At 61.9% G+C, this 114,234-nt stretch carries 103 protein-coding genes (2 of these 103 cut by a window edge); 49 read left to right on the forward strand and 54 right to left on the reverse strand.

Features of this window, described 5'->3' with window-relative positions:
- The 3 genes from lysA to AEYBE204_RS39815 all read left to right on the forward strand — a co-directional run.
- Window positions 1-176, forward strand: the end of a protein-coding gene (gene lysA / locus AEYBE204_RS23495) for a diaminopimelate decarboxylase (protein ID WP_023460836.1). It extends 1,144 nt beyond the left edge of the window; only the last 176 of its 1,320 coding nucleotides appear in the window; its start codon lies beyond the left edge, outside the window; its stop codon occupies window positions 174-176.
- A gap of 89 nt (window positions 177-265) precedes the next feature.
- The gene (locus AEYBE204_RS23500) at window positions 266-799 is read left to right on the forward strand and encodes a DUF4175 family protein (RefSeq protein ID WP_023460837.1); all 534 of its coding nucleotides are present in this window, start codon (window positions 266-268) and stop codon (window positions 797-799) included.
- 173 nt (window positions 800-972) lie between these two features.
- Window positions 973-1,302, forward strand: coding sequence for a thermonuclease family protein (locus AEYBE204_RS39815; protein ID WP_235068056.1), 330 nt, complete (start codon window positions 973-975; stop codon window positions 1,300-1,302).
- Here AEYBE204_RS39815 and AEYBE204_RS23505 read toward each other — a convergent pair.
- Both AEYBE204_RS23505 and AEYBE204_RS23510 read right to left on the reverse strand, forming a co-directional pair.
- Complete coding sequence (locus AEYBE204_RS23505) at window positions 1,299-1,988, reverse strand: DsbA family oxidoreductase (RefSeq protein WP_023460840.1); 690 nt, start codon at window positions 1,986-1,988, stop codon at window positions 1,299-1,301. The genes AEYBE204_RS39815 and AEYBE204_RS23505 overlap by 4 nt on opposite strands.
- A 264-nt stretch (window positions 1,989-2,252) precedes the next feature.
- The gene (locus tag AEYBE204_RS23510) at window positions 2,253-4,343 is read right to left on the reverse strand and encodes a glycoside hydrolase family 2 protein (protein WP_023460841.1); all 2,091 of its coding nucleotides are present in this window, start codon (window positions 4,341-4,343) and stop codon (window positions 2,253-2,255) included.
- Between the two features lie 178 nt (window positions 4,344-4,521).
- Here AEYBE204_RS23510 and AEYBE204_RS23515 point away from each other — a divergent pair, with 178 nt between their 5' ends.
- The 4 genes from AEYBE204_RS23515 to AEYBE204_RS23530 all read left to right on the forward strand — a co-directional run bounded on the left by AEYBE204_RS23515 (window position 4,522) and on the right by AEYBE204_RS23530 (window position 6,423).
- Window positions 4,522-4,920, forward strand: coding sequence for a MerC domain-containing protein (locus tag AEYBE204_RS23515; protein ID WP_023460842.1), 399 nt, complete (start codon window positions 4,522-4,524; stop codon window positions 4,918-4,920).
- Between the two features lie 49 nt (window positions 4,921-4,969).
- Window positions 4,970-5,488, forward strand: a complete 519-nt coding sequence (locus AEYBE204_RS23520) for a YcxB family protein (protein WP_023460843.1) — start codon at window positions 4,970-4,972, stop codon at window positions 5,486-5,488.
- Window positions 5,489-5,530: 42 nt separating this feature from the next.
- Complete coding sequence (locus tag AEYBE204_RS23525; RefSeq protein ID WP_031229687.1) at window positions 5,531-5,839, forward strand: Dabb family protein; 309 nt, start codon at window positions 5,531-5,533, stop codon at window positions 5,837-5,839.
- Window positions 5,840-5,997: 158 nt separating this feature from the next.
- Window positions 5,998-6,423: a hypothetical protein gene (locus AEYBE204_RS23530; protein ID WP_023460845.1), complete on the forward strand. Its 426-nt coding sequence runs from the start codon at window positions 5,998-6,000 to the stop codon at window positions 6,421-6,423.
- 197 nt (window positions 6,424-6,620) lie between these two features.
- Here the strand turns inward: AEYBE204_RS23530 and AEYBE204_RS23535 are convergent, their stop codons facing one another.
- Window positions 6,621-8,015 carry an L-serine ammonia-lyase gene (locus AEYBE204_RS23535; protein WP_023460846.1) on the reverse strand — a complete coding sequence of 465 codons (1,395 nt, stop codon included), beginning with the start codon at window positions 8,013-8,015 and terminating at the stop codon, window positions 6,621-6,623.
- A 77-nt stretch (window positions 8,016-8,092) separates the two neighbouring features.
- Window positions 8,093-8,629: a hypothetical protein gene (locus AEYBE204_RS23540; RefSeq protein WP_023460847.1), complete on the reverse strand. Its 537-nt coding sequence runs from the start codon at window positions 8,627-8,629 to the stop codon at window positions 8,093-8,095.
- A gap of 736 nt (window positions 8,630-9,365) precedes the next feature.
- Here AEYBE204_RS23540 and AEYBE204_RS23545 point away from each other — a divergent pair.
- The 5 genes from AEYBE204_RS23545 (at window position 9,366) to AEYBE204_RS23560 (ending at window position 16,218) form a co-directional block, all read left to right on the forward strand.
- Window positions 9,366-11,339 carry a glycosyltransferase family 39 protein gene (locus AEYBE204_RS23545; RefSeq protein ID WP_023460848.1) on the forward strand — a complete coding sequence of 658 codons (1,974 nt, stop codon included), beginning with the start codon at window positions 9,366-9,368 and terminating at the stop codon, window positions 11,337-11,339.
- A 58-nt stretch (window positions 11,340-11,397) separates the two neighbouring features.
- Window positions 11,398-14,340, forward strand: a complete 2,943-nt coding sequence (locus AEYBE204_RS23550; RefSeq protein WP_023460849.1) for a bifunctional [glutamine synthetase] adenylyltransferase/[glutamine synthetase]-adenylyl-L-tyrosine phosphorylase — start codon at window positions 11,398-11,400, stop codon at window positions 14,338-14,340.
- Between the two features lie 235 nt (window positions 14,341-14,575).
- Complete coding sequence (locus AEYBE204_RS0119820) at window positions 14,576-15,199, forward strand: RNA polymerase sigma factor (RefSeq protein WP_035441557.1); 624 nt, start codon at window positions 14,576-14,578, stop codon at window positions 15,197-15,199.
- A 15-nt stretch (window positions 15,200-15,214) separates the two neighbouring features.
- On the forward strand, window positions 15,215-15,673 hold the full coding sequence (locus AEYBE204_RS39330; protein WP_023460851.1) for a hypothetical protein: 459 nt from the start codon (window positions 15,215-15,217) through the stop codon (window positions 15,671-15,673).
- Between the two features lie 35 nt (window positions 15,674-15,708).
- Entirely contained in the window at window positions 15,709-16,218 is a 510-nt protein-coding gene (locus AEYBE204_RS23560) for a periplasmic heavy metal sensor (protein WP_235068058.1), read from the forward strand.
- 216 nt (window positions 16,219-16,434) lie between these two features.
- Here the strand turns inward: AEYBE204_RS23560 and AEYBE204_RS23565 are convergent, their stop codons facing one another.
- From AEYBE204_RS23565 to AEYBE204_RS23610, 10 genes are all read right to left on the reverse strand, one after another.
- Complete coding sequence (locus AEYBE204_RS23565; protein ID WP_023460853.1) at window positions 16,435-17,343, reverse strand: DMT family transporter; 909 nt, start codon at window positions 17,341-17,343, stop codon at window positions 16,435-16,437.
- Window positions 17,344-17,621: 278 nt separating this feature from the next.
- Window positions 17,622-20,195: a PAS domain-containing sensor histidine kinase gene (locus AEYBE204_RS23570; protein WP_023460854.1), complete on the reverse strand. Its 2,574-nt coding sequence runs from the start codon at window positions 20,193-20,195 to the stop codon at window positions 17,622-17,624.
- 179 nt (window positions 20,196-20,374) lie between these two features.
- On the reverse strand, window positions 20,375-20,914 hold the full coding sequence (locus AEYBE204_RS23575; protein WP_081724563.1) for a response regulator: 540 nt from the start codon (window positions 20,912-20,914) through the stop codon (window positions 20,375-20,377).
- Between the two features lie 252 nt (window positions 20,915-21,166).
- Window positions 21,167-23,803: an aminopeptidase N gene (gene pepN / locus AEYBE204_RS23580; RefSeq protein ID WP_023460856.1), complete on the reverse strand. Its 2,637-nt coding sequence runs from the start codon at window positions 23,801-23,803 to the stop codon at window positions 21,167-21,169.
- Window positions 23,804-24,103: 300 nt separating this feature from the next.
- A complete protein-coding gene (locus tag AEYBE204_RS23585) occupies window positions 24,104-25,678 on the reverse strand; it encodes a response regulator (RefSeq protein ID WP_023460857.1) in 1,575 nt (524 codons plus the stop codon).
- Between the two features lie 155 nt (window positions 25,679-25,833).
- The gene (locus AEYBE204_RS23590) at window positions 25,834-26,298 is read right to left on the reverse strand and encodes a response regulator (protein ID WP_023460858.1); all 465 of its coding nucleotides are present in this window, start codon (window positions 26,296-26,298) and stop codon (window positions 25,834-25,836) included.
- Complete coding sequence (locus tag AEYBE204_RS23595; RefSeq protein WP_235068040.1) at window positions 26,295-28,148, reverse strand: ATP-binding protein; 1,854 nt, start codon at window positions 28,146-28,148, stop codon at window positions 26,295-26,297. The genes AEYBE204_RS23590 and AEYBE204_RS23595 overlap by 4 nt, the downstream gene beginning before the upstream one ends.
- A gap of 101 nt (window positions 28,149-28,249) precedes the next feature.
- On the reverse strand, window positions 28,250-28,402 hold the full coding sequence (locus AEYBE204_RS23600) for an entericidin A/B family lipoprotein (RefSeq protein ID WP_023460860.1): 153 nt from the start codon (window positions 28,400-28,402) through the stop codon (window positions 28,250-28,252).
- A 117-nt stretch (window positions 28,403-28,519) separates the two neighbouring features.
- Entirely contained in the window at window positions 28,520-28,945 is a 426-nt protein-coding gene (locus AEYBE204_RS23605; protein ID WP_023460861.1) for a hypothetical protein, read from the reverse strand.
- A gap of 78 nt (window positions 28,946-29,023) precedes the next feature.
- Window positions 29,024-29,326 (reverse strand): hypothetical protein, encoded by a 303-nt coding sequence (locus AEYBE204_RS23610; RefSeq protein ID WP_023460862.1) that lies wholly within the window; start codon window positions 29,324-29,326, stop codon window positions 29,024-29,026.
- 413 nt (window positions 29,327-29,739) lie between these two features.
- On the opposite strand from AEYBE204_RS23610, the gene AEYBE204_RS40655 reads away from it, so the two are divergent.
- Window positions 29,740-29,913 carry a hypothetical protein gene (locus AEYBE204_RS40655; protein WP_023460863.1) on the forward strand — a complete coding sequence of 58 codons (174 nt, stop codon included), beginning with the start codon at window positions 29,740-29,742 and terminating at the stop codon, window positions 29,911-29,913.
- Between the two features lie 294 nt (window positions 29,914-30,207).
- Here AEYBE204_RS40655 and araD1 read toward each other — a convergent pair whose 3' ends face one another.
- On the reverse strand, window positions 30,208-31,218 hold the full coding sequence (gene araD1 / locus AEYBE204_RS23615; RefSeq protein WP_023460864.1) for an AraD1 family protein: 1,011 nt from the start codon (window positions 31,216-31,218) through the stop codon (window positions 30,208-30,210).
- 149 nt (window positions 31,219-31,367) lie between these two features.
- Between araD1 and AEYBE204_RS23620 the strand changes: the two genes are divergently transcribed.
- A complete protein-coding gene (locus AEYBE204_RS23620) occupies window positions 31,368-32,159 on the forward strand; it encodes a FadR/GntR family transcriptional regulator (RefSeq protein ID WP_023460865.1) in 792 nt (263 codons plus the stop codon).
- Window positions 32,160-32,214: 55 nt separating this feature from the next.
- Here AEYBE204_RS23620 and AEYBE204_RS23625 read toward each other — a convergent pair whose 3' ends face one another.
- On the reverse strand, window positions 32,215-32,397 hold the full coding sequence (locus AEYBE204_RS23625; protein ID WP_023460866.1) for a DUF1328 domain-containing protein: 183 nt from the start codon (window positions 32,395-32,397) through the stop codon (window positions 32,215-32,217).
- Between the two features lie 157 nt (window positions 32,398-32,554).
- On the opposite strand from AEYBE204_RS23625, the gene AEYBE204_RS39820 reads away from it, so the two are divergent.
- The gene (locus tag AEYBE204_RS39820; protein ID WP_081724564.1) at window positions 32,555-32,863 is read left to right on the forward strand and encodes a PadR family transcriptional regulator; all 309 of its coding nucleotides are present in this window, start codon (window positions 32,555-32,557) and stop codon (window positions 32,861-32,863) included.
- 2 nt (window positions 32,864-32,865) lie between these two features.
- On the forward strand, window positions 32,866-33,474 hold the full coding sequence (locus tag AEYBE204_RS23635) for a hypothetical protein (RefSeq protein WP_023460868.1): 609 nt from the start codon (window positions 32,866-32,868) through the stop codon (window positions 33,472-33,474).
- A 67-nt stretch (window positions 33,475-33,541) separates the two neighbouring features.
- Here AEYBE204_RS23635 and AEYBE204_RS23640 read toward each other — a convergent pair whose 3' ends face one another.
- A complete protein-coding gene (locus AEYBE204_RS23640; RefSeq protein WP_023460869.1) occupies window positions 33,542-34,237 on the reverse strand; it encodes a response regulator in 696 nt (231 codons plus the stop codon).
- 123 nt (window positions 34,238-34,360) lie between these two features.
- A complete protein-coding gene (locus AEYBE204_RS23645; RefSeq protein WP_023460870.1) occupies window positions 34,361-36,403 on the reverse strand; it encodes a glycoside hydrolase family 97 protein in 2,043 nt (680 codons plus the stop codon).
- 236 nt (window positions 36,404-36,639) lie between these two features.
- Between AEYBE204_RS23645 and AEYBE204_RS0119830 the strand changes: the two genes are divergently transcribed.
- Window positions 36,640-38,781: an ATP-binding protein gene (locus AEYBE204_RS0119830; protein ID WP_052019237.1), complete on the forward strand. Its 2,142-nt coding sequence runs from the start codon at window positions 36,640-36,642 to the stop codon at window positions 38,779-38,781.
- On the forward strand, window positions 38,774-39,448 hold the full coding sequence (locus tag AEYBE204_RS23650; protein WP_023460872.1) for a response regulator transcription factor: 675 nt from the start codon (window positions 38,774-38,776) through the stop codon (window positions 39,446-39,448). Before AEYBE204_RS0119830 ends, AEYBE204_RS23650 begins: the two co-directional genes overlap by 8 nt.
- Before the next feature lie 158 nt (window positions 39,449-39,606).
- On the opposite strand, the gene AEYBE204_RS23655 is transcribed toward AEYBE204_RS23650, so the two are convergent.
- Window positions 39,607-41,001, reverse strand: a complete 1,395-nt coding sequence (locus tag AEYBE204_RS23655) for a sensor histidine kinase (protein WP_369751793.1) — start codon at window positions 40,999-41,001, stop codon at window positions 39,607-39,609.
- A 134-nt stretch (window positions 41,002-41,135) separates the two neighbouring features.
- Window positions 41,136-41,810, reverse strand: a complete 675-nt coding sequence (locus tag AEYBE204_RS23660; protein WP_023460874.1) for a response regulator transcription factor — start codon at window positions 41,808-41,810, stop codon at window positions 41,136-41,138.
- A 214-nt stretch (window positions 41,811-42,024) separates the two neighbouring features.
- Between AEYBE204_RS23660 and AEYBE204_RS23665 the strand changes: the two genes are divergently transcribed.
- The 5 genes from AEYBE204_RS23665 to AEYBE204_RS23685 all read left to right on the forward strand — a co-directional run bounded on the left by AEYBE204_RS23665 (window position 42,025) and on the right by AEYBE204_RS23685 (window position 44,778).
- Window positions 42,025-42,393 carry a phasin gene (locus AEYBE204_RS23665; protein ID WP_023460875.1) on the forward strand — a complete coding sequence of 123 codons (369 nt, stop codon included), beginning with the start codon at window positions 42,025-42,027 and terminating at the stop codon, window positions 42,391-42,393.
- A 13-nt stretch (window positions 42,394-42,406) separates the two neighbouring features.
- Entirely contained in the window at window positions 42,407-43,189 is a 783-nt protein-coding gene (locus tag AEYBE204_RS23670; protein ID WP_023460876.1) for a 3-hydroxybutyrate dehydrogenase, read from the forward strand.
- Window positions 43,190-43,300: 111 nt separating this feature from the next.
- Complete coding sequence (locus AEYBE204_RS23675; protein ID WP_031229697.1) at window positions 43,301-44,173, forward strand: DUF4886 domain-containing protein; 873 nt, start codon at window positions 43,301-43,303, stop codon at window positions 44,171-44,173.
- A gap of 57 nt (window positions 44,174-44,230) precedes the next feature.
- Window positions 44,231-44,494, forward strand: a complete 264-nt coding sequence (locus AEYBE204_RS23680) for a type II toxin-antitoxin system ParD family antitoxin (RefSeq protein ID WP_023460878.1) — start codon at window positions 44,231-44,233, stop codon at window positions 44,492-44,494.
- Window positions 44,491-44,778, forward strand: coding sequence for a type II toxin-antitoxin system RelE/ParE family toxin (locus AEYBE204_RS23685; protein WP_023460879.1), 288 nt, complete (start codon window positions 44,491-44,493; stop codon window positions 44,776-44,778). The genes AEYBE204_RS23680 and AEYBE204_RS23685 overlap by 4 nt, the downstream gene beginning before the upstream one ends.
- Window positions 44,779-44,781: 3 nt before the next feature.
- On the opposite strand, the gene AEYBE204_RS23690 is transcribed toward AEYBE204_RS23685, so the two are convergent.
- Complete coding sequence (locus tag AEYBE204_RS23690) at window positions 44,782-46,650, reverse strand: ABC transporter ATP-binding protein/permease (RefSeq protein ID WP_023460880.1); 1,869 nt, start codon at window positions 46,648-46,650, stop codon at window positions 44,782-44,784.
- A gap of 278 nt (window positions 46,651-46,928) precedes the next feature.
- Here AEYBE204_RS23690 and AEYBE204_RS23695 point away from each other — a divergent pair, with 278 nt between their 5' ends.
- On the forward strand, window positions 46,929-47,735 hold the full coding sequence (locus AEYBE204_RS23695) for a lipase (protein ID WP_023460881.1): 807 nt from the start codon (window positions 46,929-46,931) through the stop codon (window positions 47,733-47,735).
- Here the strand turns inward: AEYBE204_RS23695 and AEYBE204_RS23700 are convergent.
- Both AEYBE204_RS23700 and AEYBE204_RS23705 read right to left on the reverse strand, forming a co-directional pair.
- Complete coding sequence (locus AEYBE204_RS23700) at window positions 47,732-49,513, reverse strand: bifunctional protein-serine/threonine kinase/phosphatase (RefSeq protein ID WP_023460882.1); 1,782 nt, start codon at window positions 49,511-49,513, stop codon at window positions 47,732-47,734. The two genes, AEYBE204_RS23695 and AEYBE204_RS23700, sit on opposite strands and share 4 nt — an antisense overlap.
- Window positions 49,514-49,580: 67 nt before the next feature.
- Window positions 49,581-50,996: a methyl-accepting chemotaxis protein gene (locus AEYBE204_RS23705; protein ID WP_023460883.1), complete on the reverse strand. Its 1,416-nt coding sequence runs from the start codon at window positions 50,994-50,996 to the stop codon at window positions 49,581-49,583.
- 134 nt (window positions 50,997-51,130) lie between these two features.
- Here AEYBE204_RS23705 and AEYBE204_RS0119835 point away from each other — a divergent pair, with 134 nt between their 5' ends.
- Window positions 51,131-51,688 (forward strand): molybdenum cofactor guanylyltransferase, encoded by a 558-nt coding sequence (locus tag AEYBE204_RS0119835; RefSeq protein ID WP_081724565.1) that lies wholly within the window; start codon window positions 51,131-51,133, stop codon window positions 51,686-51,688.
- On the opposite strand, the gene AEYBE204_RS23710 is transcribed toward AEYBE204_RS0119835, so the two are convergent.
- Both AEYBE204_RS23710 and AEYBE204_RS23715 read right to left on the reverse strand, forming a co-directional pair.
- Window positions 51,685-52,194 (reverse strand): phosphoribosyltransferase, encoded by a 510-nt coding sequence (locus AEYBE204_RS23710; protein WP_023460885.1) that lies wholly within the window; start codon window positions 52,192-52,194, stop codon window positions 51,685-51,687. The genes AEYBE204_RS0119835 and AEYBE204_RS23710 overlap by 4 nt on opposite strands.
- Window positions 52,195-52,615: 421 nt before the next feature.
- On the reverse strand, window positions 52,616-53,614 hold the full coding sequence (locus AEYBE204_RS23715; RefSeq protein WP_023460886.1) for an MJ0042-type zinc finger domain-containing protein: 999 nt from the start codon (window positions 53,612-53,614) through the stop codon (window positions 52,616-52,618).
- A 102-nt stretch (window positions 53,615-53,716) separates the two neighbouring features.
- On the opposite strand from AEYBE204_RS23715, the gene AEYBE204_RS23720 reads away from it, so the two are divergent.
- From AEYBE204_RS23720 to AEYBE204_RS23735, 4 genes are read left to right on the forward strand one after another with little or no spacing between them, the layout of a single operon-like run.
- On the forward strand, window positions 53,717-54,478 hold the full coding sequence (locus AEYBE204_RS23720; protein WP_023460887.1) for a cell division ATP-binding protein FtsE: 762 nt from the start codon (window positions 53,717-53,719) through the stop codon (window positions 54,476-54,478).
- The gene (locus tag AEYBE204_RS23725) at window positions 54,475-55,341 is read left to right on the forward strand and encodes an ABC transporter permease (protein WP_023460888.1); all 867 of its coding nucleotides are present in this window, start codon (window positions 54,475-54,477) and stop codon (window positions 55,339-55,341) included. Before AEYBE204_RS23720 ends, AEYBE204_RS23725 begins: the two co-directional genes overlap by 4 nt.
- Entirely contained in the window at window positions 55,341-56,006 is a 666-nt protein-coding gene (locus AEYBE204_RS23730) for a YdcF family protein (RefSeq protein ID WP_023460889.1), read from the forward strand. The genes AEYBE204_RS23725 and AEYBE204_RS23730 overlap by 1 nt, the downstream gene beginning before the upstream one ends.
- 5 nt (window positions 56,007-56,011) lie before the next feature.
- Window positions 56,012-56,728 carry a lysophospholipid acyltransferase family protein gene (locus AEYBE204_RS23735; RefSeq protein ID WP_031229699.1) on the forward strand — a complete coding sequence of 239 codons (717 nt, stop codon included), beginning with the start codon at window positions 56,012-56,014 and terminating at the stop codon, window positions 56,726-56,728.
- Between the two features lie 214 nt (window positions 56,729-56,942).
- Here the strand turns inward: AEYBE204_RS23735 and AEYBE204_RS23740 are convergent, their stop codons facing one another.
- From AEYBE204_RS23740 to secA, 5 genes are all read right to left on the reverse strand, one after another.
- Complete coding sequence (locus tag AEYBE204_RS23740; RefSeq protein WP_023460891.1) at window positions 56,943-57,146, reverse strand: hypothetical protein; 204 nt, start codon at window positions 57,144-57,146, stop codon at window positions 56,943-56,945.
- Window positions 57,147-57,377: 231 nt separating this feature from the next.
- Window positions 57,378-57,503 (reverse strand): hypothetical protein, encoded by a 126-nt coding sequence (locus AEYBE204_RS40965; RefSeq protein WP_023460892.1) that lies wholly within the window; start codon window positions 57,501-57,503, stop codon window positions 57,378-57,380.
- Window positions 57,500-58,315 (reverse strand): hypothetical protein, encoded by an 816-nt coding sequence (locus AEYBE204_RS23745; RefSeq protein WP_155908210.1) that lies wholly within the window; start codon window positions 58,313-58,315, stop codon window positions 57,500-57,502. The genes AEYBE204_RS40965 and AEYBE204_RS23745 overlap by 4 nt, the downstream gene beginning before the upstream one ends.
- 51 nt (window positions 58,316-58,366) lie before the next feature.
- Complete coding sequence (locus AEYBE204_RS0119845) at window positions 58,367-59,011, reverse strand: hypothetical protein (protein ID WP_155908212.1); 645 nt, start codon at window positions 59,009-59,011, stop codon at window positions 58,367-58,369.
- A 49-nt stretch (window positions 59,012-59,060) separates the two neighbouring features.
- Window positions 59,061-61,907: a preprotein translocase subunit SecA gene (gene secA / locus AEYBE204_RS23750; protein ID WP_023460895.1), complete on the reverse strand. Its 2,847-nt coding sequence runs from the start codon at window positions 61,905-61,907 to the stop codon at window positions 59,061-59,063.
- 314 nt (window positions 61,908-62,221) lie between these two features.
- Between secA and AEYBE204_RS23755 the strand changes: the two genes are divergently transcribed.
- The 5 genes from AEYBE204_RS23755 to AEYBE204_RS23775 all read left to right on the forward strand — a co-directional run bounded on the left by AEYBE204_RS23755 (window position 62,222) and on the right by AEYBE204_RS23775 (window position 65,971).
- Window positions 62,222-63,295 carry a peptidyl-prolyl cis-trans isomerase gene (locus AEYBE204_RS23755; RefSeq protein WP_235068044.1) on the forward strand — a complete coding sequence of 358 codons (1,074 nt, stop codon included), beginning with the start codon at window positions 62,222-62,224 and terminating at the stop codon, window positions 63,293-63,295.
- 96 nt (window positions 63,296-63,391) lie between these two features.
- Window positions 63,392-64,822 carry a bifunctional glutamate N-acetyltransferase/amino-acid acetyltransferase ArgJ gene (gene argJ / locus AEYBE204_RS23760; protein WP_023460897.1) on the forward strand — a complete coding sequence of 477 codons (1,431 nt, stop codon included), beginning with the start codon at window positions 63,392-63,394 and terminating at the stop codon, window positions 64,820-64,822.
- A 40-nt stretch (window positions 64,823-64,862) separates the two neighbouring features.
- Complete coding sequence (locus AEYBE204_RS23765; RefSeq protein ID WP_023460898.1) at window positions 64,863-65,291, forward strand: DUF3806 domain-containing protein; 429 nt, start codon at window positions 64,863-64,865, stop codon at window positions 65,289-65,291.
- Between the two features lie 53 nt (window positions 65,292-65,344).
- The gene (locus tag AEYBE204_RS23770; protein ID WP_023460899.1) at window positions 65,345-65,602 is read left to right on the forward strand and encodes a type II toxin-antitoxin system Phd/YefM family antitoxin; all 258 of its coding nucleotides are present in this window, start codon (window positions 65,345-65,347) and stop codon (window positions 65,600-65,602) included.
- Window positions 65,603-65,656: 54 nt separating this feature from the next.
- Window positions 65,657-65,971, forward strand: coding sequence for a type II toxin-antitoxin system VapC family toxin (locus AEYBE204_RS23775; RefSeq protein ID WP_023460900.1), 315 nt, complete (start codon window positions 65,657-65,659; stop codon window positions 65,969-65,971).
- 6 nt (window positions 65,972-65,977) lie between these two features.
- Here the strand turns inward: AEYBE204_RS23775 and AEYBE204_RS23780 are convergent, their stop codons facing one another.
- Window positions 65,978-66,406: a hypothetical protein gene (locus AEYBE204_RS23780; protein WP_023460901.1), complete on the reverse strand. Its 429-nt coding sequence runs from the start codon at window positions 66,404-66,406 to the stop codon at window positions 65,978-65,980.
- Between the two features lie 90 nt (window positions 66,407-66,496).
- On the opposite strand from AEYBE204_RS23780, the gene mutT reads away from it, so the two are divergent.
- A complete protein-coding gene (mutT, locus tag AEYBE204_RS23785) occupies window positions 66,497-66,895 on the forward strand; it encodes an 8-oxo-dGTP diphosphatase MutT (protein ID WP_023460902.1) in 399 nt (132 codons plus the stop codon).
- Here mutT and AEYBE204_RS23790 read toward each other — a convergent pair whose 3' ends face one another.
- Both AEYBE204_RS23790 and AEYBE204_RS23795 read right to left on the reverse strand, forming a co-directional pair.
- Window positions 66,896-67,273 (reverse strand): hypothetical protein, encoded by a 378-nt coding sequence (locus AEYBE204_RS23790; protein ID WP_023460903.1) that lies wholly within the window; start codon window positions 67,271-67,273, stop codon window positions 66,896-66,898.
- Between the two features lie 74 nt (window positions 67,274-67,347).
- Window positions 67,348-68,232: a class I SAM-dependent methyltransferase gene (locus AEYBE204_RS23795; protein WP_023460904.1), complete on the reverse strand. Its 885-nt coding sequence runs from the start codon at window positions 68,230-68,232 to the stop codon at window positions 67,348-67,350.
- 21 nt (window positions 68,233-68,253) lie between these two features.
- Here AEYBE204_RS23795 and AEYBE204_RS23800 point away from each other — a divergent pair, with 21 nt between their 5' ends.
- The 5 genes from AEYBE204_RS23800 (at window position 68,254) to AEYBE204_RS23820 (ending at window position 71,246) form a co-directional block, all read left to right on the forward strand.
- On the forward strand, window positions 68,254-69,111 hold the full coding sequence (locus tag AEYBE204_RS23800; RefSeq protein WP_235068046.1) for a ComF family protein: 858 nt from the start codon (window positions 68,254-68,256) through the stop codon (window positions 69,109-69,111).
- 84 nt (window positions 69,112-69,195) lie between these two features.
- Entirely contained in the window at window positions 69,196-69,450 is a 255-nt protein-coding gene (grxC, locus tag AEYBE204_RS23805; RefSeq protein WP_023460906.1) for a glutaredoxin 3, read from the forward strand.
- 1 nt (window position 69,451) lies between these two features.
- Window positions 69,452-70,276: a carbon-nitrogen hydrolase family protein gene (locus tag AEYBE204_RS23810; RefSeq protein ID WP_023460907.1), complete on the forward strand. Its 825-nt coding sequence runs from the start codon at window positions 69,452-69,454 to the stop codon at window positions 70,274-70,276.
- Window positions 70,273-70,710, forward strand: a complete 438-nt coding sequence (locus AEYBE204_RS23815; protein ID WP_023460908.1) for a DUF1178 family protein — start codon at window positions 70,273-70,275, stop codon at window positions 70,708-70,710. The genes AEYBE204_RS23810 and AEYBE204_RS23815 overlap by 4 nt, the downstream gene beginning before the upstream one ends.
- A gap of 47 nt (window positions 70,711-70,757) precedes the next feature.
- Window positions 70,758-71,246 carry a hypothetical protein gene (locus AEYBE204_RS23820; protein WP_023460909.1) on the forward strand — a complete coding sequence of 163 codons (489 nt, stop codon included), beginning with the start codon at window positions 70,758-70,760 and terminating at the stop codon, window positions 71,244-71,246.
- Between the two features lie 51 nt (window positions 71,247-71,297).
- Here AEYBE204_RS23820 and AEYBE204_RS23825 read toward each other — a convergent pair whose 3' ends face one another.
- Window positions 71,298-73,289, reverse strand: coding sequence for a protein-disulfide reductase DsbD (locus AEYBE204_RS23825; protein ID WP_023460910.1), 1,992 nt, complete (start codon window positions 73,287-73,289; stop codon window positions 71,298-71,300).
- Between the two features lie 285 nt (window positions 73,290-73,574).
- On the opposite strand from AEYBE204_RS23825, the gene AEYBE204_RS23830 reads away from it, so the two are divergent.
- Complete coding sequence (locus AEYBE204_RS23830; RefSeq protein ID WP_023460911.1) at window positions 73,575-76,616, forward strand: sugar-binding domain-containing protein; 3,042 nt, start codon at window positions 73,575-73,577, stop codon at window positions 76,614-76,616.
- Window positions 76,617-76,732: 116 nt separating this feature from the next.
- Complete coding sequence (locus tag AEYBE204_RS23835) at window positions 76,733-77,680, forward strand: family 43 glycosylhydrolase (protein WP_023460912.1); 948 nt, start codon at window positions 76,733-76,735, stop codon at window positions 77,678-77,680.
- Here the strand turns inward: AEYBE204_RS23835 and AEYBE204_RS23840 are convergent.
- The 8 genes from AEYBE204_RS23840 to AEYBE204_RS23875 form a co-directional block, all read right to left on the reverse strand.
- On the reverse strand, window positions 77,667-79,130 hold the full coding sequence (locus tag AEYBE204_RS23840) for a methyl-accepting chemotaxis protein (RefSeq protein WP_023460913.1): 1,464 nt from the start codon (window positions 79,128-79,130) through the stop codon (window positions 77,667-77,669). The genes AEYBE204_RS23835 and AEYBE204_RS23840 overlap by 14 nt on opposite strands.
- A 4-nt stretch (window positions 79,131-79,134) precedes the next feature.
- A complete protein-coding gene (locus AEYBE204_RS23845) occupies window positions 79,135-79,503 on the reverse strand; it encodes a hypothetical protein (RefSeq protein ID WP_155908214.1) in 369 nt (122 codons plus the stop codon).
- 75 nt (window positions 79,504-79,578) lie between these two features.
- Window positions 79,579-80,541, reverse strand: a complete 963-nt coding sequence (locus tag AEYBE204_RS23850; protein ID WP_023460915.1) for a TraB/GumN family protein — start codon at window positions 80,539-80,541, stop codon at window positions 79,579-79,581.
- A 132-nt stretch (window positions 80,542-80,673) separates the two neighbouring features.
- Complete coding sequence (locus AEYBE204_RS23855; protein WP_023460916.1) at window positions 80,674-80,907, reverse strand: helix-turn-helix transcriptional regulator; 234 nt, start codon at window positions 80,905-80,907, stop codon at window positions 80,674-80,676.
- A gap of 1 nt (window position 80,908) precedes the next feature.
- The gene (locus AEYBE204_RS23860) at window positions 80,909-81,340 is read right to left on the reverse strand and encodes a hypothetical protein (RefSeq protein ID WP_023460917.1); all 432 of its coding nucleotides are present in this window, start codon (window positions 81,338-81,340) and stop codon (window positions 80,909-80,911) included.
- Window positions 81,340-81,852, reverse strand: a complete 513-nt coding sequence (locus AEYBE204_RS23865) for a hypothetical protein (protein ID WP_155908216.1) — start codon at window positions 81,850-81,852, stop codon at window positions 81,340-81,342. Before AEYBE204_RS23865 ends, AEYBE204_RS23860 begins: the two co-directional genes overlap by 1 nt.
- Complete coding sequence (locus tag AEYBE204_RS23870) at window positions 81,852-82,349, reverse strand: hypothetical protein (protein WP_023460919.1); 498 nt, start codon at window positions 82,347-82,349, stop codon at window positions 81,852-81,854. Before AEYBE204_RS23870 ends, AEYBE204_RS23865 begins: the two co-directional genes overlap by 1 nt.
- Window positions 82,349-82,840 carry a hypothetical protein gene (locus AEYBE204_RS23875; protein ID WP_023460920.1) on the reverse strand — a complete coding sequence of 164 codons (492 nt, stop codon included), beginning with the start codon at window positions 82,838-82,840 and terminating at the stop codon, window positions 82,349-82,351. Before AEYBE204_RS23875 ends, AEYBE204_RS23870 begins: the two co-directional genes overlap by 1 nt.
- Window positions 82,841-82,963: 123 nt before the next feature.
- On the opposite strand from AEYBE204_RS23875, the gene AEYBE204_RS23880 reads away from it, so the two are divergent.
- Window positions 82,964-83,326, forward strand: coding sequence for a hypothetical protein (locus tag AEYBE204_RS23880; protein ID WP_023460921.1), 363 nt, complete (start codon window positions 82,964-82,966; stop codon window positions 83,324-83,326).
- Window positions 83,327-83,329: 3 nt separating this feature from the next.
- Here AEYBE204_RS23880 and AEYBE204_RS23885 read toward each other — a convergent pair whose 3' ends face one another.
- On the reverse strand, window positions 83,330-83,992 hold the full coding sequence (locus AEYBE204_RS23885; protein WP_023460922.1) for a M15 family metallopeptidase: 663 nt from the start codon (window positions 83,990-83,992) through the stop codon (window positions 83,330-83,332).
- A 169-nt stretch (window positions 83,993-84,161) separates the two neighbouring features.
- Here AEYBE204_RS23885 and AEYBE204_RS23890 point away from each other — a divergent pair, with 169 nt between their 5' ends.
- On the forward strand, window positions 84,162-84,869 hold the full coding sequence (locus AEYBE204_RS23890; RefSeq protein ID WP_023460923.1) for a peptidylprolyl isomerase: 708 nt from the start codon (window positions 84,162-84,164) through the stop codon (window positions 84,867-84,869).
- Window positions 84,870-84,872: 3 nt separating this feature from the next.
- Window positions 84,873-86,171 (forward strand): leucine-rich repeat-containing protein kinase family protein, encoded by a 1,299-nt coding sequence (locus AEYBE204_RS23895; RefSeq protein ID WP_023460924.1) that lies wholly within the window; start codon window positions 84,873-84,875, stop codon window positions 86,169-86,171.
- 375 nt (window positions 86,172-86,546) lie between these two features.
- Here the strand turns inward: AEYBE204_RS23895 and AEYBE204_RS23900 are convergent, their stop codons facing one another.
- The 4 genes from AEYBE204_RS23900 to AEYBE204_RS23915 all read right to left on the reverse strand — a co-directional run bounded on the left by AEYBE204_RS23900 (window position 86,547) and on the right by AEYBE204_RS23915 (window position 100,623).
- Entirely contained in the window at window positions 86,547-89,903 is a 3,357-nt protein-coding gene (locus AEYBE204_RS23900; protein WP_023460925.1) for a TonB-dependent receptor, read from the reverse strand.
- Between the two features lie 262 nt (window positions 89,904-90,165).
- Window positions 90,166-91,149, reverse strand: a complete 984-nt coding sequence (locus AEYBE204_RS23905) for a UDP-glucuronic acid decarboxylase family protein (RefSeq protein ID WP_023460926.1) — start codon at window positions 91,147-91,149, stop codon at window positions 90,166-90,168.
- Complete coding sequence (locus tag AEYBE204_RS23910) at window positions 91,146-93,113, reverse strand: tetratricopeptide repeat protein (RefSeq protein ID WP_023460927.1); 1,968 nt, start codon at window positions 93,111-93,113, stop codon at window positions 91,146-91,148. Before AEYBE204_RS23910 ends, AEYBE204_RS23905 begins: the two co-directional genes overlap by 4 nt.
- Window positions 93,114-93,120: 7 nt before the next feature.
- A complete protein-coding gene (locus tag AEYBE204_RS23915; RefSeq protein WP_023460928.1) occupies window positions 93,121-100,623 on the reverse strand; it encodes a hypothetical protein in 7,503 nt (2,500 codons plus the stop codon).
- Window positions 100,624-100,953: 330 nt separating this feature from the next.
- Between AEYBE204_RS23915 and AEYBE204_RS23920 the strand changes: the two genes are divergently transcribed.
- Window positions 100,954-102,324, forward strand: coding sequence for a flagellar hook protein FlgE (locus tag AEYBE204_RS23920; RefSeq protein ID WP_031229722.1), 1,371 nt, complete (start codon window positions 100,954-100,956; stop codon window positions 102,322-102,324).
- 123 nt (window positions 102,325-102,447) lie between these two features.
- A complete protein-coding gene (locus tag AEYBE204_RS23925; RefSeq protein ID WP_023460930.1) occupies window positions 102,448-103,365 on the forward strand; it encodes a hypothetical protein in 918 nt (305 codons plus the stop codon).
- Window position 103,366: 1 nt separating this feature from the next.
- On the opposite strand, the gene AEYBE204_RS23930 is transcribed toward AEYBE204_RS23925, so the two are convergent.
- Window positions 103,367-104,566, reverse strand: a complete 1,200-nt coding sequence (locus tag AEYBE204_RS23930) for an amino acid aminotransferase (protein WP_023460931.1) — start codon at window positions 104,564-104,566, stop codon at window positions 103,367-103,369.
- A gap of 116 nt (window positions 104,567-104,682) precedes the next feature.
- On the opposite strand from AEYBE204_RS23930, the gene AEYBE204_RS23935 reads away from it, so the two are divergent.
- Window positions 104,683-105,153, forward strand: coding sequence for an Lrp/AsnC family transcriptional regulator (locus AEYBE204_RS23935; RefSeq protein WP_023460932.1), 471 nt, complete (start codon window positions 104,683-104,685; stop codon window positions 105,151-105,153).
- Here the strand turns inward: AEYBE204_RS23935 and AEYBE204_RS23940 are convergent.
- The 6 genes from AEYBE204_RS23940 to AEYBE204_RS23960 all read right to left on the reverse strand — a co-directional run bounded on the left by AEYBE204_RS23940 (window position 105,150) and on the right by AEYBE204_RS23960 (window position 113,811).
- Window positions 105,150-105,479, reverse strand: coding sequence for a DUF2322 family protein (locus tag AEYBE204_RS23940; RefSeq protein ID WP_023460933.1), 330 nt, complete (start codon window positions 105,477-105,479; stop codon window positions 105,150-105,152). The two genes, AEYBE204_RS23935 and AEYBE204_RS23940, sit on opposite strands and share 4 nt — an antisense overlap.
- Window positions 105,480-105,542: 63 nt before the next feature.
- A complete protein-coding gene (locus AEYBE204_RS23945) occupies window positions 105,543-106,460 on the reverse strand; it encodes a M14 family metallocarboxypeptidase (RefSeq protein WP_031229726.1) in 918 nt (305 codons plus the stop codon).
- A gap of 79 nt (window positions 106,461-106,539) precedes the next feature.
- Window positions 106,540-108,237, reverse strand: a complete 1,698-nt coding sequence (locus AEYBE204_RS23950; protein ID WP_023460935.1) for a glycosyl hydrolase family 28-related protein — start codon at window positions 108,235-108,237, stop codon at window positions 106,540-106,542.
- 28 nt (window positions 108,238-108,265) lie between these two features.
- Entirely contained in the window at window positions 108,266-109,528 is a 1,263-nt protein-coding gene (locus AEYBE204_RS0119855) for an alginate lyase family protein (protein ID WP_023460936.1), read from the reverse strand.
- Window positions 109,525-110,628: a LacI family DNA-binding transcriptional regulator gene (locus AEYBE204_RS23955; RefSeq protein ID WP_023460937.1), complete on the reverse strand. Its 1,104-nt coding sequence runs from the start codon at window positions 110,626-110,628 to the stop codon at window positions 109,525-109,527. The genes AEYBE204_RS0119855 and AEYBE204_RS23955 overlap by 4 nt, the downstream gene beginning before the upstream one ends.
- Before the next feature lie 18 nt (window positions 110,629-110,646).
- Complete coding sequence (locus tag AEYBE204_RS23960; protein ID WP_023460938.1) at window positions 110,647-113,811, reverse strand: TonB-dependent receptor; 3,165 nt, start codon at window positions 113,809-113,811, stop codon at window positions 110,647-110,649.
- Between the two features lie 240 nt (window positions 113,812-114,051).
- Here AEYBE204_RS23960 and AEYBE204_RS23965 point away from each other — a divergent pair, with 240 nt between their 5' ends.
- On the forward strand, window positions 114,052-114,234 hold the 5' end (the start) of the coding sequence (locus tag AEYBE204_RS23965; protein WP_023460939.1) for a sialate O-acetylesterase. 1,767 nt of this gene lie beyond the right edge of the window; 183 of the gene's 1,950 nt are visible here — the first part of the coding sequence; its start codon is at window positions 114,052-114,054; the stop codon falls past the right edge of the window.

Below are 114,234 nucleotides of genomic sequence, written 5' to 3' on the forward strand. Positions count from 1 at the left end.
GCGCTTACGGCGCGGTGATGGGCAGCGAATATAATTCGCGGCCATTGGCCCCCGAAGTGCTGGTCCGCGACGATAAATGGGCCGTCGTGCGTCCGCGCCCGTCCTATGAGGACATGATGAATCAAGAGGTCCTGCCCGACTGGTTCCGGCCGCGCAATATGCGGGCAAGCGCGTAACGCCTGACAGGATTCTTTCCTTGATTCGTCGGTTAACCTGAGCGAAAGTCGAATGGTTAACGGGATGGGCCAGGTTTTGGGGAACCGGGATGACGCTGCAACGCACCAAACGCTTTTCGCGCCTGAACCGGGCGCTGGGCTGGACGGCCACGGTCATGGTGTGGGAACGCCTGTTGCCCGCCCTGACGCCGTTCCTGTTGCTGGCCGCCGCGATTGCCGTGGCGTCGCAGTGGGGTCTGTTTCTGGCGCTGGGGACCATCGTCCATATCGCTGTGCTGGTGGTCGGTATCGCCATCGCTACCACCGCAGCTGTGCTGAACCTGCGCGGGTTCAAAACCCCGACCTTTACCGAGACCAATACGCGGCTGGCCGTGGATAATAAGGTCACGCCGGAATATCTGCTCGGCCTGCGTCATTTAAAAAAACAGCCGAGCCTGAAAATCGGCAAGGCCAAGGCCGGTCTGGCCAAGGGCGACCCGTTCGCTCTGCGTTATCTGATGCTTGTCCTGATCATGTTCGGCTACCTGTCGCAGGGCCCGGTGCCGTGGACGCAGGTCGCCAGCGGTTTCGCACCGCTCGGTAAGCCGGGTGTGGTGCTGGTCGCGATGGACGCTCACCCCTGAATAGACGCCTCACGCTTATCGGACTGGCACTGGCCGGAATCGCCGCCGTCGCGTGGCTGGCGATCTACCGTGACGCGCCGAAACCCGATCTGTCACCCCCGCTTGCCGCCATTACCGGCGCGGCCGAAGCCATCGATGGCGACTCGCTGCGCGTCAACGGCGTTGAAATCCGGCTGGAAGGCGCGGATGCTTTTGAATACGACCAGCTTTGTGGCACCTTTGCCTGTGGTGCAGCGGCCAGCGCCAATTTGCACCGCCTGATCGACGGCAATGCGGTGCGCTGTGAGCCGGAAGGCGAGGACCGTTACGGACGGACCTTGGCGCGTTGTTTTGTCGGCGACACCGACATCGCCGCGGCTCAGGTCCGCGCCGGTCTGGCGGTCGCCTATCGCCGCTATTCCGACCGCTATGTTCGTGAGGAAGAGGCCGCGCAAGCCGCCAGACGCGGCGCTTGGGTCTACACTTTCCAAACGCCGGAAGACTACCGGTACGCCAAAAACTAGACCGCGCACACGCCGTCGTCGCAGGTCGGGCCAGCATTGCGCTGTTCCGGCGGCAGGTCGTCCCACGCCCGTTGCAGGACCTGCGCGAAGGCCTCAGCCGGTTGCGCGCCCGACACGGCATATTTGTTGTTGATGACAAAGAACGGCACGCCATTGGCCCCGCGCTGGGTGATGAAATCCTGCTCCTCGACCACAGCATCGCTGTAGCGGTCGGTCTTCAGAAAGGCTTCGGCCTCAGACGCATCGAGCCCAACCTCGCTGGCCAATGTCACCAGCACCGCATCGTCGAACAAGGACTGGCCTTCGCTGAAATAGGCGCGGTACAGCCGCTCGACCATTTCCGCCGCCAGACCGCGATCCTCGGCAAATTTGATCAGCCGATGCGATTTGAGCGTATCGCCGGAGATCGTATTATCGAGGTGATAGTCCAGCCCGACCGAAGCCGCCATCTGCACGACGCGCGCCTGATTTTGCGCCACCTGATCCGGCGTCATATTGTATTTGCGCTGGAGCATGTCCTTCACCGGCGTAGGCGGCGCATCAGGCGACAGGCGAAACGCGCGGTGACGAACGGTGACGGCATTCTTACCCGCAAAATCGCCTAAAGCGCGTTCGAACTGACGTTTGCCGATCCAGCAAAAGGGGCAGATGATATCCGACCAGATGTCGACGGTAATGGCGGTCATGCTTTCAATTCCTTCATACCTCCCCGCCACGCGGGGGGACCGCACGACGCGCGAAGCGCTAGATGCGGTGGTGGGGGCCTGCGCTTTTGATGCGGCGGATTACGTGGGCCGCAGATCTATGCGCGGTATCTACACGAGCCCCCCACCGTCTTTTGCCGCTTCGCGTCAAAATCCACCTCCCCCAGTAAACTGGGGGAGTATGAAGAGGGCTTGGTGTTTATATTAGGTCGCGCGTTGAAATCGCAAGCAGGTACATAGGCGTAACTACCGCCGATCCGGCTGGGCCAGCGCGCCGACCGGTGTTTGCAGGCTCCAGCGGACGCGGTCACGCACGACCTGACCCTTGTACGGGCTTTCGGCGATGATCTGGTTAAGGCCCGGTGACAGGGTAATGTTCTTGAACACCACGATCCCGCCCGCTGCGTTTTGCGTGGCGATCGTCACGCCATTGACCTTGAGCGTGACCTGCGGCTGGTTGGTATAGATCTTCACATCGGTCGCCGCTTTCGTTCGCTCGTCGAAACGGCGCGAGGTGATGTAGACGACCGGTTCCGCCGACCATTGTGCCTTGTAGAACCAGAAGGCATCCTTCTTCGTGCGCCGGTCGTAGGTCACCAAACCCTTGTCATTGATACCTGAATGGTCGCCTTCGTTGCGACCGTCGGACGCGGCATCGAACATCTGCCAGACGAAGGTGCCCCAGATGAAGGGCCGTGCCTTCAAGTGCGCCCAATTGGCCTCGTGATAGAGCGCCTGATACTGTTCCGGGTGCCAACCCGACGGCGGATCGACGCGGGCGGGTGGCGATTCCTGATGCTTGACGCTGCCCCCCGCGCCGTATTCCAGCACGGCGAAGGGCTTGGTCGGGAACCTGGTGTGATAGGCGTCGGCCCAAGTGCCCATTTGCGCAAATTCGTCCTTGTACCAGCCGAAATAGCGGTTGAAGCCGATCAGGTCGGAGGTCTGGGCCAGGGGCGCGTCGTCGGCCTGACAACAGTGGGCGTAGATCGTCGGGCGTGTGCGATCCTCGGCTTCGGCCACGGTATTCAGGCCTTTCAGCGTCGCCGCCACGAAAGGCTCGGTGCCGTGGACCTCGTTGCCAAGCCCCCAGGCGATGACGCTGGGATGATTGATATTCTGGCGGATCAGTTCGCGCATCTGCAAGGCGGCATTGGCGCGAAAGGCCTCGGTATCGACAACCGTGCCGTTGAGCGGCACCTCGGTCAGGACCAGAAACCCGCGACGGTCGGCCTCGTCATAGGCGGTCTGAGCGTGCGGATAGTGGACGAGGCGCACGGCATTGGCGCCCATCTCGGCCATCAGGTCGAAGTCCTCGACGATATCGAGATCGCTGATCGCGCCGCCCTTGCCGGCGCGACTGGCGTGCAGATTGACGCCGTGGACCGCATAGGGCTTGCCGTTGAGCAGCAGGCCTTTTTGCGCATCGAAGACGACGCTGCGCACCCCGAACGCCGTCACCGTACGGTCGAGCGTAGCGCTGTCGTCGGTGACCTCGGTGACCACCGAATAGATGTACGGATCGGCCACGCCGTTCCACAGGTGCGGATTGGGCAGCTTGCCCGCGATGACGACGCGCCCGGCTTCACTGGCCTTGAGATTGATCGGTTTGGAGGCGCTGAACACCGGCTTGCCGTCGGCACCGAAGATGCGGGTCTGGACGATCAGCCTGGTGCTGCGCGACCGGCTGTTGCGTACCGCGACGCTCATAGACAGGTCGGCATTGCGCTCCGACACATTGCTGGTCGAAACGGCCACGGCGGGCGAGCCGTAATCGAGGAGGTCGAACCCGGCGTCGCGCGTCTGGATCAGCGACACACCGCGCGTTATTCCGCCGTAAAACGTATAGTCCCCGGCCAGAGGCGCGACGTGCGGCCACGCGGCGTTATTGACGCGCACAGCGATGATGTTCTTCCCCGTCTTGATATGGCGGGTGATGTCGAAGCGGAAAGCCGTAAACCCGCCTTCGTGACGACCCACAAACACCCCATTGACGAACAGATCGGCGACCAGCGCCACGCCGTCGAACTGGATATAGAGCCGCTCATTGGCGGGGACGGCGCGCATGTCGAGCGTCTTGCGATACCAGGCCGTGCCGCGATAAAACGACGGCCCGCTGGTCACGGCCCCATCGTCGCCGTCCGAGAGGTTGAAGGTGTGGGGCAGGGTGGCGACCTGCCATTTCGCGTCGTCGAAGGTCGCGGCCTCAGCGCCCTTGATGTCCTCGCGTTTGACCCGCCACTCGCTATTGATCGAGGCGACCGAACGGGCTTCGGCGACGGATGCCGTCAGGAGAAGGCAGATTACCCCCATCAACGCGGAAATCGATCGGATCATGGCGGGCCCTGTTTGTTTTTTGCGATCTTGTTAGGTCTTAGAAAGGCATTATGACGCAAACAAGACCGCAGGGTCCATAGGCAAGGGATGCGAATGTCGAAACGGAAAAAACCACCTCGCCCCTTGTAAAAAGTTACGGTATAACATATGTGCTGACTCCCGAAGACAGGATGCGCGCATGGCCATGGCCCCGGACCCCGATAAGCCGAACACCGTGATGGACCTCATGGCCATTACCCTGTCCGGCCTGTGTCTGGCCCACTGCCTTCTGCTGCCATTTGCCATCGCTGCCCTGCCGGTGCTGGGGCAGGTGGCGGGCAGCCACGTCGTCCATCAGGTCTTGATCCTCATTGCCGCCCCGCTCAGCATCTGGACGCTCAGCCGCTCTAAGGGCTGGCGCAAGCCGGGTGTCGCGATCCTTGCCGGGCTCGGTCTGGCGCTGTTGACCGGCGCGGCTTTTATTCCCGTGCTGATCGCGCACGAAACTCTGATCAGCGTGGTCGGGGCCATGATGGTGGCCTGCGCCCACTATATCAACACGCAGCGTCATCGCGACGCAAAGGCCGCAAAGGCCTGATTTTTGGCCTGATCTTGCGCAAAACGGTGTTGTGCGCTTACATGCGCCCATGACCGATACCTATCAAAGCCAGCCCTATCAGCTTACCCAAAGCGAAATGCGGGAGTTCTACTTCCTGACCTATTATCGCAGCGCGCGCCGGCCCGGTGCTGTTTTGGTCAATCTGATCTTTTTCATCGGCTTTCCGGTCTATCTGTACTGGGATCAGCTTCGGGCAGGCCATATCACTGCGGCGCTGATCTGGGTGCTGGCCGCTGTAATCTTCATCTACGGTCTGGTGCCGTTCGTCCTCTCGGTCATCGCCTGGAACCGTTACCGGAAAACCCCCGCCAACCAGTCTCCGCGCACGGTGACCGTCGATGCCGAGGGGCTGGCTTTCAGCAATGATCTGCTCAATACTCGCTTCGGCTGGGGCGCCATCACGGCGTTTCGCCGCTCTGCGCGCTTGATGATGTTTTACGGCAATGCCAATTCTGCCTTTATGGTGCCGGTGCGAGCTTTTGCCACGCCCGAAACCGCCGAGGCTTTGGGCAATTTCGCGCTTAAGCAGCTTGACGGACGCGCCTGACCCTATATGACGGGCGGCGGTTACATTTGTTCGGATATTACCATGCTGCGCCACATCGTCATGTTCAGTTGCAAAGACATCGAGAGCCGTGACGATATCCGCAATGGCCTGTCGATCCTGACGCAAATCCCGCACGCCCAGAAGCTTGAGGTCGCCTTCAACGAAAAGGTCGATCAGCTCGGCAACGATATCGAAGTCATCGTCTATGGCGAATTCGCCGATGTCGAGGCCTTGCGCGCCTACAAGGCGCATCCGCTCTATCAGGAATCGATCGATCGCGTCCGCCCCATCCGCGATATGCGCGTGGCGGCGGATTACACGGTCGAAAGCGCGGCGACGACCGCGCTCTAAGTGATCCATAAGTTTTGCTCCGGCGTATGTAAGGGGAACACAATTTTGCCTTCGCAGTGCAGCATTATGCCTGTCACGCGAGTTTGAATTGGCATTTCGCCGGTTTGGTTCAACATTTGGCATAAGTTTTGGTCTCATTTTAGGAACGGGGGCGTTCGATGAACAGGTTGAAAACCCTTGCGCTGAATGCGGTCGCCCTGTGCGCCCTTGCCGGTGCCGCAGATGCCCAGACCCCTGTCGTGCCGCTGACCGCGCTTGAGGCTACTCAGTGCCGCGCCATCGCCGAAACCCTGCGCGACCGCGAATATGAGCAGATGAGCAGCCTGATCACGCGCATCGAGCGTTCGCCCAACCTGTCCGTCGAGGCGCTCAACGCCGTGCAGAAGCAGATCAGTACCAACGAGACCAGCATCAAGACTCTGGAAGGCCATGCCGACCGGTTCGCCTTCGCCGCTCAGCCCAATGACACCCTCAAGGCCTTGGTCGTCAAACAGGACACGGAGGCGCTCAAGCTGAAACTAAGCGATTGCCTTGAGCGCGTGCCGCCGGTGGTGCCGTCAAAACCGGCGATGGCGAAGAATTAAATCAATATCATACTCCCCCGGCGTGCCGGGGGAGGTGGCAGTGAGCGTAGCGAAGCTGACGGAGGGGGGCTTGCATCGACACTGCGCGAGAATCGGCTGGCCCATTTATCAGCTGTAGAGATAGCGCAGGCCCCCACCACCCCCGCGATAAATCGGTGCGGTCCCCTCCCCATCAGAGATGGGGAGGTATAATTTACTCAGCACTCCACCACATTAACGGCCAATCCGCCCTGCGAGGTTTCCTTGTACTTCGACGACATGTCGAGGCCGGTCTGGCGCATGGTTTCAATCACCTGATCCAGGGACACCTTGTGATCGCCTTCGTCGCGCAAGGACAATCGCGCGGCATTGGCCGCCTTGACCGCGCCGATGGCGTTGCGCTCGATGCACGGGATTTGCACCAGTCCCCCGACCGGATCGCAGGTCAGACCCAGATTATGCTCCATGCCGATTTCGGCGGCGTGTTCGATCTGCGTCGCGGTGCCGCCCCAGACGGCGCATAGACCTGCCGCGCCCATCGAACAGGCAACGCCGACCTCGCCCTGACAGCCCATCTCGGCCCCTGACAAGGACGCCCGCTGCTTGTAGATCATGCCGATCCCGGCCGCGGTGAGCAGGAACCGTCCGATCTTGCCGTCCGAACGCGTATCGGCCTCGCTCCAACTGTCGAACGCACAATAATAGCGGATCAGGGCCGGAATGATCCCCGCCGCGCCATTCGTCGGCGCGGTGACGACGCGGCCGCCGCCGGCGTTTTCCTCATTGATCGCCATGGCAAAGACGTTCAGCCAGTCGAACAGGCGTTCCGACTCCTGATTGTGGGCTTCGGTATTCAGCGTCTCGAACAGCTTCGGGGCGCGGCGGCGGACGTTCAGCCCGCCGGGCAAAATCCCCGCAGTTTTCAGTCCACGCTCTATACCGCCGCTCATTACCTCCCAGATGCGCAGGAGGCCCGCATCGGTCTCCTCGCGCGGTCGGCGGGCGTCTTCGTTGGCCAGAACGACGTCATAAATATTGCAGTTATGCTGCGCACAAAGGTGCAGCAATTCCGCCCCCGACCCGAACGGCATGGGGGCCTTGGGGCCGACGCTGATGCGGTCGTTATCGGCGGGGGCGGATAACTGCGCCGCCGAGGCGATGAAGCCGCCACCGGTCGAGTAAAGCGTGCGTTCGAAGATGTCCACACCGGCGGCGTCGTAAAGTCGGACGCTCATGCCGTTGGGATGCAGGCGCGGGGTAATGTCGCCGCGAAAATCGATGTCGCGGCGGTAGTCGAACCCGACCGTCGGGCCGCCATAAAGGTCGATCTGCGTGGCGGTTTTCAACGCGCCATACATCTGATCGGCCCAGTCGGGATCGACCGTATCGGGTTCCGCGCCCAGAAGCCCCAGGACGGCGGCCTTGTCCGAGCCGTGGCCGATGCCGGTGAGCGCCAGCGACCCTTGCAGTTCCACGCGCACCCGTGCCGCGCGATCGAGCACGCCCGCGGCCTTCGCCTCGATCAGGGCGCGGCGCGTGATACGCATGGGGCCGACCGTGTGCGAGGACGACGGCCCGATGCCGATCTTGAACATGTCGAGCGTGGAGAGCATGACGATTCCGATAGGTGCATTTGTAACTTTTTGAACCTATTACCACGCTAATGGACGGACGGGAACGTTCTGTTTCGTTACGGTCCGGCGCCGAGGGTGAACGGAATTCTGGGCGGGCGAAACGCGGCGGGGTTATCGTAAGGCTTGTCCGGATCGTAGGGTGCGCCGTCGGGCCAGAACCCTGTAGCCTCGGCCTTGTCCATGGCGTCGCCGTCTTCGACGATCTGAGGCCGGTTGGGATCGAAGGGCGACCCATCGTCGAAATAGCCCTTGAAGGCGTCGCGCTTGTATTTCATCGCCAAAAGCTTTTCGTAAAGCTGCTGACCGTAGCTGTCCTTCGGCTTTTCGTCCTCGATTTCACACTCGATTTCATCGAACTGCGCGGCGGTGAGCGGTTTGGGCGGCGCGTAAAGCTGCGTCCACAGGCGCTCGGTGGCGAGGATGAACCGCCCGGCGCGCTCGCCTTCGAGAAAGTCGGTCGGCTTGGGTAATTGCCGAACGGCCTGAACGATCAGGTCGGCCTGATCGCGGATGCGCTGACGTGCCGGACGGATGGTGTCGCGCTGATCGGGGCGGGTGACGCGCATCAGCACGACGTCGGCAACCCGGATCATGCGGACGGCGCGCTCGCCATCGAGATAGGTTTCCGGCAGGTCGATATCTTCGATGGCCTCGGCGATTTCGGCCGCGAATTCGCGCAGCTCCGCGCGGCGCTGTCTCAGTGCGCGGGCTCGTCGTCCGGGTTGAAGCCATGATCGTCCATCGCTTCATGTTACGCTGCGGCGTTTGTGGGAGGGTAAGTTCAAGGTTCTCCACAGATGGCCACAGATGCACACAGATGGTGCGCGCGATGGTGAGGGCGGATAAATGGGAGCTTGAGCGCGCGTAGCGCCAGACAAGAGATTGGCCACGGATATCCGAGTCACAGGCGCTACCGATGCCCCACAAAGGACATCCGTGTTCGCCGCGCTTGCGCGGCATCCGTGCCTTATCCGTGGCTAAAAACCTTTGGTAACGACAGCAGGCAGGAAGAGGGAGAACCACAGATTACACAGATTTCACAGATTAGGTTCGTTGCGGTTTGCGAGGATAAGTCTCAAACACCGTGTGTGCGGTGTCTCATGAATGACGCGCCTTGGCGCGTCTAATCTGTGAAATCTGTGTAATCTGTGGTTTCAAATCTTGCGGACGCCGCCACCAGACACAGGCCTAACCGCTCACAAAGACCATACGTGTGCATCTGTGGAGAGCCTCACCCTATCCGCCGCGCCTCCGAAGCCAGAGATGCCACGTCAATATTGCCTCAGACGCAAACCCCGTTATAGATAGATCAACGGGGAGGCCTTCCACATGGCGCAACTTTATGAACTCGGTCAGGCGCCGGAAGCGCTGAGCCCGCAAAAGCCGCTGTTCGGCGACGATAAAGCACTGATCAAAGCGGGGCTGATCATCGGCGGCGTCATCGCTCTGTGGAAGCTTTATGTCGCCCTGACCGCCAATGTGATCTGGGAAGAGGGACACTTTGCGGTGTCCGGACTTTATCCCGAACTCGGCTATCCCGATATCCCCGCCGGGTTTCCCTTATTGTCGCGGCTCGTCACGCTGGTGTTCGGCATGAACGTCGTACCGCTGCGGCTGCTGTCGTTGCTGATCGCCTCGGCCATTCCCTTCGCCATCTGCTTCATGGCCACGCCGGTGGTGCCGAAGCGCGAGGCGATCTGGGCTGCCATCCTGTCGCTGCTTATCCCGCCGTTGTCTATATCCGGGACGATCTTCTATCCCGAAGGCCTGTTGCAACTTCTGCTCGCCCTGATGCTCGGCTGTCTGCTGCGCGCCGTCAGCACCGATAAATGGAAATGGTGGGGTCTTACGGGGCTATGCGCGGCGCTCGGCCTCTTCGTGCATTTCCGCTTTCTGATCCCCGGCGCGGGGATTATTGTCTACGTTCTGGCGACGACGCAGGGCCGTAAACTTCTGACCAATATGAAGTTCTGGAGCGTCGGCGGGATCGCGTTGCTCGGTCTTCTGCCGTCGCTGCTCTATAACGCGTTCAACGACTGGCCCGCCATCGCCTTCCACGTCACCAATCGCCCGGTCTGGCGGCCCGATATTCAGTTTCTGATCGCCTTCGTCAGCCAGCAGTTCGCCATGGTTACGCCGATCTTCTTCATCGGCCTGACCGCGGCGGCGGTTAGGATATTGAAAAGCGGGCGCGATCAACCCGTCGCGCTGCTGGGGATCGTCGGGGTCTTTATCTTCGCGTTTTATTTCATTCAGTCGCCGGCCAATGCCAAGCTGATGCCGCACTGGCCGTTCATGGCCTATGTGCCGCTGGTTGCCGTGCTGCCCGGAGTCCTGATCCGTTTTGTCGAGGCCGCGCAAACCGCGCCGGGACAGCGTCTGCGCGGTGCCGCTGTCGGTCTGGCCCCGGTGCTGGCGCTGGCGGTGGGGATCGGCATCACGGTCTATGAATACGCGTGGACGAATACCGAAAAACTGCCGTGGCAGTGGCGGTCGATCAATTTCATGCGCAATGAAAACTGGACGGCGTTGAAACCGGTTCTGACCGACGCCGAAGCGTCGGCGCGACAACGCTTCGGATCTGCGCCGGTACTGGCGGTGTCCGGTCACGTCCCCGCCGTGCGGCTGGAGTTTCCGGACAAGGTTGTGCGCACGATCTTCACTCTGGATGAGCCCTACGACACGTTTTCGCGCTTCGGCACCGCGCGCAAAGAATGGGGCCTTGGCTATGCCGACCTGGTGAAAAGTCAGGCGGGCAAGGGCGTGGTGCTGGTTCTGCCGGAACCGAGCTATCTTTACCATCAGCCGGAGGAGTTAGCCTTTCGCGAACGGTTATGCCGGCAGTTCGAGGACGTCCAGCCCTATAGGGTTGTCGATCTGCCGCCGGGCCGCACGACGATCAATATCTATACGGCTAAAATCAGGGCTGCGGCGCTCGCGGTGGCTCCGGTACGCTGCGCCTTCCTGCCTGAGCTTTATATCGCCCAGCCGCCGCGTGGCACCTTCATGGCGGCGGACGATAACGGGAATTTCTTCGGCATCGCCACCGATCCGGCAGGTCTGACCCGTGTCGATATCCTTATTGACGGAAAGGTGGTCGCTCCGGCTAATTACGGTCTCGATTCCGAAGGATTCAGAGCCCCGAAGGCCCTGTCTTACGACCCTAACTGGCCCAAGGTGCAGTTCGACTTCAAGCTCGACAAGGCCGGGCTAAAACCGGGGCCGCACATCCTGTCGCTGCGTGGCACGCGGTCGGACGGCACCACGGTCGAAGGGGCGGCACGTTCCGTTTACGTAAAGTAAGGCGTGCCGGGTCGTGCAAACCCTTGTCTAATCGGCGTGAGTCGCATAACAGATAGACATGGCGGATATCCTTTTTTCCTCGCTGGTCGACCGGTTGCACGCCTGCGGCCCCGTCCTCAACGACGGCGCGGCGCAGTATGCCTATGAGACCATCGCCGATGTGGCGCAGGCCGAAGGCTGGCCCGACCTGCTGACTCAGGCGGGTCCTGCCCTGATGCCGGTGCTGGGGGCCTCGCCCTATCTGGCCGGTCTGATGCGGCGCGAGCCCCAGCGTCTGCGCGAAACCCTGATGTCGCCGCCCGAAGCGCGTCTCAAGGCCATATTGCTGGCGACCGAGGCCCTGGCCGAACAGGCCCTGACGATGGAGGCGGTCGACATCGACGCCGCCAAGCGCGTCCTGCGTCACCTCAAGGCCGACACGCACCTGCTGACGGCGCTGGCCGACCTTGGCGACGTGTGGAAGCTCGATCACGTCACCGCCGCCCTGACGCGCTTCGCCGATGCGGTAACCCACGCCGCCATCGCGCTCGCCATGCGCGAGGAGCGCGACAAGGGACGACTGCGCCCCTTCGATCCCAGGGGCGAGCGCGGCATATTGCCGGGCCTGTTCGTGCTGGCCATGGGCAAGCATGGGGCCGGGGAACTGAACTACTCGTCGGATATCGACATCACCTTCTTCTGCGAGTTGGATCAGTTGCCGCTAAAAGAGGGTGTCGAGGGGCAGGTCTTTATCGACCGGCTGGCGCGCCGCGTATCGAACATCCTCTCTGAGCGAACGGCGGATGGGTACGTCTTTCGCGTCGATCTGCGCCTGCGTCCCGATCCCTCCTCGACCCCGACCGTGGTCAGTGTGCCCTTCGCGCTCAACTACTATGAGAGCGTCGGGCAGAACTGGGAGCGCGCGGCCTTCATCAAGGCGCGGCCCGTCGCCGGCGACATGGTCGAGGCCAAGGCCTTTATGCAGGTTTTGTCGCCGTTCATCTGGCGTCGCAGCCTCGACTATCCGGCCATCGCCGACATTCAGTCGATCAAGCGCCAGATTCACATTCACAGCGTCCACGAACGCCTCGACCCGGCAGGCGCCAATCTCAAGCTGGGCGTCGGCGGTATCCGCGAGATCGAGTTCTTCGTCCAGACCCAGCAACTGATCCTCGGCGGTCGCGACCCCAGCCTGCGCTCGCGCCGGACGCTCGATGCGCTCGATGCCCTGCGCCGCGCCGGGCACCTGGCGCCCGCCGTCGCCAAGGAACTGAAACAGGCCTATATCCGCCTGCGCGACTGGGAACACCGCGTGCAGATGATCGCCGACGAGCAGACCCATATCCTGCCCGAGGTCGACGAGGAGCGGATGCGCGTGGCCGCCATGTGCGGCTTCACGAACCTCAGCCGTTTCGACCTTGCCGTGTCGCGGACGCTCAGGCTGGTCAACGGCCATTACGGCGAGCTGTTCTCGGATTCGGAAGATTTGTCGTCGTCCTTCGGCAGTCTCGTCTTCACCGGTATCGAGGACGATCCCGAAACGCTGAAAACCCTGACGCGTATGGGCTTCGACCATCCCTCGCAGATTTCGGCGACCATCCGCTCGTGGCACCACGGCCGCATCCCGGCCACGCGGACGGAGCGCGGGCGCGAACTGTTTACGCGTCTTGTGCCGAGACTTCTGGAAGCATTGAACGAAACGGGTGCGCCGAACATCGCCTTCACGCGCTTTTCGGTCTTTTTCTCCAGCCTCAGCGCCGGGGTGCAGATCCAGTCCCTGTTCCTCGCCAATCCGAAGCTGTTCCACTCGATCGTCGAGATCATGGGCTTCAGTCCGCGTCTGGCGCAGCTCCTGTCGCGGCACCCGACCATCTTCGACGCCATGCTTGACGCCGGGTTCTTCGACCCCTTGGGTGAGGAGGTCGACCGTCTGATTCAGGCCGAGATCGAGCGCGTCCCCGACGATATCGAAAGCGTGATGAACGCGCTGCGCCGTGTCTGTCGCGAACAACAGTTCCGTATCGGGATGCAGATCATCAATGCCCGTCTGAGCACCGAGGCGGCGGGGGCGGCCTATGCGCGCCTGGCGGACGCCTGCATCCAGCATCTGTCGCCCCTGTCGCTGGAGGAGGTCCGCCGTCAGGGCGGCAACCTGTCGGGCGAGGTCGCCATTCTGGCGCTCGGCAAGCTGGGCGGGCAGGAAATGACCGCGCGCTCCGACCTCGACCTGATGGCGGTCTATATGCCGCATGATCCGTCGGAGACGTCCGACCTCAAGGGCTGGGGGGCGGAGACCTGGTTCGGTCGTTTCACCCAGCGCCTGATCTCGGCCTTGTCGGCCCCGACGCACGAAGGTCTGCTGTACGAGATCGACATGAAGCTGCGCCCGACCGGCGCCAAGGGGCCGGTGGCGGTGTCGCTGGCGGCGTTCGAGAACTACTATACGCGCGACGCCGACACCTGGGAGTTTCAGGCCCTGACGCGGGCGCGCGTCGTGTGGGCGACGTCCGAGGATTTCGCCGATCTGGTGCGGCTCAAGATCGAGACGATCCTGCGCGCCACGCGCTCCGAGGCCCAGACGGCGCTCGACGTCCTCAATATGCGCGCCCTGATGGAGCGCGAGCGTCCGGCCAAGAGCTTCTGGGATTTCAAGCTGGTCGTCGGCGGTCAGGTCGATTGCGAGTTTGCCGCCCAGTATCTTCAACTGATCCACGCCGCCAATGGCGGGCCCCTGCGCGTGGGGACACTGGCCGCGCTTCAGGCCATGCAGCGCGCCGGTCTGGCGAAGCCTGAGGACGTCGAGGCGCTCAGTTCGGCGTGGCGGGTGCAGCAGGGTCTGGCGCAATTGCTGCGCGTGTCGCTCGATGCCGGGGACGACCCGTCGCAGGAACCCGAAGCGTTTCAGCGCAAGCTGGCCCGTGCGGTGCATACCCGTCGCCTCGATACGCTGGAAAAGAAGCTCCGCGATATCCGCAAGAAGGCCCGCGCCGCGTTCGAATCTGTGGTCGGCCCGAACGGCTAGGTAATTCGCATCCCCCGCTTCGCAGAGAGGATGAAGCGTCAATTGCGACGGATTCGAAATCGTTCCACGTGTAATTGCCTGAACGGACCCGAAAGGCCCGTTTTGTCCCGTGGTTGCTTTTGTTTACGCGCAATCGATCCGAAAACCGCTGCACACTTTTCGGATTGCGCTAGAGGTCCTCGTTATGTCTAATGTGACGCTCTTGGTCGAGGGCAACCGCTACATGGGTCAGAAAATGGATTCGCTGACGGATCCGGACGAGGCGCTGATCGCCGCCGTCGCGCGGGGCGATGCCGCCGCGACTCAGGCGCTGGTGTCACGTAAGCTGCCCCGCGTTCTGTCTCTGGCGCGCCGCCTGCTGAGTGACCCGGCCGAGGCCGAGGACGTGGCGCAGGAAGCCCTGCTGCGTATGTGGAAACAGGCGCCGCACTGGGTGCCGGGTCGGGCGCGGCTCGATACCTGGCTGCACAAGGTGGCGGTCAATCTGTGCTACGACCGGTTGCGCCGTCGTAAGGATACGGTCGATGCCAACGAGGTTGAACTGGTCGATACCGGGGCCAATCCGACCCAGCGTCTGGACCAGCAGCAGGCCAGCGCTCAGGTCGAGGCGGCGCTGAACGCTTTGCCGGAGCGGCAAAAACTGGCCATCGTCCTGTGCTACTATCAGGAGCTGTCCAATATCGAGGCCGCGGGCCTGATGGAGGTTTCGGTCGAGGCGCTGGAAAGTCTCCTCTCGCGCGGGCGGCGTCAGTTGAAGGCGTTGCTCAGCGACCAGAGAACCGATCTTCTCGGCGGTGCGCCGCCAAAAGAGCGGAAACCCGAACTTAAGCTTGTTACGCCTATTATCAGCGCATCATAGAAAGGAGCTGAAACGATGATAACCCAACCGATGACATCCGATCGCTTCGAAGCCATTATCGAGGCCTATGGCGCCACCCCCAGCCGCTGGCCCGAAGCCGAGCGGGACGCCGCCCGCGCCTTCATGCAGCGCGAACCGCAGATCGCCCGCGCCTTGATGGCCGAGGCGCGCGGCATCGACGCCCTGCTGGGGTCGCTGGCCGCACCTGAGCCGTCGGACGCCCTGCAATGGGAAGTTCTGGCGCGTCTTATGCCCGCCGCCGTGGTCGAAAAGGTCGCCGACGAATATAATGTCGTGCCATTTACGGCCCCGGCAAAGCCGAAATCGCGCGTCATGTGGCTGGCCAGCGGTCTGGCCGCCGCCTGTGCCGCCGGGGTCATCTTCGGCGTCAATATCGGTCTGGCCTCGACGGCCGATCTGCGCGCCGAAGACGTGCTGGTCGCGGCCAATTACAGCGACGTGGATAGCTGGTAATGGCGGAGACGGCGTCCAAAAAACCATCGTTGAAAATGTGGCTGGTCGGCTCGATCGTGCTGAACGTCTTTCTGGCGGGCTCGTTGATCGGGGTGGGCCTCATCGCCCAGAAGCATTTCAAGCCGCATTCGGACAAGAACCTGCCCGCCCTGACGCGGATGGTCGAGGGTCTGACGCCCGCCAATCAGGAAAAAGCACGCGAACTGCTGACCGAAGCGGCGCTGGCCGGCGAAACCGACATGAACGAAAGCCGCACCCATCGCGAAGCGGCGACGCGGCTCGTGCTGGAGGCCAACCCCGATCCTGTGGCCATTCAGGCCGAGATCATGAAGGCGCGCCGCGTCGAATCCTCGGCCAAGGACAAGATCGAAACGGCGATTCTGACCCTGCTGCTGCAATTGCCGATCGAGGAACGGGCCAAGGTCGCCGACCGCCTGATCAAGGGGCCGCAACGCGCCCGTGCCAAGGCGATGTACGACGTGAAAAAGGCTCAGGAAAAGGCTGAAAAGGAAAAGACGGGCAAGGCGTCGGCTTCGGCGTCCTGATCGGTTAATTCCGTATCTGGGGATTCGAAGCAGAATTGACCACGGAAAACACAGACAGCACGGAAACGCTGGTTCGTCTTTCTTGCCCGAAGGGCCTCTTCTTGCGAGTAACGCGCTCAGATTAAGGCGCATCGTGCAATTATAAACAGCACAATGAATTTCAGTGCTTTCCGTGTTTTCCGTGGTAAATCTTAACCATCGTCAACACATCCCGACTTACTCGGCCTTATGCGCATGGGCGCAACTGAGCACGCTGGCGATCAGCAACACGATCGCCGCGCCTTCCATGAGCGTCGGCAACCGCGCCTCCCACAAAAAGCCGTAGAGCAGGGCGAACAGGGTCTCGAACAGGATCATCTGGCCGATCAGGGTCATGGGCAACAGGCGACTGGCGCGGTTCCAGGAGGCGTTGCCGATCACCGAACAGAGGATGGCAACGCCGGTCACGACGCTCAGAAACGTCCACCAATCGGTGTCTGAGTGTGCACCCGCGCCGAACAGGAAGGCCGGGATGGCCAGAAGCAGCGCCAGCGCGCCGGTAACGACGCCGGTCAGCAGGCTCCAGTCGTGGGCGGTGACCTGTTCCAATTGGTTGAGCCAGCGGCTGTTACCAACGGCATAGACCGTCCACGCGATCAGCGCGCCGAACGCGCAGAGAAATCCGGTCAGAGACCCGCTCGCATCGCCGAAGGCTTCCCACGCCGTACAAGCGATACCCGCGATCCCCAGTAGTAGCGAGGGCACAAGCTTGATCAACGGCACGTGGCTGTCGCGGTGCCCCATCAGGGTGACGGTGACCGGCAAAAGCCCGATGATCAGGGTCGTCATGGCCACGCCGCCGGACTGCACGGCCTGCGCCAGCAGGACGTAATAGACGATATTGCCGACCAGACTCAGCCAGATCAGGCCACGCCACTCCGCGCCCCTGATCAGCGGGGCGAGCCGTTTCCACGACGGTGCGATCAGGATCGCCGCGACCAGCCCATAGGCCAGATAGCGCCCGGCCGACAGTTGCAGGGCTGAGAACCCCGGCACCAGTTCGGGCGTCAGGAAGACCAGCCCCCATAAAGCGCCCGCCGCCACGCCGCAGCCTATACCCAGCCAAAGTTTCTTTTGATCGGTCATGCTTTACCTAGGGTTTTTATACCTCCCTGCGCTTGCGCGGGGAGGGGGGCCATTGGCGGAGCCAATGGTGGTGGGGTGTCTTGCGGAGGTTCAACGCCATCATCCTAAATAGATAAGGCACCCCACCACCACATCTCACCACTTCGTGGTTCGTGCGGTCCCCGGCACCGGCCGCCCGGCTCCCCGCACTGAAGTGCAGGGAGGTATGATACGTTTATCGAGGTTACATGCTCTGAACCGATGTATTTGTCTTAACAAGTCGCGTCGGATGGCCCGGATCAGGCGGCGGCGATACCGGACGATGCAACGGTCGTGTCATCGGCATCGGCCCCGGCGGCGCTTTGATTGGTCGGCAGGATGACGCTGACCGTCGTACCCTGACCCAGAGTCGAATCGACCTCCAGACGCCCGGAATGCATCTCGATCAGCGACTTGGTGAGCGCCAGGCCGAGGCCGGTGCCTTCCTTGGTTTTCGAGAACTGGTTCTCGATCTGCTCGAATGGTTTGGCGAGGCGCTCGATGTCCTTTTCAGCGATGCCGATGCCGGTATCGGCGACATAGAGGTGGATGTTGCTCTCGGTCGCCACCGCAGAAACCGTGATCGTGCCACCCGCCGGGGTGAACTTTACCGCGTTGGTCAGGAGGTTGAGCAGAATCTGTTTCAGGGCGCGGTAATCGGCCTTGATTTCCGGCAACGGCGGCAGGTGGACGCGCAGCTTCAGCCCGGCCTTTTCGGCGCGTTGACGGATCAGACGCAGGGTGTCGTCGACGACTTCGTCGATCACCACCGGCTCGAAGCGCAGATTGAGCTTGCCCGCCTCGATCTTCGACATGTCGAGGATATCGTTGATGAGGGCGAGCAGGTGCTGACCCGACGAGAGGATATCGCCGGAATATTCCTTGTACCGCGCGTGGCCCAGCGGCCCGAACATTTCCGACGCCATGATCTCGGAGAAACCGTTGATGGCGTTGAGCGGCGTGCGCAACTCGTGCGACATGTTGGCGAGAAATTCCGACTTGGCGTGATTGGCCTGTTCGGCGCGAATCTTGGCCATTTCGTACTTCTTGGCGAGGTCGGCCTGGATGCGGCGGCTCTGCTCCAGCTTGTCGACCATGCCCTGAAGCTGTTCCTCGTTGCGCCGGCTCATCTCCTCCTGCACCTTGATGGCGGTGATGTCGGCGCCGGTCACGACGCGCCCGCCTTCGAGGGTTCGGCTTTCGGCGATCTGAATCCAGCGGCCGTCGTTCAGTTCGGCCTCGATGACGCCTTCGCGGGCATCGACGACATTGTACTGACGGCGAATGGCGATGGCCATGACCTTGTCGATCAGGTCGCGCTGCGCGCCTTGCTTCAAAAAGCGCGGATCGATGTTGAAGGTGCGTCCGAAGGTGTCGTTCCACATGACCAGCCGTCCGCGCCGGTCCCACAGGACGAAGGCGTCAGACACCGAATTGATGGCGTCGGTCAGGCGGGCCTCGGCGCGCTGGGCGCGCGACTGCGCCATGCGTTCGTCCGACACGTCGAGCGCCACGCCCGACAGCCGCGTGAAGCCGGACGGGCCGCGGCCCCCGGTCGATTGACCGCGCGCATCCATCCACAGTGAACGGCCTTCGGCGGTCGGCACGCGGAACGACACGTCGAGCGCGCCGTTGTGGCGGGCATTGTCGAGCGCCTTCTGGAAGGTGTCGCGGTGTTCGGGGGCGATGCGCGACAGGACTTCGGTGGTGGTCGCCATGCCGCCGCCGCCCCAGCCGAACATGACGCCGGTAACGTCCGACATGAAGACCTGATCGTTATCGAGATCCCACTCCCAGATGCCGCAGCGCGCCGCTTCGACGGCGAGGCGGTAGCGTTCCTCGTTTTCGCGGTACAGCTTCGCGGCCTCGGTCGTGCGACGGCCCTGCACCAGCAGAAGCAGGCCGAACAGACCGCCGATGACCAGCGGGCCCAGGAACAGCATCGCCCCCTTGAGCCACGACGAGGGGGCGGCGGCGACCGGCATGGCGTAGAGCGTCGTCAGGCCATTGTCGCCTTCGTTGGCGGCGGCGATGCGCACGAAGCCGCCTTCGGTCAGCGCCCCCTGCGTCAAACGCGCGGAGTTGGCGTTGTCGCGGATGTCGGCGGCGGTGACCGACAGCGCGTCCTTGACCGGCTGCCCGATCAGGGCTTCGTTCGACGCCCCGACGACCTCGCCCGTCGCATTGATGACCAGCGCCAGATTGTCGCGCGTATTTTCCGCCGAATCGAGCGGGTTGCGCAGCCGCCCGACCAGCCGCGCGCGACCGGGACCGGGGCTGAGCACCACATAGGGCCGCTCGTACTTGGTCAGGCGCGAACCCAGCGCCACGATCTCGAAGCTCTTGGTGGCGGTCTTTGCGGCATCGGTCTGAAGGGTAGCCTCGTCGGCCCCGCTGCGTGCGATGACCTTGCCGTCGGCATCGACCAGAGCCAGCGACAGGATCGCGCCGTTGGCGGTCTTCATCGCCTGATCCAGCGCCGCCGTCGCGCCTTCGGGCCGCGCAATATAGGCGGTGGCGGTGGCGTCCATCACGGCGCGGGCGACGGAAACCTGCGTGTCGATGCGCGCGGCGTTCAGCCGGGCATTGACCAGTCCCTGTTCGTCGCGCTGGGCCTGACCCGACGCGTAATCGTTCTGAAGCTCGTAGGTCGAAACGCCGAGAAACAGCGTCAGACCGAGCGTCAGGCTGAGGGCGCCGATACGCATCCACGCCGGCATCTTCGGATTGATATTGGTCAGCAGGTTGGATTTAAGCGTTGTTTTACCACGCAGGGCTGTGGCCGTCTCTGATGAGCGACCGTCGCTATAAGCCTGTGCATTATAGCGTTGCATCTGCGCGCGCGTGTCCTGCTAAAGAATTGAATCAAAAACCCCAAATCGCGCTACGACTGATTCGGGGTTAACGAACAGGGTAAACGCTTGGTTAATCTATTGTCGAGAGTCTTAAGGATTAATAAATCATCCCCGACGGACTTCCTTGTGGATCATCCGAAAGATGAATCCACAGCCGTTTACTCGGCTTCAGGTGGGGCCGTGTTTATGCTTCCCGGGGGCTGATGGTCGTCAGACCAGCCTTCGCGGCGTTCGGGACCGTTATAGCTGCCGTCGTTGCGGCGGCGGCGGTCTGGGCCGAAATAGCCCTGAGTCTTGATGAAGGGGCGCGGACGATCGATGACGGCGGCGACCTTCTTGTGCAGTTCGGTGGCGGTAACCGGCTTGGCGCAGAACTCGTTGACGCCGGAATCGCGGGCCTTGGTGACGCGCGAGCGTTCCGAGTGCGCCGTCAGCATGATGATCGGCACGTAGCGGTTGGGGCTGTCGGAAGAATTGCGCACCAGATGGACGAATTCGACGCCGTCGAGGACTTCCATCATGAAATCGACGATGACGATGTCGATCGAGTCGTTCTTCAGACGCTGAAAGGCATCCGAAGCGTCGCGCGCCTCGAACACATGCACGGCCCCGAAGCCGCGTAGGATGGTTTTGACGATGTTGATCATGTGGGCGTTGTCGTCGACCACCATGAACCGGACACGTTCAAGACCTGCCACGGGGAAACTCCTAATACAAGCCTTGCGAACTCCCTCCTCCCTACGCCGTGGGGAGGTGGCGCGCCGAAGGCGTGACGGAGGGGTACGATTCCGAACGTCTCAGCACGTTGAACATCCGGGCGTCATACCCCTCCGCCTCAACGCTTCGCGTTTCGGCACCTCCCCATGCAAGCATAGGGAGGAGGGAGAGCGTAATAACGTTCCTATCTGATATCAGCCTATACGCACCAATACTTTTCAAGCCGTTAAGGTTTAGGCCGCCAAGGCCTTACCCGCCAGTTCGCTGACGTTCTTCGACAGGTCCGGCGTCGCCAGAATGCGCTCCAGCGCCGCCTTCATCAGCCCGGCATGCGGTTCGGCATAACGTGTGAAACCGCCGAAGACCTCGACCAGTCGCGCCGCCGTCATCGGATTGAATTTGTCGACCTGCAAGATCTGATCGGCGATGAAGTCGTAACCCTGACCCGACACGTCGTGGAAGACGCTGGGGTTGTTGGCGGCAAAGGCCTGCACCACGGCGCGCCAGCGGTTGGGTACGCGGGCGTCGAAATCGGGATGCTGCGTCAGGCGGCGCACGCGGTCCAGCGTCTCAGGATTGGCGCACATGGCCTGGGCGGCGAACCACTTGTCGAGCACCAGAGGCTCATCCTTGAAGCGGTCATAGAAATGCGCGAGGCTGCCGTCGTAGTCTTCGCCGTGGACCTGAGCGATGGCGTTGAGCCCGGCCATCTGGTCGGTCATGTTGTCCGCTATCTGATAGTGATACTGCGAACGACGGGCCAGTTTTTCACGTCTGGCCTGATCGCCCGTCGCGTAGCTGGCCATCATCAGATCAAGCAACGCGTTGCGCAGGGCGCGGCGACCGGCGGATTTGGCGTCCGGGCTGAACGCGGCTCGCGCTTCCAGCCGTTCGGTCTCGAATGTTTCGTACAGCGCTTCCAGATCGGCAAACAGAGCGTGGGACAGTTCGCCCTTCAAGGCGCTGCGTCGCGTATGAATATAGGCCGGATCGACGGGCGTCAGGATCTGCGCCAGATCGGGCTCCGTCGGCAGGCCGATGATCAGGGCCTTGAACGCGTCATCAAGCGTGTCGTCGTTCAGCGTCGCGCGCAGGGCCTCGGCATAGGCGGCGGCTGTGCCCGTCGCCGACAGGATCAGGTTCTTGGCGAGGCTTTGCGCCGCTTCCCAGCGGTTGAACGGGTCGGCATCGCCACGGAAGCGGGCGAATTTATGCGCATCGGGCTCGGTGAGGGTCAGTTTGACCGGGGCCGAGAAACGGCGCAGGGCCGAGACCACCGGCGCGGTGGCAACATTGTCGAGTACCAACGTCGCTTCGGCCTCGCGCAGCACGAACAGGGTGTCGCTGACGGTTTTGCCCTCGACCGTAAAGGTCAGGGGTGCGCCGTCTTCGGACAGCAGGCCGAGGCGGATCGGGATCGGCACCGGGTGCTTGTTGGCCTGGGCCGGGGTCGGGTGGGTGACCTGCGCCAGCGCCAGCGTCAGGCGTTGGGTTGCCGCGTCGTAGGTAGGCGTGATCGTCAGGTGCGGCGTCCCCGCCTGCACGTACCATTTCAGCCACGGCGCGAAATCCTCGCCGGTGACGGCTTCGAAGCTTTTCAGGAAATCTTCAAGCGTCGCCGCCGTACCGTCATTGGTCTGGAAATAATGATCCAGCGCCTGACGGTACACCTCCGGCCCGACATAGGTCTTCAACATGCCGACGATTTCCGCGCCTTTTTCATAGATGGTCGCGGTGTAGAAATTGTCGATCTTGAGATAGGACGACGGGCGCACCGGATGAGCCAACGGCCCGGCGTCTTCGGGGAATTGCCGCGCGCGCAGGGCCTTGACGTCCTTGATGCGCTGAACCGCGTCGCCGCGCATATCGGCGCTGAACCCCTGATCGCGGAAGACGGTCAGGCCTTCCTTGAGGCACAGCTGGAACCAGTCGCGGCAGGTGACGCGGTTGCCCGACCAGTTATGGAAATATTCGTGGGCGATGACGCTTTCGATGCGCTCATAATCGAGGTCGGTCGCCGTGTCGGGATCGGCCAGCAGCAACGAGGCGTTGAAGATGTTCAGGCCCTTGTTTTCCATGGCCCCGAAGTTGAAATCGCGCACGGCGACGATCATGAACAGGTCGAGATCGTATTCGAGGCCGTAGACCTCCTCGTCCCAGCGCATCGAGCGTTTCAGCGCGTCCATCGCGTAGGCGGCGCGCTCGCGCATTCCCGTATCGACATAGATTTTCAGATCGACGGTGCGGCCCGACGCGGTGGTAAAATCGTCCTCCAGTACGTCCAGTTCCCCGGCGACCAGGGCGAACAGGTAGGACGGTTTGAAGAACGGATCTTCCCACACGGCGTAGTGCATGTCGCCGTCTTCACCTTGTTCGATAAGGTTGCCGTTCGACAGCAGGTGCGGGAAGCCGGCCTTCGGCGCGCGCACGGTGACGGTGAACTTCGACAGGACGTCCGGGCGGTCGGGGAAATAAACGATCTTGCGGAAGCCCTCGGCCTCGCACTGCGTGCAGTAACGGCCCGAGGACATGTAGAGGCCTTCCAGCGTCTTGTTGTCCTGCGGGTTGATCTCGACCGCGATGGTCAGCGTGAAGGCGTCCGGCACGTCGTTGATCGTCAGGGTTTCGGGCGTCACCTTGTAATCGCCGGTTTCCAGTGCGCGACCGTCGAGCGAGACGCCCAGCAGTTTCAGCCGCTCGCCCAACAGGACCAGCGGCGCGTCGGCGGCCCCGATGCGCTCAAGGCTGAGGGTCGCCGTGACCCTGGTTTCGGTCGGGTGCAGGTCGAAGACCAGCCTCGTGTCGGTAACGCGGAAGTCGGGCGCCTTATAGTCGGTGAGGCGGATCGGACGGGCGATTTCAGTGCGCATGGGAGGCTCGGCAAAAAAGACTGACCGCCAAGCTATAGCAGGTTCGTCCTTACCGGCATTACAAATTTATGATGCGGAAAATAGCCCCTCATTATCATACCTCCCTGCACTTTAGTGCGGGGAGGGGGACCATTTGCGGAGCAAATGGTGGTCGGGTGCTTTGCCGAAGTTCAGCGGTTGCTATTATGAGAAAGTAAGACCACCCCACCTGTCATCGCTTTGCGATGCCCATCGCTGGCGAAAGCTATACTTTCGCTGCGCTATACCCCGTCCGCGGGGAGGTATAGATTTGGAGGAAACTTATGCCAAACTCAACTCGCGCAATTTCTGCGCCAGCAGCCCCGGCTGGATCGGCTTGGACAGATAGTCGTCCATCCCCGCTTCCAGACAGCGTTCGCGATCCCCGGCCAGCGCATGGGCCGTCACCCCGATAATACGATGACGCAGACCCTTGCCGCCTTCCATGTCACGGATGCGACGGGTGGTCTCGAATCCGTCCATCCCATACATCTGCACGTCCATCAGAATGGCGTGATAGGGCCGTTCCGCCGCTTCGATCCGCTCCAGCGCTTCGGCGCCGGACTCGGCGGCCTCGGCGTCGAAGCCCATCTCTTCCAGCATCAGGGTCGCAACCATGATGTTCGGCGCATAGTCCTCGACGATCAGAACGCGGGCGCGCTCCCCGGCCTCGACCGGCGGCGCGGGCAGGGTATCGACCGGCGCGGCCACGGCAGCCGCGGGCAGGGTCAGGCGCACGATGAAGGTTGAGCCCGCGCCTTCGCGGCTGTCGACCGAAATGTCGCCGCCCATGACCTCCATCAGAGCCCGCGCGATCGACAGGCCCAGCCCCGAGCCGCCGAAGCGCCGGGTGATCGAGGCGTCGGCCTGGGTGAACTTGTCGAATATCTGGGCGCGTTTGGCCTCGGCGATGCCGATGCCGGTGTCGCGCACGCGGAAGGTCAGGGCGATCTTGTCGCCAACTTTTTCTCCTTCGCCGGTCAGCTCGATCTCGCCCGCCGAGGTGAATTTCAGCGCGTTGGAAATCAGGTTCATCAGCACCTGCTGCAACCGCGTGCGGTCGCCAGTGACGGCAAGGCCCTGCATCTGGTCGTCGAGCCCGAAAGCCAGACCCTTGCGCTCGATATCCTGCGCGAACATCATCTTGAGATCGGCCAGAACGTCGGACGGGCGGAAGGCAACCGTTTCCAGTTCGATTCTATTGTCTTCAATTCTGGAAATATCGAGCAGATCGTTGATCAGGCGCAGCAGCAGTTGCGCATTGGTGCGCAGGGTCTCGACGATGCGGTACTGATCGTCGTTGAGCGGCGACTTGATCAGGATGTCGGACAGGCCGGTTACCACGTTCATCGGCGTACGGATTTCGTGGCTCATCGTCGCCAGAAAATCGGTCTTGGCCTGAGACGCGGCTTCGGCGCGCTCCTTGGCCTGTTGCAGTTCGTGGCGCTGACGCACGTTTTCGCGCAGCAGTTTTTCCTTGACGAAGGCCGCGTGCATGACGGCGGGCAGGAGGTCGAGATAGGCCTGATTGATGTCCTTGACCGCGTAGTCGGCGGCGCCCTGTTCCATGGCATCGATAGCGATGCGCTCATCCCCGCCTGCGGTGAGAATGATGACGGGGGTGGTATCTTCACGCCGCTTCATCTCGCGCAGCATCTCGAGGCCGTTCATCCCCGGCAGGTTGTAGTCGAGCAGGATCAGGTCGTAGGGTACCTCCTCCAGCAGCTTCAGTCCGGCCTCTGCCGTTTCGGCCAGTTCGACGGTCAGGCCGTGCCGCTGCATCCGTTTTTGCAGCAGGCGGCCCAGCGCGTCGTCGTCTTCGATATAGAGGATGGTCGTCAGCGGGGTATTGGGCATGTAGCTTGCTCTTTATCCCCTCGCCCCCCAAAAACTAAATATTGGGGGGAGAGGGTGGCGCGAAGCGCCGGGTGAGGGGGTGTAAGAGGCAATAGCGGAGTTTGTGACTCCCCCTCACCCCAACCCTCTCCCCGCGGGGGAGAGGGGGCTTAAAATCATTTCATCACCGTATGCGGCACCTGCACCACGGCCAGCATCAGGCCCAGCTTGCGGATGGCGTCGGAGAAGTTATCGTATTCGACCGGCTTGGTGATATAGACGTTGCAGCCCAGCTCATAGCAGCGATCGATTTCGCGCGGATTGTCGGTGGTGGTCAGCACGATGACCGGGATGGCGCGGGTCGCCGGGTCGCCTTTCAGGCGGCGCAAAATCTCATAGCCGTCGATATGGGGCAAATTAAGGTCGAGCAGAACCAGCGACTTCTGATGCTGTTCCTTGTTCTGATCGTCGCTCAGGCCATTGTTGAAGAAGTGGTCGATGGCCTTTTGCCCGTCGTCGAAATGCAGGATCGGATTGCCGATCCCGGCGCGCTCCAGATTCTTGCGAATCAGCTTGGCGTGGCCGGCGTCGTCCTCGATCATGACCAGGGTGAACTGCGCGTCGAATTTGTTGATGATCATGCGGATACCCTGATGTCGTCAGCGGGCGGTGTGACCGGCTCGGTGACCGCTGCGCGTTTCGGAAGACGGAAATGAAAGCGCGTGCCCTCATCGATTGTCGATTCAAACCATATACCGCCCGACAGCCGCCGCAAGGTCGCCTTGACATAGGCCATGCCGAGCCCCAGCCCGCCGACCTCGGTCGTATTGCGGGCGCGGCGGAAAATCTCGAACACCTTGGGCTTGTCGACGTCGTCGATGCCGCGGCCATTGTCGGCCACCGTAAAGATGAAGTCGTTGGAGGTTTCGCGCACCGACACCTCGATGCGGCCCGGCACATCGGGTCGCAGATATTTCACGGCGTTGTCGAGCAGATTGCCGAAGATCTGCTCCAGAGCGATCGGGTCGGTGACGAGCGTCGGCAAGGGCTGGCAGTCGATGGCGATGCCCTTGTGCGTGATATCGTAGCCCAGCGCGCCGATGCATTTGTCGAACACGGCCTGCGCGTCGACCTTTTCCAGCGTGAAGACGCGCTTGCCGATGCGCGACAGGTCGAGGATGGCGCGCGTCAGGCTGTCCATGCGCTCGACGCCCTTGGCGATGAAGCCGAGCGCTTCGGGGATGTCCTCTTTCAGCGCCGTGTCGAGCACCTTGCGGTCTTCGGGTTTGAATTTGGCCTCGTAAGGTTTCAGGGCCGCCGTCACGTCGGTCACCGACAGTTCCAGCTCCTTCGAGAAGCCTTTCAGATTGACCAGCGGCGAGCGCAGGTCGTGCGAGGTGATATAGGTGAAGGTTTCAAGGTCGGCATAGAGCTGGCGCAGTTCCTCCTCGCGCTGCTTCTGTTCGGTGATATCGGCGTGGGTACCGATCATCGTCTTGAACGAGCTGAAATCGTCGCCGATGCCAACGCCGCGCGACAATATCCAGCGATAGCCGCCGTCCTTGTGCTTCATGCGGAAGACGTTGCGGTAGACCGGATCGCTGCCGTCCATATAACGCCTGAGCGCCGCATCGGAGTCGGCGCGATCGTCGGGATGGATCAGGTTGCGCATGACCTGCGCCTCGTTGGCGATCTCGTCCGGCCCGTAGCCGAGCATGGCCTTGTAGGCGGCGGAGCAGTAGAATTCGTCGGTCAGAAAGTTGATCTCGAACAGGCCGTCATTGATGCCTTCGGTGACTTCGCGGTAGCGCTGCTGACTGGCCTCCTGCGCCGCCAGCCGGTTCTGGAATTCGGTCTCCAGATTGATAATGGTCACGGTTCCCATCAGGACGATACCGATCAGCAGCACATTGCCGATGACGACCGTATAAAAGAAATTGCTGCGCTCGACCTTGGCCTCGGCGGCCTGAAGGCGGACCTTGATCAGCCGCTTGACCGTATTGGTCTCGATCAGGCGGCGGATATTGGCCATTTCCTTCGTCTGCTTCTCGAAGGTCTTGAGCTGAATTGCCTGTCCGCGCTCCAGCGTCCGGTTCTCGATCTGGTCGTCCAGCACCTTGCGAAAGGCGCGAATACGCTCGATCCACAGATAGAGATCGCCCGCCGATTCCGGGTCCTTGCGCAGAATCAGGCCGCTGAGACCGCTGAGGTCGCGCTCCAGCATCTTGCGTGCCACCATATAGGCTTCGAGCGTGGTGGGTTCACCGGAAATCAGATAGGCGTGAACCCCGGTTTCCATGTCGAGCAAATCGACCACCACGACCCGGCTCAGGCGAATCATTTCGTATTCGTAAAGCGCGGCATCGTTGCGCGCCTGAATGCGTTCGTAGTGTTTGTAAACGATGAAGGAGAAGGCGACGACGGCGATGGAAATCAGCGCGAACATGACGAGGTAGTAGTGTTTGCGCCTCAGCAAGCCCTGCCACATCATTTCCCGCTTTCCCCGCTTCCCGAAACGTCAGCTAAAAACGCTACTAAGGCCTAATGCCCGTCAAAGGCATTAGGCCTGTAAATTCTCTGGATAGTCCAGTCTTACTTCTTGGCTTCCTTGGCCGCTTCGGAAACGGCATCGCCACCCGCCGAGACGTCCTTGCCGGCGCCTTCGATCGTGTTGCAGGCGTTCAGGGCGGGGATGGCCAGGGCCAGACCGGCGATGAAGAGCAGCTTTGCGGATTTCTTGGTCATGTGCATATCCTTTGAGTGCGTATCTCGGTGATCCCCATCGTAAGTTGACACTGCACCTGCGCCGGTAATGGGTCTATTCTGCGTGAGGGGGAAATTGTAAAAAAGCAGCAAGTAAAATCAGGGGGCTTTTTTACCGCGCTTTAATCCCTGACGGAACGCCGTGAAGATGCCGACCGCGCCACTGACGGTATTGGTGAGTGTTTTCTGGCCCGGTAGGCTCGTGCCTTCGCCGATAAGCGTATCGAAGGCCCGCCGCACGGTTCTTTGCGCTCTTACCAGCGCCCAGCCCAGCCCGCACAACAGGACGACTATGCCCGCGCCGATGAACAGACCGGCGCTCAGCGTACCCATCCCGGCATTGATCATCAGGCTGAACGCCAGCCACAGGCCGGTAAACAGCAGCAAGGCGAGAGCCGACATCGTAAACACGATAAGGGCCAGCAGTCCGGCCAATGCCACAAGGAGGGCCTGAACGTGAGGCCTGACCGAGGTGATGCGGTGGCGGGTCAACAAAAGATCGACGGCTTGGGCAACGAGTGACATCTGGGTTCCGGATAAGACGAAAAAAGCGGGCGAAGTCCGTTAAAGACTTCGCCCGCCGGTTAGCTTTACAGGTCAGGCTTAGCGCTTGATCAGCATGCCGAGCAGGACACCGGCGCCCAGGGCCAGAAGGCCGGTGCGAACCGGATTGTCATGGACTTCCTTGTTCAGGCGACCACCGGCGGTGTTCAGGTGACCCTGAGCGTCGTCGAAAAAGGTGCGGACCTTGGCGCCGGCTTCACTGGCGCGGTGGGTCAGGTCGTCGATGACCTTGTGGGCACCGTCCTCAGCCTTGTTCAGCGCGCGGTCGGCGTCGGAACGAACATCGTGTTCCGCCAGAACCTTGGTGACACCGGCGGCGGCTTTGGTAGCGGGGGACAACATCGTGGCTCTCCTGTCGTAATTTCAAAAAAATCGGGGTTTCGGGGGGAGGAAGAAAGGGGTGTCACATCCACACGGATCGCGGGGCGGGGGGATGTCTGACACGGAGGGCTGTGTGTGGACTGCGCAAAACGAGGATGGGGGGTGTCTCGTTTTGTCCGTGTCGGCTGATCCGTGTGGATGTGATGACTTGACCCTACCGACGGCGCTTTAAGGATGCCATGTCTATGCGCCGGTGCAAAAATAAGCGCACGGTAAAGGTTTTGGCGGTGGCGTGACCCTGACGGCATACTTATGCGAAAACCCTTGCAAACTCAGCGAAACCTGACGATCCGGCAGGCATGATAAAGGCCTCAGTCACGGGCATTGCGATGCCGGGCGACTGCCCCTCTTACTTTAAAGCAAGGAGCTTTCAGATGAGCGATTTTAAAGGTTCGATCAAGGAAACCGCGGGCGCTGCCGAAGAAGAACTCGGCGAGGCCATCGGCAACGACAAGATGGCGGTCGACGGCCGCAAGCTGCGCAACGAAGGCCGCATCGAAAAGGGCAAGCTGCCCAAGGTGAACCCGGTCGGCTCCGAAAAGCCCTAGATTTCGACCCAAGGTTTAACGTCTACGCCTAGCAGCCAAAAACACCCCCGGTCGCTGACCGGGGGTGTTTTTGTGTTTCATTTTTCTCCTCCCTACGCTGTGGGGAGGTGGCATTTGCGCAGCAAATGACGGAGGGGGATGACGCGGAAAGAGTTGCGCGTTGAGGTTTTGGTTTTGGGGCTCAAACGACAAGGTTCGCGTCTTTTAGATCGGCGGAGTAATCCCCCTCCGTCGCTTCATTACACTCAGCGCCACCTCCCCATCTTCGCTGAAGGCTCGATAGGGGAGGGCGTCTTACAACCTGACGACCTTCGCCGTCTGGCTCGCCGTTTCCGTCGGTGTGGTCTTGAGCGGATTGCGCAGGGCATGCACGAACGGCTTGGCGTCGATCTCGAACACGTCGCCGTCCTGCGTCGCCACGCCGTCGGCAAACGAGGCCGTGGCCGTACCGAAGCAGTGCACATGTACGTCGCCCGGCACGCGGAACAGAGCGTATTTGAAGTGGTGGTGCTCGAGATTCTCAAACGTGTGGGACATATTGTCCTCGCCCGAAATGAACGGCTTTTGCCAGATGACTTCGTTGCCGCGCACGATCTTCGAAGTGCCCTGAACGTGGCTCGGCAAGTCGCCGGTCAGGATTTCGACCCCCAGCGACGCCGGACGCAGCTTGGAATGGGCCAGCCACAGATAGTTCTGCTTTTCAACCACGTGATCGGAAAACTCGTTGGCCAGGGCAAAGCCGATGCGATAGGCCTGTGCGTCGTCGCCGATGACGTAGATCCCGGCCATTTCCGGCTCTTCGCCGCCGTCTTCGGCAAAATCCGGCGAGACCAGTGCCTGACCCGGACCGACAAGGCCGTGGCCGTTGCCCTTGTAGAACCATTCCGGCTGCGCGCCGACCGTGCCGGTTTCCGGCTTGCCGTTCTTCACGCCCATCAGGAACATGCGCATCGAATCGGTCAGGTTTTCCTCGCCGCTGGCCGCCGCCTTGTGCATCTTGTCGCGCCCCTCGGCGGAACCGAGGTGCGTCAGACCGGTGCCGGTCAGGTGCAGATGCGCGGGATCGGGATGATCGATCGGCGACAGGATGCGGCCTTCCGACAGGGCCAGCGCGATATCGACCGCCTCGCCCAGACCTTGTTCGGCCACCTGATCGGCAATCGAACGCCTGGCGGCGATGGCGGCACGGGCCAGTTCGTAGGTCGACGACACGCCGAGGATGGCTTTGGCGGAACCGTCGTCCTCACCGGCGGCGACACCGCGCGCTCCGTGGGTGTCGACGAACTGGATCAGGCGTAAGGTCATGGCGTTCCTCGCTTTTATGGAATATAACTCAGACAATTCATCGTGATTAGGCCGCGCTTTCGCGTTTGTCAAATCGTGTTTATGATGGTTATTGAGAATCTCAGACTTTTGCGGCCGTCGGGCGGCAAGGGTAAAAGACAGGGATGTTAATGACCACCGATACCTCACCCCGCCTGGCGCTTCGCCGTCTCCCGTCTTCGGCGCAGGAGCAGAGCTTCGGCCTCAATTTTCAGGGGCGTTTGCACGGGGCGCTGGCCCATCGTCTGGGGGTGGATATTCTCAAAGGCGTCTATGCCCCCGGTCAGGTCCTGCCCAACGAAATCGATTCGTCGTCGACGCTCGACATTTCGCGCTCGGCCTATCGCGAGGCGATCCGCATCCTGGCGGCCAAGGGCATGGTCGAAAGCCGTCCCAAGGCCGGAACCAAGGTCACCGAGCGCAAGCGCTGGAACATTCTCGATCCGGAGGTGCTGGGCTGGATGTTCGAAACCGAGCCGTCGGAAGAGTTCATCAAGGGCCTGTTCGAACTGCGTCTGATCACCGAACCGGCGGCGGCAGAGCTGGCGGCCTTGCGGCGGACCGAGGCGCACCTGAAAGCGATGGATACGGCGCTGGATGTGATGGAGGCTGAGACGCTGGCGACCGAGACCGGGCGCAAGGCCGATCTGGAGTTCCACGACGCGCTGATGAACGCCACGGGCAATGAGGCTCTGGCGTCCTTGAGCCACTCCATCGGAGCGGCGGTGGCGTGGTCGACGCGTTTCAAACAACGCAGCGGGCCATTGTTGCGCGATCCAGTGCCGGACCATCGCCGCGTCTATGACGCCATCCTACGTCAGGATGCAGGTGCCGCGCGCTGGTGCATGGAATCGCTGATCCGAATGGCGCTCGATGATACGCAGCGCACGATGAAGACGCAGTATCTGGAACCGCGCACCTAAACAAAAACCCCGCCGAGTCATCGGCGGGGTTTTTGTTTGTCGAGTTTAATACCGGCTATAATCGCGGGTTCGCGCTGCGTCCGGTAATGGCGTTGTAGACCAGACCGGCGATGAACAGCACCACGAAGATCACGGCGATGAACTTGGCGATATCGGCAAAGGTGCCGGCGAGGCCGGAGAAGCCGAACAGGGCGGCCACAACGGCCAGAATGAAGAAGGTGATGACCCATCTCAACATGGAAAGTCTCCGTAAACTGAGTGTATATTAGCTCGAAGACCATCCTGCGCTCTGTCCCATAAGGATGCAAAACGGGAGAGGGTTTAGGCCATAAGCCGGAAATAAATGACTTTTCAGCATCGCTTGACAAAACTCTACATATATATAGTTTTGTCTCATGTCGCGAAAATCCCGCCGCTTATCACCCCAGACGCTCTCTGTTCTGACCGCCCTCAGTGCTGGCGGGCAGAACTGGCTCTATGGCCTTGAGTTGTCCGCCGCCACCGGACTCAAATCCGGCAGCCTTTACCCTATCCTGATCCGCCTTAGTGAACGCGGACTGGTCGAAGGGCAGTGGCTTGAGACCGAAAAACCGGGACGTCCGCCGCGTCACGCCTATCGCCTGACCGGGCAGGGCCGTGCGGCCTTGATCGAGGTAGATAGTCACGAGACCGCACCATTTTCCGCAGAGCCGAGGGGGGTCTGATCATGATTGCCGATTTGTTGATGAAACTGACCTATGCACTGACGCCGAAAGATCAGGCACTATGGTCTGAGGCCATGCGCGGCGAATATGCAGCGGAGTCACGAGGTCGGCTAGGCTGGGCCGCAGGCTGTCTTATGGTGGCTTCCGGCTGGCGCTTGAAAGCCGACGGACTATGGTTGGCCATCATTTTTGCCGTGCCGTTTTTCGGGTTCGATATCTGGAGCCACTGGTGGTGGCAGAATGTTATTTTACCGGTTATACCGTCTGGCTCGAAGCCCGTTATCATCGGGCCTGACGATATCAACCGGATGGCCTTCTTTTTTCAGAGCGGCTTAAAATACATGCTTTACGCACTGGCCATCGGTATGTGGCGGCCGAGGCTGCTGAGAGTCGCGGTTCCGCTGATGACCATGATCTGTCTGGCGCAGGTCTACTGGGCGCTGGCCCACTATAACTGGGTCATTGAAGGTCAGCCGGTTACTTTTGTTTATCTTCACTGGATGAACCTGCCACCTGTCATCGGCGAACTGGCGTTCATGATGCTTCTTGCTGTGAGTGCTGGCGGAGGGGCCTTGATCCGTCGCGCCGCCGATCGCAAACAGGCAAAATAAAACGGCGGCCGTTGGGGGCGCGGCCGCCGTTTTCTTCGCAGAGAGAGCGCTTAACCGGAGGGGTGTGTTAAGCGACGACCTCCATGCGGTATCCGATGCCGGATTCCGAGACGATAGCCTTGGACAGGCCTTCCTTGGCTTCCAGCTTTTCGCGGACCTGACCGATATAGACGCGCAGATACTGCGTATCGTCGACGTGGGCCGGACCCCAGACTTCCTTGAGGATCTGCTTGTGCGTCAGCATGCGCCCGCGGTTGACGAGGAAGAAGCGCAGCAGGTCGTATTCCTTCGGCGTGAAGGGCACCTTCTTTTCCTCGATGAAGACTTCGTGGCGCACAAGGTCCATGCGGATCGGGCCGTTGGTGACGTCGGGTTCGCCGACTTCCTTAACCACCGACTTGCGCAGATTGGCGTTGATGCGCGCCAGCAGGACTTCGGCAGAGAAAGGCTTGGTCACGTAGTCGTCGGCGCCGAGGTTCAGGGCGGCGGCGGCATCCATGTCTTCGGAGCGCGCGGTCAGGACGATAATGGGGATGTTCGACCACTGACGGATGGTCTGGATGACTTCCTTGCCGTCGATGTCGGGCAGGCCGAGATCGAGCAGGATCAGGTCCGGCTTGACCGAGGCCGACAGGCGGATCGCCTGCTTGCCGTTCTCGCTCTCGACGACCTTGAAGTCCGCCACATCGAGAAAGATGTTCAGCATCTTGCGGATTTCGTCCTCGTCATCCACCACAAGAATAGTGTTCTTTTTCTCGATCATCAGGCGTCCTCTGAAAGCAATAAACCAGTCGAAATATTGGTTTTTATATCGTCTTTATGGGTAGCGTTCCAAAAATAAAAATTAAATGCGGCTGTAGGCCGTATTTCCCAAGGGAGGGAAGTGTCACAGGGCGCGGAAGCGGATCGCCTGCCCGCCGCCGGGGGCGAGGCGAAGCGTCAGGCTGTCGGAAGCAGTAACGGTGGCCGTCTCGATAACCAGCGAATGCCGCGTATCCGTGCGGAAGTCGGCATCATCGCCATCGCGATAGATTTGCGCTTCGTATGCGCCCGGATCGAGGAAATCGAGCGCTATGGTAACCTGACGCGCTTCTGCATCGGTCACGGCCCCCAGATACCAGTCGGAGCCGCCGCGCTCTTTACGCACGATCGCCGCGTGCTCGCCCGGTTCGCCGCTGAGCATCCGCGTGTCGCTCCAGTCGGTGGGCACATCCTTGATAAACTGAAACGCGACCATATCCTGTTCGTAATGCTCGATCAGGTCGGCGGCCATGTGGATCGGCGAATAGAGCACCACATAGAGCGCCAGTTGCTTGGCCTTCGTGGAATAGATCGGCTGCCCGTTACCCCTGAGGCTGAGGATCCCCGGTGTGAAGTCCATCGGCCCCGACAGCATGCGCGTGAAGATCAGATTGACCTCGTGCTCCGGCGGGTTGGGCGGATTGCCCCAGCAATTATATTCCTTGCCGCGCTGGCCTTCGCGCGACACCCAGTTGGGCCAGGTCCGGCGCAGGCCCGTGTCCTTGATCGGTTCGTGCGTATTGACGGCGATCTTGTATTTCGCGGCGGTTTCGGTGACGCGCTGGAAGTGGCGGACCATGTCCTGACTGTCGTTCCATGTAAAATGCACGGTGCCGTCGGGACCCGTAAGCTGCGCGCCGCCCGCGTCGGCGACGTAGCCGGTCTTCACCGAATCGACGCCGTGCTGCTGATAAAGCGCAAAGGCGGCCTCCATCTGGGACTCATAGCGCGCGGCATTGCCTGCCGTTTCGTGGTGGCCGACGATGCGAACACCTTTTTCCCGCGCATAGGCGGCCACCTCGGCAAGGTCGAAATCGGGATAGGCTTTGACGAAATCGAATAGATGCCCTGTCGCGAACCAGTCTTCCCAGCCAAGGTTCCACCCTTCGACCAGCACGCCGCGAAAGCCGTGGTCGGCGGCGAAGTCGATATAGCGCTTGGTGTATTCGGTCGTCGCGCCGTGGTTGGGGCCCGCTTCCCACGTTTTCAGACCCAAGTGCATGTCCCACCAGATGCCGACATATTTGAACGGTTTGATCCAGCTTACATCGCCCAGCACGTTGGGCTCATTGAGGTTCAGCATCAGCGGCGAATGATAAAGGTCCGGCGCGGTGTCGGTGATGATCAGCGTCCGCCACGGCGTTGCAAAGGGGGCGTCGCGCGTCACACTGGGGCCAGTGGACGAGGGGGCCAGACGTACCTTGATCCGCTGGCCATCCACGCGGCGCAACCACGCGGCGGCATAGTCGATCAGGGCCGCTTCGTGGAAGGCAATGTAGAGGCCTGAGTCGGTTTTGACCGTCATCGGGGTTTGCGATTGCGACACTTCGGCCAGAGGCGTTTGCTGGACGATATATTCCTCGCGGCTCCATTCCCCGGCGACGTTCCAGAAGGCGGTCGCGGAATCCACCACGGCAAATTCGGTCAGTTCGTCGCTGATGTTGAGGGCCGGCAGTTGTGCTTGATCCGGGAATTCATAGCGGAAGCCGACGCCGTCATCGAACAGGCGGAACACGATACTCATGCGACGGTCGGCGAACTTCGCCTGAATGAGATCGACGCGCAGTTCGACGTGATGATCGCGCAAGAACTGCCATTCCCCCCACGGCTGTTCCCAGGTCTCGTCGTGCGTCGTAATGCTTGCGGCTTCCAGCGCGAAATGTCGGTCGAGCTTGGGCTGGTCGGTCAGGATAAAGCCCAGCCGCGACGGGGCGATCACCGGCTGACCCTTACGATCAATCATATAGGCCGCGCGGCCTTCCTTATCGAGCCCGACGCGGACGGTCAGCACGCCACCGGGCGACGATGCCTGCGCGACCACCGCATAGCCTGTGGCTTTCGTCACATCGACATCGAGGGTGGGCGTATCGACGGCGGGGGCGACCCAGCCGATGGTCGTGGTGCTCATGACGATCCCTGTCCGTATTATACCGCTACAGGTTAGGACGCTTGCCGCGCCTTGTCACCGCCTATGTGAGCCGCGGCAAATCCGTCACCGTTGAATAAAAAGACGCAGCGACAGCTTCCTTTCAGTAATTGTCATTTGGCGACCCCCGCGTTTGGGGGTAATCATTATGACCAAAATAAGGCCCGAATTACGACCTCGTTACAGGGTGGGCCGCGTCCAGAAAGTTATGCGAAGCCGTGCCCGATACGAGTTTGCCGTCCAAAGTCGCTGTTGACCGCCTGCTGGGCAACGCCGCCCTGTGGGGCGTGGCGGCGGCGACCGTGGCGTTTGCGGTCTTGACGCTGTGGGCGGCCCTCAGCCTGCCGCAGTTCAGTGGACAGTTCGTGGCGAAGGACGATGCGGTCTATCTGACGACGGGGAATTTCGAGGGTCGCGTTACCGGCCTGTCCAACCCGCAGGTGCTGCTGTTCACGCCCGAAGCGGCGGATTTTGTGCCCGAGCCCGACACCCTGCCCAGCTATGCCGATTACGACCGCTTCGTGTCGCGTCAGGCCGTGCTGAACCGCATGGCTCAGGGCGACTTCATCCGCGTTTGGATCGACGGCGCGCCGGTACATGACCTGAGGCGCCAGCCGCGGACGATCAGCGACCTGACACCGCATTTCTGGTCGCCGATGGTCACCGGGCTTATCGTCTTTTTTATCGGCGGCTGGGTGTGGGCGATGCGGCCGCGCGAGTTGGTGACGCGCCTGTTGTTTTTCAATGCCTTCGGCCTGATGATCTCGGCGCTCAGCATGGCAGTTTATGGCGCACGGCCTCTGGCGGTCGAGCCGCATCTGTTTCTGTCTCTGATGGTGCTCAACCACGCCGGAGCGGCGCTGTTCGGCACGTCGATCCTCGCCCTGCTGATGATCTATCCGCGGCAACTGACCTCGGGTAACTGGGCGCTGGCCATGCTGTTCAGCGTCGTGCCGATCGTCGTCGCCGATCAGATGCGGCTTCTCGGTTCGCCCGGCGGGACGTACCTCGTCAACGGCGTCCATACGTTGGGGATTCTCGGCCTGATCGCGGCACAGGCCGTGGCGACGCGGCACGATCCGCGCGGGCGGGCGGCACTGGTCTGGCTGGGGGTGTCGGTGGCGCTGGGGACCGTGGCGTGGATGACGGTGGTCACGCTCTACGCCTTATCCGGCGACCTGACGGCCATGCCCGAAGCCTATGCCTTCCTGAGCTTCCTCGTCATCTATCTGGGGCTGGCCTTCGCCGTCAGCCGGTTCCGGCTGTTCGAAGCCGGTGACTGGGCGTTCCGGATTCTGTTTTTTGCTTTGGCCGCCGTGCTGTTTATCGCGCTCGATGCCGCGCTGGTCTATGTCGCGCATCTGGGGCAGTCCCCGGCCATGACGGTCGCCATGCTGCTGATCGCTTTTGGGTATTTGCCTCTGCGCGACGGCCTGTGGCGGCGGTTGGTACGCGGTAAGGCGATGGACGACGAGGCGCGCTTTGCCGCTGCGCTGGACATCGTCCACGCCCCGGCGACAGAGCGCGCCGATCGTTGGGCCAACCTGCTGCACGGTCTGTTCGAGCCGTTGCGCGTCGAGGCCATTCCCGGCGACGTGACGCAGGCGACGATTGCGGGCGAGGGGGTGGACCTGCGCGTGCCGTCCTTCGTGCCGGGGCAATCCCTGCGCCTGAGCGAGCCGCGTCTGGGACGTGGCCTGTTCGGCCCGACGCAGGAACGTCAGGTGCGGCAATTATGGAGCCTGATCGATAGCGGTGTGGCGGGGCTTGAGGCCTACGAACGCGGCGCGAAGGCCGAGCGCCGCAAGGTGGCGCAGGACCTGCACGACGATGTCGGCGCGCGGCTGCTGTCGGGCCTGATGGTCGCCGACGACAGAACGCGGCCGATCCTGCAATCGGCGCTGGCCGATATTCGCACCCTGTCGTCAGCCATGCTGGCCGAAGCCGCGCCGCTCGACCACGTGCTGGCCGATGTGCGTGCCGAGGCCGCCGGGCGGTTGGAAGCGGCGGGAATCGCGCTCGATTGGGAACCGCTGGACAGCACCGCCGTCATCGATCACGCGCAGCAAAAAGCGCTGGTCTCCGGCGTGCGCGAAATTGTGTCGAACATCATCCGCCATTCGGGTGCCGCCCAAGTCGTCGTGGCAGTGCGGCTGGATAAGGGTCTGACGCTGACGATCGCCGACGATGGCAAGGGCTTCGACGTGAACCTGACCGAAGGCAATGGTCTGCCGGGACTGCGGGTGCGTTTTTCCGCCGCTGGCGGTCATGCGGATATATCAAGTGGAACAGGCGTATGCGTCACCCTGCACCTGCCGGTGACGGAACGGATTTTATCGGGGATGGATGCGTATGGATGACGGTGTATTCCGGGCCGGAAAGCCGGTCTGCCTGCTGATCGAGGATCAGCCCAAGACCCGCGACTGGATGCGCGCGGCCCTGACCGAGGCCTATCCGGAGGCCGAGATCGTCGATGCGGCGACGCGTCGCGACGCCAATCTGTGGCTGGACCACTTCGCCGCCACACCGGAGCGGTTGTGGCTGGTGCTGGTCGATCTGGGTTTGCCGGACGGGTCGGGCGTGTGCCTGATCCATCGCCTGACGTCGGAGTTCCCGAAAGCGGTTAGCGTCGTCGCCTCGATCTATGACGACGACGCGCATCTGTTCGAGGCGATTTCCGCCGGCGCGCAGGGCTATCTGCTGAAAGACCAGGCGCCGGAACAGTTCGTCGGCTACCTGAAACGCATCGAGCAGGGCGAACCGCCTTTGTCGCCGTCGATCGCCCGGCGGCTGCTCACGCATTTTCAGAACCGCCCTCAGATCAGCGCGTCGGGCGTCCCGCTCACCAGCCGCGAGACCGAGACCCTGACGTTGCTGGCGCGCGGCCTGACGATCAACGAGATCGCCAAACGCCTGAATTTGAAGGGCCAGACGGTCGCCAGCTACGTCAAGACGATCTACCAGAAGCTCAACGTGTCCTCCCGCGCCGAAGCCACGCTGGCGGCGGTGCATAGAGGTTTGGCATGACTCCCTCCTCCCTACGCAGTGGGGAGGTGGCACTGAGCGCAGCGAAGTGACGGAGGGTATTTCCTTGGCAGTTAAGCGTGTTTCACTGTCCTGGCTGTACCCTCCCGTCACGTCGCTCAGGCGACGCGCCACCCTCCCGCAAGCAGGAGGGAAGGTGCTCACCCCCCGTACGGCGGCAGGACCAGTGCGGTGCGCAGGCCCGGTCCCTGATCCTTATAGACACCGGGGCCTTCGTCGATCGTCAGGCGACCGCGGTGCGCCACGGCGACGGCCTCGACCATCGACAGGCCGAGCCCCACACCCGGCAGGGAGCGTGAATTTTCCAGCCGCACGAAGCGCTGAGTGATGCGGGCGCGGTCGGCTTCGGGGACGCCCTGACCGGTATCGGTGACCGAGAACTCGACCTCCTGCCGTGAATTGACGCGCAGGCGCAGGGTAATCCCCCCCGTCTGGGTATATTTGATGGCGTTGTCGAGCAGGTTAGCCAGAGCCTGCGCCAGAAAATCGCGGTTGCCGAAGGCAGTGACGCCCTTGTCGATTTCCGAGGTGAATTCCAGCCCCTTGTCCTCGGCCAGAATCTCGAACAGCTCGCACATATCCATCGCCAGCGCCGTGGCGTCGAACGGCTTCTGATCCGGGGCCTGACCCGCCGCCTGAAGACGCGACATGGAAAACACCGTCTGGAAGGTGCGCAGCAGCTGATCGGTTTCGGCCAAAGCCTTCTCGATGACGTCCGGGGCCTGCGACGGGTCTTTTTCGACGTCGTACAGCGAGACTTCGAGTTTCGAGCGCAACCGCGACAGGGGCGTCCTCAGATCGTGCGCGATGGCGTCCCCGGCGTATTTGAGGTTTCCCATCGTCTTTTCCATGCGGTCCAGCGTCTCGTTGACGCGTTGCGCCAGGGCGTCGAATTCGTCGCCCGAATGGCGCAGCTTCGCGCGCGCCTTGAGGTCGCCTTCCTTCACGGCATCGAAGACCTGCATCAGGCCCTGCACCGAGCGCGACACCTCGTTATTGATGATCATGCCGGCGAACAGCCCCAGCACGATGACCAGCACGCCGCCGCCCCACAGGGCCTTGAAGCCCATGTCGAAGCCCTTTTCCGACCACGAGGTGTCCATGCCGACATAGAGGTTGAGGCCGGGCCGGAGTGTCAGAACCTGCCCGCGATAGGCATAGGCCTTGCGCTGCCCGGCGGGGTCGGTCAGGCGGTAATTGATCTGGAATGGCGCGCGGGCATCGGGCAAGGTCTTGATGCGCTCGCGGATGTGGTTGAAGACGCGCGGCGTCACCTCGGTCATGGCGCGACGGTTCTGCGCCAGAACGCGGCCCTGATCGTCGTAGATATTCTTGATGAAGAACCACTCGGTGATGTCTTCCTCGACCAGGGTCTCAAGCACCGCCGCCTCGCCCTGTTCGCGATAGACTTCCTCAAGATAATCTATGCGCGACTTGACCTGAGCGTCCGACACGGCCTTGGTCTCGGACGACGAGGCGATGTAGATATAGGCGAAGATCAGCACCGCCACGAAGGAATAGACGGTGATGAACATCAGGGTCAGGCGGAACGGCGTCTGACGGAAGACGTTCGCGCTCAAGCGCATCCCGAAAAGTGGGGACCGGTTTTCGGATCCGGATGCGCGCCCACTTAGTGACAGATTCCTAAAATTGGGGATGCGGAAGGGCATCAGGCTTTCAACTGATAGCCTTCGCCGCGCACGGTGTGCAGCATCGGCTTGTCGAAACCCTTGTCCAGCTTGGCGCGCAGACGTGAAATGTGCACGTCGATGACATTGGTCTGGGGGTCGAAATGATAGGCCCAGACCTTCTCCAGCAACATGGTGCGGGTGACGCTTTGACCCACATGGCGCATGAGGAATTCGAGCAGCTGGAACTCGCGCGGTTGCAGGTCGATCTCGGTCGTACCGCGTTTGACGACGCGGGTGATCAGGTTCATCTCCAGTTCGCCCACGCGCAGCACGGATTCGACCGCGCCGGTGTCCTTGCGGCGCAGCAGCGCCTCGACGCGCGCAACCAGTTCGACGAGCGCATAGGGTTTGACCAGATAGTCGTCCGCCCCGGCCTTGAGGCCATAGACGCGGTCTTCGAGTTCGCCCAGAGCCGAGAGAAACAGCACCGGGATGTCCATGCCTTCAGAGCGGGCGATCTCCAGCATCGACACGCCGTCGAGCCCCGGCATCATTCGGTCCAGCACCACCACGTCGAAACCGCCGCCGCGCAGAGCCTTGAGGCCTGCCTCACCGTCATGCGTCACGGTCGAGTCGAAGCCCTGTTCCTTGAGCCCTTTCTGCATGGTCAGGGCCGCTTCGACATCGTCTTCGACAATCAGTATGTGCGTCATTACCCGGCCCCGCCTGCGTTTTAAGATGACATAATGTCTAAAGCGCTTTCCGAACCCTGTGAAGGGGCGGCGGTGTTAAAAAGATTTCATATTAAACCGCCTGACGTCCGCCGGTTGCGGCGCGCAAGCCTTGTATTTGGGACTAGCCGCCTGCGGAAAAATGGAGTTAGATTGCCCCAACCCTGACCGAGGAAAAAAGGGGGGAGGACGCACCATGACCAATCCGGATTCACCGTTCGAAAAAGGCCTGAAAATGATGGGCGCGCAGCAGCAGCTGGCGACGCGCTCACTGGTCAATCTGATCGAGATGATTTCGACCAGTTCGCACCGCTACGCTCAGGAAACGACCGATTTCACCCGTGACGCCTTGTCGCTGATGCAGGAGGCCTCGCGTACGCGCGACCCGGCCGAATTGCGCGAACTTCAAAGCCAGTGGGCCAAGACCTGCGTCAAATATAGCCAGAACCAGACCCGCGCCACCATGACCTTTGTCGAACAGTGCGGGCTTCAGGCGCTTAATACCGCGGCGACGACCGCAAAACCGCCCCAATCCGACGATACCCCGGAACCTCCGAAAGAATAGTAAGGACATACCTATGCTCTCTGGCAAAACCGCGCTCATCACCGGCTCCACCTCAGGCATAGGTCTGGCCATCGCGCGCAAGCTGGCGTCCAAGGGCGCGAAGATCATGCTCAACGGCATGGGCAATCCCGATGACATCGAGAAAATTCGTTTAAGCATAGCGGCAGAGTTCGGCGTCGAGGTCTGTTTCAACGGCGCCGACCTGACCAAACCGGATCAGATCGCGACCCTTATTTCCGACGCGCATGAGCGTCTGGGCGGGCTCGACATCCTCGTCAACAATGCCGGGATTCAGTTCGTCTCGCCGATCGAGGATTTCCCCATCGAAAAGTGGGATGCCATCATCGCGCTCAACCTGTCTTCGGCCTTCCACACCACGCGCCTCAGCTTCAAAGAGATGAAGGCCAAGGGCTGGGGCCGCATCGTCAATATCGCCTCGGCCCACGCGCTGGTCGCCTCGCCATTCAAGGCGGCCTATGTGGCGGCCAAGCACGGCATCGCCGGTCTGACCAAGACCATCGCGCTGGAAGGGGCCGAGCATGGTATTACCTGCAACGCCATCTGTCCCGGCTATGTGCTGACGCCGCTGGTCGAAAAGCAGATCCCCGACACCGCCAAGGCGCGCGGCATCACCGAGGAAGAGGTGGTGAAAAACGTCCTGCTGGCGGCGCAACCGACCAAGAAATTCGTCGAAACCGACGACATCGCCGAACTGGTGGTTTTCCTGTGTTCGGACGCCGGACGCTCGATCACCGGCTCGCTGCAATCGATCGACGGCGGCTGGACGGCGGCTTAACCGGAAATTTCCATGCTTTCCGTGTTAAACCTTGCCGCCGCTGTTTAGGAACACGGAAAGCACGGACGGGCTTGTCGTGCCTCGTCTCCGGTCTTTTTCTGAAGAGGATGAATGCGCATGTTCAAAGCCATATTGGCCATTGCGGCGCTTCTTTTGGTCTCGCCGGTCAGTGCCGAAACCGTTCCGGTAGCAAAACCGAAATCCATCCTCTTCATCGGTAACAGCTTCACCTTTGGAGCTAATTCGGCGGTGCGCCGGTACAGGGCTGATAAGGTCACCGATCTCAACGCCGATAATACCGGCGGTGTGCCGGCCCTGTTCAAGGTCATGACCGAGCAGGCAGGCCTGTCCTATGAGGTCAGTCTGGAAACCGTCGGCGGCACGGATATCGCCTTTCACCTGACGCAAAAGCATGGCCTGATTGTCAAACCGTGGGACGTGGTGGTGCTGCAAACCTATTCGACGCTTGACGCCAAGGCGCCCGGCAATCCGCAGACTTTGATCGACTCCACCGCGGCCATCAGCAAGGCGCTCAGGGCGCAGAACCCCAAGGTTGATATCTATCTCGAAGCGACCTGGGCGCGCGCCGATCTGGTCTATGCCAAGCCGAGTCCGTGGAACGGCAAGCCCATCGGCGTCATGGCCGCTGACCTGCGTGCAGGGGCCGATAGGGCCGCATCGGGACAGGTCAAGTCGGTCATCCCCGTCGGACAGGCGTGGGACCTGGCCATGACCGAAGGCGTCGCCGATCCGAACCCCTATGACGGTACGACCTTCGGGCAGATGGACCTGTGGAGCTACGACCAGTACCACGCCAGCACCTACGGCTATTATCTCAAGGCGCTGGTCGTGTTCGGCAGTGTCACCGGCATCGACCCACGCACGTTAGGACCCAAGGAAAAAAGCGCGGCCGATCTGGGGATTTCACCCAAACAGGCCGAGGCCTTGCAGGCGGTGGCCTACCGGACGCTGCACCCGAATTAGCCCCGATTGACCTCTATGGCGTGCGGGATTATCATCTAATGATAATGGAGGTGCGTCATGCCCAGCAGCTATAGCCTTGGTGCCCATTTCGAAAACTTCGTGCAGGGTCAGTTGAAGACCGGGCGCTACAACAATGCCAGCGAAGTGCTGCGCGATGCCCTGCGCCTGATGGAAGACCGTGAGCGGCGTCTGGCGGCACTCGATCAGGCGCTTGAAGAAGGGCTGAGGTCAGCCGAGGCTGGGGAACTGTACAGCGCGGAAGACGTCTTCGACGAACTTGAGGCCGAATTGGCGCAAATGGAAACCGGTCATCACGCGTGAAGGTCGAATACACCAAACCGGCGCGCAACGATCTACGCGAAATCGCCAACTATATTGCCCAAGATAACCCCCGCCGCGCCTTGAGCTTCACGGTTGAACTCCGCAACAAGGCGGAGACTATCGGCGATGCGCCCTATGGCTTTCCCATCATGGAAAGATACCAATATGAAGGCATTCGCCGAAAACCGTTTCGCGACTATCTTATCTTCTACAGGATCAATGCCGACGCCATCTGGATACTCCGTGTCCTCCACAGCGCTCGCGATATAGACGAATTGTTGTAACCACTATTCTGCCGGTGCGGCCTCGACCTTTTCCTCGGCTTCCAGCGCCTTGGCCAGTTGGTCGCGGGCCTGATCGGCGGCCTTCTGACGCTCCCACATGCTGTGATAGATGCCGCTGATCTTCATCAGTTGCGCATGGGTGCCGCGTTCGGCGACGACCCCATCTTTCAGCACCAGAATCTCATCGGCGCCGACGACGGTTGACAGGCGGTGGGCAATGACCAGGGTCGTGCGGTTGGCCGACACCTCGTCCAGCGACGCCTGAATTTCACGCTCGGTGTGCGTATCCAGCGCCGAGGTCGCCTCATCCAGCAGCAGGATCGGCGGCGATTTCAGCAGGGTCCGCGCAATGGCCACGCGCTGCTTTTCCCCGCCCGACAGTTTCAGCCCGCGCTCGCCGACCTCGGTATTGAAGCCCTGCGGCAGGGAGGCGATGAAATTGGTGATCTGCGCCTTGTTGGCGGCATCGACCACGTCGGCCTCGGTAGCGTTGGCGCGGCCATAGGCGATGTTATAGGCGATGGTGTCGTTGAACAGGACGGTGTCCTGCGGCACCATGCCGATGACCTTGCGCAGCGAAGTCTGGTTGACGCTGCGGATGTCCTGCCCGTCGATCTCGATGGAGCCGCCCTTGACGTCGTAGAAGCGGAACAGCAGGCGCGAAATGGTCGATTTCCCGGCGCCTGACGGCCCGACGATGGCCACGGTCTTGCCCGCAGGGACCTCGAACGACACGCCTTTCAGGATCGGGCGGTCGGCGTCGTACGAGAAAACGACGTCGTTGAACTTCACCGCGCCGTTGGTGACCACAAGATCGGCGGCGTCGGGATTATCGACGACTTCGGCAGGCTCGTCGAGCAGCTTGAACATGGCGTCCATGTCGGTCAGCGAGGTGGTGATTTCGCGGTACAGAGTCCCGATGAAGTTCAGCGGGATCGACAACTGCGCCATCAGGGCGTTGATCATGACGAAGTGGCCGATGGTCTGACCGCCGGCCATGACTTCGCGCGCCGACATCCACATCACGGCGCCCATGCCGACGGTGAAGATCACCGCCTGACCGAGGTTGAGCCAGGCCAGCGACGTATAGGTCTTGATGGCGGCCTTTTCGTACTTGGCCGTCGCACCATTATAGCGCGTGGATTCGAGGCCTTCGTTGTTGAAATATTTGACGGTCTCATAGTTCAGCAGCGAATCCACGGCCTTCGACATCGAATCCGTATCGGCGTCGTTCATGTCCTTGCGGATCTTGATGCGCCAGTTGGATGCGACGATCGAGAACCACACATAGAGCCACACCGTCACCGCGATGATGACCACGTACATCCAGTTATATTCGTGCCCGATGATCGCCGCGGTCAGGAAGAATTCGATGATCGTCGGCACGCCCATCAGGATGGTCAGGCGGACGATGGTCTCAATCCCGGTCGAGCCGCGCTCGATGACCCGCGACAGGCCGCCCGTGCGGCGTTGCAGGTGGAAGCGCAGCGACAACTGATGCAGGTGGATAAAGGTGCGGTTGGCAAGCCCGCGCACGGCGTGCTGCCCCACCGGCGCGAACAGGGCGTCGCGCACCTGATTGAGCGCATTGGCCGCCAGACGCGCCGCCGAATAGGCCAGCACCATCAGGATCGGCGAGGCCAGCAGCAGGTTGGTCACCGTGACGTTTTTCGGGTCCAGCGCATCGGTGGCCCACTTATAGGTATAGGGCATCAGGACGGTGAAGATCTTGCCCAGCACCAGCGCGATGAGAGCGGCGACCACGTAGCCGCGCAGGTCGGCGCGATCCTTCGGCCACAGATAGGGTTTGAGCACGGCCATCGTGGTCGCGAATTTCGAGGGTGGTTTGGACGTGACGGCGGGCGTGGTCATGACGGATCGGAAGCTTTCAGGCGCAAAGGTGCAGCGCACTATATATGTCCGCGGCGGTACAAAATCCAACGCGCAAACGATTTATTTTTACACGCAGAACCGATAGTGTATGGTCAAAACCAATCAACCAGACTTCCCCTCGCCCCTGCGGGGAGAGGGTGGCCCGCAAGGGCCGGGTGAGGGGGCTGTCGTACAAGTTTTCCCCCTCACCCCGCCGCCACCGGGCGCCCGGCTCTCCCCATAGGGGCGAGGGGGTTATCAATCATAAGGGAAATGCCATGCTTCGCCGTTCACTGATCGCCGCTGCGCTTTTGTTCGCCACACCCGTTTTTGCCGCAGAAAAACCTGCCGCTAAACCGGAAAAACCGACTCGCATCATCCTCGTCGGCGACTCGACCATGACCGACAAGTCGGGCTACGGCAAAGGCTTCTGCGCTCAGTTCAAACCCGAAGTCGTCTGCGTCAATGCCGCGCGCGGCGGGCGCTCGTCGAAGAGCTATCGCGTCGAAGGCCTGTGGGACAAGATTCTGGAGCAACTGGCCGACAAATCCTTCGGCAAGACCTATGTGCTGGTCGCCTTCGGCCATAATGACGGCTCGTCGAAGCCCGAACGCCACACCAATATCGAGACCGAGTTCGGGCCGAACATGCGCGGCTACGTCTTTGACGTCAAAAAAGCCGGTGCCACGCCGGTGCTGGTTACGCCCCTGACGCAGCGTCATTTCAAAAACGGCAAGGTGCAGAACGACCTGCTGCCGTGGGCGCAGGTGACACGCCTGATCGCCAGGACCACCGGCACGACGCTGGTCGATCTCTACGCCGAAGGCCAGACAAAGGTGCAGGAAATGGGCATTGCCGAATCCCTGACGCTGGCCGGTCAGCCCGTGCCGCAGAACGTCATCGATGCCGTACCGACCGGCACGACCGTCCCCGCCGTCTTTACCGACGCCTCGCAAGGGCAGGGCAGCGCGCAGGCCTTCGACTACACCCACACCGGCCCGAAGGGTTCGGACTATTTCGGCAAGATGACCGTCGATCTGTGGGTTGCCGCCGATCCGAAGATCAAGGCGCTTCTCAAAAACTAAAGATCAGGGAACCCGTGTTCCCGCAGGAAGGCCTTGGCCTGTTCGCCGTCGAAACCGGGGAGCAGGCCCAGTTGCATGGCACTGAGCCACACGACCAGCGCGCCTAACACGACGGTCGCGATCTGCCACGGGCGTTGCGGCGCGCCGTAGGTCTTGCGCAACGACGCCGGCGCCGCGCCATAGGACCCGGTTTCCAGCTTGAAGGCCATTTCGAATCCGTCCTGAAAGCGTTCGGCCGGATCGGGGGCGAGGGCTTGCAGGATCAGACTTTCCAGCCAGCCGGGCGCGTCCTTGCGCTTTTTGGTCAGCGGATCGGGGCGTTTCAACACCGGCTTGGCGAAGGGTTCGGCCTCGCCATAGGGATAGCTGCCGCCGGTGAACATGCGGTGCAGGGTCACCCCCAGCGCGAAGATGTCGGAACGTTCGTCACCCCACTGACCTTCGAACAGTTCCGGTGCCATGTAATTATTGGTCCCCGGCGGCAGGATGCCGGTCTTCTCATCGAGCGCGGGCAAGCGCGCGAAGCCCAGATCGACCAGTTTCAGACCGCCGTCCCTGAGCAGGATGATATTGTCGGGTTTCACGTCGCGATGGATGATGCCGACGCGGTGCAAAGACCCCAGCGCCTTGGCCAGCTTGGTGGCGATATCGATACCTTCTTCTAGGCTTAGTTCCGGCGAACGAGACAGTCTCTTCTCCAGCGTTTCCCCTTCGTAGAAAGGCTGTGCGACATAGAGACAGGTTTGTCTTTTGGGCGGCAGTTGCAGCACCGAACCGATCCAGATGTGTTGCACGCGGCTGGCCACCCAGGTCTCGCGCACGAAGGCGGCGCGCGCCATGGTCTCGGCCCCCAGATTGTGCGGCTTGGGGAATTTGAGCAGGACGCTCGATTGCGGCCCGGTCGCCGACAGATCGCGGGCGCGGAAGACGCGGCTATAGACGCCGTCGGCCAGCATGGCTTCCAGCTTGAAATCGTCTACGATGGCCCCGGTTTCCGGCGGATCGAGCATGGGCAGGCGCGCGATGGTCGCGTCGAGGTCTTTCACCGTGGCGGGCGGCAGCTCGAATATGTCGATGACCAGCACGGTCGCATTGTCGTCGCCGCCGTTGTGGATAGCCAGATCGACCAGCTTTTGCGCCGTATCGTCGGCGGAATGGCGCTCGGACAGGATGGTGTTGATCTGGTTTTCCGACACCTTGCCGTGGACGCCGTCCGAACAGAGCAATAGGCGGTCGTGCGGAAAGATGTCGTGGATGCGGTAATCGATGCGCACAACTTCTTCGAAGCCGATGGCGCGGGTCAGGAAGGGCGAATCCTCGCCACCCTGCGGCTTGTGGTCGCGCGTCATCTGCCCCAGATAGCCCTCGCGCCAGCGATAGAGCCGCGTATCGCCGACGTGGAAACTGTGCAGACGGTTGCCCTTGATGACGACGCCGGTGAAGGCGCAACTCATCCCCTTGACGTTTTCGTCCTTCTCGCCCTGACGGAAAATCCAGTAATTGATGCTCTCCAAGGCCCGTCCGGCGGTCTTTTGCGGCGACAGGGCCTCGGTCTGGCTCAGATAGTCGTCGATGAAGGAGCGTACGCTGAGTTCGGCGGCGACGCGCCCGCCTTTGCGTCCGCCGACCCCATCGGCCAAGGCGGCAACCAGACCGTGGTGCGAGCCGTCATCGGCCAGACACGAGGCGGCGAAGTCCTGATTGTCCTCGCGGCGGCCGACATGGGTCGCAAAGCCGACGGCGGCCTTGAGGCGGGAATGGGTGGCGGTCGCGACCATAATGTCTTTCTGGGTAGATTATCGTATGACAGAACGATAAAACGAAAGAACCGCGGTTGGCAAAGATTTACAGCTTCACGCCGATTCTAAATCCGCCCCAGTGTCTTCCATGCACGAAAATCGGTGCCGACACGTCCTTCATCATGATGAAGTCGCCATTGCCCATGTCGCGGCGATAGGCCTGAACCAGAGGCGCACCGCTGTTTTGACCGGCGCGCAGCCCGACGCGGTCGTTGAACAAACGTCGATTGCGGCAATTGGCGGCGTTCCATTCGGGCTCGAACGGGCGCTGTGTTAGCGAAAACTTGCGATTATGGGTTGGCAGAAAGCCCTTGCGGTCGACGGCGGCACAGAACGAAATACGCGGATCGAAGTCCAGCACCTGCTCCTGTACGTCGGGCAACAACCGGTCGGTGAGGGCGACAAATCGCGTCATATATTGCGGCGGGTCGCTGTCCTCTATCGGCTGATAGCGTTCGTCGAACAGGTCTGTCTCGCTGATATCGCCTTTGATCAGGGCATTTTCGAACAGGATACCAATGTGGGCGGCGGTCTCTGCGGCCTTGCGCACCATGCCGCTGTCGGCGTTCTGGACGCCCGCCGACGCGGTGACCTGCATGATGGCTTCGCCGTCCATGGCGACTCGTTCAAGGCGTTTTCCGCCTTCGGTCAATAGCTTATCGAGCGCCACCACGTCGGCAGAAAGATTGGACAGACCGTTCTGTACGTCGGTCGAACGCCCTTCGATCAGGCCCGCACCGTCGGTCACGGCGTGGACGGTCTCACGCACCTGTGCGAAAGTACCGCTGATCGCGGCGAGCGAGGCCGTTTCCGCGCCTTCGGAGCGACCCGACATGGCCAGAGCCATTTTGAGGTTCTCCTCGCTGATGCGCATCAGGGCGTCGATCTCCTGCGTCAGGGCGCCGAGCGTCTGCTGGATGTGGCGCGAGGCCTCGCGCGTCTGGCCCGAGAGCGTCTTGACCTCCTGCGCCACGACGGCGAAGCCGCGTCCGGCATCGCCCGCACGAGCGGCCTCGATGGTGGCATTGAGCGCCAGCAGGTTGGTATTGGCGGCGATAGTCTCGATCGACTTGGCGATATGACCGACCGACGACAGGGATTGCGATAGCGACGAAATACGCGCGGCGGAGCCTTCGGCACTGTGGACCCATTGACTCATGGCGTTGAGCGCTTCGCCGACGCGCTGCTCGGTCTCGCGCGCCGAGCGGTCGAGCGTGCCTTCGGCGGCGCGGGCCAGTTCGACCAGCCGGGCGTTTTGCGCCGACACCTCGGCGGCAGCCTGAGCGAGGGTGTCGAGCGTTTTGGCCTGATCGCCGTGGCGGCGGATGACGGTATCGACGGCACCGGAAACCGAAACCAGCTCCAGCCCTAACGATCCGGCGATCTCGGAAATGCGCGCGATCAGCGCGGCGGTATCCGGGGCGCGGTCATCAGTCACGGGCGCAAGAACCTGATCGATCATGGAGTCGTTTCCTGTATATCCGGTAGTGCAGAACCGGGCTTTTGCTGCGAATCATGTAACGATTTGGCCGTGACGTAAACCTTCGACTATGGTCGTATGACGTTTTTCAAAGGCAGGCATCAATCGTGATCGGCATGGTTCTGGCGGGCGGGGCAGGGGCGCGGATGGGCGGCAACAAGCCGTTCCACCCCTATGCCGGCGGCACGCTAATCGGCCACGCGATTGCGCGCCTGTCGCCGCAGGTCGATGAAATATGGATCAATACAGGGGCTGAGAGTCACCCTTTGTCCGAAGCCTTGTCAGAATTGGGTTTTCCGCTGGTTTATGACGATAAGGCATGGGCCGGTATGGGGCCGTTGAGCGGGGTGTTGTCCGGGCTCGCGGCCGCGCGAACCGCAAACGCTGAAGCCCTGATCACCGCCCCCTGCGACATGCCGAACCTGCCGCAGAATATGGTGGCGAAACTGGATGAGAGGGTGTGCGAGACCGGAGCCGACATCGTGCATTTCAAGGGTGTGCGCGACTATCCGCTATGCGCGTTGTGGCGTGTGTCGGTCGCGGAAGCGCTGACCGAGGCTCTGATGGCCGTCAAGCCGCAAGGGGGCTTGAGCGTGTTCAAATTCCTGCATACGCAGACCGTCGCCACGGTGACCGTGACGGACGAAGCCGCGTTTTTGAACGTGAACGATTAATCCAGCGCACCGATAAACGGCAGGCCGCGCAGTCGCCCGCCATCATCGAGGCCGTAGCCGACCAGATAGCGCTTGGGGGCTTCCCAGCCGACATAGTCCGCCTCGATATGGCGGGTGACGGGTTTCGACGCCATGACGGCGGTCAGGACTTCGGTCGCCCCGGCGCGCAGCAGATGGTCGCGGGCGAATTTCAGCGACGCCCCGGTGTCGAGCACATCGTCCATGATCAGGACCTGCTTGCCCTGCACCGGGCGTTGCAGGTCGGCACGCAGGATCATCTCGCCGCTTTCGCGTCCGTCGCCGTAGGACGACAGCCACATCGAGTCGAAACCGATGCCAAGGCCGATCCGCGCCAGGGCCCGCGTCAGGTCGGCGGCAAACCAAATGCCACCGGACAGGAGGCAAATCCCGATCGTGTCGTCGGACAGGCGCGGCGCCATGTCCTTGGCCATGGCTTCGATGCGCGTGGCGATGTCGGTTTCACTCAGCAGGATGTCGTAGGTCATGCACGGTCCGGTACAGAAAAGGGAACGGTTTTCAGGATATAGAGCATGCTGCGAAAAAGTGGAAACCGGTTTTTCGCATCAAGCATGCGGCCACTAAAGAATCCAGACCACGCTACGTTTCCTTCAAACGCAGCGTGGTCTGGAGCCGGACGCAGAAATCAATCTGAGGGCGGGGCAAAAGATTCTCCACAGATGGCCACAGATACACACAGATAGACCGAGTGCGGGACATGGTCGGTAAATGGAAACCACAGATTTCACAGATTAGAGGGGACCGTCCCACCCTGTCGGTGCCACAAACTCCGGGCGCGAAGCGCCAATCTGTGAAATCTGTGTAATCTGTGGTTTTCTTTAAACGAACGGCCATTGTCTGACGAAACTGTCACAAGCACAGACCATCTGTGGCCATCTGTGGAGAAGCTTAATGATGGCCCGCGTCGGACGCCCCATGCGCAGGTTTAAGCTCCGGTAGTTTTTGCACCGGAGCATGGGCATCGGAGCCATGATCCGCAGGGGCTGCGTCGTGCGATTCGGCTGGCGCATGGCCATCGCCGTGGTCTTCGGCCACCGGCACGGCGTCGGCGACCGGGGTGTCATGGCCCGCCGGGGCGGCTTCGTGTTCGTCGTGCGGCGCATCGCCTTCGTGGGCGGCGGGCGTGGCGTGGTCTTCCGCCGGATCGGCATGATCGCCTTTCAGCATCGACGGACGCAGGCGTTGCATGTCCTTCATGGCCTGCATGTCGAATTCGACCAGCAGATTACGCGCCATATTCTTCGCGTCGGGCACGATAAAGCCGATCGAGCGCGTTTCATTGGCGGCCAGGGTAAGCCCTTCAGGCGGGATCACGATCGAATCGAACTCGTTATTGTTCTGATCCAGCAGGTGAACCCGAACGGGTGGCACCACGGTGTCGCTATTGCGGATATTGCGCACCTTGAGCGTGACGCTCATGACGAAACGCCCATTGCGCAGCGTCGGCTCCATTTTGGACTCGAGTACCTCGATACCCGCTGCATTGACCGGCACGCCGACGGCGGCGTAGGCCCCGGCCAGACGCGGGAACGACTTCACCACATCGACGCGCAGCAGGTACGCCCCGGCCATGATCATGACAAAGGTCGCGGCCAGTGCGCTCCAGATGATGCCCTGCGCCATCAGCGCCTTGTGGCGTTTCTGGCCCTCGATCATCTCGCGGTACATCGAGGGGATTTTCTTGGCCTTGACCTCGGCAAGCTTTTTAGGCGCCTTTGCGGCGGGCTTTTCGACCACCTTTTCCATCGGCAGGTCGATCGGCTCTTCGGCCTTGTGCGCATGCCACGTCGACTTGCACGAGGCGCAGCGCACCGTGCGGCCCTGCGGCCCCAGTTGGGCGTCGTCTATGGCATAGGCCAGGGCGCATTTCGGACAGGTTACAAGCATGGTTTTCGGCGAATCGCTGCATAAATCCCGTTAACCAAAACGGGTGTTTAACCTTTTTGGCCCAAAACCCTTAACAAGTGATAAGCGATTAACGGAAACCCCGTGGCCTCTGACCCTCAAGACGACGATATTTTCGCGCCCGATCACCGGCAGGTGGTCGTGTTCGACGGCGTGGGTCTCGGCTACGAAGGGCACGGCCATACGGGCCACGATCCCGATCATTACATCCTGAAAGATCTGAACTTTTCGCTTGAAGCCGGGTCGTTTCACTTCCTGACCGGACCATCGGGGGCGGGCAAGACCTCGCTGCTGCGCATGATCTATCTGTCGCAAAAACCGTCGACCGGCGCGGTCAGCCTGTTCGGCGAGCGAATCGCCTACGCCAACCGTAACCAGACGGCGCAATTGCGTCGCCGGATCGGTATCGTGTTTCAGGATTTCCGCCTGCTCGACCACCTCGATGTGTTCGACAACGCCGCCTTGCCGCTGTTCGTGCGCGGCGAAGAGCCGAAACGCTTTGAGGCCGACGTGCAGGAGTTGCTCAACTGGGTGGGACTGAAAAACCGGCTGCACGCCATGCCGGACGTCCTGTCGGGCGGGGAAAAGCAGCGGCTGGCTATCGCGCGCGCCGTGGTCAATCGCCCGACCCTGATTCTGGCCGACGAGCCGACCGGCAATATCGACCACGCCATGGGCCTGCGCATCATGCGGCTGTTCATAGAACTGAACCGGCTGGGGGCGACGGTGCTGATTGCGACCCACGACGAAGCCCTGATCCGCGCGTCGGGGATGCCGGTGCTGGAACTGCGCGAGGGACGGGTGCATAAACGCGACCTGACGACGACGATCAGGGGGGCGTCATGACCCTGAAGCGTAAGGATCTGTTGCCGATTCAGGACACGCGCGAAGTCTCTCTGCGTTACGTCATCGCCGTGTTGTTCTTTCTCGCCTCAATGGCGTTTCTGATCGTGCTGGCGTCGAACCGCGCTGCGACGGGCTGGTCGCGCGAAATCCGCTCGGAAGTCACAGTGCAGGTCCGCCCGACGGGCCTTGAGACCGGCTCGGTCGCCGCCGCCCGCGCCGCCGAGGTGCTGGCCGGGGTGGCAGGTGTCAAGGAAGCCGCCGCCATCGAGCCCGAACGCGCCAAGGAACTGATCAAGCCGTGGCTGGGTGACGCCGTCCTCGAAGACCTGCCCCTGCCCAATCTGGTCGAGGTGCGGCTGGACGACAAAAAGCCCGCCACGACGGCGGCCCTGTCCGAAGCGCTGGCGGAAAAGGAGATCGATGCGACCATCGACGACCACTCGACCTGGCTTGAGGATATCGAAAAGTCGGCCCTGATCATCCGGTTGATTTCGATCAGTATTTTCTTGCTCATAGCCTCGGCGGCGGCGGCCGTGGTGGGCTTTGCGACGCGGGCGGGCCTGACGGCGCGCGCCAATATCGTCGAGGTCTTAAGCCTGTGCGGGGCGACCGACCTGTTCATCGCGCGGCGCTTTCAGTACCGCTTCGCGCGCATGGCGGGCCTCAGCGGTCTGTTCGGCGCCGGGGCCGCCGGCGTGATCATGGCGGTCATTAAAGTCACAGGCGCGTCACAAAGCTTCCTGCTGGCTCTTCCCTTTTCGTGGGTTGACCTGTTAGTATTAATACCTTGTCCGTTGCTGGCGGCGGTGATCGCGGCCTATACCGCACGGACGGTCACCTTGAGGATGCTGGGGGAGAGCTGATGCGGCGTCTCGTTGCCGTGCTTCTGATCGTGGTGTTGTGGGGGGCGGGCCTGCTGGCCTTTGCCGATCGCGTCATCGACTCCACGCCCGCCGATGAGCCGGAGGCGGCCGCCGACGCCATCGTCGTGCTGACCGGGGCGTCGGACATGCGCATCAAGGAAGGCATGCGGCTGCTGGAGCGGCGCAAGGGGGCGCGGATGCTGATTTCCGGCGTCAATCGCGAAGTCACCCGCGACGAACTGCTCACCGTCACCGAAGGCAATAAGCGGTTGTATGAATGCTGCGTCGATCTGGGCTATGAGGCGCAGACGACGCTCGGCAACGCGCACGAAGTCGCCGAATGGGCCAAGGCCAAAGGCTTCAAGGATTTGATCGTGGTGACGTCCGACTACCACATGCCGCGCAGTTTGCTGGAGATCAAGGCGACCCTGCCCGGCGCGACGCTGCATCCCTATCCGGTCGCCACGCCGTCCCTGGACGCGCGGGCGTGGTGGAAATCGGGTTCGGGCAGCCGGACTCTGGTCATCGAATATTCGAAATATCTTGCCATACTGGGCCGCGATATGCTGTTGAGCGTCAAGGGCCTGTTCAGCAAGGACAAGCCACAGACAGACGCGGCAACGACGCAAAGAGCGGGGGCCGCGTCGGAAGGTTCGGCATCGTGAATTTCATGCGTTCGGTACTCTACGTCGTCTGGCTGTACGGCGCCGTCGCCGTGGTCGGTCTACTCGGCGTACCCTTCATGCTGATGTCACGCTCGTGGGGCATGACCGTCATCCGTATCTGGGCGAAGACCGCCCTGTGGGGGCTGCGCGTCATCTGCGGCGTCAAGGTCGAGTTTCGTGGGTTGGAGCATCGACCCACGGGGGCGGCGATCATCGCGGGCAAGCACCTCAGCATGCTCGACACGATTGCACCGTTTGTGGTGCTGGATAAGACCTGCTTCATCCTCAAGAAAGAGCTGACCTGGCTGCCGTTTTTCGGTTGGTATATCTGGCGGACGAAGATGATCCCGATCCAGCGCAAGGATGCGGCGAAAGCGCTGAAAGCCATGGTCGCCGATACGCGCGACCGCCTCGAAGACGGGCGTCAGATCGTGATCTTCCCGGAAGGCACACGGTCGGAGATCGGTGAGGACGCGGCCTATAAGCCGGGCGTCGCCGCACTCTATCGCGATGTGGAATATCCCTGTCACCTGATGGCGACCAATTCCGGCCAGTTCTGGCCGGCGCACGGCATTACGCGTACACCGGGGACGGTGGTGTTCGAATTCCTGCCGCCGGTGCCTGCCGGTCTGAAACGCGGCGAATTCATGAGCGAGATCAAGATGCGGCTGGAAACGGCATCCAATACACTGATCGCGGAACAGGCTGAAAAATCGAAGTAAGTTAGTGCTAAGTCAAGAGCGGTTGAGGTATCTCCCTCCTCCCTACGTAGTGGGGAGGTGGCAGGCTGCGGAGCAGACTGACGGAGGGGTATAACACCAGCCCATTCAGCGCGCTGAAAAGCATGGCGGTGTACCCCTTCCGCCTCAACGCTATGCGCTTCGGCACCTCCCCACTGCGTAGGGAGGAGGGAGATGCTTCTATCTATTATCTGTTTTAGTGCGCGGTGGCCGCCGTACACTTCTTCTTGCACTCGACCCAGGCGGCGAGACACTTGTTCTGGTCCTTGCCGCCTTTTTGGCAAGCGGCATAGATTTCATTGCATTTTTTCTTGCAGTCGGCGGCCTGGGCATAGACGACCCCCGCTGACAATACCGACACGACCACGACGGCCGCAGCGACCTTACGCACGTACTTCATCGGACGCCTCCCTTGGCGATTCATCTGTCTTTTCCTGATCGCGCAGTGATTCCGAAAACCGCTACACACTTTTCGGATGCGCTATCGTGACGCTGTTTTTCCGGACGTCCGGCAGCGTTCTTTTCCCTTTGCACGTCTTTAAACGGCTCAGTGCGGCGGAGTGTAACTCAATTCTGGGATTCGCCAAGAGGGAGAATAACGACGGTATCTTGTTGCCGTAAGGGAAGGCGTCTATCTGGTCGCTTCGGCACGGCTGTCGGCGGGCAGCAGCAACAGGGCCGGCAGGGCCGCCGCGGCCAGTAAGCCGATGCTGACCAATGCCGCACGCACCGTTGGGCTTTTCAACGCGCGCCTCATGGCTTCTCGAATTCCTGCACGATCTTCAGAACGGCGATCTGCATGATCAGCTCGGCGTTCTTGTCCAGTTCACCGGTATCGTCGATGCGCATCTGGGTCAGTTTGCGCTGGGCATCGGTGTCGTTGACCAAGGTCAGATGGACCAGTTCGTCGCGCGTCAGGTTCTGGGCGTGCTGGCGGGCGCTGACCATCAATATCTTGTCGCCGAGTTCCGTGGCCACCACCGCCGCGATGCTGGCCAGACGGTAACGGTCGGCCTCGCTGAGCGCGTTGAGGTCGATATATTTGCCGACCTCGGCCACGATCAGGCGCATATGCACTTCGTTGACGAAGTGGCGGATGATCGCCTCGGTGCCGTCGACTTCCAGCAGGCGCTGGGCGAGGCCGAGGCGGTCGTCGAAGCTGCCGTCGCCCTTGGGGGCGGCGACCGGCGTCTGGGTGGCGACCAGAACCGGCTTCGGCGTATTATCGATCATCTCGATGGAAGGCGCGATCTGGGCCTTGACGGAGGTCTGCACCTCTTCCTTGGCCGCAGGCGCCAGATTATCGCCTTTCATCAGGTCCTTGTACGGCACCGGCGCGGCGGGCGTGTCGCGCACCGAGTCGTAGGGCAGGGGGGCAGCGGGCTGGAACGGCAGCGGCGCTTCGGGCGCGGCGATCGGCCGGTTTTGCAGCTTCTTCACCGGTTTCGGCGCGGTGACGATATTCGCACCGGGTTCCTTGAGCGGAACCGGCGTCTGCGCCACGGCGGCAAACGATACGCTCATCATCAGGCCTGCGCACAGACCGGCCATCTTCGTTTTAACTGACAAAACCCTGAACCCCCACATCATACGCCCCGATAATTCCAGATGGTCCGTGTATCAGGACGAGATCGACTGCTGGAACGTCTTGATGATCTTGACCACCGCGTCGACCATGAAGCCCTGAATCTGTTGGGCGCTGGCTTCGGGATTGGCGAATTTCCCGGCATTGTACTTCGCCGCCGCCAGACCGGAATTGGCGTTGATCAGCGACACGATCTCTTCTTCCTCGAAGCCCGCGGCCTGAGCCGTGGCTATCTGGTCGATGATGGTGACCTCGGCCTCTTTCAGCACGCGGTCGGCGATCTGGTCGAACTTGGCTTCTTCGGATGGCAGAAGGCTTTTCTTGCCCTGACGCTCAAGGATGACCAGCTTGACCGCCGCCTTGGTGTTGGCGAGGATCATGCGCACGTTCTTGGCCGTGCCGTTCAGTTCCATGAGCTGTTTGTAAAGTACGACCTTGCGCGTCTTTTTCGCGGCGGCGGCCTTGTCCTCGATGGCCACCGTTGAGGCGGCGGTACCTTCGGCCTTGGGCGCCATGCCGATCAGGGCCGGGTCGATGACCAGCTTGGGCGCGCTGGGCGCTTCGGGCGACAGGAACGAGCCCTGCAAGGACGGCGGCACCAGCGTTTCCGCCGAAACCGCGCCCGCCGAGGTCATAAGCCCCAGCGCCATGATTGCCCAAACCTGTCCACGTACCGCCATAACAACCCCCAAACCCCTTCGCATAAGCGAACGGTAAAGAGGACGTTAACTAAATCAGCGCCCCGTGGCAATGCTTGAATTTCTTGCCCGAACCACACGGGCATTGTCCGTTGCGCGGTGTGGCTTCCCAGCCCGCCGGCAGCGCCGAATGGGGGAGTTTTTCACGCTGATCGGCGGATAAATCATCCGTCAGTTGCGGGGCCAGCGTATTTTCACCGGTCGTTGGATCGAGGTGAATTTCCTCGAACTGCACCGGCTCCGGGTCCGGCTGGCCCTGGAAGCGAATTTCCACCGTCATCAGCCAGCGCGTCGTGTTGTGGCGCAGATTGACAAGCAGGGTCTCGAACAGCGAGAAGGCCTCGGTCTTGTACTCGTTCAGCGGGTCGCGCTGACCGTAGCCGCGCAGGCCGATGACGGCGCGCAGGTGATCGAGGTGCATCAGGTGCTCGCGCCACTGCATGTCGATCATCTGGAGCAGGAAGTTCTTTTCCAGCGCCTTCATCTGATCGGCACCGAGCAGTTCGAGACGCTGCGCCATCGTATCGGCGGCGATGGTCTGGATGCGCTCTTCGATCTCTTCGTTGGCGATACCTTCTTCGGCGGCCCAGTCGTCGATCGGCAGGTCGAGACCCAGCAGTTTCTCGCAGCTTTCCTTGAGGCCCGCGACATCCCACTGCTCGGCATAGGCCTTGGGCGGCAGGTGGCGCTCGACGAGGTCGCTGATCGTTTCCTGACGGAACTCCTCGATGATTTCCGACAGGTCCTCGGAGTCCATGAACTCCTGACGCTGCTCGAAGACGGCCTTGCGCTGGTCGTTGACCACGTCGTCGTATTTGAGCAGGTTCTTGCGGATTTCGTAGTTGCGCTGCTCCACTCTTTTTTGAGCGGTCGCGATGGCCGAGTTGAGCAGCTTGTGCGTGATCGCCTCGCCTTCTTCGACGCCCAGCGTCTTCATCATGGCGTTCAGGCGATCGCCGGCGAAGATGCGCATCAGATCGTCTTCGCAGGACAGGTAGAATTTCGACGTGCCCGGGTCGCCCTGACGGCCCGTACGACCGCGCAGCTGGTTGTCGATACGGCGGCTTTCGTGGCGTTCGGTGCCGAGCACGAACAGGCCCCCGGCGGCCAGCGCCTTCTGCTTGGAGTCGGCGATCTGCGCCTCGACCTCGGCCTTCTTGGCGAGCAGCTGTTCGTTAGTGACATTGGCCGCAGCCTCGTCGCCGATCTCTTCCAGCCACTTCTGCACGCGCAGATCGACGTTGCCGCCCAACTGAATGTCGGTGCCGCGACCGGCCATGTTGGTGGCGATGGTCACCGCGCCCGGCACACCGGCGTCGGCGATGATATAGGCTTCGTTTTCGTGGTGACGGGCGTTCAGCACGCTGTGCTTGATGCCCTTGCCCGACGCATATTCGATGTCATAGGCCTCGTCGCCGAGCTTGCTCAGCTCTTTCTTGTCGGCATTGGCGTACTGGCTTTTCAGCGTGCGGCTCAGCTCGACACGGTAGGCATAGGCGTCGAGGAATTCCGACAGCTTCTCGGACTTTTCGATCGAGGCCGTGCCGACGAGGATCGGTTGACCCTTGACGAAGCACGAGGCGACCTGATCGGCGATGGCCTTGAATTTCTCGGCTTCGGTGCGATAGACCTCGTCGTCGAAATCGACGCGCTTGATGGCGCGGTGCGTGGGGACTTCCAGCACATCCATCTTGTAGATGTCGCCGAATTCCGAGGCTTCGGTCGCCGCCGTGCCGGTCATGCCCGACAGCTTTTCGTACATGCGGAAATAGTTCTGGATCGTCACCGAAGCCAGAGTTTGGTTTTCCGGCTGGATCGCCACGCCTTCCTTGGCTTCGATCGCCTGGTGCAGGCCTTCGGAGAGGCGGCGGCCCGACATCATGCGGCCGGTGAATTCGTCGATCAGGATGATCTCGCCGTCCTTGACGATATAGTCCTTGTTCGGCGTGTAGAGCGTATTGGCGCGCAAGGCCTGATTGGCGTGGTGGACCAGCGAGACGTTGGCGGCGTCATAAAGCCCCGTCGTGTCCTCGGCCAGATAGCCACCGGCCATCAGCATTTCTTCGAGGCGCTCCGAACCGGCTTCCGACAAAAGCACCTGACGCTGCTTTTCGTCGAGTTCGAAGGTGTCGGGGTCCTGAATCAGCTCCTTGGTCAGGGTGTCGAGCACCTTGTACAGTTCCGAACGGTCTTCGGTCGGGCCGGAGATGATCAGCGGCGTGCGCGCTTCGTCGATGAGGATCGAGTCGACTTCGTCGACGATGGCGAAGTGGTGGCCGCGCTGGACCATTTCCTGACGGTTATAGACGAGGTTGTCGCGCAGATAATCGAAGCCGAACTCGTTGTTGGTGCCGTAGGTGATGTCGGAATTATAGGCCTGCTTGCGGGCGGGCGGCGACATGCCCGAAACGATGACGCCGGTGGTAAGGCCAAGGAAACGATAGACGCGACCCATGGTTTCGGCGTCGCGTTTGGCCAGATAGTCGTTGACCGTAATCAGGTGGATGCCCTTACCGAGCAGGGCGTTCAGATAGACCGGCGCCGTGGCGACGAGGGTCTTGCCTTCGCCGGTGCGCATTTCGGCGATGCCGCCCTGATGCAGGATCAGGCCGCCGGTCAGCTGCACGTCGTAATGGCGCTGGCCCAGCGAGCGCCAGGCCGCTTCGCGCACCGTGGCGAAGGCTTCCTCGAGCAGCGAGTCCAGCGAGGCGCCGTTGGCGAGGCGTTCGCGGAACAGCACCGTCTGATGCGCCAGTTCCTCGTCGCTCAGCGTCTTCATCTTCGCTTCGAGCGCGTTGATGCGGCCGACCCGGCCCGACATCGATTTAACCTTGCGCTCGTTTGCGGAGCCGAACAGCGATTTGGCGAAAGCCAGCATGAGAAACCCGATAAATGTCTAATTAATCTGCCCTACGGCGTCCTGTCCCGTTTCCGCATTTAGCGAAATATCAAGGTCTTCGGCGTAAGGCTTTTAAGGCAGATAGGTAAAAGGTGACGCTTTTCAAGCGCGGGGACTGACTTAAGCGCGGCGCGGGCCTATGTCAACGATGAAGGGGTTTTCCCCTTTATGGCAAAAGGCTCTTGCGGACCCGACGGTTTGAATGGCTAATAGGCGCGGTTTTGTGTGCGCGTATAGACTGGGGATAGTTTATAATGGGGCGATGGACAGGCTTTAAGGCGTGTTTGGCGGTCGTGGCGTTAACTGTGACGCTGGCGGCGTGCGACAAGCCGACGCTGGACGAACGTCCGCCCGAACCCGGCGACGTCGCCGTGGCGCGCATCGACGGCCATACGGTGTGGGCGTCGGATGTGCGTTATGAAGCCATCCAGCAGGGCCTGATCGGTGAAGGCGAGCCGCTCGATATCGCCTCGCCGCTGTTCCGTCGCACGCTTGAAGAGGTCATCGACCAGAAGCTCCTGGCGCGCGCGGCGATCGCCAAGGGGCTGGACCGTACCGATCTGGCGCAGCGCCGCATCGCGGCGGCGCGTGAGGACATTCTGGGGCACATGCTGCTCGAATCCTCGGTCGATGCCGCCATCGACGACAAGAAGGTCAAGGATCTTTACGACGAACAGGTCAAGCTGTCGGAAAAATCCGAGGAAATCCGCGCGCGCCTGATCCTTGTCAAGACCAAGGACGAGGCCGACAATGTGGTACGTCAGATTCAGGGCGGCGCCCTGTTCGAGGCGCTGGCGATGGAACGCTCCATCGATCAGGCGACGCGCTTCAACGGCGGCGACATGGGCTATTTCACCACCGATGTCATCCCGGCGGCCTATCGCGGCGCATTGCTGAACGCCAAGCCGGGGCAGGCCGTAGGACCGGTGCAGATCGACGGCGGCTGGGCGGTGTTCAAGGTCGAGGAGCGTCGTCCGGAACAGCCCATGACGCTGGAGGACGCGCGCCCCGGCATCATGTCGGCGCTCAAGCTTGAACAGGTGCGCGGTTTGTTGCAGGGCTTGCGCGATGGGGCCCGCGTCGAAATGCTGGTCAAGGATATGGGCAGCGGCAATGAACGCGAACCGGCTTCGGCGCCGAAGGACGTGCCGCCCGCGGGCGACGACGCGTCGGCTGCCGGGGATGAAGCGTCCGAAGATGCGCCGGTATCTTCGTCTTCGTCAGCGTCTAAGGCCACTGTGAAACCGGCGGCGCAAAAGAATGCCACCAAGAGCGCGGCGAAACCGCTGGCCTATTCGCAATCGCTCAATGACGGCACGGGTACGAAAACCAAGCTGCTGGCGACGGCCAAACCGGCGTCGAATTGATCAATCCGGATTTGCGCTAACAAAAGTCTTCACAGGGTCACAAATAGGGGGTAATCCGCCCTTTTTGACCAACCTCTCTGGTGGAGTGCATAGCGCATGACCAAGCCCCCTTCCTCTGGCAAATCGACGGATCAAACGACCCCGGCGGCCAGCCATGACCGAGGGATCGGCGGCGCGTTCGACGCTCTGAAAAAAGTGGTGCAAACCGGGGCCGAACTTGTTGGCGTGCATCCCTCAACGCCAGCCGCCGAAGCGCCCCAGAATCAAAATAAGCCCGTCACCGGTAAACCCGGACTGGCCGTGTCGCCTCTGGCCGTGCCGTTGCCCGCCATGCCGCCGGTCAACGGTGTCGAGATCGCCATCGGTCAGGCGGGGTTCTACAAGCATGCGCGCCCCGATTTGCTGGTCATGAAATTCGCCGAAGGGACCACGGCGGCGGGCGTCTTCACGCGCCACACCATTGGCTCCGCCCCCGTTGATTGGTGCAAGAAGCAACTGACGGCCAATGAAGGCAATGAAATCCGCGCCCTGGTCGTCAATGCCGGTTGCGCCAATGCCTTTACGGGCAAGCTGGGGGCCGACGCCGCCCGCCGTACCGCCGCGGCCCTGTCGCGGCGTCTGGATTGCCGTCAGCGCGATATCCTGCTCGCGTCGACCGGCGTCATCGGCGTCGTGCTGGACGATGCCAAAATCGCCGCGCAACTGCCGCTGATCGAAGACACCTTCAGGGCCGATGCGTGGCACGACGCCGCGCAAGCCATCATGACCACTGACACCTTCCCCAAGGGTGCTTATGAGACCGCCCTGATCGATGGCATCGAAGTGAAGATCGCCGGGATTGCCAAGGGCTCGGGCATGATCGCGCCGGACATGGCGACCATGCTGGCCTTTATCGTTACCGATGCGACCCTCTCGGCGGGTGTGCTGCAAAGCCTGCTCGGTCTCTATACGCGCACGACCTTCAACGCCGTAACGGTGGACGGCGACACCTCGACCAACGACACGGCGCTGCTGTTCGCCACGGGGGCCGCAGGGGCCGTGAAGATCAGCCGCGCGGGCGACAAGCGTCTGGCCGACTTCCGCGACAAGCTGGAAAAGGTCATGCACAATCTGGCCACGCAACTGATCCGCGACGGCGAAGGCGCGACCAAGTTCGTCAAGGTCACGGTGACCGGGGCATCCTCGCCCGCTTCGGCACGCAAGATCGCCAAGTCGATCGCCGAAAGCCCGCTGTGCAAGACCGCCTGGGCGGGTGAAGACGCCAACTGGGGCCGCATCGTCATGGCGGTCGGCAAGACCGAGGAAGAGGTCGATCGCGACCATATCGCCATCCGCTTTGGCGACCTTGTGGCCGCCGAACACGGCGCGGTATCGCTCACCTACGACGAAGCCGCTATGAGCGCCTATATGAAGAAGCAGGACCTTGAGATCGCCGTCGATGTCGGCGTCGGTCGCGGCTCGGCGCACGTCTATACCTGCGACCTGACGCATGGGTATATCAGCATCAACGGCGATTACCGCAGCTAATATTCCCTTTCAGGGGTAGCGCGGGAGGACTGAACGGGCAATGGAAGAAAAGCTGGAACCTCTGTCGCCAGACGATATTTCCTCACTTGAAGCGCAGCGAATCTGGGTTCGTGACCACTACGAACCAGAGGCGCGCCATAAATTCGAAACCGTTGACGGTAAACTTCATCTTCTCGACGTGATCCTGCGAGAGAAGTGGATCGATGCCGAAGAAACTTGGAAACTCCAAAGTTTGGGCGTCGTCTTTGGCGATGTGCTGGTTCAGGAATATGGCTGTCAATGGATCATGGTTGAAGACCAGTATGGGCGTGATCCCTGTCTTTGCATCCCCCGGACAGCAATTAAACTCTTTCCCCTGACCATGATTTCGAAACGCGTGGAGCAGGGCGAGGAGGTTGATGTGCGTGATTTTTACGAAGAGATGTTTGCGTTAATCGAAGACATGAAGGCTGAATACAGGGTCCAGTGAGCTTCGATTGATATGGCCATCAAACGGTCTATATTGACGTCTGAGGCTTTGCCATGTTCATTTCTGTTACCGACGCCAAGGCGCAACTCACCGATCTCGTCCGCCGCGCGGAAGCCGGTGAAGAGGTCACGCTGACCCGGCATGGCCATGCGGCGGTGCGGCTGGTGCCCGTCAAACCGAAACTGACACCGGAACAGCGGCGCAAAATTCTTGACGATTTCAAAGCCTCTATCGAAGGCAAGGTCTTTCCGGGACCGGACGCGGCCCACTCCGCCGATTTTCTCTATGGCGATGATGGCTTGCCCGGATGATCGTCGTCGATAGTTCGGCGCTGATGGCCATCGTGCAAGACGAGCCTTTGGCCAATGCTTGTCGCCTATGCGGACAGACTTTTCATGTCGGCGGCGGTACTGGCCGAAGTGTCGGCGGTGGCCGGAAACCGGGGCTTTTTGCCGAGCTTGCAGACCCTGATGGATCGGATGGACATCGAGGTCGTTCCGGTGGACGAGCACACGGCGGAACTGGTCACGGCCGCCTATATGATCTGGGGCAAAGGGCGTCACCGGGAATCGCTCAATCTGATGGATTGCTTTTCCTACGCGACGGCGAAAGCCTTTGACTGCCCGCTTTTGTTCGTCGGCAACGACTTTTCCCACACCGATATTGTGAGCGCTATCTAAACCGGCTTAAGGCGCGACCTCGTCCGGCGTCAGGTCGCGCAAGGTAATATGCTGGCCTTTCCAGCCCTGCGTCGTGCGGAACATGACGACGGCAACGACGTACGGGGCGCGATCGTTGAACAGGATATATTTGCGATAGACGAGGTTTGAGCCCAGCGCATTTTCCTCGACCTTTTCGTATTTGATCGGCTCGACGAAATATTCGGCGACCTGCTTGGTGAGGCCGACCAGATTGCGCTGAAGCTGCGCCTGCTCGCTGATCAGCGGCAGCATGAAGGTGGTATAGGCTTCGTCATATTGTTTGGCATTGACCTTGACCATGAAGCCGTCGAAGGCCTGATCGATGGCTTTTGAGTCTGCGGCGCTGACTTCAGCCGATGCCGACAAGGGCAGCCACAGGAACAGGCTGATAAAAAGGCTAATCAAGGTTTTCATTTTTCCCCCTCGGAAAGTTTGCCGGGGTAGGATAGACAAGGGTTTCGGGTCGTGCAAGCGGCCATGCGGTAACATAGGATGCGATAACTCATGAAAACCGTACTCGTCGTCGCGGCGGCTTTGATCGACAACGATGGCCGCGTGCTGATCGCCCAGCGCCCCGAAGGCAAGTCGCTGGCCGGACAGTGGGAGTTTCCCGGCGGCAAGGTCGAAGCGGGCGAAACCCCCGAAGCGGCGCTGATCCGCGAGCTTGAGGAAGAACTGGGCATCACGACGAAAACAGCCTGTCTGGCACCGTTCGTCTTTGCCTCCCACACCTACGAGACGTTTCACTTGCTGATGCCGCTGTATTTGATCCGCCGCTGGGAAGGCACGGTCCGCGCCATCGAGCACACGGCGCTCAAATGGGTCAAGCCCAAGGATCTGCGAGACTATCCCATGCCACCCGCCGACGCGCCGCTGGTGGCCTATCTGGTCGATTTTCTCTGATTATGGTGCTTTCGCGGGGCAGTTTCCACTGATGATGGCGGCGAGCTTGCCGCTGCGTGTCTTCATTGTGGCGCGAGCCGTATCCAGTTCGGTCTTGGTCATGCGGGTCTTGTCGGCGGCATCGACCGGGGCGCTTTCGGCCTTGTCGAGATTGCCCGAAGCTTTGTCCAGCGAGAAGGCCGCATTGTTCAGGCTCTTGCACATGTCCGGTATATTCCCCAGGTCCGCAAAGGCCGACGCGCCCTGAAGCTGGACGTTCACGTTCTTCAGATTGAGTTCATAGAGGAAGACCGCGTCGTTATAAACGGTATCCGCCATGGCGCTCGCAGGAACGAGCATCAGACCGGCGACGGCGAAAAGCGTATGGCGAAGGAACATATGACGGCTCCGGGAAAGGGGTTATCCTGCCTACCACGCGCCTGACAACGGCGTTACTTACAAACCCTGAGAGGTTACAGTCGTCCCTCTTTCACGCTCAGCGCATCGGCCAGACGCACCTTGGCGGAACCCGGTTGCAGCGGTTTTTGCTGGCTTTCATGCGGTGTCCAGCCGGACAGGGTGATGATCTCGAACGTCGCGCGGACACCGCCTTCGGGATGCGGAAAGCGTTCGGCGTAAAGCTCGAACGCCCGGTTCAGAATGGCGCGGTTAAGGCCTTTGCGCGGGCGGTCGTGCAGGATATTGGTCTCACCCATCGCGCGCAGGTCACGCAGCAGATTGAGCGGATGCGCGTAGGCCACGACGACCTTGTCGGTATCGACAACCGGCATGTTGAACCCGGCGCGTTTGAGCAGATCAACGCAGTCATAGCTTTCGGCAAACGGCGCGATGCGGGCGCCGCTGCCGCCGCGGACCTCCAGCTCGGCCTCCATCAGCACCGTGCGCAGTTCGCGCAGGGTCTCGCCGCCGAATTGCGAGGCGATCAGCAGACCGTCAGGCCGCAAAGCCCTGCGAATCTGCACCAGAACCCCCGGCAGATCGTTGGTAGAATGAAAAGCGAGCGCCGACACCACCAGATCGAGCGTATCGTCGCCGAAGGGCAGGGCCTCTTCATCGAGAACGACCTGTCCTATGTTCTGATCGGACAGGTCTGTCTCTATGATAAAGTCAATTTTTTCAGAAACTAAGCTATTTTCCAGCAGCGCGCGACGCAGGCTGCCGTCGCGCGAACCTATCTCCAGCGCTGTCCCGAACCGCCGGTTGACGGCGCTCAAAGTGTCCAGAATATCCTCGATAGATCTGGTTTTCAGGAAATTTGCCGCTGAAAATCCGCTGGCGGCGCGCCCGATCCGGCGGCGCAGCAGTTGACGATCGAATAAACGGGGTGCACTGGTCATGGTCACAACATGGGGGGTAATGTGGCGCTTTCCATAGGCCATCTGCCGGAAAAGGTTAAGACGTTTCTCGATGAACACGCCATCGGGCCGCGTTTGCGCGCGGGGGCAGTGCTGGCGCTCGACCTGATCTATCCGCGTCAGCCTCTCAGTCACGATCCCGATATCCGCAACTATGCGGGGCCGTCGGTCTCGGTTCTGGCGTCCGGGCTCAATGCCGGGGACTGGGCCGCGATCCGTTTTCTCGGCGACGATGGCTGTGAGATGTGCGCGCGACCGTTCGAGGGCGGCCTGCATCTGGGCGCAGGCGCGCTGTGCGACGATTGCACGAAGACGCCGTTTCCGTTCAAACGCGGTCGCGCGGCCTGTATCTATGGCGAGGCGTCGAAAGGGCTGATCCTCGCTTTCAAACACGCTGATCGGCTCGATTTACGGCCCGTTTTGCTCGGCTGGTTGTCGCGCGCCGGGGCCGGGATTATGCCCGACATCGACGTCATTGTGCCCGTGCCGTTGCACGTCGATCGCCTGTTCCAGCGGCGCTACAATCAGGCCGCCGAACTGGCCCGTCCTCTGGCGCGGGCGTTCCACAAAGACTTTGAACCCGACGGTTTGCGCCGCGTGCGCCCGACGCATCAGCAGGGCGGCAGTCTGGCGCGCACCGCCAAAGGCCGCCGCGAGGATCGCTATGAGAACGTGAAAAACGCCTTCGACGTGACGCCCGCCGGGCAGCGCCGTTTACGGGGCCGGCACGTGCTGCTGATCGATGACGTGTTCACGTCCGGCGCAACGCTATCGGCCTGCGCGACAGAACTGCTCAAGGCCGGGGCGCGGCAGGTCGATGTGCTGGTTTTGGCCCGCGCAGTCCCTACCTCACTGTTATAAGCGCGCCACACAGCCTTCTTTAAAACTTACAAGCCCTTGCCTATATAAGTGTTTATGACATTGTTGCGTTTTGACGAGTGACTCATGGCCCATATCGAAATCTACACCAAGCCCTACTGCCCCTATTGCGAGCGCGCCAAGTCGCTGTTCGACCGCAAGGGCGTGGAATTCAAGGAAATCGTTGCCTCGAACGACCCGGCCCTGCGCAAGGAAATGAACGAACGCTCGGGCCGCAGTACCTATCCGCAAATCTTCATCGACGGCCTGCATGTCGGCGGTTGCGACGACCTGATGGCGCTCGATTCGCGCGGCGGTCTGGACCCGCTGCTGGCGGCATAGGATGAAGATCGCGCTTCTCCAGACGACGACGCCCGGCAGCCCGGATCAGGCTCTGGCACACCTGACGCCGCTGTTCGAGACGGCGGTGGCCAAGGGTGCGCAACTGATCCTGACGCCGGAATGCTCGAACCTGATGGAGCAGCGCAAGGACCGCAAGGCAGAGGTCGTCACGACGCTGGAAAACGATGCCTGCGTGCAGGGCGTTCAGGCTCTGGTGAAGCGTTATCGCGTCCCGACTCTGCTCGGTTCAGCCATCGTCAAATCGCCGAACGAAGGCGAAGAGCGCGCGGTCAACCGCACGCTCTATTTCGACGGCAATGGCGAGATCGCGGCCCACTACGATAAGATCCATCTGTTCGACGCGACGACGCCGAACGGCGAGGTTTACCGCGAAAGCGCTTCGGTCAAGGGTGGCGACCGTGCTGTCGTGGCGCAGACGCCGTTCGGCGGGCTGGGCCTGACCATCTGCTACGACGTGCGATTTGGCTATCTGCATCGGGCGTTGGCGCAGGCCGGCGCAGCAATGATCGCGGTCCCTGCGGCCTTTACCGTGCCGACCGGTCAGGCGCACTGGGAGGTCATGTTGCGTGCGCGTGCTATCGAAACCGGCGCGTTTATCCTCGCCCCGGCGCAGGGCGGGCAGCATGAGGATGGCCGAAAGACCTGGGGGCATTCGATGGTCGTCAATCCGTGGGGTGAGGTCATTGCACACCTAAACCACGACCATCCGGCGGTGCTGATCGCCGATATCGATCTGGCCGAGGTCGCCCGTGCCCGCGCGGCGATCCCGCAACTGCAACACGACAGGACCTTTGTACGCGTATGATCCGCTATGCCCTCAGATGCGAATTCGATCACGAATTCGAGGCGTGGTTTTCCAATTCGACCGCCTTTGACGATCAGAAGGCGAAGGCGCTGATCGAGTGCCCCCATTGCGGCTCTTTGCACGTCGATAAGGCGATCATGGCCCCGATGGTGCGCACGTCTGAAACCGCCGAAGCGCGTCAGGGCGATGCGGCCAAGGCCATGCGCGAAGCGCTGCACAAGATGCGCAAACACGTCGAGCAGAACTTCGACTATGTCGGCGACAGCTTTGCCAAAGAAGCGCGCGATATGCACGACGGCGTGGCGCCTGAACGCGCCATCTATGGTGAAGCCAGCCGCGAGGAAATCCGGGAACTGGTTGAGGACGGCGTGCCGATCACGCCGCTGCCCGCCGCACCGGATAAGCCCGCGCCGAAATCGAAAGCGCTGAATTAACGAATTCTTGGCCGAGACCTTGCATAAGAGGTGCAACGGAGACCGCCATGAAACGCCTTGCCTTGATCGCTGCCCTTGTTGTGATGCCCGTAACCGCCTGCGCGCAATTGCCGGTAACCGCCACTGCGGTGAACCCTTTGTCGCGCGAACCGTTCTATGCGACGATCGTCAAGGACGCGGACAAGCTCAAAACGACGACAGAGGGGTTTGCCAAGACGCCGTCATTGGCGCTCTTGTCACAACCGGGGTTCGCGAAATATGCCGAGGCGATTACCGACCTGTCGGCGCGCGATCTGAAAGGGCATCTGGACCTCAAAAAACGCGGCACGGACAATGATCTGAAGTGCGTGCTGATGGGTGTGTCGCTCGATTTGCCGATTAAGCTGAAGGCCATTCAGGCGGCCACCACCGAATCCGAACTGAAAAGTGCGCTGAACGATATGGCCCTGTTGCTGGGCGATAATATCGACGTCATCGTCACGCCCGCGACGGCGGATTCAGGCCTCGATTGCATCATCGAGTTTGGCGATAAGTAGGTTGTTTTGACCACGGACGGCCACGGAAACGTGGCCGTCCGTGGTCAAATCTTACTTTAGAATGTTCACCACATCCTTTGCTGTCAGCAACTGACCCAGTACCACGGGCTCGGCATTGTTCACCCCGTAATAGACATATAACGGCACGCCCGAACGGCCATTCTGGCTGAGATATTGCGAGATCGCTGTGTCCTGATTGGTCCAGTCGCCCACCATGTAGACCGTGCCCGATTGGTTCAGGGCGTCCTTGAACGCCTTGGTTTCGAACACCAGCCGCTCATTCACCTTGCACGTGACGCACCAGGCGGCGGTCAGGTTGACCAGCACCGGTTTACCCTGTGCGCGCAGTTCGGCGATGCGCGCGGTCGAGAAGACTTCGTGGTCGGTCGTAACCGCTGTCGCGACCTCCGGTTTTTGCACGGCGGCGACCGCGGCAACGATCAGCGACAGCCCCAGAAACACCGGACGCAGAACCGACGGCAGCGACAGTTTTGGCCACCATAATCCAGCCGTCAGCAGGGCCAGCGCGATGACCAGCGCAAACAAGCCCCAGCCGGAGACCTGTTGCGCGAAGACCCACGCCATCCACAGCGCCGCGCCATACATCGGTATCGCCAGAATGAGCCGCAGACGGTCCATCCACGGGCCGGGCCGCGGCATCTTGGCAGCCACGGCGGGGACATAGGTGATCAGGTAGGTGAGCGCGATGACGGGCAAAGCGAACCCTACACCGAGCGCCAGAAAGACGATGAAACTGACCACGCCGCCCTGTGCCAGAGCGACGCCCAAAGCCGTGGCCATGAACGGCGCGGTACAGGGTGCGGCGACGACCACAGCCAGAGCCCCGGTCAGGACGGCAGTGACATCGGCGTTTTTACCGCTCAACCGGCCACCCGCCAGAGATTGCAGGCCGGAGCCGACTTCGAACAGGCCTGACATGTTGAGCGCCACGGCGAGCAGCAACAGCGACAGACCGGCGGTGACCCACGGCGACTGCAACTGAAAGCCCCAGCCGAGCGCGGAGCCCAGCACGCTCAGGACCAGACCCAGCACGCTAAAGGTCAGGAGCACGCCGAGGCCATAGAACAGCGATTCGCGCCGTCCGGCGGCGCCTTCGTGTCCGGCGCGCGCCAGCGCCAGAAGCTTCATCGACAGGACGGGAAACACGCATGGCATCAGGTTGAGGATCAGGCCGCCGACAAAGGCCAGCCCCATCGCCGTCAGCACTCCGGCGATGTTGATGTCCGGTCGGGCGGCGGCGGGACGGCCAAGGCCGGACGTTCCGGAGGGTAACTCACCCAAGGGGACGGTGACGGCATAGGACCGGCCAGAGGCGAATTTGATAACCGCCGCGAACGGCCCTTCGACGTTTGTCGAACTTGGGCGTTTGATTTTCAGTGTGACGCTGAACCCCTTGGGGCCGAGTTCGATGGCTTGCGGTGCCGACGGGTCGATGATGCCCCCTTCGACGGGGAACAGATAGGCCCCGCCGGGATGGGTAAAATCGGTCGAACCCGCGGGAGCAAGCACGCCCAGAGTCAGGGTCTCGCCGTCGATTTTATAGGTCCCGGTGACCGGCACGGTCTGCGGCAAACCGGCGCGCGCCTTGGTGAAGTCGTTCAGTTTTTCCGGGGTGCCGGTGACCTTGAGGTCGAGCGACAGATTGACCGTTTCCGGCACGCAGACCTTTTCGCAGACGAGAAAATCGACGCGCGCCTTTACCGGCAATATACCCGACGTCAGGGCCGACCCATTGGAAAGCCTGGCCAGAATGAAGGTCTCAGAGCTGTAGCCATAGTTGGTCAGGCCCATATAGGGCTGCACATCGGGGGTCGGGAAGACGAGGTCAGAGACCTCGACATTGACCGGCAGCGTCCAGGTCACGCGTGGGGCAAGGCCTGTATCGCCGGGGTTCTGCCAGTAGGTATGCCAGCCTTTCACCGGCACGTGACGGATGGCCAGCCACGTTTCACCACCCTTTGTGACGGTGGTCTCGGCGATCAGTTCGGTGGTCAGATGCGCGGTCTTGACGGGTTCAGCCATCGCCGCGCCGGTGAGGGCAAAAAACGCGATTATAGAAGCTAAAAATCTACGCACCTGATCACCCGTCGAAAATCACACGGTCTTATACGGTCGGATAAAGGATTTGGCTTGGATAAAATGAAGACGCACGAATTTGTTTAAAAACGCGCGGCTTGCGACGGAACGCGCTTTGCGTTACGTATGATTGGTCGAACAATCAAAAATGGTCATTGCTTTATTGGTTGACCAAAAATAGACGCAAGGGGTGCGGCGATATAATCGCTGCCGGAATAGAGGATCACGGCTTTGACTTCCAAATGGCTTAAGACCGCTCAGGTCACGGCATCCGTTCTCGCGCTCGCCGCACCGGCTTTCGCGCATCGCGCTTCCGTCGCGGTGCCGTCGCCGCGCCAGAGCTTCAGCTTCGATCAGGGCTGGAAGATGAAAACCGGCGACGATGCCAGGGCGTCGGAGACCGCCTTCGACGACAAGACGTGGAAAGACGTCACCCTGCCGAACGCCTTCAACGAGGAAGAGGCCTTCGCCTCGGATATCCACGAGCAGAAGACCGGCATCACCTGGTATCGCAAGCACTTTAAGCTACCGGCCGGTGCAAAGCCGGAGCACGTCCTGATCGAGTTCGAGGGCGTGCGCCACATCGCCGACGTCTGGGTCAATGGTCAAAAGATCGGCTATAACGAAAACGGCGTCATGGCCTTCGGCTTCGATATCTCGAAGGCGATGAAAGCGGGCGACAACGTCATCGCCGTGCGCGTGGACAACGACTGGGCGGCGCGTGAACGCACGACCGGCACGCGCTATCAGTGGGCCGACAAGAACTTCTATGCCAACTATGGCGGCATCAACAAATCGGTCGTTTTGCACCTGACCGGCGGCGTCTATCAGACCCTGCCCCTGTGGTCGTCGCTGAACACGACCGGCGCCTATATCTACGGCAAGGACTACGACATTGCGGGCAAGTCGGCGACGATCCACGCCGAATCCGAGGTGAAGAACGACAGCGCGGCTGAGCGCACCCTGACCTATGGCGTGCAGGTCCGCGATCTCGACGGCAAGGTGGTCGCCACCTTCGACGGCGGCCAGACGAAAATCGCCGCCGGACAGACCGCGACGCTGAAAGCCGAGAAGAAGGTCACCGGGCTCAATTTCTGGAGCTGGGGCTACGGCTACCTCTATACGGTGACGACGACCCTCAGCGAAAACGGCAAGGTCATCGACGCGATGGATACGCGCACGGGCTTCCGGTCGACCGATTTTTCCGATGGCAAGGTCAAGCTCAACGGTCGCGTCCTGCTAATGAAAGGCTATGCTCAGCGCACGACCAACGAATGGCCGGGTGTCGGGGTTTCCGTGCCGCCGTGGATTTCGGACTTCGGCAACAACATGATGCTGGAAGGTAACGGCAATCTGATGCGCTGGATGCACGTCACGCCGTCGAAACAGGATGTCGAATCGTCGGACCGCCTCGGCCTGATTCAGGCCATGGGCGCGGGCGATTCCGAAGGCGATCCGCAGGACCGCCGCTTCGATCTGCGCGTCGAACTGATGCGCGACGCCATTATCTACAACCGTAACAATCCGTCGATCCTGTTCTACGAAGGCGGCAACAAGGGCATCACCGAAGACCACATGGCCAGGCTGAAGGCCGTGCGCGATCAGTACGACCCGAACGGCGGTCGCGTCATCGGCTCGCGTGAAATGCTCGATTCGCAAATCGCCGAATACGGCGGCGAGATGCTATACATCAACAAGTCGAAGTCGAAACCGCTGTGGGCGATGGAATATTCGCGCGACGAAGCCGCCCGCGCCTATCAGGACGACTTCACCCCGCCGTTCCACAAGGACAGTCCCGCCTACAACCGCAATGTCGAAACTATTGCGGTGGAGAACGTCAAGCGCTGGTGGGACTTCTATCAGTACCGTCCGGGCACCGGCGACCGCGTCAGCGCCGGCGGCGTAAATATCGGCTTTACGGACTCCAATTCGCACTTCCGCGGCGATAATAATTACCGTCGCTCAGGCGAGGTCGATGCCATGCGTCTGCCCAAGGACAGCCTGTGGGTCCACAAGGTCATGTGGGACGGCTGGGTCAATTCGGAAGGCTACCACACCCATATCATCGGCCACTGGAATTACGCGGCGGGCGTGACAAAGGACATCTTCGTCGCCTCGAACGGCGACAGTGTCGAGCTGTTCGTCAACGGCAAGTCGCTCGGCAAGGGCGAGAAGTCCGACGGGTTCCTGTTCACCTTCAAAAATGTGGCCTATGCGCCGGGCGAACTGAAGGCCGTGGCGACCTATACGGACGGCAAGACGTCTCAGGACGCCCGCAAGACGACTGGTGCGCCGGTGGCGGTGAAGCTGACCCCGGTAACCGGCCCGCGCGGCTTTGTCGCCGACGGCATGGACGCCATGCTGGTCGATGTCGAGGTGGTGGATAAGGACGGCAACCGCGTCCCGACCGCCTTCAACACAATCAACTTCAAGCTCGACGGCGCGGCGGTGTGGAAGGGTGGCATCGCGCAGGAAGAGGGCGGGGCAGACGCCAACAAGCCTGATGCGAAAATCCAGCAGGATTGCAAGTGTACTTCGGCGGACAAGAAGAAATCGACCAACTACGTCCTGTCGCCCGTCTTGCCGGTCGAGGGCGGCATCAACCGCGTCCTGATCCGTTCGACGACCAAGGCAGGCAAGGTGACGCTTACCGCCTCGGCGGACGGCCTGAAACCGGCAACGATTTCGGCCACGAGCAAGGCTATCGCGGTCAAGGACGGTCTGTCCACGGTCTTTGCCGAGGATGCGCAGCCGGTCAACCTGTCGCGCGGCCCGACGCCGCTGACGGCCTCCTATACCGACACCATGAAGGGCGTGAAGGTGCTCGGTATCACCGCCGGGTCGAATGCCGCCGATGCGCCCAAGTCGCACGACGACAACGAACGCTCGACATGGAATTCGGACGGGGCGCCGAACGGCGCATGGATCGAATACACGCTCGACGACGCGCAACCGGTGTCGAACGTCTCGTTGCGCCTGACCGGCTGGCGCGTACGCAGCTATCCGATCCGCATCCTGCTCGATGGCAAGGAGGTCTATAAGGGCGAGGCGGCAAAATCGCTCGGCTATGTCGATTTCAATTTCCCGGCGCAAAAGGCGAAAGCCCTGCGCATCGAACTGACCTCGGCGACGCAGGACCGCGACGGTTTCGGCAATATCATCGAGGTGACGACCGACCGCGACGGCGCATCGACCGGGGCGGAAAAGGTCAAGACCGGCAACATCCTCAGTATCGTCGAAGCCGATATCCAGGGCCCGGCGCAAAAGCAGTAAGCGTAACTTTCTCCCTTGACTTGCGCCTCCCTTGACGGGGAGGCGCTTTTTTGTCCGTTTCCACGGCCTCCGGTTTCGAATAAGACTCTGGGGCACAATCTCAGCCGGAGTTTTGCATGACACCGATGCGTAGCGTTTTGTTTTCGACCGGCCTGCTGTTGGCAGCGGTATGGGCATCCGGTGCCGGGGCGGGCGAGCCGATTTCACCGCGCTTCAACGCCGATCCGTCGCCGCACTATTTCAAGGGCAAGTTCTATCTCTACGCCACCGACGACGCGTCCAATTCCGGCAAATACTGGGACTCGACGGCGTGGCGGCTCTATACGTCCAAAGACCTGAAAACGTGGAAAGACGACGGCGCGTTTCTGGACGTTAAGGTCTTCAAATGGGCGAAACCCGACGCCAAGGCCTGGGCGCCGGAAGCCGCCACACGCAACGGCAAATACTATTTCTACGCCCCCATCGGTGGCGACACAATCGGCGTGGCCGTCGCCGACAAGCCTGAAGGCCCGTACCGTGACGCCCGCACCGACGCCCTGATCGACAAGGCGCGCGACGCCAATGCCGGGGCCGAGCCGATCGATCCGGCGGTGCTGATCGACGACGACGGGCAGGCCTATCTGTTCTTCGGCACCCGTGTGCCCAAGGTCGTCAAACTCAACACAGACATGGTCTCGACCAGCGGCCCGATCATGGATGTGGTGGTGACGGGATATCCTTCCGACGACCCGAAGAAAAAATACGGCGAAGCGCCGTTCCTGCATAAGCGTAATGGTTTGTATTATTTCAGCTTCTCGACTGGCTGGCCGGGTCAGATCGTCTACGGGACGTCGACCTCACCGGTCGGGCCGTTCGACTATCGCGGCGTGATTCTCGATTACCTGACCATCAGTACGAACCATCAGGCGATCATCGAACACAAGGGCAAGTCGTGGCTGTTCTACCACGACAACCTCCTGCCGGGCGGCGGCAGCCACCGCCGCTCGATCGCCATCGAGCCTCTGGACTACAATGCCGATGGTTCGATCCGTCAGGTTGTGTTAAAGAAAACTACGCAGCCTTGAGCTTGCCGATAAAGGCGGCGACCTCGGTTTCCAGCGCCAGCGCCTGATCGGCCAGGGCGTCGGACAGGCCGCGCAGTTGCTCAGACGCGACGCCGGTTTCCTGCGCACCGTGCGAAACGGTGGTCATCTGATCGCTGACCTCGGTGGTCCCCGACGCGGCGCGCACGGTGTTGCTGGCGATGTCCTGCGTCGCCGCGCCCTGCTGCTCGACGGCACCGGCGATGGCGGCGGTCGAGGCGCGGATCATCTCGATGGTCGCCACGATGCGTCCGATGGAAGCGACGGTAATGTGGGTCGCCGACTGGATTTCATTGACCTTCTCGGCGATCTCATCGGTCGCCTTCGCGGTCTGGGTGGCCAGCGACTTGACCTCGGTGGCGACGACCGCGAACCCCTTGCCGGATTCGCCCGCGCGGGCGGCTTCGATGGTCGCGTTGAGCGCCAGCAGGTTGGTTTGCGACGCGATGGCGCGGATCAGCTCGATGACATCGCCGATGCGCGCCGCCGCGCCAGTCAGGACGCTGATATTGTCGTTTGTCGCGGCGGCTTCCTCAGCGGCGGAGGCGGCGACTGCGGCGGAATGCGCCACCTGATCGTTTATCTGACGGATAGAGTGGGCCAGTTCCTCGGCCCCGGCAGCAGCCGTTTGCACATTGTCGGAGGCCGAGCGCGCCGTATCGGTGACCGAGGCGGCGGCATGGTTGGTGCGCTTGACGCTGTCGCTCAACGAAGCCGCAGCCTGTGCCATTTCGTGTGAAGTGTGGTTGAAGCCGCGCGTCAGGTCCTGCACGCGGTCGATCAGCGCCCCGGCCAGAGTATCGCGTTCACGGATGCGACGCAGTTCCTCTTCCTTGATGTGGTCCTGACGCGCCGACAGGTCGCGCGCCTCGGTCTCGGCGGCGTGGGCGGCGTTCAGTGCCTCGTCGGCCTCGGCGAAGCTGCGCTCCAGCGTCATGACCAGCCAGACGAGGAGACTGGTTTGCAGGACGAGGATCACCGCGTGCAGCACGACGCGCAGCAGGTCCGGCTGGCTGGTCGGGAAAACGGCGGCGGGCAGGATGAAGTTGAGCCCCAGATGATGCACGGCGATCAGGGCCGAATAGGCGACCAGCGCCCGCCAGTCGCACCAGCCCGCGATCAGGGCCAGAGCGGCGAAGAAATACATGTGCATGTCGATCTGATAGGTATGGCCGTCGAAGACATAGACCATCAGCCCAACCATGGCCGCCAGCGCCAGAGAGGTGACGATGCGCGTTGTCGGACCGTCGCGGTCGTTCCACCAGATCAGGGTCGCGCCCGCGCAGATCAGGCCGCCGGTGATCAGCGGCATAAGCAGTGGTACGCCGGTATGGAAAGCCACCGGCAGGATCAGCAGCACCGCCAGATTGAACCATAGATAGCCGATCAGGGCCTTGCCGAACTGGCTGCGCAGGGTGAGAAGAGCGTGCATGGGATCAGGCCTTGGGGATCGAGACTGGGGGAGAGGGATTCGGGCGGCAGCCGGTCAGGACGCGCGGATTGAAGACAAGCCACGCGCCGTTGGTGTACAGGGTGTTTATGAACTGGCGGTCGGTCGAGCGGGCCACCACGATATGCCCGGACAGGGTCGTGGCTTCGAACCAGCCGCCGGAGCGGGCGACCACATGGCCAGTGGTCTGGGGTGGAGCAAACGGCGAGGCGAGGACGGCGACGGAGTCGCCGGGCTGCGGGCTCAGGCCGTTGACGACCAGTCCCAGCAGACAAAGCGCAAAGCCACCGGTTACCACCCAGAGGTTCGGGCCAAGTGGTGCGGCGGAATCGGGAGCTGGTAAGGGGTTACGCATACGGGGACATGGTGCTCAGGTGTTTTCTCCACATAACGCCGCTGTGGTTAAAAAAGCCTGAAAATACGATGTGTTCTATAACTCCGGCGTCGTAATTACCGCGCCCTGCGCTTCAAGCTGTTGCAGCGCGCCGCCCTTGACCAGCAGCGACGAGAGCGGCAGGACGATCAGGCTCTTGCCGGGGGTTTTCAGCGCCGTATCGATGGACTCGACCGTCTGGGTCACCGTCTTGCCGAGCATGGCCGAGGTGTTGGGCGAACCTTCGAGACAGGCGAGCAGGGCCGAGTCGGGCGACAGGCGCTGCACGGTTTTAAGGTCGCCATTGGCCCAGGCCTCGGTCGCGGCGCGCGAATGGGTCGTGGCGAATTCGATTTCGTCCAGCGCTGCGGCGACGCAGGCCATTTCCTGCGCCGGGGTAAAGGCATCGATGCGGCCGATAGCCTTGGCGACCGAGAAGGTGCCGACCGGTTTTGTTTTCAGCTTCTGATCCTTGGCGAAGCGCAGCAGGGTCTTTTCCGGGTCGCGCGTCGCGATATTGGCTTTGTCATAGACGTCCTGACGCAGGGCCGCCACGGCCCACAGGGGGGCGGATTTGCGATACCGGCTCTTATCCAGCCCGTGTGCGTCCGCGATGGCGTTGAAGCGCTTGAGGATATCGGGCGGCAGGACCTGATCGAGAGTCTTGCCCATCGGCAGGCCCTTGTTCAATTGCAGCTTGGTGATGCCGATGAGTCCACCCTTGGCTTCGGGTGCCGTGAGCAACACGTTCGATACGCCCATGACGCGTTCGACGCGTTTGGAATTCCACGGCACGCGCTTGGTCATGACCGGCATGGCGCCGAGAATATAGACCTCGGAGTCGCCCTTCTTGACCTTCCACAGGGCCGGGCCGGGCAGGCGCGCGGTGACGGTGACCTCGGTGATCCATTCTTCACCTTCGGGCACCGGCGGCGCGGCGGTGACGGTTTCCTGCGCCGCCGCTGAGTGGGCGAGACAGGCCAGAGAGAACGCGAACAGGGTGGTTTTGAGCATCGGCATGGTCAAGTCCTCACGATCTTGCGCTGCAATATGGAGCGATATGCCGAAAAGTGTGAGCGGTTTTCGGCAATAATATCGCGACAATCAAAAAGCATAAACCGCAACACCGTGACCGCAATGGGGCAGGGTGAGTTATTCTTCTTTCGCGTTCAGATCGCCTTCGTCGGGCAGGTATTCGATGATATCGGCGGGCTGGCATTCCAGCAGGAAGCATATCTTCGACAAGGTCTCGAAGCGCAGGCCCTTGACCTTGCCGGTACGCAGCAGGGACATCTGGGTTTCGGAGATGCCGACCTGCGCGGCGAGGTCCTTGGCCCGGACCTTGCGCCGCGCCAGCAGGACGTCGAGCGTTACATTTATGGGCATATCAGACGAAACCGTCCGATTTCGATTTGAATATTTTCAACTGGTTTGCGGCGAGGTGAAACATCCCGCCCATCACAAAAAGCGTGAAACCGCTCGTATTGAAAGCGTCGTCGGATATGATCCATTTCTCAAAATAGAAGGTGGTCAAGCCCCCGAGGACCAGGCACTGGCAGGCTCTCTTGAACGAGAGAATGAATTTGTCAGCATCTTTCTTCCAGATGATCGTACCTGACCCGAACCAGAGTGCGGCGGCGTAAAACAAGGCAGGGAATAGCTCTGCCAGGGATTTCGCTGCGGCAAGGTCGTGAATGTCCGGCACGGTTTTTGACACGATAAGGATATCCATACATGCACCTGCCAGCAGCAATACGGGCATTACAAGCCGGGCAATGAATATCTTGATCGGGCCATTGCCGTAATAATGATCGTTCATCAGATGATTCCGTCCAGAATGGTTTTGTCGCGACGATGACGCTGGAATAGTGCGTTGCCGTTAAAGCCGAGGGTTATGATGGCTAACGCCAGAAAGCAGGTGCCCAGCCCTTCGGTGTAGTTAACCGACAGGTGTAGTCGGCCCTCTGTCAGAAATCGGGCGATGAGGGGCACGCCCATGGAAGCAAAGCTGCTGAGAAGCAATAAGATGCCGCCTAAAACGATGCGCCGGGCGTTTTGGGCCCCAAACAGCATGGCCTTGTCGCTATAGCTGACGGCTGTGGCAAACAGCCATAGGGCCGCGGCGAGGAACAGCCACGGCGCGACGACGCTGATCCAAACAAGTTTGTCGAATAGGGGGCCTGACGGTTCCAGGGCCGCAGCCTTGAAGGCGGTAATGAGTTCATGCTTCTGGCTATTGAATATCGGATACATCTGACACAGGCCGATGAGGCTGAACATAATGCCTGTAAAACGTGCGCCTGATTGCGTCGTCGGTTTTGACCACTCCATCAGACGTACTGCTCCAGTTCGCTTTGCAGCGCAGAACGTGCGGTCTGAAGATGCCGGATGCGCCCGGCCACAGCGATCAAGACCGCGCCCATCAATCCGGCGACCAGGGCGAACAACACATAGTTGGCCGTACCCGGCGGTTGAGGACCGGTATTGTTATAGATCTCGGTCCATACCCACGGGCTAACCTTGAGCCCCAGCGCCATACCACCAAGGATCAGGCCGGTGCCTGCCCGGCGAAGGCCACGGATGAGCACCGGTTCCAGCGGCATATCGGGGCGGACCCGGCCAATCATGTCGGCGGCGAACCACAGGGCGGCGGCGAAAAACACATAGGGCAGCAGGGGCAGGCCGCCTTGCAGGACCGCCAGCCCGAAAATATCGGGGCGCTGACCGACCAGCGTCCACAGTTTAGGCAACTGGACGAGGGTAAGGAGGGCTATGCCCGCGACGGGCAAGCCGACGAGCCATTTCAGGCTGACTGACATGAGGCGCATCAGACGTAGCTTTCCATCTCGGTTTGCAGCTTCGCGCCGGCCTGGGTGATCAGCCACAGCATCAGGCCGATAAGGCCGATGGTCAGGGGCTCGATCGCGAAGTCGTAGCGGATACCGCGGAAACGGTCCTCGAACATGACGGTCAGGGTCGGCATGATGACGATGGCGGCCACCGCGCCGTAGATCAGGTTCGAACCGACGTCCTTGAGGCCCTTGACGACCGACGCCCCGAACCCTTCGCCCTTATGCAGCCGCATGAAAACGTTCGAGGCCGACCACAGGGCGCACAGGTAACAGATCGGCGCCAGAAGGCTGATCCAGAACGGCGGCAAAGCCATGCTGATCGTCAAGAGCGACACATGCACGAACGGATCGGGGTGCATGTCGTTGAGCGGCGCGGCTTTTTCCACGACCAGTCCGGCCACGAGCAGGCCTACGGCGACCTTGGTCGCGACGCCGATCACATCGAGCGGTAATTTGGATATGGACATATGAACCCCTCTCTAATTGATATGAGGGGTATATAAATTTAAATAAAACTTAAAGTCAAGTTCTGTTTGCACACGCCGCAGAAGCCGTATAAAATTACCGCATCGTATTCTGGGGGAACCGTCATGTCGCTGGACACCATTCGTAATATTCAGATCGCCTTGCTCGCAGGCCTGACCGTTCTGTGGGGCCTCATCCTGTTCCCGCGGCTGCAACCGGGATGGAACATGGCCTTCATGGTCATTATCCTGATCTATATCCTGCCGACTCTGGGGGCCGTCATCGCGCGCAACGCCCACGCGCAAAGACGCTGCCGCAAGGCCGGGATGTTCCTGACGCTGTTCATCCTGTTTGCCGTCTTCCTTCAGGTGAATATGACGCTTATCGTCCTGCATTGCGTGCTGTCGGCGGTGCTGGTGCTGATCGCGCACTATGCGGAAGGCCGGATGCGTCAACCGCAACCGGCCTCGCGCGCCATTGTCCAGTAAATACTATCTGGCTGCGACCGTATCGTCGGCCACTGCGATGCGCGCTGCCTGAAAATGCATGCCGTCGGGATGCGGCCAATGCCCGCCCCATACCCAGCCCTCGGCGCGGAAGGCCTCGATGACATAGCGGTTTTCCGCCGCCGACAGGTTCGGCGACGTATCGCCCAGCGCGTTACGCAGCGGGTCGAAATCGACGGCGCAGCCATAGGCATGGGTAGACAGGGTCGCCGAGGATCCCTGACTCTTGCGGATCGGACGGAAATTGTAGCCGCCGCCGATAGCATCGAGCCCAACGCGCTCGATCTCGCCCTGATTCTGCCCGGCCTGCGCCCAGATCGCCGCCAGCGCACGCTCCAGCGACGGCGCCGCCAGCCGGTGGACCTGAAGGCTGCGGATGGCGATCTTCGGGCTCCAGGCCGCATGGGCTTTCCACGGCAGTTTGACCATGACGAGATTGTCGGCCTCCCACTGCGGATCGGCGCGCACCTCGCCCGACGTGGCGGTCAGAGCGGGGTCGCCATAGGCCGATCGGCAATCGACATAGCGCGGAAAGGCCTCGCGGGTCCGGGTCTCAAGGGAGTCGATAACGGTCTGAAATTGGGTGAGCGGCATTTGTGCGGTGCAGGCCACAAGACCGCCGAAGGCGGCAAGAGTCACGAGCGGCATTACATACCGCGAAAGGAACGCTGTCATTTACGCTTACGGTTTACTGAGGGAGGTAAGGCTTATAGCGCAGCAAAATGGCGGCAATATGCGCGGAACATGGCTCGAAGCGCGCTTGCCAGACGCCTGAAAATTCCGATACTGGGTAACCAGGCAGCAGAGGACATAGCCGGTGAGTGACATCGAACGACGCGGATTGATTGTAACCGGCGCGGCCTTGGTTGCCAGCGCCTTATCAGGCTGCGAAAAGCCCGAACCGCCGAAGCCTGCGGCTAAACCGGCCCCGCCGCCCGCACCACCAAAGCCCCAGGCGGATGGTTCGGAGGGGATCACCTCGGTCAAGCTGCCGACGCCGCCCGACACGGTGCGCGTCAGCCTGACCACCTCGATGGGTGAAATTCTGTTCGAGCTGGATGGCAAGCACGCGCCGATCTCGACCGCCAATTTCCTGCAATACGTCAATGCCGGCAAGTTCACCGACGCCGAGTTCTGGCGCGCCATGAAATCGGGCGCTGCCGATGGGGGAGGCTTTATCCAGATGTCGGCGACCGGGCACAAATTCCCGCCGATCCCGCACGAAGCCACGACGAAAACCGGCCTGTCGCACACCAACGGTACCCTGTCGACGGCGCGCTATGCGGTAGGGACTGCATCGAACGAATTCACCATCTCGATCGGCGATATGAGCTATATGGACGCCGGACGCGACCCGTCGGGCGACAATCTCGGCTATGCCGCCTTCGGGCGCGTGGTGTCGGGGATGAGCATCGTGCGCAAGATCCTCAACGGCCGCATTTCCAAGGTTACCAAGGAAGGTGGCTGGGCCGGTCAGATGCTTGAAAAACCGGTGAAGATTCTGTCGGCCAAGCGGCTGGATTAAAGCATGCTGCAAACCCTGGAACAGTTGCACGCCGGGCTGCTGGCCGGGGTGACGCATCTGCAATTGCGCGAACCGCTGGACGTTTTTCCTGACGCCATTTTCGACCTTGCCGACACGCTGGAAATCCTCGATCTGAACGGGACAGGACTGTCGGCGCTGCCGGAAGATATGCATCGCCTGCACCGGCTGCGCATTCTGTTCTGTTCGAATAATGCCTTTACCGTTCTGCCGGAAAGTCTGGGGCGTTGTCCGGCCCTAACCATGATCGGTTTCAAGGCCAACCGCATTCGAGACGTGCCTGGGAGCGCGCTGCCGGTCAACCTGCGCTGGCTGATCCTGACCGATAATGCGATCGAGACCTTACCGAAGGAAATCGGGCACTGTGCCGCGCTGCAAAAATGCATGCTGGCCGGAAATAAAATATCCTTACTTCCGGAATCAATGATTAATTGCAAGGCGCTCGAATTGCTGCGTTTGTCGGCCAACCGGTTCGAAGCCTTGCCGAGGTGGGTGTTTACGTTGCCGCGCCTGTCGTGGCTGGCTCTGGCCGGCAACCCCCTGACCGCCGGGATCGAGGCCGAGGTGCTGGCGAACGCCGACAGCGACGTGGCGTGGGCCGATGTGGACGTAGGACCGACGTTAGGCGAGGGGGCTTCCGGTGTCATATACCGGGCGCTGCACAAGGGCGAGGCCGTGGCAGCCAAGCTGTTCAAGGGGGCCGTGACCAGCGACGGCCTGCCCGAAAGCGAAATGGCGGCGTCGCTGCGCACGGGACGGCATACGAACCTGATCCCGGTGCGAGGGCGCATAACCGGTCATCCCGAAGGCAGACAAGGTCTGGTCATGGACCTGATCGAAGCCGATTTTATGACCCTGGCCGGACCGCCCAGTTTTGCGACCTGCACCCGCGACGTCTATGACGATACTGTACGGTTCGATGCAACGACGGCGGTACGCATGGCGCATGGCATTGCCTCGGCGGCGCGACATCTGCATGAGCGTGGCGTGTTGCATGGCGATCTCTATGCCCACAATATCCTGCACGATGGTAAGGGATATGCCATACTCGGCGATTTCGGCGGTGCAGCGCTTTATGACGCCGAAAGCGTCGACGGGGCGGCCTTGCAGCGCATCGAAGTTCGCGCGTTCGGGTGTTTGCTGGAGGAGTTGATCGCGCGCTGTGCGGAGCAGAGTGAACAGACGGAAGCGCTTGGCCGGTTGGGGAGTGCGTGCCTGCATTTGAACCCTCGGCAACGTCCGTTATTCGCAGAAATTGAAAGGGAATGTGCTCGATTATTGTAAGCTTGGCTTTAGCATTTTTGATGACCTGAGTTGCGGTTGGCGCGCGATCTCTAAAGTGCTAAACCAGCACAAGATACGGCCTTGCCTTTTCATTTGGCCGGTGCGTAGAGGCCGCGCATCCACCGACTTAGCCAAAAAAGAGGACAGCGCCTTAGCGCCGTCCTCAGTGTACCAGCTTGCGCAGCCGATGGCTGTAACAGGGAGCCGGAGTTGTAAGAGACTGTTTGGGAAGTCTTCGGGTCGCTCCCGTGGGTCTTTGTTTCCGCCCGCCGTGTTGGAAACTTGCCCCGATGTTCACATCGAGGCTTCGTTTCCGCCTTGCGGATCGAAAAAAATCCCTCACGGGCGCTCAACCGCCGACTTCCCAAACAGTCTCTAGTACTTGTACCGCAGGCCTACCGTCACCTGCATGCCGGTCGAGGCGTACTGGCTGACGACGGGCGAGCCGTTGGCGTAATAGGCCTGACGGTTGGTCGTCTGGTTGGTCAGGTTGAGGCCTTCGAGCGAGACCGAAAGGCGCTTGCTGAATTTGTAGGACGACGAGAAGTCGACATTGGTCGTCCCCTGGCTGCCCTCGAAGTCGTTGACCAGCGGCGAGTCGCACGCCGCCGTGCCCGACGTCACCGTACCCGCGGCGCACGACCCTGAAGCAATGGGGTAGGTCGTGTAATAGCCTTCGCGCTTCGACATGGAGATGCGCGCCGACAGCTTCGGGTCTTCGTAGTAGAGCGTGAAGTTGACCGCGTTGGGCGACGCCCCCAGCCACGGACCGGAGCCATAGGTCGCCGCCACGGTCGAGGAGCCCGGATCGAGGATATAGGTCAGCTCGGAATCGATATGCGTGGCGTTCAGACGCAGGCCGGTGTTTTTCAGCACGCCCGGCAGGAAGGTGAAGGGCTGTTCGTAGTTGAACTCCCAGCCTTTAAGCGTACCGCCCGGCGCGTCGCGGTACTGGCGTGCGGTGACTTCGTAATCGCCGTTGATATAGGCCAGGGCATAGTTGTCGGCGACGCTGCCCGTAGCGTATTGCAGCTTGAGCGCGGCGATCGAGTCGGCGGTCAGGAAGGTCGACAGCGGCGCGCTGTACAGCACGGTCTGCGGATAGGACTGGATGTCCTTGGTGAACAGGGCCAGCGACAGGATGCTGCCCTTGGCGAAGTACCATTCCACGCTCAGGTCGTAATTGGTGGCGCGGTAGGGGTTCAGCTTGGTATTGCCGACCGTCATGGTCGCGCCGGTCGTGGAGCCGGTGTTGGGGATGCTGATCGCCGAGACGCTGGGCGACAGCATGGACAGGTTGGGCCGCGACATGACTTTTGATGCGCCGACGCGGATCTTCAGGTTCTGCGCCACGTCGTAGGACAGGTTCAGTGCGGGCAGGGTGTCGGTATACTCATTGCTGTCCTCGATGCGGCGACCGACCGAGTTGGCGCCTTCGGCATCGACCTTCGTGCGCACGACGCGGACGCCGAAATTACCCGACAGATCGCGCCCGAACAGGGCGGCGCGGAAATCGGCCTGCGTATAGGCGCCGGTGTCCTTTTCGGTCACCGAATAGGTCTCGCGCGAGCTCTTTTTGCTGGTCAGGGTCCAGTCGCCGTACTTGTTGATACAGTCGCAATCGAAGCCGAACACGGCTTTGAAAGCCTCGATATTCGGTGCGAAGAAGCTGGTCGCCGTCCCCGACGACAGGTCGAGGCCCTGGCCGAAATTGATGATCTGACCCAGCGAGGCGACGCTGACGCCGGCTTCCTTTTCGGTCGGATTGAGCAGATCGTTATTGCGCTCGCGCATCTCCGTCGAGAAGCCGTATTCGCGGTCATTGAAGCCGAACTTGAAGGTCAGGGCGTCGTTGTGGTCGTACTTGAAGTCGGTCTTGAGGCCCGAATAGGTGTTCTCGACATTGCGCTGATAATGGCGCATGCCGGAAATGCCCTTCACGATGCTCCACTGGCTCGAATCCGCGGCATTGAAGCCGAGGTCGAAGACGGGCATGGAGCCGCCGCCGCGCTCATCGTAGGTGAAGATGCCTTGCGAATCGAGCTTGTTGAACTCGACCAGCAAGCCGGTGTTCTTGTTGACCGACTTCGACGCCCCGACGATCATGGTCATGCTCAGGCGGTCGTTGAAGCGGTGATCGAGGTTGAACGACACCTGATTGAAGTCGGTGGTGTAGGAATTCTGATCGGCACCGGAGCGCCAGTCGACGTTCTGAAGCTGGAGATAATCGGCGATCCCGGCGCTGTTGACGTGCGAGGCCAAAACCTTGACCGCCGGACGACCGATCATGGCCGTGCGCATGGCCAGACCGTCGGTCGAGGCTACATAACCGACCGAGGCCGGGTTGTTGTAATAGTCGTAAACGTCGAGATTGTAGGGGTTGTAGCTGTACCACATATTGGTGGCGAGATTCGTGCCATAGAGCGCCTGACCGCAGTCGGTGCCCGCCGCCAGCTCGGTTTCCGCCGCATAGGTGCAGGTGCCGGGATAGTAGCCGCGCTTGGTAGCACGCGCGGTCGAGGCGGTCGCGGTCGCCAGACCGGCATTGGTGTTGTTGCGGTTCAGCCCGACGGTCTGGATCTGGTAATAGGTGCTTTCGTTCTCGAAATGCGAGCCGAGATAGTCGATCGAGACCTTGGTATTGTCGGAAATCTTCATCTGGAACGACGAGGTGATGCCAAGGCGTTGCGAATGAATCTTCTGCTGCTGGATCTGCGCCAGAGCCGGGATGCGCACGGTGGAATTGGCGCAGGCCAGATCGGTGGCTGTAGTGGCGGTGGAACAGCCCGGATAGAGGTTGTTGTAGGCCGTGGCATCGGAGCCGGTCACCGCCGCCAGATAGGCCGCATTGGTGATGGCCGTGCCGAAGGTTGTTCCGGTGGGGGCGGCGAAACCGGCGCGGTAGGGCGTTTCCGCCGTCGCCCAGGTCGAGCCGCGATAGGTGTAGTCGGACTGGCCCGCCTGACGGCGGTACTGATCGGAATTGGTGTCGCGCTCGGAATAGGCGATCGAGCCCAGCCAGCCGAGACGTCCGTCGGCCCAGCGCTTCGAGATCAGCCCCGTCATGCGCGGATTGTAATAGTCGCCGTTCTGATACCACGCGGCTTCGGTCGAGAAGGCGTAGGTGTCGGTCTTGTAGTCGAACGGGCGGGCGGTTTGCAGGTCGATGGTCGCCCCCAGCGCGCCTTCGTCGGTTTCGGCGGAGGCGGTTTTGCGCACGGTCAGCGAGTTGAACAGTTCCGAGGCGAAGGTATTGTAGTCGAAGGCACGCGAGCGGTTGGGCGAGGTGCCGGAATCGTTGGCCCCGGCGGTCGACAGGGCCTCCATGCCGTTGATGCGCGTGCGCTGGAAATCGGCCCCAAGGCCGCGCACGGTGATGGTGCGGCCTTCGCCATTGTCGCGGTCGATCGAAATGCCGGGGATGCGTTGCAGGCTTTCGGCGAGGTTGGCGTCGGGGAAGTCGGCGATATCCTCGGCATTGATGGCGTCGAGCATGACGTCGGCCTTGCGCTTGGTATTCAGCGCGCTTTGCAAGCTGGCGCGATAGCCGGTCACGACGACGGTCGTCGTGTCGTCATCGGCTTTCACGGGGGCTTTCGCGGGCGTGGCGTCCTGAGCCTGAACGCCGGAGGCCGCCAGCAGTCCGGCGAAGGCCAGATAGGAAATGCTGGTTTTAATAATCTGTGACTTGGGGCGCGACTTCGCGCCCGGATGAACGGGGGTGTTCCTCATTGCGTCTCTCCCTAAAGGCTCGGCTTACGGGCCGATGCTTATTTTTGATACCGGTGTCATCTGCGTCGGGCGATGACCCGCGTCGGGAATATGCTGGACGTAAAGCGGAAATTTTCAATCTAAAAACAGATGAATATCGGGCTTGCCGCTGCTTGTTGCTGTCGGGTTGTATTTATGGAACGGAATATGTCCATTCTGTATTTAAAGTGTCTTTTTGTTACTTAATAGATGTCAGTATTGATACGTTCAAGGGATTGCGGTCTCAGGCCTGAGCCTGCGTTCGGGACTCGTGGCCCTCGATCACCAGCGTATCGTGGAAATAGGCTACGGTGCGATGCAGGCCTTCGCGCAGGTCCGTGGTGGGACGCCAGCCGGTCGCCTTGCGGGCCAGATCGATATTGGGCTGACGCTGGCGTGGATCGTCGATGGGGCAAGGGCGATGCACGATGCGGCTGGTCGAGCCGGTAAGCGCCAGAACCTGCCGGGCCAGATCATGCACGGAGATTTCGGACGGATTGCCGAAATTGATCGGCCGGTCGATGGGGCCGGCGACGGTGCTGTCGATATCCATGCAGGCGATCATGCCGGCGATCAGATCGTCGACATAACAAAAGCTGCGCGTCTGTTCGCCTGAGCCATAGAGGGTGATATCGTCCCCCTTGAGGGCCTGAACGATGAAGTTCGACACGACGCGCCCGTCGTCGGGGTGCATGCGCGGCCCGTAGGTGTTGAAGATGCGCATGACGCGGATATCGACGCCGTGCTGACGCTGATAGTCGAAAAAGAGCGTCTCGGCGCAGCGCTTGCCCTCGTCGTAGCAGGCGCGCGGCCCGATCGGATTAACGCGGCCCCAATAGGTTTCAGGCTGCGGATGCACCTCCGGGTCGCCATAGACCTCGCTGGTCGAGGCCTGAAGGATTTTCGCCTTGGTGCGCTTGGCCAGACCCAGCATGTTGATGGCCCCGATGACGCTGGTCTTGGTCGTCTGAACCGGGTCGAACTGGTAGTGGACCGGCGAGGCCGGGCAGGCGAGATTATAGATTTCATCGACCTCGACATAGAGCGGGAAGGTGACGTCGTGGCGCAGGAATTCGAAGCGCGGATGCCCCATCAGGTGTGCGATATTGCGGCGTTGCCCCGTGAAAAAATTGTCGACGCACAGCACGTCGTCGCCGCGCGCCAGCAACCGTTCGCACAGGTGAGAGCCGAGGAATCCGGCGCCGCCGGTGACCAGTATCTTTTTCATTGCGGCGCCCTCCACAGGCGGTGGTCGAAGGGCACGGGACGTCGGGCGTGGCGTTGTGAGATCAACTGCCGCCAGTGGTTTTCGTAATCGTCGAGGGTCTGGGTCTCATGGGCCTCGTGATCGCGCGTCGCGGCGATATCGAGCAGGGTATCGAGGTTGCTCAGGTCCGGCTGCGGCAGGGTGCCGTCGCGGCACGCCTGCCACATCTCGGCATAGAGGCCTTCAAGATGGCGCACCAGACGCGGCATATCGAACAGGGTGCAGGTGTCGCGCGTCGCTGCGAGACGCGTCTTGAAACCGTTGAGGCGCGGCCGGTCCCGGCCCAGCGCCACGGCCAGATCGACGAAGTCCGCCGCCTCGGTCGTAACCAGTTCCGGCAGGCCGGCGGCGTGCAGCAGCGAACCACAGACGCGCGAGGCGAAGCTGCGCCCGCTCAGGGTCAGGACCGGCACCCCCATCCACAAGGCGTCGGAGCAGGTGGTATGCGCCCCGTAAGGGGTGGTATCGAGGAACAGGTCGGCCAGCGGATAGCGCGCCAGATGCTGCGGGTTGGGCAGCTTGGCGGCAAAGACGATACGCGCCGGATCGATGCCCCGGCTTTGCGCGTAAGCCTTGAGGCGCAGATGCGAGGTGTCCGAACCGCTGAGGAGCCACAGGACGCTGTCCGGCACGCGCGACAGGATATCCAGCCAGCGCTCGAAAGTGAAACGCGTGATCTTGTGCGTGCCGTTGAAACAGCAAAACACCGTCGCGTTCTCGGGCAGGCCCATCTCAACGCGCGTCGGGCGGTGGTCGGCGACGAGGCGCTGACGGTTATTGGGCTGATAGCAGGGGAGGCGCATCACCGCTTCGGAATAGTAGATTTCGCTGTCCGGCGGGATGATCCAGTCGTCGGCGACGATATAGTGGTGATACGGACTGCCCAGCGTGCCGGGAAAGCCCAGCCAGTTGACGATGACCGGTGCGGGGCGCAAGGCCAGCAGTTTGGTGCGCCCGTCGCGGGTATAGCCGTTGACGTCGATCAGGATCTGGATGCCGTCGTCGGCGATGCGCCGGGCCGCCGTGGCGTCGTCCATCTGCGAAATATCGACGAACTGATCGACGGTGTCGCGGTAATGGGCGTGGATCGGGTCGTTCCCGGCGGGGATGCCGCAATAATAGGCAAAGACCTCGACCTTTTGCCGGTCGTGCAGACCGGGCACTTCGTACATCAGGTGGCCGATGGCGTGTTCGCGCAGGTCCGACGACAGGTAACCGATGCGCAGGCGTCCGTCGCTGCGGCCTTGCTGGGCGGCGAAATGGCGGGTGACCGGCTCGGCCTCGGTCAGGCCGACATCGGTTTCGCTGTAGTGAGCATTGAGCGCCAGTTGCAGAAGCGGATCGTCGGTATAGGCATTGGCCGACAGCGGCGACATGCCCTTGAGCAGACGGGCGCGGTCAACGCGCTCGAACGGCTCGACGATGGGCCAGGCGCATTGCCGCTGACGGGCGGCGATCAGGTGCTGGACGGCCTCGCGCTGGGTGGGGTCGAGGTCGAGGCTCTGGCGCAGGGCCGTCTCGCAGGCCTCGTCCTGATGGGCGGCCTCCAGCACGCGGGCGGTCTGGTTCAGCGCCATGACCTTGTGCGTGATGGCCTGACCCGTTACCGGCGACAGCCGCTCGTTCATGCGGTGCCACAGGGTGACCGCCAGATCGCTGCGCCCCCGCCGTTCGTGCACGCGACCCAGATTGATATAGGCGGGCAGGAATTCAGGGTTGAGGCTGATGGCCTGTTCAAGGGCGGCCTGCGCCCCGTCGAGCGCCCCGGCATCGGTCAGCAAAACCCCCAGATTGAACTGAAGCGCATAGATCAGGGGCTCGTCGGGCTGGTCGGCGATAAAGCCTTCGTACAGCGTGGCGGCGGCGGCAGGATCGCCGCGCAGACGCAAGGCTTCGGCGGCCTGAATCAATTCGATAACGGTCATGGGAACCTTAGCTTAGGGCGGCGCGCAGGGCGGCCAGTTGTATGGCCGACAGGCTGGCGATCTGGGTGGTGGTCAGGTAGCTGATCTGCTCTGGCGTAAAGGCCTCGATCTGGTAGGTATTGAGCGCGCTGAGGAAGGTGGTGCCGAGCAGGCCCATGCTGGTGGTGGTCAACTGGCTGAGTTGCACGGCACTCAGCACCGCCATTTCACCGGCGCTGAGATTGTCGAGCTGGGTGGCGGTGAGGGCCGCGACCTGTTCGGCGGTCAGGGCGGTGAACTGCGTCGTGGTAAAGGCGGCGATCTCGGTGATGGTCAGGCTGCCGATCTGGGTGTGGGTGAGCGCCGAGACCTGCGTGGTCGATAACGCGGCGATCTGCGCCGTGGACAGGGCGCGAAGCTGCATCCGGACCAGCGCCGACAACTGCGTGGTGGTCAGGGCGGCGATCGAGGTGGTCGACAGGGCTGCCACGTCCTCGGTCGCCCACGCCCCGATCTGGGTGGTGGTCAGGCCCGCGATCTGGGTCAGGGTCAGGGCGGTGATCTGGGCTTCGGTCAGGCCGGAGATCGCCTGTGTGGACAAGGCCCCGATCTGGGTGGAACTGAGCGCCGACAATTGCGTGGTGGTCAGGGCGGACACTTCCGTGGCGGTCATGCCGTGGATGCCGCTGTCGGACAGGGAGGCCAGTTGCGTGGTGGTGATCGAGGCGATGTGCGCCTCCAGCAGCGACGCCACACCGGTCGCCGACAGCGAGCCGAACTGCACCATGCTCAGGGCGGCGATCTGGGTGTCGGTCAAAGCGCCGATGGCCGTGGCCGAGAGTACCCCCATCTGGGTCTGGGTCAGGCCGCCGATCTGGGTGGTGCTCAGGGCCGTCGTCTGGGTGGCGCTGAGGCCGGTGACGGCGGCGGTCGATAGACCGGCGATCTGGGTGGCCGCCAGAACCGACAATTGCGACGTGGTGAGCGCGCCCATACCGGTCGCGGTGAGGCCGCTCAGTTGCGTCGCCGTCAACGCGCCGACCTGCGTGGTGGACAGGGCGGTGAGTTCGCTGGTCGTCAGGCCGCCGATCTGCGCCGAGGTCAGGCCGCGTAACTGCGTCGTCGTCAGGGCGTTGATCTGGGCGGTGGTAAAGCCCGGCAGGGCCGTGACCGCCAGACCGGACATCTGGGTCGAACTGAGGCCGCGTAGCTGCGTGGTGGTCAGGGCGGCGATCTGGGTGTCGGTCAGACCGCCCATGCCGGTGGTCGAAAGACCCGACACCTGCGTCGAGGTCAGGACCGCCAACTGCGTCCCCGTCAGGGCGGCGGTCTCCGTGGCGACCAGCCCGGCCAGTTGCGTCGAGGTCAGGGCCGAGACCTGCGCCGTCGTCAGGGCGCGCACCTCGTCGGCGGTCAGGCCGCTCAGTTGCGTGGCCGAAAGCGCTTTTGTCTGGGTGGTGGTGAGCGCCGCGACCTGCGTCGGGGTCAGGCCGCTGAGGCCCGTGGACGACAGGGCCGCCACCTGCGTCGTGGTCAGGGTCTGGATTTGCGTCGTGGTCAGGGCCGACAGGCCGGTCGAGGTCAGGGCGGCCACCTGCGTGGTGGCCAGCGCGGCGACCTGCGTCCCCGTCAGGCCTTGCACATGCGTGGCGGTCAGGACGCCGATCTGGGTTGTGGTCAGGCCCTTCATCTGGGTGGTGGTCAGAGCGGCGATCTGACTGGCGCTGAAATCCTCGACGTCTTCGGTGCTGAGCGCGGCCATCTGCGTCGCGGTGAGGGCGGCCAGTTGCGTGGTCGCCAGAGTCTGGATCTGGCTTTCGCTGAGGCCGGAAATGGCCTGACTGTCGATGGCGGCGAATTGCGTGGTGGTCAGGGCCGACAGTTGGGTGGCGGTGAGCGATTCCAGCGCCGTATAGCTCAGGCCCTTGATCTGGGTCGTATAGAGCGCCGACAGGGCCGTGGCGCTAAGGCCGGCAATCTCGTCCGGATTGAGCGCGGCGATCTGGGTGGCGCTCAGGCCGCGCAACTGCGTCGAGGTCAGGGCCGCCAGATGGGTGGCATCGAGCGCGTTGATCTGCGTGGCGGTAAAGGCCCCCAGTTGCGTCGAGGTCAGCGCCGACAACTGCGTCAGGCTCAGGCTGCCGAGTTGATCGTCACTCAGGCCCTGAATCCCGGCGGTCGACAGGGCGGCCAGTTGCGTAGAGCTGAAGGCTGTCAGTTGCGTTGCCGACAGGGCCTCGATCTCGGTGGCGGTCAAACCCTTGAGCTGCGTCGTCGTCAGGGCCTGAAGCTGGGTCTCGGTCAGGCCGCGCACCGCGGTTTCGCCCAAAGCGCCGATCTGGGTCGAACTGAGACCCCGAAGTTGCGTCGCCGTCAGGCTGGCGGTCAGGGTCGTGGTCAGACCCGGCAGAGCCTCGGTCGTCAGGGCGCTGATCTGGGTCGAGGTCAGGGCCTGAAGCTGCGTGCCGCTGAGGGTCTCGACCTGCGTCGAGGTGAGGCCGCGTATCTGGGTGGTGGTGAGCGCTGTGACTTCCGTGGCGGTCAGGCCGGCGATCTGGGTCGTGTTCAGAGCGGCGACCAGGGTCGCCGACAGGCCTTTCAATTGCGTGGTCGTCAATCCGGCAAGATCGCTGGCGCTCAGGCCGTGGATACCGGTGGTGGAGAGGGCCGATATCTGGGTCGAGGTCAGGGCGGCCACCTGCGCGTCGGTCAGGTCGCCGACCTGCGTGGTGGTCAGGCCCGCGATGGCGGTGGCGGTAAGGGCGGCCAGTTGCGAGGTACTGAGCGCCGCTATCTGCGTGGCATCGAGCGCCGACACGCCGGTGGCGGTCAATCCGGCGATCTGCGTGGTGGTCAGACCGCTCAGGGCTGTGACGCCCAGCCCGGCGATCTGGGTGGTGGCCAGCGCGGCGATCTGCGTGGCGGTGAGGCTGGCCAGCGCCGTGGCGGGCAGGGCCGTCAATTGCGTGGTCGTCAGGCCGGAAAGTCCCGTGGCGGTCAGGGCCGAAATCTGGGTGGTGGTCAGGGTCGCGACCTGTGCCGTCGTCAGGGCGGCGACGCTGTCGGAGGTCAGGCCCTTGACCTGCGTGGTGGTCAGGGCGGCGACCTGAGCGGTGGACAGGGCCTTGACCTGCGTGGTGGCGAGGCTGGCGACCTGCGTGGCGGTCAGGCCCTTGATCTGGGTCGTGCTGAACGCGGCCATGTCGGTCGCCGACAGACCGGACAGCGCCGTCGTGGTCAGGGCCGCCAGTTGGGTTGTCCCGAGCGCCGCCAGTTGCGTGGTGCCGAGGCTGCCCGCCTGTGCTTCGGTCAGGCCGCTCAGGGCGGTGACGGTCAGGGCCTCGATCTGGGCGGCGGAAAAGGCGGCGATCTGGGTTTCATTGAGCGCGGCGACGCCGGTTGCGGTCAGGGCCTTTACCTGCGTGGTCGATAGGCCCGACAGGGTGGTGGCGGTCAGCTCCGACACCTCGTCCTCGGTCAGGGCGGCGATCTGCACGGTGGCGAGCCCGTTCATCTGGGTGGTGGTGAGCGCCGCCATCTGCGCGGCGCTCAGGCCGCGGAACGCTGTCACACTGAGCGCCGCCAGTTGCGACGTGGACAGGCTGCCCAGTTGCGCCGTCGTCAGGGCCGAGGCCTCGGTGGCGGTGAGCGCGCCCATCTGGGTGGTGGTGAGGGCGGCTACCTCGGTGGTGCTCAGGGCGGCGATCTGGTTTTCGCTGAAACTGGCGATCTGGGTGGCGGTCAGGGCGCGCACCTGCGTCGTGGTCAGTCCCTGAATCTGCGTTGCCGACAGGCTGGCTATGCCGCTGGTCGAAAGCGCGGCGATCTGTTTGGTGCTCATGACGCCCAGTTGATTCAGCGACAGGGCGGCAACCTGATTGTCGCTCAGACCGCTGATGCCGGTGGCCGAGAAGGCCGCGATCTGGGTGGTGGTCAGCCCCGTCACCTGCGTCGAGGACAGCGCGGTCATCTGCGTCGCGGTCAGGGCGCTGAGTTGCGTCGTCGAGAGCGCCCCCAGCGTATCGATGGCGAGGCCGGACACCTGCGTGGTGGTCAGGGCGGCGATCTGCGTCACGCTGAAGGTGGCGATCTGGCTGGCGGTCAGGCTGGAAATCTGCGTGTTGGTCAGCCCCGCCATGCCGGCGACCGACAGGGCGGCCATCTGGGTGTCGCTCAACGCGCCAATCTGGGCGGCCGAGAGCGCGGCGACGGCGGAGGCGGTCAGTCCGGCGATCTGGGTGGTGTAAAGTGCCGCGACTTGCGTGGCGCTCAGGGCGGCCATCTGGGTCTCGGTAACGGCCCCCATTTCGGCGGCGGTCAGGCTTTTCAACTGCGTGGTCGACAGGGTCGCGAGGTCGCTGGCAGACAAGCCCGCGATCTGGCTGGTGGTCAGGGCGCGGACCTGCGTCGTGGTCAGAGCCTGCAAGCTCTCGTCGGTCAGCGTCTCCAGTTGCGCGGCGCTCAGGCCGGGGATCGCGGTGGCGGTCAGGCTTTTCAACTGCGTCGTGGTCAGCGCCGCGACCTGTTCGGTGCTGAGATTGGTGACGCCGGTGGCCGTCAGGGCGCGGATCTGTACGGTACTCAGGGCGGCCATTTGAGTGGCCGACAGCCCGGCCAGATTGGAGGCATTGAGCGCGGCGACCGCCGTGGTCGACAGCGCCGCGATCTGCGAGGTCGACAGCGCCGTCACCTTGTCGGAACTGAGGCCGGACAGTTGCGTGGCGCTGAGCACGGCCACCTGACTGGTGCTCAGGGCCAGAAGCTGGGAGTCGTTCAGCGCCCCGGTCTGGGTCGCGTTGAGCGCCTTGATCTGGGTGGTCGAGAGGATAGCGGCCTGCGTCGTGGACAGGGCCGACACCTGATCGGTGGTCAGGGCGGCGATCTGGGTGGCGGCCAGCGCCTTGAGCAGGGGCGTCGTCAGGCTGCCCATCTGGTCGGCGCTGAGGCTCGACACCGCCGTCCCGGTCAGGCTGGCGATTTGCCGCGTACCCAGCGCGTTCAGTTGCGTGGCGGTCAGGGCCGCGACCTGCACATCGGTCAGACCGCCCAGCCCCGTCGCCGACAGGGCGGCGACCTGCGCCGTGGTCAGGGCCGAAACCTGATCGGCGGTCAGGGCCTTGATCTGGGTCGCGGTGAGCGTGTTGAACTGCGTCGTCGACAAACGCGACAGTTCGGTGGGCGAGAAGGCGGCGACCTGATCGGCGGTGAGCGCGCGGACCTGGGTCGAGGTGAAAGCGCCCAGTTGCGTGGCGGTCAGGGCCGACAATTCGCCCATCGACAGGTTGGCGATCTGCGCCGCGGTGAGGGCGGCGACCTGCCGTTCGGTCAGCGACTGGAGCTGGGTCGTGCTCAGTTCGGCGAGGTCGCTGGCGGTCAGGCCCTGAATCTGCGTCGTGCTCAGCGATTGCAGCAGGGTGGTCGAAAGCGACTTCACCTGCCCGTCATTGAGCGCGCTGACCTGCGCCGAGGTGAGCGCGCTCCACTGGGTCGAGCCCAGTGCCGACAACTGGCTGGCGGTCAGTTGCGACACCTCGGTCGTGGTCAGGGCCGCCATCAGGGTCTGCGGCAAACCGCGCAACTGCGTCGCGGTCAGGCCGACGATCTGGGCTTCGCTGAACCCCTTGATGGCGGTGGCGGTCAGGGCCGACAACTGCGTGGCGCTGAGGACGCCGACCTGTGTGTTGGACAGGGCGGCGATGTCCGAAGCGACCAGCCCGCGCATCTGGGTCGTCGTGAGGAGCGCCAGTTGCGACAGGTCGAGCGACGCAATCTGGTCTTCGCTGAGATAGCCGATCTGGGTCGGTGTCAGGGCGCGTAGTTGCGTCGTGTTAAGGCTGTTCAGTTGCGTCGCGGTCAGGCCCGACACCGCTCCGGCGCTCAGGGCGGTGATCTGGGTCAGGCTGAGGGTCGATAATTGCGTGCCGGTCAGGGTCGAGACGAGATCGGTGCTGATGCCGCCGACCTGCGCCAGACTGAAGACGCCCAGTTGCGTGGCCGACAGGGCGCTCAGCTGCGTGGCGCTGAGGCTGGCCACCGCCGAGGCAGTCAGGCCCTTGACCTGCGTGGTGCTCAGGCTGGCGATCAGGCTGGTGCCGAGCGCCGCCACCTGCGTCGTCGCCAGCGCCGCCACCTGGGTCGAGGTCAGGCCCGACAATTGCGTTGTGGTCAGGATGTCGAGGTCTTCGGACCCGATGGCGCGGATCTGGGTGACCGTCAGGGCGCCCAGCTGATTGGCGGTCAGGGTCGAAAACTGCGTGGCGTTGAGCGCGGCGATTGCCGTGGCGCTCAACCCGCTGATCTGGTCGGTGCGCAGCCAGCCGAGTTCGGTTTCGGTCAGGCTGTAGACCTGCCGTTCGACCAGCGCGTTCAGCTGCGTCGAGGTCAGGTTGGAAAACTGCGCCGCGCTAAGGGTCGCTATGGCCGTGGCGCTCAGGGTCTTGATCTGGGTGGTGGTCAGGGCCTTGATCTGGGTGTCGTTGAGCGCCGCCATCTGCGTCGCCGACAGGGTGTTGATCTGGGTATCGGTCAGGCCCCTGATCTGGGTCGAGGTCAGGGCGGCCACCCGCGTCGCATTGAGGCTTTGCAACTGTTCGGTATTGAGGCCCGACACGGCGGTGACGGTCAGGCCCGATGACTGGGTGACGGTGAGGGCATTGACGAAGGTCGTGCTCAGGCTGCTGACCTGAGTCGAGGTCAGATAACCCATCTGGGTCAGGCTATAGCCGCCGATCTGGGTCGTGCTGAGAGCATTGAGCATTTCGGCGCTCAGGCTGACGATCTGGGTCGAGGTCAGGCCGCCGATCTGGGTGGCGGTCAGGGCGGATAGCTGAGCCGGCGACAGGGATTGCAGTTCGGTAACGGAGAGCCCGCGCACCTGCGTCGTATTGAGTGTGGCGAGGTCTTCGCCGGACAGGGCCGCGATCCCCGCTGTGCCGAACCAGCCGATCTGGGTCGAGGTCAGGCCGGAGAGTTGCGTCACCGAAAGGGCGTCGATCAGGGTGGCGTTCAGGCCCTGAATCTGCGCCGAGGTCAGGGCGCTGACCTGCGTCGACGACAGGGCCGCCAGTTGCGTCGTCGAAAGCACGCCGATCTGATCGGTTTGAAATCCCTTGACCTGCGTGGTGGTCAGGACGCTCAGTTGCGTCGGCGACAGGGCGGCGAATTGCGTGGCCGAAAATTCGCCGATATCGGTCTGGGTCAGGCCGGCGATCTGCTGGGTGGTCAGGGCGGCGATGTCCTCGACGCCGAAGGCTTCGACCTGAGCCTCGATCAGCACCGACAACTGCCTGGCGCTGAACACCATCTGATCGGCGGTAAAGGCCGCGATCTGTTCGGTCGTCAGGGCGCGCATCTGCGTGGTGGAAAGGGCCGTCAGCTCGGTCGTCGTCAGGGAGGCGATCTGCTCGAGCGTAAAGGCGGCGATCTGGGTCGTCGACAGGGCCGCGATGTCCGTGGTCGTCATGGACCGGACCGCCGCGGTCGACAGGGCGGCGATCTGGTTGACGGAATAGGACGAATAGATGGAGGCCACGCGCCTTCATTTCCCCGGGAGTTTGATGCGGAACAGGGCGCGGGCCGGTCGCAAACCTTGAACAGGTCGCGGTGCGTTTTGCATCACCGTTGAATAAAGCGCTATGAGCGGCTTTGCCGGATAAAAACGGTCAAATGGAGGTTTGAATGTATAAATTTTGAAATTTAAATACTGTTTTCAAAGCATGTGAAAATATTTCAACATTGAAATATAGTGTTGTTATGATTTCGATTTTGAATTTCTATTTATATTATGAAATTTACATTAGATTAACCGCATTTACTGTCATTTTATACGCTGAATTTTCTAATCGATGCATTGAGAGGTGTTATGTCCCTGAGCAGTGTTATGCTGACCGGCGTGTCCGGTCTGACCGCCACCTCGACGGCGCTGTCGGGGATTTCCAACAATATCGCCAACGTCAATACGACGGCCTATAAACGCATCGAGACCAACCTGTCGGCCACGGTCACGTCAAGCGCGGGCACGACCTATACCGGCAGCGGCGTGTCGGCCAGCACCTCGATGTCGGTGTCGCAGGCAGGAACGCTGCAAACCACGACTTCGGCGCTCGACATGGCCATCGACGGCAACGGGTTCTTCGTGGTGTCCGATACCTCGGCGGCGGGCAGCGCCAGCCTCTACACCCGCGACGGCTCGTTTTCGGTCGATGCCGACGGCTATCTGGTCAATGCGTCGGGCTATTATCTTCAGGGCTGGACGGCGGACAGTTCGGGGAATCTGACGACCGGCGGCCTGACCTCGCAGCTTTCGGCGATCCGCATCCCGACGGCGGCCGACGATCCGGAAGCCACCACCGAGGTCAGTTTGTCGGCCAATCTCAATTCGACCACCGAGGCCTATACGGGCGAATACGATATCTCCAGCGGCCTTTCGATGGCCAGTTACGACGCCGAGGCGGGGACCGGCGTCGAACCGGATTTCGAGATCACGATCCCGGTGTCGGACTCCCAGGGCGGCGAGCACAGCCTGACCCTGTCGTTTCTCAAGAGCGAGACGGCGAACGAATGGACGGTCGAACTGTGGTCCGACGACGTCAGTGGCGGTTACGGCGCCGACGGTACTATCATCAAGACCGGGACCATCAGCTTCAACGAGGACGGCTCGATAAACACCGACAGCCTGAACGCCTTTCTGGGGACGGACGGTGCAGCGGGCACGACGATTAGCATCGGTGCCTCCAGCGACGACTCCGGCGGGCTGCACTGGAACAGCGATCTGGGTATCGAGGGGCAGTCGATCACGCTCGATATCGGCGACGGCCTGACCCAGATGGCCTCCAGTTCGACGGTCAACAGCATCGAGGCCAACGGCACGGTATTCAGCGACGTGACGGACATCGAGATCGGCGAGGACGGCAAGGTGACGGCCGTCTATGAGGATGGCTCGACGCGCACCATAGCGCAGGTGGCGCTGGCCACCTTCGTCAATGCCGACGGCCTGAAAGCGGTGTCGGGCAATACCTACAAGGCGACCTCGGCTTCGGGCAGCTATACGCTGAAAGCCCCCGGCAGCGAGGGCGCGGGCAGCCTGACCGCCTCGGCCCTCGAAGCCTCGACCGTCGATCTGGCGACCGAATTTACAAATCTGATCACTGTGCAACGCGCTTATTCGGCATCGTCAAAAATAATAACGACCGCAGATGAAATGATGCAGGAATTAATAAGTCTTAAGAGATAAGTGAAATTAATATTATTTCTTTTCTGAATTATATTGTAAATATAATTTCATATATGAATTGAAACCATCAAAGTCGCGACCTTTTCTTATTTTATATTGCCGAAGGCAATAACGGGAAAAGACATGTCGGCATTTGAAACCCTTTATCATCTCATGACCGCGCTTCCGAAGGCGGACGGCAGTCTGGCGCCGGAACTGGTCGAGGTTCTGCGCAATATCCAGACCGGCAACCGGCAATGCCTTCTGGCCTTTCCGCCTAAGGTCGCCGGTACCTTTCTGCGGACGGCCCTGATCGACCTGCTGGGGGCGAATTACGACAGCTTCCTCAGCCGCGGGGCCTATGCCAATGTCACCCTGCTGCACGACCTCTATTTTCCGACCCTTCTCAATCAGCATATCGTTTCCGGCGCGCGTCCGGGGGCGGCGGTGATGCACCTGCATCTCAACCCGTCGCGGCACACCACCGGGCTGATCGAGGCCTTCGATATCCCGGTCGTCATCGGCACGCGCGATATCCTCGACACGCTGGTCAGCGCCAGGGACATGTGCAACGCCGCCCCGCCCGACGATGCCGACAGCTTCAGCGCCCTGGGCGCACCGTGGCACGACCTGACCGAAACCGAACAGCGGCATATGCTGGTCCATGTCCTGCCCGCCTGGTACGCGCGTTTCTACGGCGGCTGGCTGCGCTATTCGGTCGATTGTCACGTTCGGGGTGTGCGGCCACCCCTGTGGCTGAAATACGACGATCTCGTTGAACAGCCGGTGGACCTGATCGAGGCCATCATGGCCTATATCGATCCGGCCCATACCTATGCGCGCGACCGCATCACAGCGGTCTACGAGGCCACGCGCGGCAAGAAATCCGCCGTGCGCCTCAACAAGGGCGTGTCCGGTCGTGGCGAGGCCTTCTTCACCGCAGAGGAAAAGACCACCATCTACAAGACGCTGAGCAGCGCCGGTGAAAGCGAAATGCAGCAGCTCGGCATAGTGACGAAGGTCGCTGCTGAGGTGAACGTGCCCGCCGTGATGGCTTTGTAGCCTATTCCCTTGCCGTTACCGAGGCGATGGCGGAGACGAAGTGCGCCATGTTGCCGGCGTTCAGGCCGCACAGGCTGATCCGGCCGGACCCGGCCATGTAGATCGCGAAATCCTCGCGCAGGGTGGCGATCTGAGCCGGGGTCAGGGGCAGGAACGAGAACATGCCGCTTTGGTGTGCCACGATGCGCAAAAACGGATGCGCTTCGGCCAGAACCTCCCGCAGACCGTTGATTCGTTCGCGCATCTGCGTCAGTTCGGCCTGCCATTGCGCCGTCAGGGCCGGGGTGTCGAGGATCAGACGCACCACGGCCGCTCCGTGATCGGGCGGCATCGACCAGCTGACCCGTGCCAGTCCGGTCAGGGTCGCGGCGATGGCGGGCAGGTCCGAACGGCGCGCCGACTGCACGAACAGCGCGCCGACACGGTCGCGATAGAGGCCGAAATTCTTGTCGCAGCTATAGGCCAGAAGGGCGTCGGGACAGGCGTCGAAGATCAGGCGCGCGCCCTGTGCATCGGCGTCGAGTCCCTGACTCAGGCCCTGATAGGCCATGTCGAGGAACGGGATCAGGCCGTTGTGCGACAGGGTGTCGGCCAGTTGCCGCCATTGCGCCGGGCTGAAATCGAGGCCGGTGGGGTTGTGGCCGCTGGCCTGAATCAGCACGGCGTCGCCGCGGCGCGCCTGATGCAGGGCTGCCAGCACCCGATCGAAAGCGAGGGTGCCGGTCGAGGATACGTAGCTGTGTTCGACGATCTCAAGGCCCGCCGCCTGAAACAGCGGGGTGTGATTGACCCAGCCCGGCACGCCGACATGAATGCGCGCAGGTCCTTGCCGCGACAGGCGCAGCAGGTCGGCCCCCAGACGCAGCGCCCCGGTGCCGCCGGGGGTTTGCAGGCCGGTCAGGCGCTGGCGGTCGCTGTTGGCGCCGAAGATGACCGGTATCAGGCGCTCGACAAAGACGGTATCGCCTTCGGCACCGAGATAGGACTTGCTGGTTTGCGTCTCGATCAGCCGCTGTTCGGCGGCCTTGACGGCATCGAAGACCGGCGTGTGTCCGCTCTCGTCCTTATAGACACCGACGCCGAGATCGATCCTGTGCGGACGCGGATCGGCGCGGAACTGCGCGATCAGCCCCAGAAGCGCGTCGGGGGCCGACGACGGCAGGCGGCTCCATCCGGTCTGAATTACCTTGTGATCGTCCATCGCCACCTCCCGTCATGTGCGGGACGGGTCTATCATGGGACGGCTGCGAAAGGGGTTTCAAAGACGGCGTTCGGACGCTATGATTTGAAACGAATGTTTCCAGTTATGGCTATTTCATGAGAAAATCAGTTCACATCGATGACATTGATCGCCGTATATTGCGCGAAATCCAGCGCAAGGGCGATATGAGCAGCGCGGACCTGGCCGAGGTCGTCGGAGCCTCGGCGGCCTCGTGCTGGCGACGCTTGAAACGGCTGGAAAGCGAAGGCGTTCTCGGCGACGTCGTGCGGTTGGCGGACGCGCGGGCGCTGGGCAAGAGTCTGAGCGCCTTTTGCTGGGTGCGCATGAAGTCGCACGCCGCCGAGGATCGCAAGGCCTTCGAGCAGTTTCTGGCCCACAGCGAAGAGGTCGTCGACTGCTACTCGATATCGGGCGAATTCGATTACCAGCTACGGATTCTGACCGAGGACATGGACTCCTACGAAGCCTTCATGATGAAGCGCCTGCTGGCCCAGCCCGTCGTGGCCTCGACCTCGTCGCAGTTCGCCCTGCGCTGCATCAAGCATACGACGGCGGTGCCGGTTTAAACAATTTCGATACGCAGGGGTTCGCCGCCCGCCGCGATGGCCAGCAAGCGGTCGATATTGGGGTGCGCACCGGGACGGCTGCGGGCATCGGCCGTGTGCTCGGCGAACAGCTCCAGTCCGTGCCGGGCCGCCGCCGCATCGAGGAGGCCGAAGTCCAGCTTGAGCGCCTGATAGACGGCCAGCGAGCCCTGTTTCCCCGGCGCATTCTCGATCGTGGCGATCACGACACCGGACGCGTCGATCAGGTCGATACGCTGTACGTCGGTTATGGACGGCAACTGCTGGAGGTTTTCCCTGAACGACGGGCCGGGGTGAATCTGTGTCATCTGTCTTGCCTTCGTGACGATTTGGCTGCGCGCATGTAACCGTTTACGGCGAAAGGTAAAACATCAAATGTGGCCAAGCCCGTAATCCAATGCCGCGCACACCGCCGCAACCTGAGCAGCATTGCACTGTTCAGGGGACGCCAGGGGGCTGTCGGGATAAACCTCTGTAATGGTGGTATATCGCGCGCCGGTGATACTGGTGCAGAGCCCGAATTCAGCTACCGGATACGCAATCACACCCGGTGCGATCACGGGCGATCCGATAATGGCCCCTTCGGCATCCGGCGGTGCGATATGGGTGATCGTCGCTACAGCCTCGATGATGGCTTTTTGAAAGTCCGGGCGAGGATTCTGGCTGTCGTCGACCAGATAGAAGCCGTCTGGAATCTCTTCGGTCTCGTAGGTCTGGCCGTCCCGTGCCGCCAGAGCCGGTCTGAATTCGCTGGCATCGCTATCGGTCGTTTCGTGCAGGTCTATATGTAACAGGAACTGGCCGCGCAGGGGCGCAATCAGTCGCATCAGCGCGGCGCATTCCTCAGCCGGACTATCCGCTCGGAAATTACGGTTGGGGTCCAGTGCATCGAAATTCCAGCGATTGATGCGTTCATAACCCCAGGGACTGACGCAAGGGGCAATCAGGAGATTCATCCGGCCTGCATAACCTCCGGCATGGTGTTCCAGAAATTCAAGCGCCCCCATGACGCCGCTGGTCTCGTAACCGTGAACGCCGCCTGTGATCAGGGCGTTCGGCAGGTCTGGATTCCAATCCATCGATCGCAGGACGTAAAGAGGATAGGTATCGTCCGCATAGGTCAGTTCGCCATAGACGCTGATGTCGAAACGATCCGCCAAGGCCTGTAGGCGTGAGCCTACGTCCTCGGCATAGCTGCGTATCTTCGTCCGCCGGTCTCGCCACGCCTGTCGTTCAGGTCTGCCCCAAGGCGTTCCAGGCACTCCGATGGGGTAAAAAGCGGTGGTCATGGCTGAACATTCATTGTGTGGCAGAATTCGGCGGGGAGACGTATATAACCCGACCCATATCATTCAGCCAGACCTGTTCCTAGCCGCGGTGAGCGCGTTTCGATAGCTGATGGTCATATAACGAAAGCGCAGCTTCATAGGCGGTGTTTACGCCTTCGATGCGGGCGGCGCGGGGATAGGTGACGCGCAGCGGACGGTTGCCGTGGACGCCGATGACGTTTTCGCCCACACCCTGCTTCAGGCCGCGCAGTTCCACCGTCGCGTCCCACGGCGCGCCGCCGTCGACGACGACCTCCAGATTCCACGTCGTATTGTGCAGGCCGTGATTGGGTTGCCAGTAGGCCGCCCCGCCGCCGGCCCAGGTGTCGTGGACCCAGACGCCGTCGACCTGACGCGGACGGATGTGCAGTTTCACCGCGTCGAACAGGTTTTCGTGGTTGGCCCCGGCGTGCTGATCGATCAGGCCGCCGCGCAGGACCACAGCGCGCGAATAGATGGCGCGCGTCGCCTGCGTATTGACGCTTAAGGGGTGGACGACCGGATTGGCGACCAGAAGGTCGCGGACCAGCACGTTGTGGGCGTTGCCGACGTGAACCGAGTAGTGCGCTTCGCGGTCGCCGGTGGTGGCGATGTCGGTCAGGGTCAGGCTGGCGCTGTCATAGGTCAGGACGCCGGAATCGGCATTGTGGATGGTGACGTCGCGCACCCAGCCGTCGAACATCTCGTTGAGCGCGATGGCATTATAGCCTTCCTCGAGGTGGTGGCCGAAGGCGGGCGCGTCGGGGAATTCGATGCGCAGCCCCTGAATGCCGACCTCGGTCAGGAAGGCCTTGCGCACGATGCGCGCGGGCTGACCGGTGGAAACCGCGTGCAGAAGCGGGTCGCCGAGCGACAGGCGGTTGCCGGTGACCGCCACCACGCGTGTCGTCTGCGTCACCAGCGCGCGGGCCGGGTTGTCGTAATGACGCTGACCGATGGGCAGGTCGGTGTCGCCGTACAACGATTTGATGATGCCGCTGTCGCGCCCCTTGTCCGAGAACCACTGGATCTGGATGATCTGCCCGACCTTGATGCCCAAAGCGTCGGCCACGGTGAGGTCGCGCGCCCATTTGCTGCCCGTCATACCGGTGGTCAGGACGTCCGGCGGGGTGTCGTATTCCGGCAGATATTCGGCGTAGCGCGTGCCGGGAATGCCGACGCGGATGAAGCCTTCGCTCCAGCTATATTCGCTGAACCAGTAGTCGATATTGCGGTCTTTTTCGATCTGACGCTTGTTTTCCTTGCGGATATATTCGCGCAGCTCCTTGAGCGTCTGGCTCTCGTCGATCAGGCGCAGCGGGCGGGGGAAATAGAGCGTCGTGCCGCCCTCATCACGTCCGGCGCCTTCGAGGACGAAGTCGCTGCGTTCGATACGCAGGATGTCGGTGAGGACGAAACGCCCGGCGGGGAAACGCAGGGTGACCTTGCCCGTGGTTTTATGCGCGGCGGCCAAAGCTTCGCGCACGGCGCGGCTGTCGTCGGTCTTGCCGTCGCCCTTCGCGCCGAAGGTCGTCACATCGATGACCGTGCCGCTGCCGGTCGGGAGGTCGGCCAGACCGAAGCCGTAACCGGCGTAGGAATAGTCCGGCAGGCCTTTCAGCGACGGCACGACCTGAGACCGCGTGAACGGCTCGGCCGCGTGGCTAGAGGCGGCGAACAGCCCCGTCATGCCCGCCGATACCAGCGCGGAGGCGGACAGGCGGCGCAGGGCGTCGCGCCGGGAGATCTCACGGGACATGGGGCGTTTCCTTTTTGGGTCATGATTATTATTGAGTGGGCAGGATGGGGGCCAGCAGGTCCTCTTCGAAGTCGGCTGGCAAATCGCGGTCGACGGCGACGGCCGACAGGGCGGCATCATTGAACCCCCAGCCCGCGCGCCGAAGGGTGCGGCGGGCGGCGGCCTCTTCGACGGCCTTGCGCTTGGGGTCTTTCAGATCGATGTCGGGCAGCGGCCAGACCTGCGTTCCGGCGACATAGGGCACCAGATATTGCGTGGCGATGCGCAGGCTGCGACCGCCGTACGAGCCGTTCCACAGATCGACCCCGACGCACGACCCCAGCATGGCCGCCGACACCGAAGCGTCCACCGTCCACACCGAATAGTGCCATGACCGCGTGCGCGTCAGCTCTTCGGGAAAGGTGCCGTCCGGTGCCATCTGCCTGGCCAGACGTGTGTCACCGAAGGCGGCAAGAATGGCTTTCGCCTCGGAGTCCTGTCGGGCATAGAGGGCGAAGTGGGCGCGCATCATGTCGTAATAGACGCCGTGATTATTGGTCTTGGCGCGTTCGGCCTTTCCCGTCGGGCTGTCGCGCATCCAGTCGGCGAGACTGCCGAACCAGTGTTCGAGCCCCTTCAACTCGTCGGCGCTCAAGGCGCCCGACGGGGCGATCAGGCCGATGCTCTCGACAATCGGCTGAAAGCGCAGGGCGTCGATCACCCCTTCGGCGCGGCCGCTGTTCACGCCCGGCACGGCCTGGGCGAAGGTCAGGCGCGGCGTCATGCGCGTCTGCGGATCGAGAAACCACACGCGCAGCAATTTCGCCGCATGATCGGCATAGGCCTCGTCGCCGAGCAGGGCATAGGCGAGGCTCAGGGTCTGTACGTCGTCGCGTAACCGCAGTGATCGCGTCATGTCGAAGCCGTCACCGGCGCGTTCGGGATTGATCTCGCCGTCACGGCGCACATAGGGCAGGCCGTCGGGCTTTGCCGGGTCCGGCCACCAGTAGGGACCGATGCTGACATAGTCGTGGGCGTCGCCGCCTGTGGGTGCGCGCGGCTTGTCGGTGACACTGTAAGGGCCGCGCGTCAGGGCCTTGTCGGCGGACGCCTTGAGCGCTTTTGCCTGGGCGGGCGAGGCCGCCAGTTGCGCCTTCGCCATAGCGATCCATTCGGGCCGCCACAGGAAGGTGCGCGCCCCCGCCGCTGCGTAGCCGTTGACGCCGTCGCAGCGCTTGAGTTCGGCGGTATGGCCAAGCGCCGGAAGGACGAGCGCGAGGCTCAGGGAACCTATGAGCAGGGCCCGTTTCATTCCGATTTCCCCTGTTTCGCATCGCCGAGCGACTCGCGCGGAATGATGGTGGACTCGACCATCGACGGCAGGTCGGCGGCGTCTTCACCCGCACCGAGCAGCATGTCCGGCACCAGCTTGCGCGCCGCCAGCGCGCCCATCTCGGCGATCGGCCAGTGGACCGTGGTCAGGGAGGGCCATATCTGCTGGGCGACCGGATTGTCGTCGAAACCGACGATGGACAGGTCGCGCGGCAGGCTTAGGCCGCGTTGGTGCGCGGCGCGCGTCACCCCGGCGGCCATCGAATCGTTGCTGGCGAAAATTACCGTCGGGGGGTGCGGCGCGTCGAGCAGGGCGGCCCCGGCGCTCACCCCCGACTCGAAGCTGTAGTGTCCGTCCACCATCAGGGCCTCATCGACCGGCAAACCCGCCGCCTGTAGCGCCTGACGGAAACCGGCCTCCCGTTCGCGCGCCGAGCGGAAGCCGGATGGCCCGCGCACGAAGCCGATGCGGCGATGACCGCGCGCCACGATATCGCGCACGACGGCGGTCACGACATCGCGGTCGTTCGACCAGACGCTGCGCGACATCATATCGAGCGGCGCCGAGCCGACGCGGACATAGCGAACGTTCAGCCTCTGGCACATCTCGCCGATATCGTCGCGCTCGGACAGGGGCGGCAGGAAGATCGCCCCCATCGGCTTCTGACGCCCAAGAAAGGTCTCGATATCGGCCAGCAGGTCGGGCGATTCGCGGTCCACGGGCCGCACGGCCAGCGCCAGTTCGCTGTCGGCGATGGCCGATAACACGCCGCGCTGAAACTTCATGGCCATGGGCGAGGTCGAGTCGTGGATGAACAGGACGATGACGAAGTTCTTGCGAAAGGCCAAGGCCCGCGCCTGAACATTGGGCACGAAGCCCAGGGTCTCGATAGCGGCCTCGACCTTCGCCCGCGTGGCGGCCTTCATCGGTTCGCGATTGAGCACCCGGCTGACCGTCTTTTTTGACACCCCGGCGAATTCGGCGACATCGGTGATGGTCAGGGCCGCCCCCGGTTTGCGCGGGAGCGGCACCACCGTGGCGGTGTCGCGGAGTTTCGGGGCTTTTCGTTTTTCGTCCACGCTGAAGGCCTATTTACACTAAAATTTCTTGGTTACGTTAAGCGAATAGGTGATGCCGTCATAGTCCGCAACGCGGTTGAAGGCTTCGACCCCTTCGTACTCTTCGCGACGCGAATTGGTGATGTTGTAGACTTCGAGGCGCACCTCGGTCGTCGCGTTCGGCATGTAGGCGCCCGAAAAATCGAGCTGCCCGCGCGGCCGGACGCGGCTGGACGAGCCGGTGAAGGTCGAACCGCCTTCGAGCAGGATGTCGGACGCATAGTTATAAGCCAGACGCGCCTGCCAGTGGTCGTCCTCGTAATAGCCGATCAGATTGAACGTGTGATCGGCCACGCCGTAGAGCTTCGAGCCATTGCTGCCGCTCGACGTCACCTTGGTGGCGTTGAAGACCATGCCGAAGTTCTTCCAGATGCCGGGCAGGAAGCTGAAATCCTGCTGGACCTGGAATTCGACGCCCTGCACCTTGAGCTGGTTCGGGTCGTTGATGATGCGGTTGATGACGATGCGCTGATTGCCGGTCTCGACCGCCGCGCCCTGCTGGATGCGGCAGAAGCCCGTCGCGTCGACGAACAGCGGCCCGTAGGATTCGCCCTCGACCTCGAAGTTTTGTCCCACCGGGCAGTAGTTGTTCTGCTCGATGATATTGTTTTCGATCGTCTTGTGGAAATAGCCGATGGCGACGACATTGCCGCGCCGGTTATACCACGACAGCCCCAGATCAAAGGCCTTGGAACTGCGCGGCTTGAGGCCGAAGCGGTTCATGTCGATGCGCACCGAACTGAGGGTTTCGCCGGTGTCCGGATCGACGTTTTCGAGCACCCGCGTCGGCGCGGGGGAAAACTCGACCAGATCGAAAGCCTCGAAGGTCTCATAATAGGCGGCGCGCGCCACCCATTTCGGTGAAAAATCGACGATCAGGTTCATCGACGGCAGCAGCGCGTCGTAGGTGCCCCCCGCCGGTGTCGGCGGCTGGAAGTAGCCGGGGCGGAAGTCGGCGGCGGTGAAGCCCAGCGCCTGATAGAATTTCAGCGCCTGATCCTCGATCAGCCCGGTCAGGTCGGCCTTGACGTAGCGCAGGCCGAGATTGCCGCGCACGGGGAAATTGGCGCTAACTTCGGAAAAATCGAACTTCGTCTGGGCGAAGACTTCGAGGTTTTCGCGCGAGGAGCGGAAGTTCTGACCGGCGACGCGGTTGAGCGGGAAGCGCTGGATCATGCCCGATAGTTCGTTGCGCGGGGCCAGCTCCAGTATCTTCGCATAGGTGATGCGGGTGCGCGCGGCGGGGGTCAGTTCGGGGAAGAAGGTCGCCAGTTGCGCCGCCGTCATGGTGAAGGCGACATTGGTCGGCACGGTGGTCAGGACCGGGAAAATCTGCTGCTCGATCAAGCGGTAATCGACCGACCAGAAGGCGTTCAGTTCGGCATTGGGCGCGCCGGAGCCGAAGAAATGCCCGCCCGACGTCACCGCGTCGTTCAGCTTGAAGATATCGTTGGTCAGGTTGTTCAGTTGCAGGCCGAGATTGGCGTTTTCCTGATAGACCTGATGCGCCTTTTCCTTGGAATAGTAGACGCCGAAATTGACGCTGATTAGCGGGCCGAAATCGAGGGCGCGTTCGGCCTTGAGGTCCAGCGCGTACATGTCGCGATTGACGCGGTGATTGGCGCCGCTGGCGGTGACGACGACGTTTTCCGGGCGCAGGCCGTTGCGCGCCTGGGTGCCGTTGCCGCCGCTGACCGTATAGCCGCCGACAGCGGTCAGAAGTCGCGACGGGACGTTGAGATCGAACAGGTAGTTCTTGTAATTGCCGAGACCGGTATCGATGGTCGCCGTGATGCCGTTGGTCGTGTCGTCTATGCCGTCGTTGTTGGTGTCGGTGCGACCCGTGGTCGGTTGAATGCGGTGCTCGTACAGATACTCCTCGCGCGTACCCAGCGCTTCGGAGATCGTGCCGATGGCATCGATGCGCCACGCGCCCAGCCGCAGATTGATCTGCGGATAGAGGGCGAAGCTCTGGTCGATCGAGGGCATGCCGCGATTGCCGATGGGCAGTTGCACGTCGCTGGCCAGCACCTTGTTGACGACATAGACGTTTTCGACCGTGCCGTCCGAGCCGCGATCGAACTGCCCGACCAGCACCGGATTGCTGAGTGGCGTGACGATGCCGTTGGTGTCGGAGGCGAAGGCCGTCAGGATGTCGAGATTGGCCTCGTTCAGGTCGCGGCGGGTGGCTATCCCGTCGAGGCGCACGGTCACGGCGTCGTTGACGCGCCATTCGAAGCCCGCCGCGCCGGAAATGCGGTCGCCGTCCGAGGTGCGCGAATACTGGCGCACTTCCGACGGATAGACGACCTGATTGGCGACGCCGTTGGTGGCGGTCGGGATGTTGAAAGCCGAATTGGTTGCCGCCAGTTGCGTCAGGCGCGCGGCGCTATAGGCCGTATAGGCATTGATGCGGATCGTGTCGCGGCGGAAATTTTGCCGCGAATAGGAGAGGGTGCCATAGACGCCGAAGTCGGGCGTGATCTTCTTCGAGCCGGTGATGAAGAAGGCGGGATTGAGTTTGCCGGTCGTTTCTTCCCACTGCGCTTCGGCGCGGAGCACGCCGCCGTCCTTGCGCGACAGGGCCGGACGGATGCGCAGATTGACGATCGAGCCGAGACCGCCCGCCGGCATGTCGGCCGAAAAGGACTTGATGACGTCGGCCCCGCCGAAGATCGAGGCGTCGTAGATGCCGAACGGGTTGCCGGAACCGCGCGTCCCCAGGGTCGGCGCAGCGATGCTTTGGCCCATCACCGTCGTCTTGGTATATTCGCTGGGCAGGCCGCGCACGCTGATCGAGGCGTCGCGCCGGTCGTCGGAGCGGTTGATCTGCACGCCCGGAATGCGTTGCAGCGCCTCGCCGAGGTTGAGGTCGGGCGTCGAGCCGATGTCGTCCGCCGAAATGCCGTCGAGGATGACGTCGGATTTCTTGCGGATTTCAAGCGCGTCGTTGAGCGAGCCCCGGATGCCGCGCACCACAACGACCTGAATATTATCGTCGGTGGCCTCAGATTCGGGCGTGGTCGTTTGGGCCGAGGCGCCCGACGCCAGCAGGGTCGAGCTCAGGATCAGGGCGTTCAGGGCCGCCGTGCTCAGGCACAGGGCTTTGAAGGGCCGGGGGGCCGGTCTGGGAGAGCGGGTCATGGTGTTCCTCCGAGGGCTGTTTTTAGGTTCGCCCATTCTGCGTCATTGAGTAAGTCAAATCCGATACCGGTGTCAAGAATGAATCTTATATGCCAATTTTTGTTATGTTTTATAGGGATTAGACCAAGGTCTAAGTCGCGTTCAAAAAATAGACACCGGTATCTTTTTGGCGTACATATTCTGAAAACGTCCTGTCGCTGATATGGCATAAGGGCATAAACAGACGTCAGGGAGACGCAAATGATCAGGTTCGGTTTGTTTTGGGGTGCGGCGCTGACCGCGCTGGCGACGGTACCGGCGCACGGTGAAACGGCGCTCAGGCTCGACCCTTTGTTCACGCCGCATATGGTGCTTCAGCGCGGCAAGGCCGTCACGGTGAGGGGCGACGCTCCGGCGGGCGCGACGGTGAATGTGCGGTTCGCG

The sequence above is a fragment of the Asticcacaulis sp. YBE204 genome (assembly GCF_000495855.1).
Taxonomy (GTDB): domain Bacteria; phylum Pseudomonadota; class Alphaproteobacteria; order Caulobacterales; family Caulobacteraceae; genus Asticcacaulis.

Coding starts and splice junctions, on each gene's coding strand:
- AEYBE204_RS23500 (WP_023460837.1), top strand. CDS start 266: ATGACGCTGCAACGCACCAAACGCTTTTCGCGCCTGAACCGGGCGCTG.
- AEYBE204_RS23505 (WP_023460840.1), bottom strand. CDS start 1,988: ATGACCGCCATTACCGTCGACATCTGGTCGGATATCATCTGCCCCTTT.
- AEYBE204_RS23510 (WP_023460841.1), bottom strand. CDS start 4,343: ATGATCCGATCGATTTCCGCGTTGATGGGGGTAATCTGCCTTCTCCTG.
- AEYBE204_RS23515 (WP_023460842.1), top strand. CDS start 4,522: ATGGCCATGGCCCCGGACCCCGATAAGCCGAACACCGTGATGGACCTC.
- AEYBE204_RS23520 (WP_023460843.1), top strand. CDS start 4,970: ATGACCGATACCTATCAAAGCCAGCCCTATCAGCTTACCCAAAGCGAA.
- AEYBE204_RS23525 (WP_031229687.1), top strand. CDS start 5,531: ATGCTGCGCCACATCGTCATGTTCAGTTGCAAAGACATCGAGAGCCGT.
- AEYBE204_RS23530 (WP_023460845.1), top strand. CDS start 5,998: ATGAACAGGTTGAAAACCCTTGCGCTGAATGCGGTCGCCCTGTGCGCC.
- AEYBE204_RS23535 (WP_023460846.1), bottom strand. CDS start 8,015: ATGCTCTCCACGCTCGACATGTTCAAGATCGGCATCGGGCCGTCGTCC.
- AEYBE204_RS23540 (WP_023460847.1), bottom strand. CDS start 8,629: ATGATCCGGGTTGCCGACGTCGTGCTGATGCGCGTCACCCGCCCCGAT.
- AEYBE204_RS23545 (WP_023460848.1), top strand. CDS start 9,366: ATGGCGCAACTTTATGAACTCGGTCAGGCGCCGGAAGCGCTGAGCCCG.
- AEYBE204_RS23550 (WP_023460849.1), top strand. CDS start 11,398: ATGGCGGATATCCTTTTTTCCTCGCTGGTCGACCGGTTGCACGCCTGC.
- AEYBE204_RS0119820 (WP_035441557.1), top strand. CDS start 14,576: ATGGATTCGCTGACGGATCCGGACGAGGCGCTGATCGCCGCCGTCGCG.
- AEYBE204_RS39330 (WP_023460851.1), top strand. CDS start 15,215: ATGATAACCCAACCGATGACATCCGATCGCTTCGAAGCCATTATCGAG.
- AEYBE204_RS23560 (WP_235068058.1), top strand. CDS start 15,709: ATGTGGCTGGTCGGCTCGATCGTGCTGAACGTCTTTCTGGCGGGCTCG.
- AEYBE204_RS23565 (WP_023460853.1), bottom strand. CDS start 17,343: ATGACCGATCAAAAGAAACTTTGGCTGGGTATAGGCTGCGGCGTGGCG.
- AEYBE204_RS23570 (WP_023460854.1), bottom strand. CDS start 20,195: ATGCAACGCTATAATGCACAGGCTTATAGCGACGGTCGCTCATCAGAG.
- pepN (WP_023460856.1), bottom strand. CDS start 23,803: ATGCGCACTGAAATCGCCCGTCCGATCCGCCTCACCGACTATAAGGCG.
- AEYBE204_RS23585 (WP_023460857.1), bottom strand. CDS start 25,678: ATGCCCAATACCCCGCTGACGACCATCCTCTATATCGAAGACGACGAC.
- AEYBE204_RS23590 (WP_023460858.1), bottom strand. CDS start 26,298: ATGATCATCAACAAATTCGACGCGCAGTTCACCCTGGTCATGATCGAG.
- AEYBE204_RS23595 (WP_235068040.1), bottom strand. CDS start 28,148: ATGATGTGGCAGGGCTTGCTGAGGCGCAAACACTACTACCTCGTCATG.
- AEYBE204_RS23600 (WP_023460860.1), bottom strand. CDS start 28,402: ATGACCAAGAAATCCGCAAAGCTGCTCTTCATCGCCGGTCTGGCCCTG.
- AEYBE204_RS23605 (WP_023460861.1), bottom strand. CDS start 28,945: ATGTCACTCGTTGCCCAAGCCGTCGATCTTTTGTTGACCCGCCACCGC.
- AEYBE204_RS23610 (WP_023460862.1), bottom strand. CDS start 29,326: ATGTTGTCCCCCGCTACCAAAGCCGCCGCCGGTGTCACCAAGGTTCTG.
- AEYBE204_RS40655 (WP_023460863.1), top strand. CDS start 29,740: ATGAGCGATTTTAAAGGTTCGATCAAGGAAACCGCGGGCGCTGCCGAA.
- araD1 (WP_023460864.1), bottom strand. CDS start 31,218: ATGACCTTACGCCTGATCCAGTTCGTCGACACCCACGGAGCGCGCGGT.
- AEYBE204_RS23620 (WP_023460865.1), top strand. CDS start 31,368: ATGACCACCGATACCTCACCCCGCCTGGCGCTTCGCCGTCTCCCGTCT.
- AEYBE204_RS23625 (WP_023460866.1), bottom strand. CDS start 32,397: ATGTTGAGATGGGTCATCACCTTCTTCATTCTGGCCGTTGTGGCCGCC.
- AEYBE204_RS39820 (WP_081724564.1), top strand. CDS start 32,555: ATGTCGCGAAAATCCCGCCGCTTATCACCCCAGACGCTCTCTGTTCTG.
- AEYBE204_RS23635 (WP_023460868.1), top strand. CDS start 32,866: ATGATTGCCGATTTGTTGATGAAACTGACCTATGCACTGACGCCGAAA.
- AEYBE204_RS23640 (WP_023460869.1), bottom strand. CDS start 34,237: ATGATCGAGAAAAAGAACACTATTCTTGTGGTGGATGACGAGGACGAA.
- AEYBE204_RS23645 (WP_023460870.1), bottom strand. CDS start 36,403: ATGAGCACCACGACCATCGGCTGGGTCGCCCCCGCCGTCGATACGCCC.
- AEYBE204_RS23650 (WP_023460872.1), top strand. CDS start 38,774: ATGGATGACGGTGTATTCCGGGCCGGAAAGCCGGTCTGCCTGCTGATC.
- AEYBE204_RS23655 (WP_369751793.1), bottom strand. CDS start 41,001: ATGTTCATCACCGTCTATTCCTTCGTGGCGGTGCTGATCTTCGCCTAT.
- AEYBE204_RS23660 (WP_023460874.1), bottom strand. CDS start 41,810: ATGACGCACATACTGATTGTCGAAGACGATGTCGAAGCGGCCCTGACC.
- AEYBE204_RS23665 (WP_023460875.1), top strand. CDS start 42,025: ATGACCAATCCGGATTCACCGTTCGAAAAAGGCCTGAAAATGATGGGC.
- AEYBE204_RS23670 (WP_023460876.1), top strand. CDS start 42,407: ATGCTCTCTGGCAAAACCGCGCTCATCACCGGCTCCACCTCAGGCATA.
- AEYBE204_RS23675 (WP_031229697.1), top strand. CDS start 43,301: ATGCGCATGTTCAAAGCCATATTGGCCATTGCGGCGCTTCTTTTGGTC.
- AEYBE204_RS23680 (WP_023460878.1), top strand. CDS start 44,231: ATGCCCAGCAGCTATAGCCTTGGTGCCCATTTCGAAAACTTCGTGCAG.
- AEYBE204_RS23690 (WP_023460880.1), bottom strand. CDS start 46,650: ATGACCACGCCCGCCGTCACGTCCAAACCACCCTCGAAATTCGCGACC.
- AEYBE204_RS23695 (WP_023460881.1), top strand. CDS start 46,929: ATGCTTCGCCGTTCACTGATCGCCGCTGCGCTTTTGTTCGCCACACCC.
- AEYBE204_RS23700 (WP_023460882.1), bottom strand. CDS start 49,513: ATGGTCGCGACCGCCACCCATTCCCGCCTCAAGGCCGCCGTCGGCTTT.
- AEYBE204_RS23705 (WP_023460883.1), bottom strand. CDS start 50,996: ATGATCGATCAGGTTCTTGCGCCCGTGACTGATGACCGCGCCCCGGAT.
- AEYBE204_RS0119835 (WP_081724565.1), top strand. CDS start 51,131: ATGGTTCTGGCGGGCGGGGCAGGGGCGCGGATGGGCGGCAACAAGCCG.
- AEYBE204_RS23710 (WP_023460885.1), bottom strand. CDS start 52,194: ATGACCTACGACATCCTGCTGAGTGAAACCGACATCGCCACGCGCATC.
- AEYBE204_RS23715 (WP_023460886.1), bottom strand. CDS start 53,614: ATGCTTGTAACCTGTCCGAAATGCGCCCTGGCCTATGCCATAGACGAC.
- AEYBE204_RS23725 (WP_023460888.1), top strand. CDS start 54,475: ATGACCCTGAAGCGTAAGGATCTGTTGCCGATTCAGGACACGCGCGAA.
- AEYBE204_RS23730 (WP_023460889.1), top strand. CDS start 55,341: ATGCGGCGTCTCGTTGCCGTGCTTCTGATCGTGGTGTTGTGGGGGGCG.
- AEYBE204_RS23735 (WP_031229699.1), top strand. CDS start 56,012: ATGCGTTCGGTACTCTACGTCGTCTGGCTGTACGGCGCCGTCGCCGTG.
- AEYBE204_RS23740 (WP_023460891.1), bottom strand. CDS start 57,146: ATGAAGTACGTGCGTAAGGTCGCTGCGGCCGTCGTGGTCGTGTCGGTA.
- AEYBE204_RS40965 (WP_023460892.1), bottom strand. CDS start 57,503: ATGAGGCGCGCGTTGAAAAGCCCAACGGTGCGTGCGGCATTGGTCAGC.
- AEYBE204_RS0119845 (WP_155908212.1), bottom strand. CDS start 59,011: ATGGCGGTACGTGGACAGGTTTGGGCAATCATGGCGCTGGGGCTTATG.
- secA (WP_023460895.1), bottom strand. CDS start 61,907: ATGCTGGCTTTCGCCAAATCGCTGTTCGGCTCCGCAAACGAGCGCAAG.
- argJ (WP_023460897.1), top strand. CDS start 63,392: ATGACCAAGCCCCCTTCCTCTGGCAAATCGACGGATCAAACGACCCCG.
- AEYBE204_RS23765 (WP_023460898.1), top strand. CDS start 64,863: ATGGAAGAAAAGCTGGAACCTCTGTCGCCAGACGATATTTCCTCACTT.
- AEYBE204_RS23770 (WP_023460899.1), top strand. CDS start 65,345: ATGTTCATTTCTGTTACCGACGCCAAGGCGCAACTCACCGATCTCGTC.
- AEYBE204_RS23775 (WP_023460900.1), top strand. CDS start 65,657: ATGCTTGTCGCCTATGCGGACAGACTTTTCATGTCGGCGGCGGTACTG.
- AEYBE204_RS23780 (WP_023460901.1), bottom strand. CDS start 66,406: ATGAAAACCTTGATTAGCCTTTTTATCAGCCTGTTCCTGTGGCTGCCC.
- mutT (WP_023460902.1), top strand. CDS start 66,497: ATGAAAACCGTACTCGTCGTCGCGGCGGCTTTGATCGACAACGATGGC.
- AEYBE204_RS23790 (WP_023460903.1), bottom strand. CDS start 67,273: ATGTTCCTTCGCCATACGCTTTTCGCCGTCGCCGGTCTGATGCTCGTT.
- AEYBE204_RS23795 (WP_023460904.1), bottom strand. CDS start 68,232: ATGACCAGTGCACCCCGTTTATTCGATCGTCAACTGCTGCGCCGCCGG.
- grxC (WP_023460906.1), top strand. CDS start 69,196: ATGGCCCATATCGAAATCTACACCAAGCCCTACTGCCCCTATTGCGAG.
- AEYBE204_RS23810 (WP_023460907.1), top strand. CDS start 69,452: ATGAAGATCGCGCTTCTCCAGACGACGACGCCCGGCAGCCCGGATCAG.
- AEYBE204_RS23815 (WP_023460908.1), top strand. CDS start 70,273: ATGATCCGCTATGCCCTCAGATGCGAATTCGATCACGAATTCGAGGCG.
- AEYBE204_RS23820 (WP_023460909.1), top strand. CDS start 70,758: ATGAAACGCCTTGCCTTGATCGCTGCCCTTGTTGTGATGCCCGTAACC.
- AEYBE204_RS23825 (WP_023460910.1), bottom strand. CDS start 73,289: ATGGCTGAACCCGTCAAGACCGCGCATCTGACCACCGAACTGATCGCC.
- AEYBE204_RS23835 (WP_023460912.1), top strand. CDS start 76,733: ATGACACCGATGCGTAGCGTTTTGTTTTCGACCGGCCTGCTGTTGGCA.
- AEYBE204_RS23840 (WP_023460913.1), bottom strand. CDS start 79,130: ATGCACGCTCTTCTCACCCTGCGCAGCCAGTTCGGCAAGGCCCTGATC.
- AEYBE204_RS23845 (WP_155908214.1), bottom strand. CDS start 79,503: ATGCGTAACCCCTTACCAGCTCCCGATTCCGCCGCACCACTTGGCCCG.
- AEYBE204_RS23850 (WP_023460915.1), bottom strand. CDS start 80,541: ATGCCGATGCTCAAAACCACCCTGTTCGCGTTCTCTCTGGCCTGTCTC.
- AEYBE204_RS23855 (WP_023460916.1), bottom strand. CDS start 80,907: ATGCCCATAAATGTAACGCTCGACGTCCTGCTGGCGCGGCGCAAGGTC.
- AEYBE204_RS23860 (WP_023460917.1), bottom strand. CDS start 81,340: ATGAACGATCATTATTACGGCAATGGCCCGATCAAGATATTCATTGCC.
- AEYBE204_RS23865 (WP_155908216.1), bottom strand. CDS start 81,852: ATGGAGTGGTCAAAACCGACGACGCAATCAGGCGCACGTTTTACAGGC.
- AEYBE204_RS23870 (WP_023460919.1), bottom strand. CDS start 82,349: ATGCGCCTCATGTCAGTCAGCCTGAAATGGCTCGTCGGCTTGCCCGTC.
- AEYBE204_RS23875 (WP_023460920.1), bottom strand. CDS start 82,840: ATGTCCATATCCAAATTACCGCTCGATGTGATCGGCGTCGCGACCAAG.
- AEYBE204_RS23880 (WP_023460921.1), top strand. CDS start 82,964: ATGTCGCTGGACACCATTCGTAATATTCAGATCGCCTTGCTCGCAGGC.
- AEYBE204_RS23885 (WP_023460922.1), bottom strand. CDS start 83,992: ATGCCGCTCGTGACTCTTGCCGCCTTCGGCGGTCTTGTGGCCTGCACC.
- AEYBE204_RS23895 (WP_023460924.1), top strand. CDS start 84,873: ATGCTGCAAACCCTGGAACAGTTGCACGCCGGGCTGCTGGCCGGGGTG.
- AEYBE204_RS23900 (WP_023460925.1), bottom strand. CDS start 89,903: ATGAGGAACACCCCCGTTCATCCGGGCGCGAAGTCGCGCCCCAAGTCA.
- AEYBE204_RS23905 (WP_023460926.1), bottom strand. CDS start 91,149: ATGAAAAAGATACTGGTCACCGGCGGCGCCGGATTCCTCGGCTCTCAC.
- AEYBE204_RS23910 (WP_023460927.1), bottom strand. CDS start 93,113: ATGACCGTTATCGAATTGATTCAGGCCGCCGAAGCCTTGCGTCTGCGC.
- AEYBE204_RS23920 (WP_031229722.1), top strand. CDS start 100,954: ATGTCCCTGAGCAGTGTTATGCTGACCGGCGTGTCCGGTCTGACCGCC.
- AEYBE204_RS23925 (WP_023460930.1), top strand. CDS start 102,448: ATGTCGGCATTTGAAACCCTTTATCATCTCATGACCGCGCTTCCGAAG.
- AEYBE204_RS23930 (WP_023460931.1), bottom strand. CDS start 104,566: ATGGACGATCACAAGGTAATTCAGACCGGATGGAGCCGCCTGCCGTCG.
- AEYBE204_RS23935 (WP_023460932.1), top strand. CDS start 104,683: ATGAGAAAATCAGTTCACATCGATGACATTGATCGCCGTATATTGCGC.
- AEYBE204_RS23940 (WP_023460933.1), bottom strand. CDS start 105,479: ATGACACAGATTCACCCCGGCCCGTCGTTCAGGGAAAACCTCCAGCAG.
- AEYBE204_RS23945 (WP_031229726.1), bottom strand. CDS start 106,460: ATGACCACCGCTTTTTACCCCATCGGAGTGCCTGGAACGCCTTGGGGC.
- AEYBE204_RS23950 (WP_023460935.1), bottom strand. CDS start 108,237: ATGTCCCGTGAGATCTCCCGGCGCGACGCCCTGCGCCGCCTGTCCGCC.
- AEYBE204_RS0119855 (WP_023460936.1), bottom strand. CDS start 109,528: ATGAAACGGGCCCTGCTCATAGGTTCCCTGAGCCTCGCGCTCGTCCTT.
- AEYBE204_RS23960 (WP_023460938.1), bottom strand. CDS start 113,811: ATGACCCGCTCTCCCAGACCGGCCCCCCGGCCCTTCAAAGCCCTGTGC.